Source organism: Sneathiella chungangensis, from assembly GCF_009882935.1.
Classification (GTDB): domain Bacteria; phylum Pseudomonadota; class Alphaproteobacteria; order Sneathiellales; family Sneathiellaceae; genus Sneathiella; species Sneathiella chungangensis.
This window is the reverse complement of the sequence record NZ_WTVA01000001.1, coordinates 875,768-968,409: the sequence shown is the minus strand read 5'-3', so window position 1 is coordinate 968,409 and position 92,642 is coordinate 875,768. Positions and strand designations below refer to the sequence as shown.

At 58.8% G+C, this 92,642-nt stretch carries 104 protein-coding genes and 1 tRNA gene (1 of these 105 cut by a window edge); 75 read left to right on the top strand and 30 right to left on the bottom strand.

The window, feature by feature from the left end; translation table 11 throughout:
* The 37 genes from GQF03_RS04960 to GQF03_RS04780 form a co-directional block, all read left to right on the top strand.
* Nucleotides 1-81: EF-Tu C-terminal domain-related protein (locus tag GQF03_RS04960; RefSeq protein WP_206673076.1), on the top strand; the 81-nt coding region annotated here is incomplete at its 5' end.
* Nucleotides 82-136: 55 nt separating this feature from the next.
* Nucleotides 137-451, top strand: a complete 315-nt coding sequence (rpsJ, locus tag GQF03_RS04955) for a 30S ribosomal protein S10 (RefSeq protein ID WP_161315724.1) — start codon at nt 137-139, stop codon at nt 449-451.
* A gap of 5 nt (nt 452-456) precedes the next feature.
* Nucleotides 457-1,221: a 50S ribosomal protein L3 gene (gene rplC / locus GQF03_RS04950; protein WP_161338051.1), complete on the top strand. Its 765-nt coding sequence runs from the start codon at nt 457-459 to the stop codon at nt 1,219-1,221.
* A 12-nt stretch (nt 1,222-1,233) separates the two neighbouring features.
* The gene (rplD, locus tag GQF03_RS04945; RefSeq protein WP_161338050.1) at nt 1,234-1,854 is read left to right on the top strand and encodes a 50S ribosomal protein L4; all 621 of its coding nucleotides are present in this window, start codon (nt 1,234-1,236) and stop codon (nt 1,852-1,854) included.
* Complete coding sequence (locus tag GQF03_RS04940; RefSeq protein WP_161338049.1) at nt 1,851-2,144, top strand: 50S ribosomal protein L23; 294 nt, start codon at nt 1,851-1,853, stop codon at nt 2,142-2,144. Before rplD ends, GQF03_RS04940 begins: the two co-directional genes overlap by 4 nt.
* 3 nt (nt 2,145-2,147) lie before the next feature.
* On the top strand, nt 2,148-2,984 hold the full coding sequence (gene rplB, locus GQF03_RS04935; protein WP_161338048.1) for a 50S ribosomal protein L2: 837 nt from the start codon (nt 2,148-2,150) through the stop codon (nt 2,982-2,984).
* A 9-nt stretch (nt 2,985-2,993) separates the two neighbouring features.
* Nucleotides 2,994-3,272 carry a 30S ribosomal protein S19 gene (gene rpsS, locus GQF03_RS04930; protein ID WP_161338047.1) on the top strand — a complete coding sequence of 93 codons (279 nt, stop codon included), beginning with the start codon at nt 2,994-2,996 and terminating at the stop codon, nt 3,270-3,272.
* A 2-nt stretch (nt 3,273-3,274) separates the two neighbouring features.
* A complete protein-coding gene (rplV, locus tag GQF03_RS04925) occupies nt 3,275-3,655 on the top strand; it encodes a 50S ribosomal protein L22 (RefSeq protein WP_161338046.1) in 381 nt (126 codons plus the stop codon).
* Entirely contained in the window at nt 3,655-4,365 is a 711-nt protein-coding gene (rpsC, locus tag GQF03_RS04920; RefSeq protein ID WP_161338045.1) for a 30S ribosomal protein S3, read from the top strand. Before rplV ends, rpsC begins: the two co-directional genes overlap by 1 nt.
* A 16-nt stretch (nt 4,366-4,381) precedes the next feature.
* Nucleotides 4,382-4,801: a 50S ribosomal protein L16 gene (gene rplP / locus GQF03_RS04915; protein WP_161338044.1), complete on the top strand. Its 420-nt coding sequence runs from the start codon at nt 4,382-4,384 to the stop codon at nt 4,799-4,801.
* Between the two features lie 2 nt (nt 4,802-4,803).
* On the top strand, nt 4,804-4,995 hold the full coding sequence (rpmC, locus tag GQF03_RS04910; protein ID WP_161338043.1) for a 50S ribosomal protein L29: 192 nt from the start codon (nt 4,804-4,806) through the stop codon (nt 4,993-4,995).
* Between the two features lie 11 nt (nt 4,996-5,006).
* Entirely contained in the window at nt 5,007-5,231 is a 225-nt protein-coding gene (gene rpsQ / locus GQF03_RS04905; RefSeq protein ID WP_161338042.1) for a 30S ribosomal protein S17, read from the top strand.
* A 46-nt stretch (nt 5,232-5,277) separates the two neighbouring features.
* Nucleotides 5,278-5,646 (top strand): 50S ribosomal protein L14, encoded by a 369-nt coding sequence (rplN, locus tag GQF03_RS04900; protein ID WP_161338041.1) that lies wholly within the window; start codon nt 5,278-5,280, stop codon nt 5,644-5,646.
* Nucleotides 5,646-5,969 (top strand): 50S ribosomal protein L24, encoded by a 324-nt coding sequence (gene rplX / locus GQF03_RS04895; RefSeq protein ID WP_161338040.1) that lies wholly within the window; start codon nt 5,646-5,648, stop codon nt 5,967-5,969. Before rplN ends, rplX begins: the two co-directional genes overlap by 1 nt.
* Before the next feature lie 11 nt (nt 5,970-5,980).
* Nucleotides 5,981-6,529, top strand: coding sequence for a 50S ribosomal protein L5 (rplE, locus tag GQF03_RS04890; RefSeq protein ID WP_161338039.1), 549 nt, complete (start codon nt 5,981-5,983; stop codon nt 6,527-6,529).
* A gap of 18 nt (nt 6,530-6,547) precedes the next feature.
* Nucleotides 6,548-6,853, top strand: a complete 306-nt coding sequence (gene rpsN, locus GQF03_RS04885) for a 30S ribosomal protein S14 (RefSeq protein ID WP_161338038.1) — start codon at nt 6,548-6,550, stop codon at nt 6,851-6,853.
* Nucleotides 6,854-6,865: 12 nt separating this feature from the next.
* A complete protein-coding gene (gene rpsH / locus GQF03_RS04880) occupies nt 6,866-7,264 on the top strand; it encodes a 30S ribosomal protein S8 (protein WP_161338037.1) in 399 nt (132 codons plus the stop codon).
* Between the two features lie 8 nt (nt 7,265-7,272).
* A complete protein-coding gene (rplF, locus tag GQF03_RS04875) occupies nt 7,273-7,806 on the top strand; it encodes a 50S ribosomal protein L6 (RefSeq protein WP_161338036.1) in 534 nt (177 codons plus the stop codon).
* A gap of 9 nt (nt 7,807-7,815) precedes the next feature.
* Nucleotides 7,816-8,178: a 50S ribosomal protein L18 gene (gene rplR, locus GQF03_RS04870; protein ID WP_161338035.1), complete on the top strand. Its 363-nt coding sequence runs from the start codon at nt 7,816-7,818 to the stop codon at nt 8,176-8,178.
* A gap of 11 nt (nt 8,179-8,189) precedes the next feature.
* Complete coding sequence (gene rpsE, locus GQF03_RS04865) at nt 8,190-8,729, top strand: 30S ribosomal protein S5 (RefSeq protein WP_161338034.1); 540 nt, start codon at nt 8,190-8,192, stop codon at nt 8,727-8,729.
* Between the two features lie 4 nt (nt 8,730-8,733).
* Nucleotides 8,734-8,919, top strand: coding sequence for a 50S ribosomal protein L30 (gene rpmD / locus GQF03_RS04860; protein ID WP_161338033.1), 186 nt, complete (start codon nt 8,734-8,736; stop codon nt 8,917-8,919).
* Between the two features lie 36 nt (nt 8,920-8,955).
* Nucleotides 8,956-9,435, top strand: coding sequence for a 50S ribosomal protein L15 (gene rplO, locus GQF03_RS04855; RefSeq protein WP_161338032.1), 480 nt, complete (start codon nt 8,956-8,958; stop codon nt 9,433-9,435).
* Between the two features lie 50 nt (nt 9,436-9,485).
* Nucleotides 9,486-10,832 carry a preprotein translocase subunit SecY gene (secY, locus tag GQF03_RS04850; RefSeq protein WP_161338031.1) on the top strand — a complete coding sequence of 449 codons (1,347 nt, stop codon included), beginning with the start codon at nt 9,486-9,488 and terminating at the stop codon, nt 10,830-10,832.
* Nucleotides 10,829-11,479: an adenylate kinase gene (locus GQF03_RS04845; protein WP_161338030.1), complete on the top strand. Its 651-nt coding sequence runs from the start codon at nt 10,829-10,831 to the stop codon at nt 11,477-11,479. The genes secY and GQF03_RS04845 overlap by 4 nt, the downstream gene beginning before the upstream one ends.
* A gap of 103 nt (nt 11,480-11,582) precedes the next feature.
* Complete coding sequence (rpsM, locus tag GQF03_RS04840; protein WP_161338029.1) at nt 11,583-11,951, top strand: 30S ribosomal protein S13; 369 nt, start codon at nt 11,583-11,585, stop codon at nt 11,949-11,951.
* A gap of 1 nt (nt 11,952) precedes the next feature.
* Nucleotides 11,953-12,342 (top strand): 30S ribosomal protein S11, encoded by a 390-nt coding sequence (gene rpsK / locus GQF03_RS04835; protein ID WP_161338028.1) that lies wholly within the window; start codon nt 11,953-11,955, stop codon nt 12,340-12,342.
* A gap of 66 nt (nt 12,343-12,408) precedes the next feature.
* Complete coding sequence (locus GQF03_RS04830) at nt 12,409-13,455, top strand: DNA-directed RNA polymerase subunit alpha (protein WP_161338027.1); 1,047 nt, start codon at nt 12,409-12,411, stop codon at nt 13,453-13,455.
* Between the two features lie 30 nt (nt 13,456-13,485).
* Nucleotides 13,486-13,920: a 50S ribosomal protein L17 gene (gene rplQ / locus GQF03_RS04825; RefSeq protein ID WP_161338026.1), complete on the top strand. Its 435-nt coding sequence runs from the start codon at nt 13,486-13,488 to the stop codon at nt 13,918-13,920.
* A 156-nt stretch (nt 13,921-14,076) separates the two neighbouring features.
* A complete protein-coding gene (locus tag GQF03_RS04820; protein WP_161338025.1) occupies nt 14,077-15,492 on the top strand; it encodes a Do family serine endopeptidase in 1,416 nt (471 codons plus the stop codon).
* Nucleotides 15,489-16,805 (top strand): replication-associated recombination protein A, encoded by a 1,317-nt coding sequence (locus GQF03_RS04815; protein WP_161338024.1) that lies wholly within the window; start codon nt 15,489-15,491, stop codon nt 16,803-16,805. The genes GQF03_RS04820 and GQF03_RS04815 overlap by 4 nt, the downstream gene beginning before the upstream one ends.
* Nucleotides 16,802-17,182 (top strand): fluoride efflux transporter CrcB, encoded by a 381-nt coding sequence (gene crcB, locus GQF03_RS04810; protein ID WP_161338023.1) that lies wholly within the window; start codon nt 16,802-16,804, stop codon nt 17,180-17,182. The genes GQF03_RS04815 and crcB overlap by 4 nt, the downstream gene beginning before the upstream one ends.
* The gene (locus GQF03_RS04805; protein WP_161338022.1) at nt 17,179-18,177 is read left to right on the top strand and encodes an RluA family pseudouridine synthase; all 999 of its coding nucleotides are present in this window, start codon (nt 17,179-17,181) and stop codon (nt 18,175-18,177) included. Before crcB ends, GQF03_RS04805 begins: the two co-directional genes overlap by 4 nt.
* 387 nt (nt 18,178-18,564) lie before the next feature.
* Nucleotides 18,565-20,238 (top strand): 2-isopropylmalate synthase, encoded by a 1,674-nt coding sequence (leuA, locus tag GQF03_RS04800; protein WP_161338021.1) that lies wholly within the window; start codon nt 18,565-18,567, stop codon nt 20,236-20,238.
* A 73-nt stretch (nt 20,239-20,311) separates the two neighbouring features.
* Nucleotides 20,312-20,983, top strand: a complete 672-nt coding sequence (locus GQF03_RS04795) for an HAD-IA family hydrolase (protein ID WP_161338020.1) — start codon at nt 20,312-20,314, stop codon at nt 20,981-20,983.
* Nucleotides 20,984-21,077: 94 nt separating this feature from the next.
* The gene (locus tag GQF03_RS04790; protein ID WP_161338019.1) at nt 21,078-21,779 is read left to right on the top strand and encodes an ATP12 family chaperone protein; all 702 of its coding nucleotides are present in this window, start codon (nt 21,078-21,080) and stop codon (nt 21,777-21,779) included.
* A gap of 9 nt (nt 21,780-21,788) precedes the next feature.
* Nucleotides 21,789-23,321 carry an acyl-CoA carboxylase subunit beta gene (locus GQF03_RS04785; RefSeq protein WP_161338018.1) on the top strand — a complete coding sequence of 511 codons (1,533 nt, stop codon included), beginning with the start codon at nt 21,789-21,791 and terminating at the stop codon, nt 23,319-23,321.
* A 23-nt stretch (nt 23,322-23,344) separates the two neighbouring features.
* The gene (locus GQF03_RS04780) at nt 23,345-25,312 is read left to right on the top strand and encodes an acetyl-CoA carboxylase biotin carboxylase subunit (protein WP_161338017.1); all 1,968 of its coding nucleotides are present in this window, start codon (nt 23,345-23,347) and stop codon (nt 25,310-25,312) included.
* A 3-nt stretch (nt 25,313-25,315) separates the two neighbouring features.
* Here the strand turns inward: GQF03_RS04780 and lipB are convergent, their stop codons facing one another.
* The gene (gene lipB, locus GQF03_RS04775; RefSeq protein ID WP_380742597.1) at nt 25,316-25,981 is read right to left on the bottom strand and encodes a lipoyl(octanoyl) transferase LipB; all 666 of its coding nucleotides are present in this window, start codon (nt 25,979-25,981) and stop codon (nt 25,316-25,318) included.
* A gap of 119 nt (nt 25,982-26,100) precedes the next feature.
* Between lipB and GQF03_RS04770 the strand changes: the two genes are divergently transcribed.
* From GQF03_RS04770 to mgtE, 4 genes are all read left to right on the top strand, one after another.
* A complete protein-coding gene (locus tag GQF03_RS04770; RefSeq protein WP_161338015.1) occupies nt 26,101-26,355 on the top strand; it encodes a FliM/FliN family flagellar motor switch protein in 255 nt (84 codons plus the stop codon).
* A 66-nt stretch (nt 26,356-26,421) separates the two neighbouring features.
* A tRNA-Leu gene (locus GQF03_RS04765) sits at nt 26,422-26,507 on the top strand.
* A 202-nt stretch (nt 26,508-26,709) separates the two neighbouring features.
* A complete protein-coding gene (locus GQF03_RS04760) occupies nt 26,710-29,037 on the top strand; it encodes an NADP-dependent malic enzyme (RefSeq protein WP_161338014.1) in 2,328 nt (775 codons plus the stop codon).
* Between the two features lie 2 nt (nt 29,038-29,039).
* Nucleotides 29,040-30,443 carry a magnesium transporter gene (mgtE, locus tag GQF03_RS04755; protein WP_161338013.1) on the top strand — a complete coding sequence of 468 codons (1,404 nt, stop codon included), beginning with the start codon at nt 29,040-29,042 and terminating at the stop codon, nt 30,441-30,443.
* A gap of 5 nt (nt 30,444-30,448) precedes the next feature.
* On the opposite strand, the gene GQF03_RS04750 is transcribed toward mgtE, so the two are convergent.
* Nucleotides 30,449-31,348 (bottom strand): LysR family transcriptional regulator, encoded by a 900-nt coding sequence (locus tag GQF03_RS04750; RefSeq protein ID WP_161338012.1) that lies wholly within the window; start codon nt 31,346-31,348, stop codon nt 30,449-30,451.
* A gap of 138 nt (nt 31,349-31,486) precedes the next feature.
* On the opposite strand from GQF03_RS04750, the gene GQF03_RS04745 reads away from it, so the two are divergent.
* From GQF03_RS04745 to GQF03_RS04725, 5 genes are all read left to right on the top strand, one after another.
* The gene (locus GQF03_RS04745) at nt 31,487-31,969 is read left to right on the top strand and encodes a PaaI family thioesterase (RefSeq protein ID WP_161338011.1); all 483 of its coding nucleotides are present in this window, start codon (nt 31,487-31,489) and stop codon (nt 31,967-31,969) included.
* Between the two features lie 88 nt (nt 31,970-32,057).
* Nucleotides 32,058-33,230, top strand: coding sequence for an isovaleryl-CoA dehydrogenase (locus GQF03_RS04740; RefSeq protein WP_161338010.1), 1,173 nt, complete (start codon nt 32,058-32,060; stop codon nt 33,228-33,230).
* Nucleotides 33,231-33,272: 42 nt separating this feature from the next.
* Nucleotides 33,273-34,460 carry an acetyl-CoA C-acetyltransferase gene (locus GQF03_RS04735; RefSeq protein WP_161338009.1) on the top strand — a complete coding sequence of 396 codons (1,188 nt, stop codon included), beginning with the start codon at nt 33,273-33,275 and terminating at the stop codon, nt 34,458-34,460.
* A gap of 30 nt (nt 34,461-34,490) precedes the next feature.
* A complete protein-coding gene (locus tag GQF03_RS04730; RefSeq protein WP_161338008.1) occupies nt 34,491-35,627 on the top strand; it encodes an acyl-CoA dehydrogenase family protein in 1,137 nt (378 codons plus the stop codon).
* A 3-nt stretch (nt 35,628-35,630) separates the two neighbouring features.
* Nucleotides 35,631-36,242 carry a 2-hydroxychromene-2-carboxylate isomerase gene (locus GQF03_RS04725; RefSeq protein WP_161338007.1) on the top strand — a complete coding sequence of 204 codons (612 nt, stop codon included), beginning with the start codon at nt 35,631-35,633 and terminating at the stop codon, nt 36,240-36,242.
* A gap of 68 nt (nt 36,243-36,310) precedes the next feature.
* On the opposite strand, the gene GQF03_RS04720 is transcribed toward GQF03_RS04725, so the two are convergent.
* A complete protein-coding gene (locus GQF03_RS04720; protein ID WP_161338006.1) occupies nt 36,311-37,093 on the bottom strand; it encodes an SDR family NAD(P)-dependent oxidoreductase in 783 nt (260 codons plus the stop codon).
* Nucleotides 37,094-37,198: 105 nt separating this feature from the next.
* Between GQF03_RS04720 and GQF03_RS04715 the strand changes: the two genes are divergently transcribed.
* Genes GQF03_RS04715 through GQF03_RS04695 form a run of 5 tightly spaced genes read left to right on the top strand, consistent with a single transcriptional unit; the run spans nt 37,199 to nt 43,036 of the window.
* Nucleotides 37,199-38,806: a carboxyl transferase domain-containing protein gene (locus GQF03_RS04715; RefSeq protein ID WP_161338005.1), complete on the top strand. Its 1,608-nt coding sequence runs from the start codon at nt 37,199-37,201 to the stop codon at nt 38,804-38,806.
* Nucleotides 38,807-38,815: 9 nt separating this feature from the next.
* Nucleotides 38,816-39,610: an enoyl-CoA hydratase-related protein gene (locus GQF03_RS04710; protein WP_161338004.1), complete on the top strand. Its 795-nt coding sequence runs from the start codon at nt 38,816-38,818 to the stop codon at nt 39,608-39,610.
* 22 nt (nt 39,611-39,632) lie between these two features.
* Nucleotides 39,633-41,654, top strand: a complete 2,022-nt coding sequence (locus GQF03_RS04705; protein ID WP_161338003.1) for an acetyl-CoA carboxylase biotin carboxylase subunit — start codon at nt 39,633-39,635, stop codon at nt 41,652-41,654.
* Entirely contained in the window at nt 41,651-42,556 is a 906-nt protein-coding gene (locus GQF03_RS04700; RefSeq protein ID WP_161338002.1) for a hydroxymethylglutaryl-CoA lyase, read from the top strand. The genes GQF03_RS04705 and GQF03_RS04700 overlap by 4 nt, the downstream gene beginning before the upstream one ends.
* A 45-nt stretch (nt 42,557-42,601) precedes the next feature.
* Complete coding sequence (locus tag GQF03_RS04695) at nt 42,602-43,036, top strand: DUF1489 family protein (RefSeq protein ID WP_161338001.1); 435 nt, start codon at nt 42,602-42,604, stop codon at nt 43,034-43,036.
* Here GQF03_RS04695 and GQF03_RS04690 read toward each other — a convergent pair.
* Nucleotides 43,028-45,109 carry a molybdopterin-dependent oxidoreductase gene (locus tag GQF03_RS04690; RefSeq protein ID WP_161338000.1) on the bottom strand — a complete coding sequence of 694 codons (2,082 nt, stop codon included), beginning with the start codon at nt 45,107-45,109 and terminating at the stop codon, nt 43,028-43,030. The two genes, GQF03_RS04695 and GQF03_RS04690, sit on opposite strands and share 9 nt — an antisense overlap.
* A 187-nt stretch (nt 45,110-45,296) precedes the next feature.
* Here GQF03_RS04690 and GQF03_RS04685 point away from each other — a divergent pair, with 187 nt between their 5' ends.
* Genes GQF03_RS04685 through GQF03_RS04670 form a run of 4 tightly spaced genes read left to right on the top strand, consistent with a single transcriptional unit; the run spans nt 45,297 to nt 49,157 of the window.
* The gene (locus GQF03_RS04685; RefSeq protein WP_161337999.1) at nt 45,297-46,034 is read left to right on the top strand and encodes a lysophospholipid acyltransferase family protein; all 738 of its coding nucleotides are present in this window, start codon (nt 45,297-45,299) and stop codon (nt 46,032-46,034) included.
* Nucleotides 46,034-47,305: a 3-deoxy-D-manno-octulosonic acid transferase gene (locus GQF03_RS04680; RefSeq protein WP_161337998.1), complete on the top strand. Its 1,272-nt coding sequence runs from the start codon at nt 46,034-46,036 to the stop codon at nt 47,303-47,305. The genes GQF03_RS04685 and GQF03_RS04680 overlap by 1 nt, the downstream gene beginning before the upstream one ends.
* A complete protein-coding gene (gene lpxK / locus GQF03_RS04675) occupies nt 47,302-48,291 on the top strand; it encodes a tetraacyldisaccharide 4'-kinase (protein WP_161337997.1) in 990 nt (329 codons plus the stop codon). Before GQF03_RS04680 ends, lpxK begins: the two co-directional genes overlap by 4 nt.
* Complete coding sequence (locus GQF03_RS04670; RefSeq protein ID WP_161337996.1) at nt 48,288-49,157, top strand: lysophospholipid acyltransferase family protein; 870 nt, start codon at nt 48,288-48,290, stop codon at nt 49,155-49,157. The genes lpxK and GQF03_RS04670 overlap by 4 nt, the downstream gene beginning before the upstream one ends.
* A gap of 6 nt (nt 49,158-49,163) precedes the next feature.
* Here the strand turns inward: GQF03_RS04670 and GQF03_RS04665 are convergent, their stop codons facing one another.
* Together GQF03_RS04665 and GQF03_RS04660 are read right to left on the bottom strand one after the other, a co-directional pair.
* The gene (locus tag GQF03_RS04665; protein ID WP_161337995.1) at nt 49,164-50,231 is read right to left on the bottom strand and encodes a Leu/Phe/Val dehydrogenase; all 1,068 of its coding nucleotides are present in this window, start codon (nt 50,229-50,231) and stop codon (nt 49,164-49,166) included.
* Nucleotides 50,232-50,454: 223 nt separating this feature from the next.
* On the bottom strand, nt 50,455-51,564 hold the full coding sequence (locus GQF03_RS04660; protein WP_161337994.1) for an NAD(P)/FAD-dependent oxidoreductase: 1,110 nt from the start codon (nt 51,562-51,564) through the stop codon (nt 50,455-50,457).
* Nucleotides 51,565-51,640: 76 nt separating this feature from the next.
* Here GQF03_RS04660 and GQF03_RS04655 point away from each other — a divergent pair, with 76 nt between their 5' ends.
* The 6 genes from GQF03_RS04655 (at nt 51,641) to GQF03_RS04630 (ending at nt 56,344) form a co-directional block, all read left to right on the top strand.
* Nucleotides 51,641-52,639, top strand: a complete 999-nt coding sequence (locus tag GQF03_RS04655; RefSeq protein WP_161337993.1) for a DUF3179 domain-containing protein — start codon at nt 51,641-51,643, stop codon at nt 52,637-52,639.
* Nucleotides 52,640-52,787: 148 nt separating this feature from the next.
* The gene (locus GQF03_RS04650) at nt 52,788-53,666 is read left to right on the top strand and encodes a division plane positioning ATPase MipZ (protein ID WP_338401301.1); all 879 of its coding nucleotides are present in this window, start codon (nt 52,788-52,790) and stop codon (nt 53,664-53,666) included.
* 30 nt (nt 53,667-53,696) lie between these two features.
* Nucleotides 53,697-54,020, top strand: coding sequence for an ArsR/SmtB family transcription factor (locus tag GQF03_RS04645; RefSeq protein WP_161338118.1), 324 nt, complete (start codon nt 53,697-53,699; stop codon nt 54,018-54,020).
* 105 nt (nt 54,021-54,125) lie between these two features.
* The gene (locus GQF03_RS04640) at nt 54,126-55,178 is read left to right on the top strand and encodes a permease (protein ID WP_161337992.1); all 1,053 of its coding nucleotides are present in this window, start codon (nt 54,126-54,128) and stop codon (nt 55,176-55,178) included.
* A gap of 223 nt (nt 55,179-55,401) precedes the next feature.
* A complete protein-coding gene (locus GQF03_RS04635) occupies nt 55,402-55,770 on the top strand; it encodes a hypothetical protein (protein ID WP_161337991.1) in 369 nt (122 codons plus the stop codon).
* Nucleotides 55,771-55,960: 190 nt separating this feature from the next.
* Complete coding sequence (locus tag GQF03_RS04630) at nt 55,961-56,344, top strand: VOC family protein (protein WP_161337990.1); 384 nt, start codon at nt 55,961-55,963, stop codon at nt 56,342-56,344.
* A gap of 3 nt (nt 56,345-56,347) precedes the next feature.
* Here the strand turns inward: GQF03_RS04630 and pgmG are convergent, their stop codons facing one another.
* From pgmG to GQF03_RS04605, 5 genes are all read right to left on the bottom strand, one after another.
* The gene (pgmG, locus tag GQF03_RS04625) at nt 56,348-57,727 is read right to left on the bottom strand and encodes a phosphoglucomutase/phosphomannomutase PgmG (protein ID WP_161337989.1); all 1,380 of its coding nucleotides are present in this window, start codon (nt 57,725-57,727) and stop codon (nt 56,348-56,350) included.
* A 35-nt stretch (nt 57,728-57,762) separates the two neighbouring features.
* On the bottom strand, nt 57,763-59,070 hold the full coding sequence (locus tag GQF03_RS04620; RefSeq protein WP_161337988.1) for a UDP-glucose dehydrogenase family protein: 1,308 nt from the start codon (nt 59,068-59,070) through the stop codon (nt 57,763-57,765).
* 37 nt (nt 59,071-59,107) lie between these two features.
* A complete protein-coding gene (galU, locus tag GQF03_RS04615) occupies nt 59,108-59,989 on the bottom strand; it encodes a UTP--glucose-1-phosphate uridylyltransferase GalU (protein WP_161337987.1) in 882 nt (293 codons plus the stop codon).
* Nucleotides 59,990-60,061: 72 nt separating this feature from the next.
* Complete coding sequence (locus tag GQF03_RS04610; RefSeq protein WP_161337986.1) at nt 60,062-60,766, bottom strand: DnaJ domain-containing protein; 705 nt, start codon at nt 60,764-60,766, stop codon at nt 60,062-60,064.
* Between the two features lie 6 nt (nt 60,767-60,772).
* A complete protein-coding gene (locus tag GQF03_RS04605) occupies nt 60,773-61,480 on the bottom strand; it encodes a vWA domain-containing protein (protein ID WP_161337985.1) in 708 nt (235 codons plus the stop codon).
* 144 nt (nt 61,481-61,624) lie between these two features.
* On the opposite strand from GQF03_RS04605, the gene GQF03_RS04600 reads away from it, so the two are divergent.
* Together GQF03_RS04600 and GQF03_RS04595 are read left to right on the top strand one after the other, a co-directional pair.
* Nucleotides 61,625-62,896, top strand: a complete 1,272-nt coding sequence (locus GQF03_RS04600; protein WP_161337984.1) for an NAD(P)/FAD-dependent oxidoreductase — start codon at nt 61,625-61,627, stop codon at nt 62,894-62,896.
* A complete protein-coding gene (locus GQF03_RS04595) occupies nt 62,896-64,224 on the top strand; it encodes an MATE family efflux transporter (protein WP_161337983.1) in 1,329 nt (442 codons plus the stop codon). The genes GQF03_RS04600 and GQF03_RS04595 overlap by 1 nt, the downstream gene beginning before the upstream one ends.
* Before the next feature lie 3 nt (nt 64,225-64,227).
* On the opposite strand, the gene GQF03_RS04590 is transcribed toward GQF03_RS04595, so the two are convergent.
* The 6 genes from GQF03_RS04590 to GQF03_RS04565 all read right to left on the bottom strand — a co-directional run bounded on the left by GQF03_RS04590 (nt 64,228) and on the right by GQF03_RS04565 (nt 68,045).
* A complete protein-coding gene (locus GQF03_RS04590) occupies nt 64,228-65,277 on the bottom strand; it encodes an AbrB family transcriptional regulator (protein WP_161337982.1) in 1,050 nt (349 codons plus the stop codon).
* Nucleotides 65,278-66,009 (bottom strand): hypothetical protein, encoded by a 732-nt coding sequence (locus tag GQF03_RS04585; protein ID WP_161337981.1) that lies wholly within the window; start codon nt 66,007-66,009, stop codon nt 65,278-65,280.
* Between the two features lie 8 nt (nt 66,010-66,017).
* The gene (locus tag GQF03_RS04580) at nt 66,018-66,785 is read right to left on the bottom strand and encodes an SDR family NAD(P)-dependent oxidoreductase (RefSeq protein ID WP_161337980.1); all 768 of its coding nucleotides are present in this window, start codon (nt 66,783-66,785) and stop codon (nt 66,018-66,020) included.
* Between the two features lie 86 nt (nt 66,786-66,871).
* Nucleotides 66,872-67,297: a DUF6691 family protein gene (locus GQF03_RS04575; RefSeq protein WP_161337979.1), complete on the bottom strand. Its 426-nt coding sequence runs from the start codon at nt 67,295-67,297 to the stop codon at nt 66,872-66,874.
* A gap of 2 nt (nt 67,298-67,299) precedes the next feature.
* Nucleotides 67,300-67,743 (bottom strand): YeeE/YedE family protein, encoded by a 444-nt coding sequence (locus tag GQF03_RS04570; RefSeq protein ID WP_161337978.1) that lies wholly within the window; start codon nt 67,741-67,743, stop codon nt 67,300-67,302.
* A 14-nt stretch (nt 67,744-67,757) separates the two neighbouring features.
* Complete coding sequence (locus tag GQF03_RS04565; protein ID WP_206376209.1) at nt 67,758-68,045, bottom strand: ArsR/SmtB family transcription factor; 288 nt, start codon at nt 68,043-68,045, stop codon at nt 67,758-67,760.
* 107 nt (nt 68,046-68,152) lie between these two features.
* Between GQF03_RS04565 and GQF03_RS04560 the strand changes: the two genes are divergently transcribed.
* Nucleotides 68,153-69,013 carry an MBL fold metallo-hydrolase gene (locus GQF03_RS04560; protein ID WP_161337976.1) on the top strand — a complete coding sequence of 287 codons (861 nt, stop codon included), beginning with the start codon at nt 68,153-68,155 and terminating at the stop codon, nt 69,011-69,013.
* Nucleotides 69,014-69,022: 9 nt separating this feature from the next.
* Here GQF03_RS04560 and GQF03_RS04555 read toward each other — a convergent pair whose 3' ends face one another.
* Nucleotides 69,023-70,378 carry a serine hydrolase gene (locus GQF03_RS04555; RefSeq protein ID WP_206376210.1) on the bottom strand — a complete coding sequence of 452 codons (1,356 nt, stop codon included), beginning with the start codon at nt 70,376-70,378 and terminating at the stop codon, nt 69,023-69,025.
* A 305-nt stretch (nt 70,379-70,683) separates the two neighbouring features.
* On the opposite strand from GQF03_RS04555, the gene GQF03_RS04550 reads away from it, so the two are divergent.
* The 4 genes from GQF03_RS04550 (at nt 70,684) to clpA (ending at nt 75,109) form a co-directional block, all read left to right on the top strand.
* Nucleotides 70,684-71,379, top strand: coding sequence for a hypothetical protein (locus GQF03_RS04550; protein WP_161337975.1), 696 nt, complete (start codon nt 70,684-70,686; stop codon nt 71,377-71,379).
* 243 nt (nt 71,380-71,622) lie between these two features.
* Nucleotides 71,623-72,183 (top strand): phasin family protein, encoded by a 561-nt coding sequence (locus GQF03_RS04545; RefSeq protein ID WP_161337974.1) that lies wholly within the window; start codon nt 71,623-71,625, stop codon nt 72,181-72,183.
* A 227-nt stretch (nt 72,184-72,410) separates the two neighbouring features.
* On the top strand, nt 72,411-72,749 hold the full coding sequence (gene clpS / locus GQF03_RS04540) for an ATP-dependent Clp protease adapter ClpS (protein WP_161337973.1): 339 nt from the start codon (nt 72,411-72,413) through the stop codon (nt 72,747-72,749).
* A complete protein-coding gene (gene clpA, locus GQF03_RS04535; protein WP_162858410.1) occupies nt 72,728-75,109 on the top strand; it encodes an ATP-dependent Clp protease ATP-binding subunit ClpA in 2,382 nt (793 codons plus the stop codon). The genes clpS and clpA overlap by 22 nt, the downstream gene beginning before the upstream one ends.
* A gap of 57 nt (nt 75,110-75,166) precedes the next feature.
* Here clpA and GQF03_RS04530 read toward each other — a convergent pair whose 3' ends face one another.
* Nucleotides 75,167-76,270, bottom strand: coding sequence for a long-chain fatty aldehyde decarbonylase (locus GQF03_RS04530; RefSeq protein WP_161337971.1), 1,104 nt, complete (start codon nt 76,268-76,270; stop codon nt 75,167-75,169).
* A gap of 139 nt (nt 76,271-76,409) precedes the next feature.
* On the bottom strand, nt 76,410-77,564 hold the full coding sequence (locus GQF03_RS04525) for a GNAT family N-acetyltransferase (protein ID WP_161337970.1): 1,155 nt from the start codon (nt 77,562-77,564) through the stop codon (nt 76,410-76,412).
* A gap of 197 nt (nt 77,565-77,761) precedes the next feature.
* On the opposite strand from GQF03_RS04525, the gene GQF03_RS04520 reads away from it, so the two are divergent.
* Nucleotides 77,762-78,292: a phage baseplate protein gene (locus GQF03_RS04520; RefSeq protein WP_161337969.1), complete on the top strand. Its 531-nt coding sequence runs from the start codon at nt 77,762-77,764 to the stop codon at nt 78,290-78,292.
* 37 nt (nt 78,293-78,329) lie between these two features.
* Here GQF03_RS04520 and GQF03_RS04515 read toward each other — a convergent pair whose 3' ends face one another.
* Together GQF03_RS04515 and GQF03_RS04510 are read right to left on the bottom strand one after the other, a co-directional pair.
* Complete coding sequence (locus tag GQF03_RS04515) at nt 78,330-78,797, bottom strand: RidA family protein (protein ID WP_161337968.1); 468 nt, start codon at nt 78,795-78,797, stop codon at nt 78,330-78,332.
* 32 nt (nt 78,798-78,829) lie between these two features.
* Nucleotides 78,830-80,302, bottom strand: a complete 1,473-nt coding sequence (locus tag GQF03_RS04510) for an aldehyde dehydrogenase family protein (RefSeq protein WP_161337967.1) — start codon at nt 80,300-80,302, stop codon at nt 78,830-78,832.
* Nucleotides 80,303-80,462: 160 nt separating this feature from the next.
* Here GQF03_RS04510 and GQF03_RS04505 point away from each other — a divergent pair, with 160 nt between their 5' ends.
* Complete coding sequence (locus GQF03_RS04505; protein ID WP_161337966.1) at nt 80,463-81,725, top strand: adenylate/guanylate cyclase domain-containing protein; 1,263 nt, start codon at nt 80,463-80,465, stop codon at nt 81,723-81,725.
* A 22-nt stretch (nt 81,726-81,747) separates the two neighbouring features.
* On the opposite strand, the gene GQF03_RS04500 is transcribed toward GQF03_RS04505, so the two are convergent.
* Nucleotides 81,748-82,464 carry a GGDEF domain-containing protein gene (locus GQF03_RS04500; protein WP_161337965.1) on the bottom strand — a complete coding sequence of 239 codons (717 nt, stop codon included), beginning with the start codon at nt 82,462-82,464 and terminating at the stop codon, nt 81,748-81,750.
* Between the two features lie 349 nt (nt 82,465-82,813).
* Here GQF03_RS04500 and GQF03_RS04495 point away from each other — a divergent pair, with 349 nt between their 5' ends.
* From GQF03_RS04495 to GQF03_RS04485, 3 genes are all read left to right on the top strand, one after another.
* A complete protein-coding gene (locus GQF03_RS04495) occupies nt 82,814-83,620 on the top strand; it encodes an EipB family protein (RefSeq protein ID WP_161337964.1) in 807 nt (268 codons plus the stop codon).
* 68 nt (nt 83,621-83,688) lie between these two features.
* On the top strand, nt 83,689-84,966 hold the full coding sequence (locus GQF03_RS04490; protein ID WP_161337963.1) for a YjgN family protein: 1,278 nt from the start codon (nt 83,689-83,691) through the stop codon (nt 84,964-84,966).
* A 3-nt stretch (nt 84,967-84,969) separates the two neighbouring features.
* Entirely contained in the window at nt 84,970-86,064 is a 1,095-nt protein-coding gene (locus tag GQF03_RS04485) for a M48 family metallopeptidase (protein ID WP_161337962.1), read from the top strand.
* Between the two features lie 3 nt (nt 86,065-86,067).
* Here the strand turns inward: GQF03_RS04485 and GQF03_RS04480 are convergent, their stop codons facing one another.
* Genes GQF03_RS04480 through GQF03_RS04470 form a run of 3 tightly spaced genes read right to left on the bottom strand, consistent with a single transcriptional unit; the run spans nt 86,068 to nt 88,305 of the window.
* Nucleotides 86,068-87,345: a DNA polymerase IV gene (locus GQF03_RS04480; protein ID WP_161337961.1), complete on the bottom strand. Its 1,278-nt coding sequence runs from the start codon at nt 87,343-87,345 to the stop codon at nt 86,068-86,070.
* 10 nt (nt 87,346-87,355) lie between these two features.
* Nucleotides 87,356-88,033: a hypothetical protein gene (locus GQF03_RS04475; protein WP_161337960.1), complete on the bottom strand. Its 678-nt coding sequence runs from the start codon at nt 88,031-88,033 to the stop codon at nt 87,356-87,358.
* On the bottom strand, nt 88,030-88,305 hold the full coding sequence (locus GQF03_RS04470) for a DUF3572 domain-containing protein (protein WP_161337959.1): 276 nt from the start codon (nt 88,303-88,305) through the stop codon (nt 88,030-88,032). Before GQF03_RS04470 ends, GQF03_RS04475 begins: the two co-directional genes overlap by 4 nt.
* A gap of 172 nt (nt 88,306-88,477) precedes the next feature.
* Here GQF03_RS04470 and GQF03_RS04465 point away from each other — a divergent pair, with 172 nt between their 5' ends.
* Both GQF03_RS04465 and GQF03_RS04460 read left to right on the top strand, forming a co-directional pair.
* The gene (locus GQF03_RS04465; RefSeq protein ID WP_161337958.1) at nt 88,478-88,840 is read left to right on the top strand and encodes a response regulator; all 363 of its coding nucleotides are present in this window, start codon (nt 88,478-88,480) and stop codon (nt 88,838-88,840) included.
* Between the two features lie 3 nt (nt 88,841-88,843).
* Entirely contained in the window at nt 88,844-90,253 is a 1,410-nt protein-coding gene (locus GQF03_RS04460; protein ID WP_161337957.1) for a PleD family two-component system response regulator, read from the top strand.
* 69 nt (nt 90,254-90,322) lie between these two features.
* On the opposite strand, the gene rpmG is transcribed toward GQF03_RS04460, so the two are convergent.
* From rpmG to GQF03_RS04440, 4 genes are all read right to left on the bottom strand, one after another.
* Complete coding sequence (gene rpmG, locus GQF03_RS04455; protein WP_161337956.1) at nt 90,323-90,490, bottom strand: 50S ribosomal protein L33; 168 nt, start codon at nt 90,488-90,490, stop codon at nt 90,323-90,325.
* A 112-nt stretch (nt 90,491-90,602) separates the two neighbouring features.
* A complete protein-coding gene (locus GQF03_RS04450) occupies nt 90,603-91,760 on the bottom strand; it encodes an MFS transporter (protein ID WP_161337955.1) in 1,158 nt (385 codons plus the stop codon).
* Nucleotides 91,753-92,409, bottom strand: a complete 657-nt coding sequence (locus tag GQF03_RS04445) for an NUDIX hydrolase (protein WP_161337954.1) — start codon at nt 92,407-92,409, stop codon at nt 91,753-91,755. Before GQF03_RS04445 ends, GQF03_RS04450 begins: the two co-directional genes overlap by 8 nt.
* Nucleotides 92,406-92,642 carry the final stretch of an NUDIX hydrolase gene (locus tag GQF03_RS04440; protein WP_161337953.1) on the bottom strand. Its footprint extends 483 nt past the window's final position, so the window shows 237 of its 720 coding nt (coding positions 484-720); its start codon lies beyond the right edge, outside the window; its stop codon occupies nt 92,406-92,408. Before GQF03_RS04440 ends, GQF03_RS04445 begins: the two co-directional genes overlap by 4 nt.

The window sequence follows — 92,642 nt, the reverse complement described above, 5'->3', positions numbered from 1 at the left end:
ATGGACGAGGGTCTGCGCTTCGCCATCCGCGAAGGCGGACGCACCGTCGGCGCCGGCGTCGTCGCCTCCGTAACCGCTTGATTTTTCTGGCAGCCCTTTGGGGCTGCCTTGTTTCTCTTCTGGAGTGGCCAGAGTAATGGAAAACCAAAATATCCGCATCCGCCTGAAGGCATATGATCATCGTGTACTCGATGCGTCGACAGGTGAAATTGTAAATACGGCGAAGCGCACGGGAGCCCAGGTTCGCGGGCCTATTCCGTTGCCGACGCATATCGACAAATATACGGTCCTTCGCGGTCCGCATATTGACAAGAAGTCGCGTGAGCAGTTCGAAATCCGGACGCACAAGCGCCTCCTCGATATCGTTGAGCCGACACCGCAGACGGTGGATGCACTCATGAAGCTGGACCTCGCCGCAGGCGTCGACGTGTCCATCAAGTTGTTGGGGTGATCGCAATGCGTAGTGGATTGATCGCAAAGAAACTGGGGATGACCCGGGTTTTCGCGGAAGACGGGACCCATATTCCGGTAACCGTTCTGGCCGTCGATAACTGTCAGGTCGTTGCTCATCGTACCGCCGAGAACCATGGCTATAACGCCCTGCAGCTCGGTGTTGGCAAGGCGAAAGTCAAGAATGTCACCAAGGCGATGCGCGGCCATTTCGCGAAGGCCGAGGTCGAGCCGAAAATGAAGCTTGCCGAATTCCGTATTCAGGACGACGCATTTGTCGACGTCGGCGCGGAACTGACGGCGGATCATTTCGTGCCGGACCAGTTTGTTGACGTCGTTGGCACCAGCATCGGTAAGGGCTTCGCGGGCGCCATGAAACGGCACAACTTCGGTGGCATGCGTGCCTCTCATGGTGTGTCCGTATCCCATCGCGCCCATGGTTCCACCGGTCAGTGTCAGGATCCGGGCAAGGTCTTCAAGGGGAAGAAGATGGCCGGTCATCTTGGCGCGGCGCGGGTGACGACGCAGAATTTGAAAGTGGTTTCGACGGACAAGGATCGCGGACTGGTTCTCCTCAGAGGGGCGGTTCCGGGGGCCAAGGGGTCCTGGGTTTATGTCGCCGATGCAGTCAAGAAGGCACGGCCGGACAATGCGCCTTACCCTGCGGCATTTGTCGCCAAGGGTGGTGCTGCGGATCCGGTCGGGAACGTCGCCGAGGCGGATGCGCCTGTCGATGAGACCGCCGTTGCCGATACCGCGACGGAAGAGTAAAGGACGGCTGAAATGAAGGTAAATGTAATCAACCTCGAGAATAAGAAGGCCGGCGATATCGAGCTTGCCGATGACGTCTTTGGCCTGGCGCCGCGGGCGGATCTTCTGCAGCGCATGGTGCGGTACCAGCTGGCGGCTCGCCGGGCGGGTACGCACAAGATCAAGGGTGTCGCGGAAGTATCCGGCACCGGCCAGAAGCCGTTCAAGCAGAAAGGCACCGGCCGCGCCCGTCAGGGACAGAAGCGGGCGCCGCATCAGCGGGGCGGCGGTGTCGCGCATGGTCCGGTTGTCCGCAGCCACGCCCATGACCTGCCGAAAAAGGTTCGCAAGCTGGCGCTCAAGACCGCGCTGTCAACCAAGCAGGCCGAAGGCAAGCTGGTGATCGTCGACGAGTTGAAAGCCAAGGATGTGAAAACGAAGTTGATGGCCGGAAAATTCAAGGCACTCGGCTGGGATTCGGCGTTGATCGTCGATGGCGCGGAAATGGAAAAGAATTTTGCGCTTTCCGCCCGCAACCTGCCCAAAGTGGACTTGCTGACGTCAACCGGCGCCAATGTCTATGACATTCTGCGCCGTGACACTCTCGTGCTGACGAAAAGCGCAGTGGAAAGCCTGGAGGCTCGACTGAAATGAATCAGGAAAATCTTTATGACATCCTGCTTGGCCCGGTTGTGACTGAAAAGTCGACGATGGGGTCGGAGTTTAATCAGGTGACATTCCGTGTTGCTCTGGATGCTACGAAACCTCAGATCAAGGAAGCAGTTGAAAAACTGTTCGATGTCAAGGTCACGAACGTGAACACCAACCGCACCAAGGGTAAGGTAAAGCGTTTCCGGGGCCATATCGGCAAGCGGTCTGATTACAAGAAGGCAGTTGTGACCCTTGCCGAGGGTCAGGCCATCGATGTGACGGCGGGGATTTAAACTATGGCGTTGAAGAACTACAAACCGACGACACCTGCGCAGCGGGGGCTGATCCTTGTTGATCGCTCGGACCTGCACAAGGGAAAGCCGGTCAAGGCCCTTACCGAGGGATTGTCCGGAAATGGCGGTCGCAATAACTATGGCCGGATCACCGCGCGTCGCCGCGGCGGCGGGCACAAGCGGACCTACCGTATCGTGGATTTCAAGCGGAACAAGTTTGACGTCCCGGCAACGGTGGAGCGGCTTGAGTATGACCCGAACCGGTCAGCCTTTATCGCGTTGATCCGCTATGAAGATGGCGAGCAGGCCTATATCCTGGCGCCGCAGCGTGTTTCCGCGGGCGACAAGGTGGTTTCGGGCACCAATGTCGACATCAAGCCGGGCAATGCCATGCCGATGAAGAATATGCCGGTCGGCACCATCATCCATAACGTGGAGATGAAGCCGGGCAAGGGCGGGCAGCTGGCCCGTGCAGCAGGCACCTATGTGCAGCTGATCGGTAAGGACGCCGGCTATGCGCAGCTTCGCCTTGCCTCCGGCGAGCAGCGGATTGTTCCCGGCGAATGCCTGGCGACGGTCGGCGCCGTGTCCAATCCGGACCAGAAGAACATCAAGCTGGCGAAGGCAGGCCGCTCGCGCTGGCTCGGCAAGCGTCCGTCGGTTCGCGGTGTCGCAATGAACCCTGTCGATCATCCGCATGGCGGTGGTGAAGGCCGGACCTCCGGTGGTCGCCATCCGGTATCTCCATGGGGTGTGCCGACGAAGGGTAAACGGACTCGTTCAAACAAGTCCACGGATAAAATGATCATGCGGCGCCGTCCGCTGAAGCGGAAGAAGTAGGAGCGCTCTATGGCACGTTCTGTTTGGAAAGGCCCTTTTGTCGACGGTTATCTGCTGAAGAAAGCGGAAACCGCGCGCGAAGGCGGCAGAAAACAAGTAATCAAGACCTGGTCTCGCCGGTCGACGATCCTCCCGCAGTTTGTGGGACTTACCTTTGGCGTTTACAACGGCCAGAAGTTTGTTCCCGTGCTGGTGGACGAAGACATGGTGGGCCATAAGTTCGGGGAGTTTTCTCCCACGCGGACATATTACGGCCATGCGGCCGATAAAAAGGCTCGGAGAAACTAATCATGGGTAAGCAGTCTCTCAAGCGGCAATTGAAAGATACGGAAGCCCGCGCCGTCGGCAACCGCATCCGCGTAAGTCCGCAGAAATTGAACCTCGTAGCGGGCCTTATTCGCGGCAAGTCAGCAGAGGCGGCGTTGACGGAGCTCACTTTCTCGAAACGGGGCATCGCACCGGAAGTCAAGAAAGTGCTGCAGTCGGCAATTGCCAATGCGGAAAACAATCATCAGCTGGACGTGGATCAGCTGTATGTCTCGGAAGCTCATGTCGGCAAGTCCCTGGTGATGAAGCGCATGCGGCCGCGGGGACGCGGGCGGGCAAGCCCAATTCTGAAACCTTTCAGCAATATCACGATTGTTGTTCGTGAGCGCGAGGAGCAAGAGTAATGGGTCAAAAAGTAAATCCAATTGGCCTCAGGGTCGGTATTAACCGGACATGGGATTCGCGCTGGTACGCGAAGGATGATTACGCAAAGCTGCTGCATGAAGACGTGCGCATTCGCGCCTATCTGGAAAAACAGCTGGAGCAGGCAGGCATCAGCAAGATCGTGATCGAACGCCCCGCGAAAAAGGCGCGCGTCACCATCCATTCGGCCCGTCCCGGCGTGATCATCGGCAAGAAGGGCGCGGATATTGAAAAGCTGCGCTCCGCCATCGCCAAGATGACGAATTCCGAGGTGCATCTCAATATCGTCGAAGTCCGCAAGCCGGAAATTGACGCGAAGCTTGTCGCCGAGAATATCGGTCAGCAGCTGGCTCGCCGCGTGTCCTATCGCCGGGCGATGAAGCGCGCCGTTCAGTCAGCGCTTCGTCTTGGCGCCGAAGGCATCCGGATCAACTGCGCCGGCCGACTTGGCGGTGCGGAAATTGCCCGGACGGAATGGTATCGCGAAGGCCGTGTACCGCTGCATACGCTGCGGGCGAATATCGACTATGGAACCGCTTCGTCTTTGACCACCTATGGGATCATCGGGATCAAGGTCTGGATCTATAAAGGCGAGATTCTGGAGCATGATCCGATGGCCCAGGACAAGCTGATGGAAAAACAACAGGCGGGTGGCCGCCCTGCGGGCCGCTCCGGCGGTCGGCGTAACTAAGTAAAGGGGTGATGTCATGCTTCAACCGAAGCGCACAAAATTTCGCAAAGCCCATAAAGGGCGCTTGAAGGGCGTAGCAACTTCGGGTACAACGCTGAACTTCGGCGCTTATGGCCTGAAAGCTGTTGAGCCCGGGCGTATTACCGCGCGGCAGATCGAGGCAACTCGGCGTGCGGTGACCCGTCATATCAAACGTGCTGGACGTGTCTGGATTCGCATCTTCCCGGACGTTCCCGTATCCAAAAAACCTACCGAAGTCCGGATGGGTAAGGGTAAGGGATCGCCGGAATATTGGATGGTCCGCGTGCAGCCTGGAAAAATTATGTTCGAACTGGACGGTGTTCCGCTCGAGATTGCCCGCGAGGCGTTCGAGAGGGGATCGGCCAAGCTGCCGATCAAGACCCGTTTCGTGACCCGTCTTGGTGAAGGGGATTGACCATGAAAGCACAGGATTTACTGGGCAAAACGGCTGATGAGCTGAAAGCGGAACTGCTTCAGCTGAAGAAGGAACAGTTCAATCTGCGCTTTCAGAAAGCCAGTGGCCAATTGGAAAATACGGCGCGCCAACGCCAGGTGCGGCGGGATATCGCCCGCATCAAAACCGTGATGTCAGCTAACGCTGCGTCTTAGGAGAGAGAAAGATGCCAAAGCGTATCCTGCAAGGAACCGTTGTCAGCGACAAGAATGACCAGACTGTCGTTGTCAAAGTCGATCGTCAAGTGATGCATCGGCTGTACAAGAAATACATAGGCAAGTCGAAGAAGTACCATGCCCATGACGCGAAGAACCAGTTCAAGGTAGGCGACACCGTCCGCATTCAGGAATGTGCCCCCTATTCGAAGCTGAAGCGTTGGGAAGTCCTTTAACGTCGCTTAAGTAGCAAGTGTTGATACCAAACAAAGGTAAACGACTATGATTCAGATGCAAACCAACCTGGATGTCGCCGACAACTCCGGCGCGAGGCAGGTGCAGTGCATTAAGGTTTTGGGCGGCTCCAAACGGAAAACCGCTTCTGTCGGTGACGTGATTGTCGTCTCCGTGAAGGAAGCCATTCCGCGCGGCCGTGTCAAAAAAGGTGACGTGCAGAGAGCCGTCATCGTGCGCACGAAAAAGGAAATCCGCCGCCCTGACGGGACGGCGATTCGCTTCGATTCCAACGCCGCTGTGCTGATCAACAAGCAGGGCGAGCCGGTCGGGACCCGTATTTTCGGCCCGGTCACGCGTGAGCTGCGGAGCAAAAACTACATGAAGATTATTTCCCTTGCGCCGGAGGTTCTCTAATGGCTGAAAAATTCGCAGTGAAAAAGGGCGACAAGGTTGTCGTTCTCACGGGCAAGGACAAGGGCCGTTCCGGCGAGGTGCTGAGCGTTCTTCGCAAGGACCGCCGCGTGCTCGTTTCCGGTATCAATATGGTGAAACGCCATACCAAGCAGAGCCAGACGGACCAGGGTGGCATCGTCGAGAAAGAAGCGGCGATCCATATTTCGAATATTGCCCTGCAGGATCCGAAAGACGGCAAGGCAACCCGGGTAGGTTACAAAACTCTTGATGACGGCCGGAAAGTTCGCTTCGCTAAGCGCTCCGGCGAAGTCATTGATATTTAAGGGGCAGTTCGATGACGACGCCAAGACTTAAAACGCTTTATAATGAAACGCTGCGTCAGCAGCTTCAGGACAAGTTCGCCTACAAGAACGTGATGGAGATCCCCAAGCTGGAGAAGATCGTCATCAACGTCGGGTGCGGCGAAGCGGTCGCCGATTCCAAGAAAATCAAATCGGTCGAAAGCGAGCTTGCCAAGATTTCCGGACAGAAGCCGGTTGTCACCAGCGCCAAGAAATCCATCGCGACGTTCAAGCTTCGCGAAGGGATGCCGATCGGTGCCAAGGTGACGCTGCGCAAGAACCAGATGTATGAATTTCTGGACCGGTTGATCAACATCGCGCTCCCGCGGGTGCGTGATTTCCGCGGTGTGTCCGCAAAGAGCTTCGACGGACGTGGTAACTACGCCATGGGCCTGAAGGAGCAAATCGTCTTCCCGGAAATCCATTACGATGATGTAACGGATGTAAGGGGAATGGATATCGTGATCTGTACGACAGCGAAAACCGACGAGGAAGCCCGCGAGCTTCTCAGCGGTTTCAGCATGCCGTTCAAGATCAATTGATCCAAGGAGTTAATTGAAATGGCTAAGAAAAGTGCTGTCGAAAGAGACCTGAAGCGCCGCCGCATGGCTGACAAATATGCAGCCAAGCGGGCGGAGTTGAAGGCGATCAGCAAGAACGAAGAGCTGCCGCAGGAAGAGCGTTTTGCCGCCCGCCTGAAGCTGGCCGCGTTGCCGCGGAACTCTTCGAAGACCCGTCTTCGCAACCGTTGCGAACTGACCGGTCGTCCGCGCGGTGTGTACCGTAAATTGAAACTTTCCCGTATCGGCCTGCGCGACATGGCGTCCAATGGCCAGATTCCGGGCATGGTCAAGTCGAGCTGGTAGGGAGATAGAGAGATGTCTTTAAGTGATCCCCTCGGCGATATGCTGACCCGTATCCGTAACGGTCAGCGGGCCATGAAAAGCTCCGTCACGAGCCCGTCTTCGAAACTGCGCCTGAATGTGCTTGAAGCACTGAAGCGCGAAGGTTTCATCCGCGGCTATGAAGTGTCGGAAAAGGAAAAGGGCAAGCCCGAAATCACCATTGAACTGAAATATTATCAGGGCAGGGGCGTGATCGAGCATGTCAGCCGGGTTTCCAAGCCGGGCCGCCGGATTTATTCGGGCGTGAAGGAGCTGCCGACGATTCGCAATGGTCTCGGCGTTGCCATCCTTTCCACTCCGAACGGCGTTTTGTCGGACAACGAAGCACGCGAAGCCCATGTCGGCGGCGAAGTGCTTTGCAAACTGTACTAGGAGGTATCATGTCTCGAATTGGAAAACATCCGGTGACGATCCCTTCAGGTGTTGATGTCCAGCTTTCCGGCAGCGACGTAACGGTAAAGGGCAGCAAGGGCGTGATGAACATGACCTTTGTCGATGATGTCATCGTCGATCGTGAAGACGATAAAATCTGGGTCAAACCCCGTAACGACAGCGCGCGTGGCCGTCAGATGTGGGGTATGCAGCGCACGTTGCTGAGCAACCTGGTCGAAGGCGTCTCGAACGGCTTTACGAAAACGCTCGAGGTTGTCGGCGTTGGTTACCGCGCGGCGGTTCAGGGCAAGACGTTGAAGCTGAACCTCGGGTTCAGCCATGACGTGGATTTCCCGATCCCCGACGGGATTGAGATCAAGTGCCCGTCACCGACCGTGATTGAAATTTCCGGCGCAGATAAGCAGCAGGTTGGCCAGGTTGCGGCCGTTATCCGCTCCTATCGGAAACCGGAGCCTTACAAAGGCAAGGGTGTCAAATATGCGGATGAATATATCTTCCGCAAAGAAGGCAAGAAGAAGTAGGAACCGACCATGGCAAATTCAAAAGAGTTGTTCGACCGCCGTCGGCGGAGAAACCGGACCCAGCTTCGCAAGGTGTCTTCTGGCCGTCCGCGGCTTTCCGTACACCGGACGTTGCAACAGATTTATGTGCAGGTCATCGATGATGCACAGGGCAAGACCCTGGCGTCGGCCTCCACACTTGAAAAGGATCTGCGCAGCAAGCTGAAAAGCGGCGGCAACGTTGCGGCCGCAGCGGAAATCGGCAAGCTGATTGCCGAGCGGGCGATCAAGGCCGGCGTTAAGGAAGTCGCATTCGATCGCGGCGGTTACAAATATCATGGCCGGGTCAAAGCCCTTGCCGATGCTGCCCGCGAGGGCGGCTTGTCCTTCTAGGGGAATTGACGATGTTGAGACCTGAGCAAAGTGAAAAAGGCGATTCAGAATTCGTCGATAAGCTGGTTTACATTAACCGTGTAGCCAAGGTGGTAAAGGGCGGCCGTCGGTTCGGCTTTGCGGCACTTGTTGTTGCCGGCGATCAGAAAGGCCGCGTTGGCTATGGTCACGGCAAGGCCCGCGAGGTTCCGGAAGCGATCCGCAAGGCTACCGAAGCAGCAAAACGCAACATGGTTCGCGTGCCGCTGCGCGAGGGCCGGACGCTGCATCATGACGTGCAGGGTCGTTTCGGTGCGGGCCGCGTGGTTCTTCGCTCCGCTCCGGCCGGTACCGGCATCATTGCCGGTGGTCCGATGCGTGCCGTGTTCGAAACCCTGGGTGTGCAGGATGTGGTGACGAAGTCGATCGGCACCTCCAACCCCTACAACATGGTGAAGGCGACGTTCGAGGCCCTCAAGGCAATGAGCTCGCCCCGCATGGTTGCCGCGAAACGCGGCAAGAAGGTTTCCGAGGTTGTCGGCCGCCGCGGCGCCGAGGCAGGAAAGGAATAGGTCGATGGCTAAAGCAACGATCAAAGTCACTCAGACGGGCAGCCCCATCGGCCGCCCGAAGAACCAGCGGGCGACGCTCGTCGGTCTGGGTCTGAATAAAATGCACCGTACGGTCGAGCTTGAGGATACCCCCGCCGTTCGCGGCATGATCCGCAAGGTGAATCATCTGGTACAGGTTGACGAAGCCTGACAGGGCTCAGCCGGTCTGATTTAAGGAATATTGAACATGCGTTTGAATCAACTTGCCGACAACGAAGGCGCCAGCAAAAAACGGATGCGCGTTGGTCGCGGTATCGGTTCCGGAAAGGGCAAAACCTCCGGATCGGGCCAGAAGGGTCAGAAGTCGCGGTCCGGCGTCGCCATCAAGGGATTTGAAGGTGGCCAGATGTCGATTTATCGCCGGCTGCCGAAGCGGGGCTTCAAGAATATCTTCAGCAAGAACTTCGCCGTGGCCAATCTCGGCCGGGTGCAGGCTGCGATTGACGCGGGCAAACTCGATGCGAAGGCAACCGTTACTGCGGCGACGCTGCAGGAAGCCGGTGTCGTCGGGAAAATCGGTGACGGCGTCCGTCTCCTTGCAAAAGGCGAATTGAAGGCCAAATTAAACTTTGAAGTCGCCGGCGCGTCGAAATCTGCCATCGAAGCAGTCGAGAAGGCAGGCGGCAAGGTAACCGTCCTGGCATCCAGCCCGGCAGCAAGCGAATAATCATAATCGGCGGACGCGGCATAACGCCGCCCCTTCGGGAGAAGTTTTAAATGGCGTCAGCAGCAGAGCAAATGGCTTCTACCATGAGTTTCGGTGCCTTTTCGAAGGCGACTGAACTCAAGAAGCGCTTGTGGTTTACGCTCTTTGCCCTGATCGTTTACCGGATCGGTACCTATATCCCGATCCCGGGCGTCGATCCGACCATTCTCGCGGATGTGTTCAAACAGAATGCCGGGGGTATCCTCGGCATGTTTGACGTTTTTGCGGGCGGCGCGCTTGGCCGCATGACGATTTTCGCGCTTAACATCATGCCCTATATCTCGGCGTCGATCATCATGCAGTTGATGACCTCGATCTCGCCGCAGATGGCGCAGCTCAAGAAAGAGGGCGAGGCCGGGCGCAAGAAGATCAACCAGTATACCCGGTACGGCACCGTGCTGCTCGCGGCGCTGCAGGGGTACGGCATTGCCGCCGGTATCGAGGGACTGACGCTGTCCAATGGTCAGTCGGCGGTCATCGATCCGGGCCTCCAGTTCCGGATCATCACGGTGATCACCCTGGTCGCGGGTACGGTCTTCCTGATGTGGCTGGGCGAACAGATTACCGCGCGCGGCGTGGGTAACGGTATTTCGCTGATTATTTTCGCCGGCATTGTCGCGGCATTGCCGAGCGCATTGGTCGGTACGCTCGAACTCGGACGGACGGGCGCGCTGTCGACCTTTGTCATTCTGTTGCTGCTGGTCATGGCCGTTGCCGTGATCGCGTTCATCGTCTTTATGGAACGGGCGCAGCGGCGCATATTGATACAATATCCGAAGCGCCAGCGGGGCAACAAGACCTATGGCGGGCAGAACTCGCATCTGCCGCTGAAGCTGAATACGTCGGGCGTTATTCCGCCGATCTTTGCCTCTTCACTGCTGCTGATGCCGACGACGGTCGCAAGCTTCAGCGCGGGCAGGGGACCGGACTGGCTGAACAGCCTCACGGCGATGCTCGGCCATGGCCAGCCGATTTACCTGATGCTTTATATCGCCGGTATCGTCTTTTTCTGTTTCTTCTATACGGCTGTCGTGTTCAATCCGGACGACACGGCGGATAATCTCAAGAAGCATGGGGGATTTGTTCCGGGCATACGTCCTGGCAAGCGGACATCGGAATATCTCGATTATGTCCTCACACGACTGACGGTAATTGGCGCGGCGTATCTGTCACTGGTTTGTATTCTGCCGGAAATCCTGATCTCCCAGTGGGCCGTTCCTTTCTACTTCGGCGGAACCTCGCTGCTGATCGTGGTCTCGGTCACCATGGATACGGTCGCGCAGATTCAAAGCCATCTGGTGGCCCATCAGTATGAAGGGCTGATCAAGAAATCGAAACTTGGGGGACGGCGTAAATGATTCTGATCCTACTTGGGCCGCCGGGTGCCGGAAAGGGCACGCAGGCGCAGCGGCTTCAGGACAAACATGGCTTGATTCAGCTTTCCACGGGGGACATGCTGCGCGCCGCAGTTGCCGCGGGAACGGACATCGGCAAGAAGGCCAAGGCGGTGATGGAACGGGGAGAACTGGTCTCCGATGATATCATGACCGGGATTATTTCCGACCGCCTCGATCAGCCGGACTGCAAGAACGGAGTGATCCTCGACGGGTTCCCTCGGACCGAAGCGCAGGCAGAGGCGCTTGACGAGATGCTGGCGGCGAAGGGGCTGAAGCTTGACGCCGTCATCGAGATGAAGACCGACGACGACATTCTGGTGGAACGCATTACGGGTCGTTTCACATGTGCGAAATGTGGCGCCGGCTATCATGACAAATTCCTGAAGCCGAAGGTGGACGGCGTTTGCGACAAATGCGGTGGAACCGAGTTTACCCGCCGCGCCGACGACAATGCCGAGACGGTCAAGTCGCGGCTCAAGGCCTATCACGACCAGACGGCGCCTTTGCTGCCTTACTACAGCGGCAAGGGGATTTTGAAGCAGGTCGACGGGATGGCCGGAATTGATGAAGTGACAGCAGCGATGGAAGCCGCGTTACCGGCAATCTAAACTGTTGACTAGGTAAAACAAAATTATATAATCGCGCGCTTCTCGAAGGCGCTCGAGATAAACGGGTCAGGACGACCCGATTTGGTGATGAGGAGAGACTAGCGTGGCTCGTATTGCTGGTGTAAATATCCCGACGAACAAGCGGGTATTGATTGCACTAACCTACATTCATGGAATTGGCCCGGCAAAGGCCAAAGAAATCTGCGAGGCCGTTGGCCTGGCGCCGGAAGTGCGCGTGAACGCGCTCAGCGACGCGGAGGTCGTGAAGATCCGCGAAACGATCGACGCCGACCATCTTGTCGAAGGCGATTTGCGCCGTCAGACCTCAATGAACATCAAGCGTCTGATGGACCTTGGCTGTTACCGTGGCCTGCGCCATCGTCGCGGCCTGCCGGTCCGCGGTCAGCGTACCCATACCAACGCCCGCACCCGTAAAGGTCCGGCCAAAGCTATCGCTGGGAAGAAGAAGTAACATGGCACGTGAAAAGGCACGCGTTCGCCGCCGCGAACGTAAAAACATTATTTCAGGCGTCGCGCATGTCAGCGCATCCTTTAATAATACGAAGATCATGATCACCGATGCCCAAGGCAACGCGATTGCCTGGTCATCTGCGGGGTCCCAGGGCTTCAAAGGCTCCCGTAAATCGACGCCGTTTGCGGCGCAGATTGCGGCAGAGGATGCCGGGCGCAAGGCGATGGACCATGGCATGAAAACCCTTGAAGTCGAAGTCAAGGGACCTGGTTCCGGGCGCGAATCGGCGCTGCGGGCATTGCAGTCCGTGGGCTTTAATATTACGTCAATCCGCGACGTATCGCCCATTCCGCACAATGGATGCCGTCCGCCGAAACGCCGCCGCGTTTAACGGATCAGTCCAAATAGATGCGGGCTTTCGGGCCTGTATTGTAAATTATCAAGATGTCGCAGGTCCATGGTGGGCCTGCTAAGCTATGAGGTCAATACCGTGATTCAGCAAAACTGGAAAGATCTGATCCAGGCGAACCTCTCAGTAGAGCCGGGTGAGCAGAGCGATCGGGAAGCCACGATTATTGCAGAGCCTTTGGAAAGAGGGTTCGGTTTGACGCTGGGCAACGCGCTGCGCCGCGTGCTGTTGTCGAGCCTGCAAGGCGCCGCGATCACGTCCATTCAAATCGACAATGTTTTGCACGAATTCTCCTCGATCGCCGGTGTGCGCGAGGATGTGACCGACATCGTCCTGAACCTGAAGACGCTGGCGATCCGGGCCCATTCGGATGGCCCGAAGCGTATGGTTCTGAAGGCCTCCGGTCCCTGCGAAGTAACAGCAAGCATGATCGAAACCGGCCCGGATATTGAAATCATGGATCCCGATCAGGTTCTGATGACCCTCGATGACGGCGCTTCGATCTCCATGGAAATGAACGTTGATACCGGTAAGGGCTATGTGCCCGGCGTCAACAATCATCCGGAAGACGCGCCGATTGGCCTGATCCCGATGGACAGCCTCTACAGCCCGGTCCGCAAAGTCACTTATAAAGTGGAAGCCGCCCGTGAAGGCCAGGTTCTCGATTATGACAAGCTGACGCTGAAGGTGGAAACCAACGGAACCGTGACCCCGGAAGATGCGGTCGCCTTTGCGGCCCGTATCCTTCAGGAACAGTTCCAGCTCTTCGTCAATTTCGACGAACCCGAAGAAGTCGTCGTCAAGGAAGAAAGCGAAGAGCCGGAGTTCAACAGAAACCTGCTGCGCAAGGTGGATGAGCTTGAGCTTTCCGTGCGGTCGGCAAACTGCCTGAAGAACGACAATATCGTTTATATCGGTGACCTGATCCAGAAGACCGAGGCGGAAATGCTGCGGACCCCGAATTTCGGCCGCAAGAGCCTGAACGAGATCAAGGAAGTCCTGGCGCAGATGGGCCTGCATCTTGGCATGGAAGTGCCGAATTGGCCGCCGGAAAATATTGAAGACATGGCCAAACGGCTGGAAGAACCCTTTTAGGACAGCACCAATCGCTGTGGAGTAAGAAAAATGCGGCATCGTAAATCCGGGCGTAAGCTCAACAGATCCTCTGCTCATCGCAAGGCAATGTTCGCCAATATGGCGGCATCCCTGATCAAGCACGAGCAAATCCAGACCACCTTGCCCAAGGCCAAGGAATTGCGGCCTATCGTTGAAAAGCTGATTACCCTTGGGAAGCGCGGCGATCTGCATGCCCGCCGTCAGGCGTTTGCGCAGCTCAATGAGAAATCGGCCGTGGACAAGGTTTTCTCGACCTTGAGCGAACGCTATGCGGAGCGGAACGGCGGCTATACCCGCGTTCTGAAGGCAGGCTTCCGGGCCGGCGACGCCGCGCCCATGGGCGTGATCGAGCTGGTTGACCGGGACGTCGACGCGAAGGGACAGGACTCCGGCCCGACCCAGAATGCGGACGAGGACGAACTGGAAGCGGAAGCCGTCGCGTAAACCGGCTTTCTCGAGACGAAAAACCGAAAGGCAGTCCAATGGGGCTGCCTTTTTTTTCGCATAAGCCGCGATAACCTGACAGCGGCTTGAAAAACGGGCTAATATGGTCATCTTATAAAAGGTGAAGCAACGGCTTCCGAATACCGGTTTTAAAGAATGAACAGAATTTTCCGTACAGTAACTTCCGCCCTTGCGCTCGGGTTTCTCTTTATCGCCGCGGCCCCCGCGATTGCCGAGGATGTGGTCCCGCAAAGCCAGCAGCAGATCATGCTCTCCTTCGCGCCGCTGGTGAAGAAGGCGGTGCCGGCGGTCGTCAATATTTTTACCAAAACCCGCGTCACCCAGACCCGCCCCAGTCTGTTTGACGACCCGTTCTTCAAGCGGTTCTTTGGCGGCAACTTCGGCCCGCCGCGCCAGCGCCAGAAGATCCAGAATTCACTCGGCTCCGGCGTGCTCGTCGATGGGGACGGGATAATCGTGACCAATTATCATGTCGTTGGCGGCGCTGACGAGATCACGGTGGCGCTGTCCGACCGGCGCGAATTCGACGCGCATGTGATTGTTTCCGATGAACGCACGGATCTTGCGATCCTCAAGATCGAGGTGGAGGGGGAGAGCCTGCCTTATCTGGAATTCGCCGATTCGGACAAGCTGGAAATTGGCGATCTGGTGATCGCCATCGGCAACCCTTTCGGTGTCGGCCAGACGGTAACGAGCGGTATTATCTCGGCACTCGACCGGAGCGCCGGTCTCGACAATGAAATCCAGTCCTTCATCCAGACCGATGCGGCGATCAATCCCGGCAATTCCGGCGGCGCGCTGCTCACCATGGATGGCCGGCTCGCCGGGATCAATTCCGCGATTTTCAGCAAGAGCGGCGGGTCGCTCGGCATCGGTTTCGCGATCCCGGCCAATCTGGTCAAGGCGGTTCTGACCAATGGCCTTGCGACGGGGAGAGTGGTGCGTCCCTGGCTTGGCGCCGTCGGGCAGGAAATCACCGGCGATGTCGCCGACGGCCTCGGCCTTGAAAAGCCGGGCGGCGTGCTCGTCAATCGCGTCCATCCCTACAGTGCCGCCTATCAGGCGGGGCTCCGGGTCGGGGATGTGATTGTCTCGATAGATGACAAGGAAATACTTGGCCCCGAAACCCTGACCTTCCGGGTCGCCTCGGGCGTGATCGGCAAGACGGCGCGTCTTGGCGTTTATCGCGAGGGCCGTTTGATGGACCTTGAATTGAACCTGCAACCGGCGCCGGAACTGCCGCCGCGCGATCTGGAGACCCTGACCGGACGTCACCCGCTTTCGGGTGCCGTGCTCGGGAATCTGTCGCCGGCGTATGCGTTGGAGCTCGGGATTTCGGCTTTTGCCGAAGGGGTCGTCGTTGCCGGGACGCTGAAGGGAAGTGTCGCGGAACGTTATGGCCTGCGCCCGCGCGACATCCTGCTCGTGGTCAACGGCGAGAAGATCGTCGCTGTCGAACAGGCGAAGTCCGTTCTGGAAAAAGCGGGCGGCAGCTGGCAGATCAGCATTCGCCGGAACGGGCGCACCCTTTCCTTCAAGGTCAGTTCATGAGCAATCTGTTCGAAGCGGCGGGCGATCCGCTGGAGTCCGACCGACCGCTTGCCGACCGCTTGCGCCCGTCACGCCTTGACGAGGTTGTGGGGCAGGACCATCTCCTGAAAAAGGACGCCCCGCTCAAGCGCATGCTGGATGCCGGCTGGCTCGCCTCGATCATTTTCTGGGGACCGCCGGGATCAGGCAAGACGACGATTGCGCGGCTGCTCGCCAAGGAAGTCGGCATGCATTTCGAGCAGATCTCTGCCGTCTTCTCCGGCGTCGCGGACCTTCGCAAGGCGTTCGAGGCGGCGAAGCTCCGGCGTCAGGATGGCCGGAAGACGCTGCTCTTTGTCGACGAAATTCACCGCTTCAACCGCTCGCAGCAGGACGGGTTTCTTCCCTTTGTCGAGGACGGCACCATCACGCTTGTCGGCGCGACGACGGAGAACCCGTCTTTCGAACTCAATGGCGCGCTTTTATCCCGCTGCCAGGTACTGGTCCTGAACCGGCATGACGAGGCGTCGCTTCGTACCCTGATGGCGCGGGCGACGGAACTTGAAGGGCGGCCCGCTCCGCTTGATGAAGAGGCAAAAACGGCTCTGGTCCAGCTGGCCGATGGCGACGGCCGGTTTTTCCTCAATATGCTGGAGGCTGTTTATCATTCCGGCGAGGATATGCTGGATGCCGGACGGCTCACCGAGGTCATTACCAAGCGCGCACCGGCCTATGACAAGGATCGGGAAGGCCATTACAATCTGATCAGCGCGCTGCACAAGTCGCTCCGCGGCTCGGATGTCGACGCGGCGCTTTACTGGTTTTCGCGCATGATTGACGGCGGCGAGAATCCGCTCTACATCGCCCGCCGCCTCGTGCGCTTCGCGGTGGAGGATATCGGCCTGGCCGACCCGAACGCTCTCGTTCAAGCCAATGCCGCGAAGGACGCCTACGAATTTCTCGGCTCTCCCGAGGGGGATCTGGCCGTCGCGCAGTCGGTCATCTATCTCGCCACCGCGCCGAAATCGAATGCGGCCTACCGCGCCTTCGGGCAGGCGAAGACGGCGGCGAAAAAGCACGGCTCGCACATGCCGCCCAAGCATATCCTGAATGCGCCGACAAAGATGATGAAAGACATGGGATACGGCGCCGGTTATGATTATGACCATAATGCAGAGGACGGTTTTTCCGGCCAGAGCTATTTTCCCGATGAAATGAAGCGAGAGCAGTATTATTCTCCGGTAGAACGCGGGTTTGAACGCGACATCAAGAAGCGTCTTGAATACTGGGCGCGGTTGCGGGCGGAGAAACAGGCCGGGAAGACAGATAAATGAATATGTTTCTATCAGTGGCGATCGGCGGGGCGCTTGGCGCCTGTGCGCGATATGGCGTGGCGCAGGCGATGTTGCGCACCTTCGGGCCCGGATATCCCTACGGCACCCTGTTCGTCAATATCGTTGGCTCCTTCCTGATGGGGGTGCTGATCGAGACCATCGCCCTTCGCTGGTCGCCGTCGCCGGAGCTTCGCGTGCTTCTGGTGACCGGATTCCTCGGCGGGTTTACAACCTTTTCCGCCTTTTCGCTGGACGTTGCGCTGCTTGTCGAAAAAGGGGAAACCCTGTCGGCCGCAGCGTATGTGCTGATGTCGGTCGTTCTATCGATCGGCGGATTGTTCGCCGGCCTCCATATCATGCGCGCGGTGCTGGGATGAGCCGGGTACAGCATCTGATCGTCAGCGACGACGAGGCCGATTTGCGGCTCGACCGCTGGTTCAAGGCGCATTTTCCCGGCCTCAGCCATGGCCAGCTCGAAAAACATCTGCGTAAGGGTGACATCCGCGTCGACAAGAAACGCTCCAAGGCGAGCGATCGGCTCGCGGCCGGGCAGACGGTCCGTGTGCCGCCCCTGCCGGACACAATCTACAAGCCTGTGAAAGCGGAGCGGGGAGAGGCCGCCGCCGCGCCGAAACTCGCCGATCAGGATATCGCGGAGATCCGCAAAATGATCCTGCATATGGATGAGGCGGTGATCGTGCTCAACAAACCGGCCGGCCTGCCGACCCAGGGCGGCAGCGGGCAGAAACGGCATGTTGACGGGCTGCTGGAGGGGTTGCGCTTCGATTATCCGGAAAAGCCGCGTCTTGTGCATCGCCTCGATAAGGATACCTCGGGTGTTCTCGTGCTTGGCCGGACGCGGCAGGCGGCGAAGTATCTGGCGGAGGCCTTCAAACGGCGGACGACGCGAAAGATTTACTGGGCGCTGCTGGCCGGTGTGCCGAAGCCGCGCGAAGGGACGATCAGTTATAATCTCAACAAGATCGTCACGGCCAACGGCGAAAAGGTGGTAGTGGATCGCGATGGGCAAAAGGCGATTACGGATTATGCCGTCATTGAAATGGCGGCCCAGAAAGCCGCCTGGGTGGCCTTTAAGCCCCTGACCGGGCGCACCCATCAACTGCGGGTGCATGCGGTGGCACTCGGCACCCCGATCGTCGGCGACGGAAAATATGGCGGACCGGAGGCGTTTCTTGAGGGCGTGATCAGCAAGAAAATGCATCTGCATGCGCGCGAGATCACGATCTCCCATCCCGATGGCGGAGAAATTACCGTGGCGGCGCCGCTCGATAAGCATATGGAGGAAAGCTGGAAGCTTCTCGGTTTTCACGAAAATGACTATGAGGACCCGTTCGCCGAGATGGGTCTGTGAGATGGGCGGAAAGGAATCGGGCGCTTTTGGCTTGACTAATGCCATCGAATAGCTAGATTTTCACCCATGACACATTCGAACCGACTATTGAGCCTACGACTTATTGGCCCGGCACTTTGAAATCAGTGCCGGGGCGGATACTGTCCTATTCTCAAAATCGTCGGGTAAGCGAATGTTTTTAACGAAGACCTCCGGGTCGTCCATCTCAAGAAATTTTAACGGCTTGCGGCAGGAAGAGTTGATCGGCTCCTCCGGGGGGCTCTCTCGACTTCCTGGCGGTCGCCCGGGTATCTGTGGCGCCCGGCGACCGTACTAAGGCTGCATCTAACAGAAAGCGAAATAAATTAAGGACGCAAGGCGTCCGGCAAGAGACAAGAGGAAAAGAAAATGGACTTCAAACCCGGAGAAAAATACAAGGCATTTGAGCCGATTAATTTACCGGACCGACAATGGCCGTCGAAAGTGATCGACAAGGCGCCCATCTGGTGCAGCGTGGATTTGCGCGACGGCAACCAGGCCTTGATCGAACCGATGGGACATGAGCGCAAGCTGCGCATGTTCCGGCATCTGGTTGAGCTCGGCTTCAAGGAAATCGAGGTCGGCTTTCCGTCCGCCTCGCAGACGGATTTCGATTTCGTCCGCTTCCTGATCGAGGAGGGCGAGATTCCCGACGATGTCAAAATCCAGGTGCTGACCCAGTCGCGCGAGGAACTCATCCGCAGGACATTCGAAAGTATCAAGGGCGCGAAACAGGCCATCGTGCATCTGTATAATTCCACCTCCACCCTGCAGCGACGGGTCGTCTTCGATCTCGACAGGGCCGGCATCAAGCAGATTGCGATTGAAGGCGCGAAACTGGTGCGTCAACTCGCCGACGAAATGCCGGAAACTCTTGTGCAGATGGAATATTCGCCGGAAAGCTTTACCCAGACCGAGCTTGATTACGCTTGCGAGGTCTGCGCGGAGGTGATGAAAATCTGGAAGCCCACTGTCGACAACAAGATCATTATCAATCTTCCGGCCACCGTGGAGGTCGCGAGCGCAAATATATATGCCGATCAGATCGAATGGATGCATCGCAACCTGCCCGATCGCGACAAGGTGATCCTGAGCCTGCATCCCCATAACGACCGGGGCACCGGCGTTGCCGCGGCCGAATTCGGCATTATGGCGGGTGCCGATCGCGTGGAAGGCACCTTGTTTGGGAATGGTGAGCGCACGGGTAATGTCGACGTCGTAAATATTGCCATGAATATGTATACCCAGGGTGTCAATCCGGAACTCGATTTCAGCGACATCAACGAAGTCGTCCGGACGGTGGAATATTGCAACCAGTTGCCGGTCCATCCGCGGCATCCTTACGGTGGCGACCTCGTGTTCACGGCTTTTTCCGGCTCGCACCAGGACGCGATCAAGAAGGGCTTCGCGGCGATGAAGAAGTCGAACGATCCGCTGTGGGCCATTCCCTACCTGCCGATCGATCCGGCTGATCTCGGCCGCAACTATGATGCTGTGATCCGGGTCAATAGCCAGTCCGGCAAGGGTGGTGTCGCCTATCTGCTGGAGGAAGATTACGGGATCGAGCTGCCCCGGTTGCTTCAGGTTGAATTCAGCAAGGTGGTTCAGGGCGTGACGGACCAGACGGGCAAGGAACTTTCCTCCGCCTCGATCTACGAGATTTTTGAGAATGAATATCTCAATGCCAAGGGGGATATCGAGTTCGTCAATCATCAGACAACGGTTGATCCCCACGCCTCCGAGCGGCGCAAGCTGATCGCGACGATCCGCGAAAAGGGGCAGGAGCGGAAACTGGAAGGCGTCGGCACCGGGCCGATTGACGCCTATATGTCGGCTCTCAAGCAGGCCTATAACCTCGATTTGAAGGTCAATGATTATCGCGAACATACCACCGGTTTCGGCTCCGATGCCGTGGCGGTCGCCTATGTGGAGATGCGCGACGACAAGGGGGAGCCGGTCTTCGGCGTCGGGCGGCATGCGAATATCGTGACGGCCTCGCTCAAGGCGATTACAAGTGCGGTCAATCGCTCAAAGGGTCATTAGAAACTGAGGGGTCGGCGGGCATTTCGCCGGCCTCTTTTTACAGACAGGGCGGGCGTTCCCGGAACAAGAACAAATGGCAGAAAAAGCCGACATCCTTGTTGTTTTCGATTGCGACGGTACGCTAGTCGACAGCGCGCATAACGTCATTGCCTGCATGCGCGCCGCGTTCGAAGGGGCCGGGCTTCCCGCACCGCAGGATACGGAAATCCGCCGCTCCATTGGGCTCAATCCGGACGTCGCCGTCCGCATGCTTGCCGGGCGGCCACTTGGCGACGGTCTTCTCGAACAGATTGTCGCCGGGTACAAAAGCGCGTTTTTTCAGCGCCGGTTGCAGGCGGATCATCACGAGCCTCTGTTCCCGGGCGCGCGCGAAACGCTGGCGGCCCTCGCGGCGGACAAGGTCCCGATGGCGATTGCGACCGGAAAATCACTTCGCGGCGTGAATGCGGTGATCACCCAGCATAGCCTTCAGGATTACTTTATCTCGCTGCAAACCCCCGATCATAACCCGGGCAAACCGCATCCGCAGATGCTGGAAAAAGCGATGGCGGCGGCGGGAACGACGTCGGCGCGGACGTTCATGGTGGGCGATACGAGTTTCGATATGATGCTTGCGAAAAATGCCGGCTGCCGCGGAATTGGTGTAAACTGGGGCTATCATGACGAGGCGGAACTTTTGGAAAGTGGCGCCGAACGGCTCATCGGCCGGTTTGAAGAATTGCTGGAAATCGTGAGATCGGCCTGAAGTTTAGCAAAAATTGAAGTCCGACCTTGCTTTTTTCAAGTCATTCGCTATAAACCAAACGACTGTTAGGTTAAGGGTGTGAAAACGGGCAGGGATGAAACGCTTTTACAAGAAAGTGACGGCGGAGGATGAGGGCGGACTCTATTCTGTTCTGCTCGACGGGCGTCCGATAAAGACACCTGCGAAATCGCCTCTGCACCTGCCTACCCGCGCGCTTGCGGAAGCCATCGCCGAAGAATGGGATGCGCAGGAAAAGGAAATAATTCCGGCGAAGATGCCGCTCATGCAGGCGGCCGCGACGGCCATTGACCGGGTGACGACGCAGCGGGAAAAAGTGATTGAGGAGATTGCGGCCTACGGCGGTAGCGACCTCGTCTGTTACCGGGCGGCGCATCCGGAAAGTCTCGTGCAGCGGCAGGCGGCCGCGTGGGATCCGATGCTCCAATGGGTCGAGGCCCGCCACGGCGCCCGGCTGAATGTCTGCCAGGGCATCATGCATATCGCGCAGCCACCGGAAGCGCTGGCGGCCATGCGGTCGGTGGTCGCCGCACAAAAAGATATGACGCTCGCGCCACTTTATAATATTACATCATTATGCGGCTCTCTGGTGATTTCTCTCGCTGTGCTGGACGGGCATGTCACGGCGGATGAGGCGTTCGAGATCAGCGAACTTGACGAGACCCATGTAATGGAATTCTGGGGCGCCGATGCGGAAGCGGTGAAGCGGCGGAAGAACAACAAGGAAAGCCTGGCGGCAAGCGCGCGCTTTCTGCAATTAAGCGGCATTATTACCTGAGGAGGGGACATGCAGGACATCATTCAGCAGCTGGAAGAAAAGCGGGCGAAGGCGCGGCTCGGCGGGGGTCAGAAACGGATCGACTCGCAGCATGGCAAGGGGAAACTCACAGCGCGCGAGCGGATCAGCCTGCTTCTCGACGAAGGCTCCTTCGAGGAATGGGATATGTTCGTCGAGCATCGCTGCGTTGATTTCGGCATGCAGGAAGAAACAGTCACCGGCGATGGCGTGATTACCGGCCATGGCACGATCAACGGCAAGCTGGTCTTTGTCTTCAGCCAGGACTTCACCGTCTTCGGCGGCTCCCTCTCCGAATATCACGCCAAGAAAATCTGCAAGATCATGGACAAGGCCGTTCAGGTCGGAGCGCCGGTTATCGGGCTCAATGATTCCGGTGGCGCGCGTATCCAGGAAGGCATCGACAGCCTCGCAGGCTATGCCGAGGTGTTCCAAAGGAATGTGATGGCCTCCGGCGTCGTGCCGCAGATCTCTGTTATCATGGGGCCTTGCGCGGGCGGTGCGGTCTACTCCCCGGCGATGACCGACTTTATCTTCATGGTCCGCGACAGCTCCTACATGTTCGTGACGGGCCCGGATGTGGTGAAAACGGTCACCAACGAGACTGTGACGGCGGAGGAACTCGGCGGCGCCGGCACCCATACCAGTAAATCCTCGGTTGCCGATAACGCCTATGACAATGATGTGGAAGTCCTGACGGAAGTTCGCCGCCTTGTTGATTTCCTCCCCTCCAGCAATCTGGAATCCTCCCCAGTCCGCAAGAGCTTCGATGATCCGGACCGCAAGGAAAAAAGCCTCAACACGCTGGTCCCCGCCAATCCCAACAAGCCCTATGACATGATGGAGCTTGTCGAGAAACTGGTCGATGAGGGGGACTTCTTCGAAATCCAGCCGGCGTTTGCAAAGAATATCATTACCGGCTTTGGCCGCATGGACGGGCAGACCGTCGGCATTGTCGCCAACCAGCCGATGGTTCTCGCCGGGTGCCTTGATATCGACAGCTCCAAGAAGGCGGCGCGTTTTGTCCGCTTCTGCGACTGCTTCAATATTCCCATTGTCACGCTGGTCGACGTGCCCGGTTTCCTGCCCGGCACCTCGCAGGAATATGGGGGGATCATCAAGCATGGCGCGAAGCTTCTGTTTGCCTATGCGGAGGCGACAGTGCCGAAGGTCACCGTCATTACCCGCAAAGCCTATGGCGGCGCCTATGACGTGATGGCATCGAAGCATTTGCGCGGTGACGTTAATTACGCCTGGCCATCGGCGGAGATCGCGGTCATGGGCTCCAAGGGGGCGGTGGAGATTATTTTCCGTTCCGAGATCGGGGATGCGGAGAAAATCCAGAAGCGGACCGACGAATATCAATCACGCTTTGCCAATCCGTTCATCGCCGGCCATCGCGGCTTCATCGATGACGTGATCATGCCCAACAATACCCGGCACCGGGTCACCACGTCGCTGCGCATGCTGAAAAACAAACAACTGGAAAATCCGTGGAAGAAGCACGGCAATATTCCGCTATAGGGTCGAAGGTAGAGGGAAAAACAATGTTCAAAAAGATCCTGATAGCCAACCGCGGCGAAATCGCCTGCCGTGTTATCCGTACCGCCCGGGCGATGGGCATCAAGACCGTGGCGGTCTATTCCGATGCGGATGACGGCGCCGTGCATATGCAGATGGCCGATGAGGCCGTGCATATCGGTCCGGCCGCCGCCGCGGAGAGTTACCTGGTGATCGAGAAGATCATCAATGCCTGCAAGGAAACCGGCGCCGAGGCCGTGCATCCGGGCTATGGCTTCCTGTCGGAGAACCAGACCTTCGCCGACGCGCTCGATGCGGCGGGAATCGCCTTTATCGGCCCGGGCAAGAAAGCGATTGCGTCCATGGGCGACAAGATCGCGTCCAAGAAACTCGCGCATGCCGCCGGGGTGAACACGGTACCGGGACATATGGACCTGATCACCGACGCCGCGCATGCCGTCAAGATCTCCAAGGAGATTGGCTATCCGGTCATGATCAAGGCCTCCGCCGGGGGCGGGGGCAAGGGCATGCGCATTGCCCATAACGACGAGGAAGCGCGCGAGGGATTCCAGTCCGCCAAGAACGAAGCCATCAGCAGCTTCGGCGATGACCGGATCTTTATCGAGAAATTCGTCGTCGATCCGCGCCATATCGAAATTCAGGTGCTGGCCGACAAGCATGGCAATTGCCTCTATTTGGGGGAACGGGAATGTTCCGTCCAGCGGCGGCACCAGAAAGTCATTGAGGAGGCGCCGAGCCCCTTTGTCGACGAGAAGCTGCGCAAGGCCATGGGCGAGCAGGCCGTCGCGCTGGCGAAGGAAGTGGATTATCACTCCGCCGGGACGGTCGAGTTCATCGTCGGCAGCGACAAGAGCTTCTATTTCCTGGAAATGAATACCCGCCTGCAGGTGGAGCATCCGGTGACGGAGCTGATCACCGGGATTGACCTTGTCGAGCAGATGATCCGCGTTGCCTATGGCGAGAAGCTGGCGATGACGCAGGAGGATATCAAGCTCACTGGCTGGGCTCTGGAGAGCCGCCTCTATGCGGAGGACCCCTACCGGGGCTTCCTGCCCTCCATTGGGCGCCTGAGCCGCTACAAAGTGCCCAAGGGCGAGAATGTCCGGGTCGATACGGGGGTCACCGAAGGATCCGAGATCACCATGTTCTATGATCCGATGATCGCCAAGCTGGTCACCTACGGCAAGGACCGCGATGAGGCGATTGCGGAAATGGGCCGGGCGCTCGATGCCTATGAGGTGAGCGGCATCGCCCATAACATCAATTTCCTGAATGCGGTCTGCAACCATCCGCGCTTCAAGGCGGGCAAGCTGACCACTGGCTTTATCGCCGAGGAATATCCGGATGGCTTCCACGGCGCGCCGCTTGACGATGAGACTTACGAAAATCTCGTGGCGATTGCCGCGCTGGTCCATCTTCGCGCGGCGAGCAGGTCCCTCAAGAATGTGGTGGCAAAGACCGCCGATAAATGGGTTGTCTCCGAGGGCAAGGAGAAATCCGTCGAAATTTCCGTCGAGGATGCCAAGGGCGGGATCGACGTCACCATCGGGGATCGTGTCATCGCCATTCGCTCCAAATGGGCTCCGGGCAAGCGCCGCGTCAAGGCCAAGGTCAACGGCGTCAAGATGATCGCCCAGCTGGGTCTTTTCCGCGGCAGCGTCCGCCTGACCCACGGCGGGGCGGAGGTCAGCCTTGCCATTCGCACCCCGGAGGCGGCCAGGCTCGCCGAATTGATGCCGGTCAAGGTCGCGCCGGATATGTCCAAGTTCCTCCTCTGTCCGATGCCGGGCATGATCGTCGCCGTCAATGTCTCGGAGGGCGACGAAGTCAAGGCCGGACAGGCGCTCGCCGTGGTCGAGGCGATGAAGATGGAAAATATTCTTCGCGCCGAGCAGGATGGTGTGGTTTCCGCCGTGAAGGCGGGCGCCGGCGATATCCTGGCCGTGGACGACGTTATTCTGGAATTCGAATAAGCCTCAGGCGGCCTCGGGCACAAGTTTTCCGAGGTCGCCGTCTTTAAGGAATACGCGCTCGAAGGCGGCTTTCAGTTCCGTATCGACCTCGGCCATGCTGACCGGGAGTCCCAGATCGACGAGAGACGTCACCCCATGTTCGGCGATCCCGCAGGGCACGATCCCCTCATAATGGCTGAGATCCGGGTCGACGTTGATGGAGATGCCGTGAAAGCTCACCCAGCGGCGCACGCGCACGCCGATCGCGGCGATTTTATCCTCGCGAAATCCCCGGTCGACCCAGACGCCGACACGCTCACATCGCTTCTCGCCCTTGATCTGATATTGCGCCAGTACGTCAATGACCCAATCCTCCAGGTCCTGGACATAGGCGCGGATATCTGCCCCCCGTTTCTTGAGGTCCAGCATTACATAGGCGATGCGCTGCCCCGGACCGTGATAGGTATATTGGCCGCCGCGTCCGGCGTTATAGACGGGGAAACGCTCCGGGTCCTTCAGATCCGCCGTATCGGCGCTGGTCCCCGCGGTGTAGAGCGGCGGATGCTCCAGCAGCCAGACAAGCTCCCGCGCGGTTCCCTCCCGGATGGCGGCGACCCGGGCCTCCATCAGCGCGAGAGCCTCCTCATAGGGCACCAGATCGTCGGAGATTTTCCATTCAATTTCCTGCATGAAGGCTATATAGCAGTTTCGGGCAAAACAGCAATATTTCCCGGAGCCCTGGTCCATTAATACCCTGTTAACCCTGATCCGTCATACTGGCAGTGTCAGAGGCCACAGGATTGAAGGCGATGAGCGACGAAGACAAGGCAATTGAAGGCGTTGATGTTGAAATCTCGGTAGTTCTGGGAAAAGCCATCATGCCTATTCATCAGCTTCTGAAAATGGGGCGCGGCGCGGTGATCGAACTGGACGCCGGCGCCGAGGATGACGCGATCGTGCTCGCCAACAACAAGCCGATTGCCTATGGCGGCATCATTATTGTCGACGATAACATCGGTATTTCCATTACCGATAACGTGAAAAGAAACCTCCCGGAATTTTAATTCGCGGAAATAGCGATTCAGTTGTTGCGCAGGGTGTAAACATTTGTTATTCCCCTGATCCATTGTGCGGTCGTGGCGGAATGGTAGACGCGCAGCGTTGAGGTCGCTGTCCGGTAACACGGGTGGAAGTTCGAGTCTTCTCGACCGCACCATTTTTTCCTCCCCCTCAGGGGCAGCCTGGAAATATTCCATAACAATTTCATGAAACTTTCCCCAACTGCGCTATGATAGGGTGGTATAGGGGCGTTCTCGTATTCCCTTAAAATATTGATGCCGCTACTGTATTTATGGTGGTGCCGGGTATTGTCATCGTGTACATGCAGGCACTGGTTTTATTCAGGAGAGCAGGGAAGCATGACAAAGGACATTTCTGAAAAAGCGATGGATTATCATCGGTTTCCGAAACCCGGAAAGCTGACGATAATGCCGACCAAGCCGATGGATACGCAAACCGACCTGGCGCTTGCCTATTCACCGGGCGTGGCGCATCCCTGCCTTGCCATCGCCGATGATCCTGTGCAGGCGGCCGAGCTGACGGCGCGGGGCAATCTGGTTGGCGTCGTCACCAACGGGACGGCGGTTCTTGGTCTCGGCGCGATCGGGCCGCTGGCCTCCAAGCCGGTGATGGAGGGAAAGGCGGTCCTGTTCAAGAAATTCGCTGGAATTGACGTCTTCGATATTGAGCTCGACGAAAGGGACCCGGAAAAACTCGTCGATATCATTGCCGCGATGGAGCCGACCTTTGGCGGCATCAACCTTGAGGATATCAAGGCGCCGGAATGCTTCGTCGTCGAGAAGCTCTGCCGCGAGCGGATGAATATCCCGGTTTTTCATGACGATCAGCATGGCACGGCCATCTGTGTTGCGGCCGCCGTCTATAACGCGCTTCGGGTTGTCGAGAAGGATATCAAGGAAGTACGGCTGACGACCTGCGGTGCTGGTGCGGCGGCGCTCGCCTGCCTCAATCTCCTGGTGAGCCTCGGCCTTCCGAAAGAGAATATCATCGTCTGCGATATTCACGGCGTGGTCTATGAGGGGCGAAAGGTGGAAATGGATCCCTACAAGTCCGTCTTCGCCGTCGATACCAACAAACGCACGCTGGCCGACGCCATGCATGGCGCGGACATCTTCCTCGGCTGTTCCGGACCCGGCGCGCTCAAGCCCGAGATGGTGGCGACGATGGCGGACAAGCCGATCATCCTGGCGCTCGCCAATCCGACGCCGGAAATCTTGCCCGAAGAAGCAAAGGCCGTGCGGCCGGATGCGATAATCGCGACGGGCCGGTCGGACTATCCGAACCAGGTGAATAACGTCCTCTGCTTTCCCTATCTGTTTCGGGGTGCTCTCGATGTCGGGGCGACGGAAATCAATGAGGAGATGAAAATCGCCGCGGTGAAGGCCATCGCCGATCTTGCCATGGCGGAGCAGTCGGATATCGTTTCCAAAGCCTATGGCGGTACGCAGGCGAGCTTCGGGCCCGATTATCTGATCCCGACACCCTTCGATCCGCGCCTGTATCTGCATGTCTCCTTCGCGGTTGCCAAGGCGGCGATGGACAGTGGCGTCGCGACGCGCCCGATAGACGATCTTGAGAAATATCACCAGCGCCTTTCGCATTTCGTCTACCGGACCGGCTTCGTCATGAAACCCCTCTTCGACCGGGCGCGCCAGGAACTCATGCATGTCGCCTATGCCGAAGGCGAGGAGGAGCGGGTCCTGCAGGCGGCGCAGACGGTGGTGGACGAAGGGCTGGCATCGCCCATCCTCATCGGCCGGACGAAGGTCATCGAATATCGCGTGAAAAAGCTGGGCCTCCGGATCAAGCCCGGTATTGATTTCGAGATTGTCGATCCGGAAGACGATCCGCGCTACCGGGAATATTGGCAGGCCTATCACAAGCTCCGCGAACGCTTCGGCGTCGATGTGGAGACGGCGAAGGCGCGCATCCGCACCAATACCACAATCATCGGCGCGATGATGGTGCATCTCGGACATGCGGATGCGATGATTTGCGGCACCTTCGGCAAATATGACCAGCATTACCGCCGCGTCTCCGACATTATCCCGTTCCGCGAAGGGGTCCGTGATGCCTCGGCGCTGCATCTTCTCATCATGCCTGACCGGACGCTCTTTTTCACTGATACCCAGATCAGCCACGAACATACGCCGGAGGAACTGGCCGAACTCGCGATCCTCTCCGCCGATGAAGTGCGGCGCTTCGGAATCGAACCCAAGGCGGCCTTGCTGTCCTATTCCAATTTCGGCTCGACCGACATGCCCTCGGCCCGGAACGCCCGCAAAGCGCTCGCGATTATCGAGAAGCTGGCGCCGGAACTCGAGATCGAAGGGGAGATGAAGGCGGATACGGCCCTGATCCCGGCGATCCGCGAGGCGATCTTCCCGAACTCCCGCCTGCAGGGGGCAGCCAATCTTTTAATCATGCCTAATCTTGATGCGGCGAATATCAGCTATAATATTGCTAAGAGCATCGGCAACGGAATTGCCGTCGGCCCGATATTGATCGGCATGTCAAAATCGGTGCATGTCACCGCCGCCTCAATTACGGTGCGGGGCCTCGTCAACATGACGGCAATCGCGGCGGTGGATGCGCAGGACCACAAGGCGGGCAAAATGATGCCGGGACCCGTCGCGCGGAGAGAACGTCTTATAGATGAAGGTTGATTATGTCCGATGCAACGGAAAAGACCGAGGATGACGTCGCTCTCGCGGAAGAAAGCGCCACGCCGACCTATGGGCTGAGCGACGAAATCGTCCAGGAAATCCAGGACGCGGTCGAGCGCGACGACGCGCTTTTCATTCATGAAAAGCTGGAGGACTGGCATTCCGCCGACGTCGCCGACCTGATCGAACAGCTCAAGCCGAAGCTGCGCCTGCCGTTCCTCAAGATCATGGAAGGGCGTCTGGAACCCGATGTCTATTCGGCTCTTGACGAGAATGTCCGGGACCATCTTGTCGATGAAATGGAGCCGGCGGAGATTGCCGCCTTCCTCAATGAGCTCGAACTCGATGACGCCGTCGATTTTCTCGAGAATTTCGAGGAGGAGGAGCAGCGCGAGGTCCTGAACGAGATCCCGCCGGATGACCGCGCCGCCCTGCAGGAAGGCCTCTCCTACGGTGAGGACAGCGCCGGCCGGTTGATGCAGCGCAACCTGATCGCCGTTCCGGAATACTGGAACATCGGTCAGACCATCGACTACATGCGCGATACCGAAGACTTGCCGGATGAATTTTACGAAATCTTCGTGGTCGATCCGCGTCACCACCCGATTGGCACGGTCCCGCTCAACCGCGCGATGCGGAGCAAGCGCGATGTCCTCGTACGCGATATCATGGATACGGAGCAGAAGCTCATCCCGGTCGATATGGACCAGGAAGACGTCGCCTATCTCTTCCAGCAATACCGCCTCGCTTCCGCGGCCGTGGTGAACGATGACGGCGCGCTGATCGGTGTGATCACGGTTGACGATATCGTCGATGTTATCAGTGAAGAGGCGGAAGAAGACATCCTCCGGCTCGGCGGCGTGTCGGAGGACGACCTGTTCGGCAGCGTCTATTCGACAACCCGCGCGCGCTTCCTCTGGCTGTTCGTCAACCTGCTGACGGCCATTGCCGCCTCCGTCGCGATCAGCTTTTTCGATGCGACGATGGAGGCGATTATTGCGCTTGCCGTCCTGATGCCGATTGTCGCCAGCATGGGCGGCAACGCGGGCACCCAGACCCTGACCGTGGCGGTGCGGGCGCTGGCGACGAAGGAACTTACCGCCGCCAACGTGCTCCGGATATTGCGAAAAGAGGCGATGGTCGCGTTTCTGAACGGCTGCGTTTTCGCGGTGCTGATCGGCGGCATCGCCTGGGCCTGGTTTGCCGATCCGGAAATCGGCGCCATTATCGCGCTGGCGATGATCGTGAATATTCTCGTGGCTGGCATCGCGGGAATGGTGGTGCCGGTCACGCTCGACAAGATGAATATCGACCCGGCCATCGCCTCCAGCGTCTTCGTGACGACGGTAACGGATATCGTCGGCTTTGTCGCCTTCCTCGGCCTCGCGACCCTCGTGCTGATTTAAGCCGCCTAGCGCGCCCAGTCGAGATTTTTGCTGCCCGCCCGTTCGGGATACCAGTCATGGCTGACCGCGAACATCTGGAAGGAGCGGATAAGATCGTTTTCGTCTTTTGCCCGCCAGACAAGGCCGATCGTGCGGTAGATATTAATCCCCTCCACGGGCAGAAGCGTAACGCCGGGCGCGTTCAGGATATCGGGCATCATGCAAAGGCCAAGGCCCGCGCCGACGAACGCCAGCGCCTTCTCGTCCTGGTCTGTACGGAAAATGATATGCGGGTTGACGCCGGCGCTCGCGAACATGCGGGTGAGTTCCGTTTCCGCCTCGCAATGGGTGCGATGCAGGAAATCGAGCCGGTCGAGCTCCTTTAGCGGAATGGCGTTCCTGCCGGAAAAGGAATGGCCCGAGGGAACGGCAACCATGTATTTCCATTTATAAAGCTGCACAAATTCCGTGTTGCTTTCGGCATCCGGTGTCACCGAGAGGGCGACATCGATGCGCCCTTCGTCGAGCCAGCGTTGGAGCTGCGCCGTCGATCCGTCCTTGATGGAGATCTGGATGTCCGGATGGGCTTTGCCAAAGTCGTCGAGAAGGGCGGCGACGCGCGCGCTAGGCGCGCTGCGCAACAGGCCAAGCTGCAATCGCCGGACCGGGCTTTTGCGTACGATGTCCGATTTCGCGGCATTGCATTCATAGATAATGGTCCGCGCATGGGGCAGGAAACGGCGACCTGCCTCCGTCAGGGAAATTTTCCGGGCATCGCGGTTGAAGAGCGGCGTACCGAGTTCCGTCTCCAGCTTTTTGATGCCCGCCGACAGGGTTGGCTGGCTAACGAAGGCGCGTTCCGCCGCACGGGAGAAATTGTTCGTCTCGACGATGGCGAGAAAATATCTGAGCTGGTAAATATCCATGCTATAGATGATATCAATAGTTATGATCGAAACAAATGATTTTATCTATTGACATAAATTCCTTATATTCCAGCCAAATAACAGGTAGAACCGGCTGCGGTGAGAGGATGCAAACGGTTCATAAAGCGGGAACGGGACATGTTGGCAGACTTCAAGCCGCGTAATCCGGATTATGACCATGTCGTGCGAGACAGTTTCGCGCGCCAGCCCTATATGGCGGACATCGGGGCCTGGATCGACCGGCTGGAGCCGGGGCTTTGCGAACTCGCGCTCGAGAGACGTCCGGGCCTGACGCAGCAGCATGGGTTTTTCCACGGCGGCCTTGTCTCGGCGCTCACGGATTCTGCGGCCGGCTATGCCTGCTACTCCCTTTATCCGCCGGACAGTACCGTTCTGACGACGGAGTTCAAGGTGAACTTTCTGAACCCCGCGCAAGGAACGCGCTTGCGGGCGCGGGCGCAGGTCGTCAAAGCCGGAAAGACGCTTTTTGTCTGCCAGGCGGACGCCTATGCGGAAGAAAGCGGCGAGAGGAGGCATTGCCTCACGGGACTGTTTACGATGATGTGCCTGACGGGAAAATCGGATCAGGTGAACTTTGGGCGTGACGTGGTATCGACATGAATGCGTTGCCGCGCCATATTAATCCTGCTGGGCCCGTCGCGTATCCATCAGCCAGCAACTCAATCTTGTTTGAAGGTAAGGAAAAACGATGTCAGCAATTCATTTTCCCGGTCTGAATTTCGGTCTTGGCGAAACCGCCGACATGCTCCGCGATACGGTCGCGAGCTTCGCGCAGGAGGAACTTGCGCCGCGGGCCGCCGAGATCGACGCGACGAACCAGTTCCCGATGGATATGTGGAAGAAGATGGGCGATCTCGGACTTCTCGGCATTACGGTGGAGGAGGAATATGGCGGATCGGCGCTGGGCTATCTCGAGCATTGTATCGCCGTTGAGGAAATAAGCCGGGCGTCGGCCTCGGTCGGGCTTTCCTACGGCGCCCATTCGAACCTGTGCGTCAACCAGATCCGCCGCAACGGCAACGCCGCGCAGAAGCAGAAATATCTTCCCAAGCTGATCAGCGGGGATCATGTGGGCGCCCTTGCTATGAGCGAGCCGGGGGCGGGGTCGGACGTTGTGTCCATGCGGCTTCGCGCCGACAAAAAGGGCGATCGCTATATCCTGAACGGCAATAAATTCTGGATCACCAACGGGCCCGACGCCGATGTGCTGGTGGTCTATGCGAAAACGGTGCCGGACGCCGGGCCGCGCGGCATTACCGCCTTCATCATTGAAAAGGGATTCCCCGGCTTTTCCACGGCGCAGAAGCTCGACAAACTCGGTATGCGCGGTTCCAACACCTGCGAACTGGTGTTCGAGGATTGCGAGGTGCCGGAGGAAAATATTCTCGGGCCGCTTAACGAGGGTGTCCGGGTGCTGATGAGTGGCCTTGACTATGAGCGGGTCGTGCTTTCCGCCGGTCCGCTCGGTATCATGCAGGCCTGCATGGACGCGGTCATTCCCTATATCCATGACCGCGAACAATTCGGCCAGCCCATCGGCACCTTCCAGCTGATGCAGGGTAAAATCGCCGACATGTATTCGACCATGAATGCCTGCAAGGCCTATGTCTATGCCGTTGCCCGGGCCTGCGACCGCGGCGAGACGACACGAAAGGATGCCGCCGGGGTGATCCTCTATGCGGCGGAGAAGGCCACCTGGATGGCGCTGGAGGCGATCCAGGCGCTGGGCGGCAATGGCTATATCAACGAATATCCGACGGGACGTTTGCTCCGCGATGCCAAACTCTATGAAATTGGCGCGGGTACCAGCGAAGTTCGGCGGATGCTGATCGGGCGCGAACTCTTTGATGAAACAAGTTAAGTTCACGAAGGCACATCTTCGATAAATGATAAGGAGAAAAAAATGAGTGAAGATCCAATTGTCATCGTTGGTATGGCACGGACGCCAATGGGCGGGTTCCAGGGCGACCTTTCAGAGGTCAAGGCCCCCGAACTGGGCGCCGTTGCGATCAAGGCGGCGATGGACCGCGCCGGGGTCACCGGAACCGATATTGACGAAGTGATCATGGGCTGCGTTCTTCCCGCCGGTCTCGGCCAGGCGCCGGCGCGCCAGGCCTCCTTCGGCGCGGGCATCCCCGACAGTGTCGGCTGCACCACCGTCAACAAGATGTGCGGCTCCGGCATGCGCGCGGCGATGTATGGCTATGACGCGCTGATGGCCGGCAGCAACAATGTCGTTGTCGCGGGCGGATTTGAAAGCATGACCAACGCCCCCTATATCCTGCCGAAAATGCGGACCGGCCTTCGGCTGGGCCATGGCGAGGTGAAGGACCATATGTTCCTGGACGGTCTGGAGGATGCCTATGAGGAAGGCCGCCTGATGGGCAGCTTTGCTGAGGAAACGGCAGGTCTTTACCAGTTTACCCGGGAAGCGCAGGATTCATATGCGATTGAATCGCTGCGGCGGGCGAAACAGGCAACGGAAGATGGGACTTTTGCCGCGGAAATTACGCCGGTGACCGTCAAGACCCGCAAGGGCGACGTGACCATCGACAAGGATGAGCAGCCACTTAAAGGCAACCCGGACAAAATTCCTTCCCTGAAGCCCGCCTTTGCGAAGGACGGGACAGTAACGGCGGCGAACAGTTCATCCATCTCTGATGGTGGTGCTGCGCTCGTCCTGATGCGGGAGAGCGAGGCAAAGAAGCGCGGCCTGAAGCCGATTGCGAAATTCCTCGCCCATTCGACCCATGCCCGCAAACCGTCCGAATTCACCATGGCGCCGATCGATGCGATCCAGAAGGTGATGGACAAGGTCGGCTGGACAAAAGACGATGTTGATCTGTTCGAGATTAACGAAGCGTTCGCTGTCGTCACCATGGCGGCGATGAAGGACCTTGGCCTCGATCATGAGAAGGTCAATGTGCATGGTGGTGCCTGCGCGCTTGGCCATCCGGTTGGTGCTTCGGGGGCGCGGATCGTTGTCACGCTCCTCTCTGCCCTGCAGAAATACGGCAAGACACGCGGTGTTGCCTCTCTCTGCATCGGCGGCGGCGAAGCGACGGCAATGGCGCTCGAACTCGTCAACTAAACGCGCAAGCAACGGAAGGGAGGGAGCCGGATGATTTTAACTGAAGAGCAGACCATGATCCGCGACATGGCGCGTGACTTTGCGCAAGATCGTCTGGCCCCGAATTCTGTCGAGTGGGAAGAACAATCGTCCATTCCGCGCGGTGTTTTGAACGAGATGGGCGCACTCGGCCTGATGGGCATGACCGTGCCAGAAGAATATGGCGGGGCCGGGGCGGATTACGTTTCCTATGCGCTGGCGCTGATGGAAATTGCCGCCGGCGACGGCGCCCTCTCGACCGTGATGAGCGTGAATAACTCGCCCTATTGCGCGGCCGTCCTGAAAGAGGGAACGGAAGCGCAGAAAAACACCTTCCTTGTCCCGGTTGCCAAAGGTGAGGAACTGGGCGCCTTTTGCCTGACCGAACCGCAGGCGGGATCGGATGCCTCGGCGCTTCGCACCCGGGCGCGGAAAGAGGGCGATCATTATGTCATAAGCGGCACCAAGCAGTTTATCACCTCGGGCAAGACGGCGGATGTCGCGCTGGTTTTCGCGGTGACCGACCCCGACGCGGGCAAGAAGGGGATCAGCTGTTTCATCGTGCCGACGATCAGTGAGGGATATCGCGTCGTTTCAATCGAGAAGAAACTGGGGCAGAAAGCCTCCGATACCTGCCAGATCGCCTTTGATGATGTGCATATCCCGGCGGCGAATATGTTGGGGCCGGAAGGGGCGGGATATCGTATCGCGCTCGCCAATCTGGAAACAGGCCGTATCGGCATCGCCGCGCAAAGCGTCGGCATGGCCGGGGCCGCCCTTGCCCATGCCATTGCCTATGCGAAGGAGCGCCAGTCGTTTGAAAAGGCGATTATCGAGCATCAGGCGGTTGGCTTCCGCCTCGCGGATATGGCAACCAAGCTGGAGGTGGCGCGGCAGATGGTGCTGCATGCGGCCAGCCTGAAAGACGCGGGGCTACCCTGCCTCACTGAGGCCAGCATGGCCAAGCTCTTCGCCTCCGAAATGGCGGAGGAAGTCTGCTCCGGCGCGATCCAGACACTCGGGGGGAATGGTTATATCGCGGACTACCCGGTCGAGAAGATCTACCGTGATGTCCGGGTCTGCCAGATTTATGAGGGCACGTCGGACATCCAGAAGCTGGTCATCGCCCGTAACCTGGCGGCGGCGTAGAGCATGACGATGCCGGGCCCGATAGATTTTTATTTCGATTTTTCCTCGCCTTATGCCTATCTCGGCAGCCATGTGATCGGGCCGGTCGCCGAGAAGCATGGGCGCGCGGTTGTCTGGCATCCCTTCATGCTGGGCATTGCCATGCAGGGCGAGAAGACCTTTCCGCTCACGCAATATCCGCTGAAGGGGGACTATTCGCGGATGGATTTCGACCGCACCGCCCGCTATCACAAAATCCCCTTCGTCATGCCGGCGGACTTCCCGAAGCTGACCCTGGGCGCGTCCCGCGGGTTTCTCTGGATTTCGCGGGAGGACCCGGAAAAAGCCGTCGAGTTTGCGAAGAACGTTTTCGCCGCCTATTTCGTCTCGGGCAAGGATATTTCCGATATCGCGATTGTGGCCGACATCGCGGAGGAAGTAGGTCTGGATCGCGCCGCCTTTATGGGGGCTGTGCAGGCGGACGAGATCAAGGCGGAGTTCAAATCCTCGGTTGAGGAGACGGTTTTCAAGAAGAAAGTCTTCGGCGCGCCCTTCTTCATCGTGGATGGGGAACGCTTCTGGGGCGCGGATCGGGTTGGCCAACTCGATGAATGGCTGACGAGAGGGGGCTGGTGATGCAAATGGGGGCGCAGAAATTTGATGGTTCCGGCCCCGCCCTGGCGGAGCCGGGAGTTGTGATCGGCCTAAAAGAGGAAATAGCCGCCGTCGATCAGCATGGTATCGCCCGTGTGATAGGCGCTGGCGTCCGACATCAGATAGACGGCCATGCCGCCGAAATCCTCGGGCTGGCCCCAGCGGCGCGCCGGGATGCGCGGCTTCACCGCATCGGAAAATTTCTGCCAGGCGATGGCATTTTCCGTCATCGCGGTTTCGATCCAGCCGGGCAGGATGGCGTTGGCCGTGATGCCCTTGCCGGCGAATTCGACCGCCAGCGCCCGGATCATGGAAATCACGCCGCCCTTGGTCGCGGCATAATGTTCGTTCCGTGCGGCGCCGGAGATGGCCGCGAGGCTGGCTGTGCCGATGAGGCGCCCGCCCGGATCCCCGTTCTCGGCGCGCTCCACCATATGTTTCGTCGCTGCCTGGAAGGTGTAAAAGACGCCATCGAGATTGATATTGAGAACGCGGTGCCATTCCGCATCATCGATATCCAGGAAGGATTTCTTGCCCGAACTGACGCCCGCATTCGCAAAGCAGCCATCGACGCGGCCAAATTGCGACAGCGTCTCGGCAAAGCAGTCCTGAACTTCCTTTTCATCCGCAACATTGCAAAGAAGCGAGGAGACGCGGGTGCCGTGGGCCTTCAGCTTTTCGACGGCGGCCGCGTTTTTGGTCTCGTTCGTGCCCCAGATGCAAATATCGCCTCCCGCCTGGGCGATGGCGTCTGCCATGCCAAGGCCAATGCCCCCGTTTCCGCCTGTGATGAGGGCGACCTTCCCGGTCAGGTCAAATGGATTATAGGCCATTCATGGCTCCTTTTTTTGGTTCTTGTTTGGAAGCGAATCCGTAACACATAGGGCGACGTTCGCCAAGCTATCGATTTAAGTGCACTCTGAAGGAAAGTGAACTAGATGTCCGTATTGAAAAGCAGTCTCAACACCCGGAGTGATGACTTCAAGGCCAATGCCGCGCATATGGCGGGGCTGGTTGAGGATCTGAAGGAAAAGGTCGCCATCGTCAAGCAGGGCGGCGGCGAACGCGCGCGCGAGAAACATCTCTCACGCGGCAAACTGCTCCCGCGCGAACGGGTGCGCAAGCTCCTTGATCCCGGTTCACCCTTTCTGGAATTCAGCCAGATGGCGGCCTGGGACATGTATGGCGGCGATATCCATTCCGCCAGCGTGATTACCGGGATTGGACGCATCGAGGGCCGCGAATGCGTCGTGGTCTGCAATGATGCGACGGTAAAGGGCGGGACCTATTATCCGCTGACGGTGAAGAAGCACCTCCGGGCGCAGGAAGTGGCGCTGCAAAACAATCTTCCCTGCATTTATCTTGTGGATTCCGGCGGGGCGAACCTTCCCAACCAGCAGGATGTTTTCCCAGACCGTGAGCATTTTGGCCGCATCTTCTACAATCAGGCAAATATGTCGGCGCTTGGCATTCCGCAGATTGCCGTGGTGATGGGCTCCTGCACTGCCGGCGGCGCCTATGTTCCGGCGATGTGCGATGAAAGCATTATCGTCCGCAATCAGGGCACCATCTTCCTTGCCGGTCCGCCGCTGGTGAAGGCGGCAACCGGCGAAGTTGTCTCGGCGGAGGATCTGGGCGGGGCGGAGGTTCATTCCCGCATTTCCGGCGTCACTGACCATATGGCCGAAAATGACCTGCATGCGTTGCAGATTGCCCGAAGCTGCGTGGCGGGTTTCAATCGTCCGAAACCCATGCCGCTTGAGGTTCGCAGCCCCAGGCCGCCGCTTTACGATCCGAAGGAAATTTATGGTCTGATCCCGAAGGATATGCGCACGCCCTTCGATGTGAGGGAGATTATCGCCCGCGTCGTCGATGGCTCCGAGTTCGAGGAGTTCAAGAAAAATTACGGAACGACCCTGGTCACGGGTTTTGCCCATATCCATGGCTATCCGGTCGGTATCGTGGCAAACAACGGCATCCTCTTTTCGGAATCCGCCGTTAAAGGCGCGCATTTTATCGAGCTTTGCTGCCAGCGGAATATCCCGCTTGTCTTCTTGCAGAATATTACCGGCTTCATGGTCGGGCAGAAATATGAATCAGGCGGTATCGCCAAGGACGGCGCCAAGCTCGTGACGGCGGTCGCCACGGCCAAGGTGCCGAAATTCACGATGATTTTCGGCGGCTCCTTCGGGGCGGGTAACTATGGCATGTGCGGCCGCGCCTATAGCCCGCGCCTTCTCTGGATGTGGCCGAACGCGCGCATTTCCGTTATGGGCGGGCAGCAGGCCGCCGCCGTGCTCGCCACCGTCAAGCGCGACGGCATGGAAGCGCGTGGCGAAACCTGGAGCGCGGAGGAGGAAGCCGCCTTCAAGGCGCCGGTAGAAGCGCAGTACGAAAAGGAGGGGCATCCCTATTTTGCGAGCGCGCGCATCTGGGATGATGGTATTGTCGATCCGGCGGAAAGCCGGATGGTTCTGGGCCTTGGCATTTCGGCCTCCCTCAACGCCCCCATCGAGCCGACAAAATTCGGCCTCTTTAGAATGTAGGAGAGTTTTATGAGTGAAGAATCAGCGGTATTGCATTTCTCGACCGACGGCATCGCGACCATTACGCTTAACCGGCCGGAGGTGCATAATGCCTTCGATGAGGAGCTGATCGAGCGTCTTGGCGACATGTTCGAGGATGTCGGCCATCAGGATGGTGTCCGCGCCGTCGTGGTCGCCGCCGCCGGAAAAAGCTTTTGCGCCGGGGCGGATCTCAACTGGATGAAACGCGCCGCGCATTTCACCGAGGAGGATAACCGCGAAGACAGCATTGTCCTGGGGAGGATGCTGAAAAACCTTCATGCGATCCCGAAGCCGACCATCGCGCTGGTTCAGGGCGCGGCCTATGGCGGGGGGCTCGGTCTGGTCGCGGCCTGCGATATCGCAATCGGCGTGAAATCAGCGAAGTTCTGCCTTTCCGAGGTGAAGCTCGGGCTCCTTCCGGCTGTCATCTCCCCCTATGTGGTGGAGGCGATCGGCGTCCGTGCCTGCCGCCGGTATTTCCTGACGGCGGAGGTCTTTGACGCGACGGAGGCCCATCGCCTCGGCCTGCTGCATGACGTGGTTGAGGATGTGAGCCACCTGGCGGAGGCGCGGGACCGCCTGATTGACCAGATCATGAAGAATGCGCCGGGCGCCATGGCCGATTCCAAGGACCTCATCTATACGGTCTCCGATCGTCCCATCGATCAGGATGTTATCGAGGAGACAGCCGAACGGATTGCCGCCCGGCGGGCGACCGACGAAGGGAAGGAGGGCGTTCAGGCGTTCCTCGACAAGCGCAAGCCCAATTGGCATATTATTTAACCTGATATAGGAAATTTAACCGGTGTTTAAAAAGATACTTATCGCTAATCGCGGAGAGATTGCCTGTCGGGTCATGGCCACGGCGGCGAAGCTGGGCGTCCGGACGGTTGCCGTTTATTCCGAGGCGGACGCCAACGCCCGCCATGTCCAGATGGCGGATGAGGCTGTCCTGATCGGCCCGCCGGAAGTTTCGGCAAGCTACCTGAAGGCGGACACGATCCTTGAGGTCGTGCGGCGGACGGGAGCGGAGGCGATCCATCCGGGCTATGGCTTCCTGTCGGAGAATGCGGGATTTGCCGAGAAATGCGCAAAAGCCGGCATCGTCTTTATCGGCCCGCCCGCGGACGCGATTCGCGCCATGGGGCTGAAAGACGCGGCGAAAGCCCTGATGGTCAAGGCGGGCGTGCCGGTCGTGCCGGGGTATCACGGGGAGGATCAGGATCCGGACCTGCTGGCGGCGGAGGCGGAGAAAATCGGTTATCCCGTCCTGATCAAGGCGGTCGCGGGCGGCGGCGGCAAGGGCATGCGGAGTGTCCATTCCGCAAAAGAATTCCCGGCGGCGCTGGCCTCCGCCCAGCGGGAAGGGCAGTCGGCCTTCGGAGATGCGCGTGTCCTGATCGAGAAATTCCTCACCAAGCCGCGCCATATCGAGATCCAGGTATTCGCTGATACCCATGGCAACGCCGTGCATCTGTTCGAGCGGGACTGCTCCCTCCAGCGGCGGCACCAGAAGGTGATCGAGGAAGCGCCGGCGCCGGATATGCCGGTGGCGATGCGCGAGGCCATGGGCGCGGCGGCCGTGGCGGCGGCAAAGGCGATTGGCTATGTCGGTGCGGGCACCATCGAGTTTATCGCCGATGTCTCCAACGGGCTCAAGGAAGATGCGTTCTATTTCATGGAAATGAATACCCGCCTTCAGGTGGAGCATCCGGTGACCGAGATGATCACCGGGCAGGATCTCGTGGAATGGCAGCTGCGAGTCGCGGCGGGAGGAGAGCTCCCCTGCACTCAGGAAGATCTTTCCATCTCCGGCCATGCGTTCGAGGTGCGGCTCTATGCGGAAGACCCGGCGAATGACTTCCTGCCCGCGACGGGGCAACTTCTTCGGTTGCGGCCGCCCCGGGAAGCGGACGGCGTCCGGATTGATACCGGCGTGCGCGAAGGTGACACGGTGACGCCGTTTTATGATCCGATGATCGCCAAGCTGATCGTCTGGGACGAGACGCGGGACATGGCGCTTCAGAAACTGAGCGCCTCCCTGGATGACTATCAGGTGGCGGGCGTCGCGACGAACCTGGCGTTCCTTGGCAATATCGCCGGCCATCCGTCTTTTGCGGCGAAGGATCTGGATACCGGCTTCATCGAGCGTTTCAAGGCCGATCTGGTGCCCGGACCGCTTGCCCCGACAGAAGAGGAGATGGCGCTTGCCGTCGCGCATCTGCTGCTGGAGCGCGAGAAGGGTCACAAGGCTGCCCGCGCCGCGACGAATGATCCCTATTCGCCCTGGGATGACCTTACGGCCTGGCGCCCCAATGATACCGGCCATGACGATTTCAAGTTCGAGGTGGACGGGTCGGAAATAACGGTTCATGTTGTCTATGAAAAAGGCGGATTTCTGCTTGAACTGCCCGAAGTCCCGCTGCATGTTCATGCCGAGCTGGCGGCGGACGGGAGCCTCCACGCTGATCTGAATGGGCATAAAATCGACGCCGCCGTCGTCACCCAGGGCGCCAAGATCATTGTCATGACCACCGGACGTCAGGTCGAGATCGCTCGCGTCGTCGATGATTTCGATGCCGATAGCGCCGAGGGCGGCGCGGGCGCGATCACGGCACCGATGCCGGGCAAGCTGATCCAGATTTTCGCCAATGCGGGGACGCGGGTGAGCAAGGGTGACCCCCTGGTTGTATTGGAGGCGATGAAAATGGAGCATACGTTGACAGCCTTCAAGGATGGTATTATCGAGGACGTATTTTTCGAAGTTGGAGATCAGGTGGATGAGGGAACCGTGCTCGTCCGCCTTGAAAGCGAGGAGACAGCATGACGCTTCCGTCAAAGGTACGAATTTTCGAAGTGGGCGCGCGGGACGGCCTGCAGAATGAGAAGCAGATGGTCCCCGCGGGGATCAAGGTCGAACTGATCGAGCGGCTGGTCGATGCCGGCGTCAAGGCCATCGAGACCGGCAGTTTCGTCTCGCCGAAATGGGTGCCGCAGATGGCGGACACCGCCGAGGTGATGGAAAAAATCTCGCGCCGGGACGACGTGACCTATGCGGTTCTGACACCCAATATGAAGGGATATGAAGGCGCCGTCGCCTCCGGCGCCGATGAGATCGAAATTTTCAGCGCGGCGTCCGAAAAATTCAATCAGCGCAACATCAATTGCTCCATTGCCGAAAGCCTGGAGCGGTTCGCGCCGGTGACGGAAGCGGCAAAGGCCGCAGGCATTCCCTATCGGGCGAGTGTTTCCTGCGCGCTTGGAAGCCCGTTCGACGAGGAGATCACGCCCGAGGCTGTCGCCGATGTGTCAAAGAAGCTGTATGACATGGGCGCTTACGAGGTTTCCATCGCCGACACCATCGGAGTGGGGACGCCGATCCGCACCAAGAAAGTGATCGAGGCGGTCGCCAATGTCATCCCGCTCGAGGTGATCGGCGTGCATTTTCACGATACCTACGGCCAGGCGCTGGCGAACTATCTGGCGGCGCTGGAAATGGGCATCTCCAAGCTCGACAGCTCCGTTGCCGGTCTCGGCGGCTGTCCTTATGCGCCGGGCGCAACGGGCAATGTGGCGACGGAGGATGTGGTCTATATGCTCGACGGCATGGGCATCGACAGCGGGATCGACCTCAAGAAACTCGTCACCACGGCCTGGTTCATTTCCGATTTTCTTGACCGCGCGCCGGTTTCCAGTGTCGCCAGAGCCCTCAAGGGAAAGCTCGGCTAGTTCCCTTGCTGGACAAACGGGGCGGTTTCGGGGTATTTAAGAGGCATGTCAGTACATCTCCTAATCGTCAGCGTCGGCATCACGTCGGTCGATCAGCTTCGCGCCAACCAGTCTCGACGGCTGATTGCCGGACCGCTGTGTCATGTAACGAAGCAACGGCCGACCCGCGAGGATGAACTTCTCGACGGTGGATCCGTCTACTGGATCATCAAGGGGCATATCGCGGCGCGCCAGCGCGTCCTCGGCCTTGAGCGGCTCTACGATACCGAAGGCGAGAAATGCGGCCTGATGCTGGATTCGGAGCTTATCGAAACGGAGCTTTTCCCGCGTGCCCCGCATCAGGGCTGGCGCTATCTGGAAGCGGACGACGCCCCGCGCGATCTGCGTGATATTGTCGAGGAGAGCAAGTCCGATGACGACAGCGAGGGCGAGCTTTCTGAGGAAATGGCGGCGGAGCTTCGCTCTCTCGGATTAATCTGACGCGTCCGCCTCGGGCCGTATCCAGACAGCCGTGTCATGAAACGCCGCGCCGCCGTTCGGCTTCGGCGCCTTCGCGCTGACCAGCAGATTGATCCCGACCTTCTCGATAAAGAATTTTCCGGGCCAGACGCTCTCGACGATCACCGTTCCCGGATTGAGCCCGTCGAAAATCTCGGCATGGATCAGGAGGGAGCCAAGCCTGTTGCCGATCCGCACAATGGCGCCATCCTCCGTGCCGATGGCGGCGGCGTCCTGGCTGTGTATCTTGACCGTCGGGCGTTTTTCCCGTTTCAGCGACGTCGGCGTCGCCGTGAAGCTGGTGTTGAGGAAATTGCGCGCGGGCGCGGTCACCATCCGGAAGGGATGCTCCGCGTCGGCGACAAAGATGGCCTCCCAATGATCGGGAAGGGCCGGCATTCCTTCATAATCGGCACCGATTTTCGACCAGTCCGGCGTGAAATGGAATTTGCGATCGCTATGGGCGAAGCCGTTGAGATAATGGGCGCTGTCGAAATCGATCATGCAGTCGTGCCATTTTTTCTCCGTCAGCGTCTCGGCATCGGGCCAGCCGGAGACTTTAAGCGTCTCGTCGATCATCTCCATCGCCGTCATGTCAAAGCCGCGATGCTCCGCGCCGAGGCGTTTCGCAAGTCCCGAGATCACCCCATGGTTGGAGCGGCACTCCCCGAGCGGGTCGATGATTTTCGGTCCCATCATGATATGGCTCTGGCCGCCCGCCTGATACAGATCGTCATGCTCGACGAAAGTCGTCGCCGGCAGCAGGATATCGGCCATCTTCGCCGTTTCGGTCATGAACTGTTCATGCACGCAGACGAACAGATCGTCGCGGGCGAACCCGGCATGCACCTTGCCAAGTTCCGGCGCGACATCCATCGGATTGGTATTCTGGATGAGCAAACCGGTGACCGGAGGCCCGTCGCCGAGATCGGTCTTGTCGCCGGTCAGCACCGGGCCGATACGGGACATGTCGAGGGTGCGTATCGCCGGATCGATCGCATCCAGCCCCTCGATCAGGGTCTTGTCCCAGTGATAGATGCCGCCGTTGTTATGCATGGCGCCGCCGCCCTCATATTGCCAGGAGCCGGTGACGGCGGCGAGACAGCTTGCCGCATGCATGTTGACGGGTCCGTTCTGGCTCCGCGCGAAGCCGTATCCGAGACGCAGGAAGGATTTCTTTGTCTGGCCGTAGAGGCGGGCGAAGGCGTAAATCTCCTCGGGCGTCAGGCCGGTGATTGCGGCGGCCCAGTCCGGCGTCTTGTCCTGAAGATGCGCTTCCAGCTCCTTCCAGCCTTTCGTGAATTTCTCCATATAGGCGCGGTCCGCCATCCCCTCCTTGAAGAGGACATGCATAACGGCGCAGGCGAGCGCTCCGTCGGTGCCCGGATTGACGCAAAGATGCAGATCGGCGGTTTGCGCCGTCGCGTTGCGATAGGTGTCGATGACGACGATCTTGGCGCTGCGGTCCTTGCGCGCGCGCGTCGCATGGGTCATCACATTCACCTGGGTATGCACGGCGTTGGTGCCCCAGATGACGACAAGGTCCGATTTTGCCATCTCGCGCGGGTCCGGGCCATGCAGGGATCCGGTTCCGGCCATCCAGCCGCCGCGCGCAAGCGTCGTGCAGATGGTCAGTTTCTGTTCGGAATATTTCTTCACGTGACGAAGCCGGTTGATCCCGTCGCGCTGCACGAGACCCATCGTCCCGGCGTAGTAATAGGGCCAGATGGTCTCGCTGCCATATTGCGCCTCGCGCTTGAGAAAGGCCTCGGCCACCTCGTCGAGGGCATCATCCCAGCTGATCTGCTGCCACGCGCCCGAGCCTTTCTCGCCGATGCGCCGCATGGGATGCATCAGCCTGTCCGGATGATGGGTCCTCTCGGCATAGCGGGCGACTTTTGCGCAGATGACGCCGGCGGTATAGCTGTTGTTCTCGGCCCCCCGTACGCGCCCGATTTGCCGGCTGTTCAACCGCTCGATTTCCAGTGCGCAGGTCGACGGACAGTCGTGCGGGCAGGCGGAAGCGCGGATCTCGGGGGCGGCGGTATTTGTCATCGGGCGGCTTTCTGCATATATAGCCGAAACGGCATGTTTTTAATGAACATAGACCAGATTAATGAGATATTGAAGCGGCAGCAATCCATCGCGTCGGAAAAAGGGCCGGATTTGGCAATTGAACTGGCAAAGGCGGTGCGGGCAATATATATCGGGGCGTGGATTTTCCCGGTGAAAGCGTAGGTTTTTGAAGGCGATAAAGAAAATACTGAAAAGCGATGGCGCGAAGGCCGTGATCAGCGTCCTGGCGGCGGGCTATATCTGGCTTGTCTACCGCACCAGCCGCTGGCAGGTCATCAACGGCGAGGCGCCGCATGCGCGGATGAGCGCGGGAGACCCCTTCATTCTCGCCTTCTGGCACGGTCGCCTTCTGATGATGCCGATTTCCGTGCAGAATAAAACCCGGGTGAATGTCATGATCTCCCATCACGGCGACGGCGAGATTATCGCCCGCACGATCAAGCATTGGGGACAGGACAGCGTTCGCGGATCGGCGAGCAAGGGCGCGGCGTCGGCGATCAAGCAGATGCTGAAGGCCCTTAAAAAGGGCGAGGTTGCGGTGATCACGCCGGATGGCCCCCGCGGTCCCCGGATGCGCGCGCAGGATGGCGTCGTCCGGCTGGCGGCGATGTCGGGCATGACTGTCTATCCCGTCAGTTTTTCGACGACGCGCGGCAAGATCCTCGGAAGCTGGGACCGGTTCCTCCTCGCCGCCCCGTTCAGCCGTGGCGTCGTCATCTGGGGCGACGGGATAGAGGTGCCGAGACGCGACGAGAACGGCGCCTTCGAGGCGGCGCGTGCGGCGATCGAGGCGAGCCTTACCAGGATCACACGCGACGCGGATGCCTTGTGCCATCGCGAAACGGTGGAGCCCGAGGCGCGCGACAAGCCGGTCAAGCCGCACAAGAAAGCCGCGGAAGTCTGATGCTGCTTGCCCTCTATAACGGCCTTTTGCGGATCGGCGCGCCGGCCCTTCGCCGTCACCTCGACAAGCGCCTCGCCGCCGGGAAGGAGGATCCGGCCCGGTTTCCCGAGCGGCTCGGCAACGCCTCCCGGGATCGCCCGACGGGCCAGCTCGTCTGGATCCATGCCGCCTCGGTCGGCGAGTCGGTCTCGGCGCTCACCCTGATCGACGGCCTACTGAAGGCCGCGCCGGAGCGGTCTATTCTTGTCACCACAGGGACGCGCACCTCCGCCGAAATCATGGCGGCGCGCCTGCCGGAGCGGGCCTTTCACCAGTTCGTTCCCGTCGATATGAAAGACGCCGTCGAGCGGTTTCTCGATCACTGGCGGCCCGATCTGGCGATCTGGATGGAATCGGAAATCTGGCCCAACCTGATTTCGGAGAGCGCCGCGCGCCGCATTCCAATGATGATGGCCAATGCCCGGATCACCGAAAAATCCTATCGTTTCTGGCGGAAGTCGCTTGGCTTTTCGCGGCAGCTTCTCGGTCATTTCAGCTTTTGTTCGGCGCAGTCGGAAACATCCGCCGAGAGGCTCCGGGAACTTGGGGCAATTTCCGTGGAATGTTTCGGCAATCTGAAATTCGCGGCGGAGCCGTTGCCCGTCGATGCGGATGCCCTGGCGGTGGTGACCCAAGATATTGCCGCCCGTCCGCTTTGGCTGGCCGCCAGCACCCACCGGGGGGAGGAGGAAATAATCCTCGCCGCGCATCGGACGCTCTGCGAAAAGCGGCCGGACCTGCTCACCGTGATCGTGCCCCGCCATCCGGAGCGCGGAGAGGACATTGCGACGCTTGCCATCGGGCAGGGGCTGACTGTTGTCCGCCGTTCCACCGACGCGCCGCTGACGCTGGAGACGGGCGTGTATATCGCCGATACCATTGGCGAGCTTGGCCTGTTTTACCGGCTGGCGAAGATCGTTCTTATCGGCGGGTCGCTGGTGCCGAATGGCGGGCAGAACCCGCTTGAGGCGGCGCGGCTCGACTGCGTGCTGCTGCACGGACCGCATATGGATAATTTCACCGAGATCATGGCCGATTTCGATTACCTCTCCGCCAGTCTGGAAGTCACGGATACCGACACCCTTGCGGCGGCTGTGGCGCGGTATCTCGATGCGCCGGACCTCTGCGCGGACATGGCGGCGCGGTCGGCGGAAGTTGTTGCGGTCGGTCAGGAAACGCTTGAAAAAACCCTTCGGCAGATCGAACGGCTGCTGGAAAGGGGGGCGGAATGAAGACCCCGCAATTCTGGCGCCGCGAGAGTAAAAGCGTCCTGCCCTTGCTGCTCGCGCCGGCGGCCTGGCTCTATGGCGCGGGGAGCCGGCTGCACCGGTCGATGCAGCGCAGCGAGGCCGTCGAGGTGCCGGTGATCTGCGTTGGCAATGTGGTTGCGGGCGGGGCGGGCAAGACGCCGGCGGCCGTCGCCATCGCGCAATTGTTCATCGCGGAAGGGAAACGACCGCATTTCCTGACACGCGGATATGGCGGCCGTCTGAAAGGCCCGGTCCGAGTCGTGCTTGACGTTCATCAGTTTTCCGATGTCGGCGACGAGGCCCTGATCCTGGCCGAGACGGCGCCCACCTGGGTCGCCGCGGACCGGGTTGCGGGCGCCCGCGCCGCAGCGAAGGCCGGCGCCGATGTTGTCATCATGGATGACGGATTTCAGAACCCGTCCCTGCGTAAGGATTTTTCCCTGCTTGTGATCGACGCGGATTACGGCGTCGGGAATGGCCGGCTGCTGCCCGCCGGACCGCTCCGGGAATCGCTTGCGGCCGGGCTTGCCCGGTCCGACGCGGTCATCCTGGTTGGCGGAATTACTGAGTCTAATGTATTTAACCGGTTAAATAGTAATACAGATGTTTTCACTTCCCATATTGTGCCGAAACCGGCAACCGAAGAGCTCAGCGGCGAAAAGGTTGTCGCCTTCGCCGGAATCGGCCGCCCAGAGAAGTTTTTCGAAACGCTGAAATTCGCCGGCTGCGACCTGATGGACAGCTTTAGCTATCCCGACCATCATGTTTATAATAAAGATGAAATCATGATAATGGTGGAGCGGGCCGCCGCCCTGGAGGCGGCGTTGGTGACGACCCGGAAAGACTATGTACGGCTCGCGGCAAATGAAAAAATGATGGTCGCGGTCTTTGATGTCGAGATGAATTTCGCGAACCCGGGCGCGCTTCGTAGCATGCTTCTCTCGCTTCTGAAAACACCGGCGGCATGAGCAAGGTTTCCCTGCGATACCGTCTTGAATGGATTGCTGTCCGCGCGGCGGTCGGCCTGTTCCGCCTGCTCGGTCGAGCGCGGGCGGCGGCCTTCGCCGGATGGCTCGCGCGGAAAATCGGCCCGCGATTGGGCGTGCATCGGCTGGCGCGGGAGAATATGCGGATGGCGCTTCCCCATCTCACCGCCACGCAGGTGGAGGAAACGCTGGCACGCATGTGGGATAATCTCGGGCGCAATGTCGGCGAAATCCCGTTCAACCGGGAAATCCTCAGCGATACGGACACGGTCGAGATTGTCGGCGGTGAATATCTCGACGAATATCTTGAAAGCGGCAAGGCCGCCTTCTTCGTGACCGCCCATTATGGCCCGTGGGAGCTGGTGGCGCTGGTCGGCAGGCGTCTCGGTGCGCGCGCGACCGGCATTTACCGGGCGGCCAACAACCCGCTGGTCGAAGAGTATTTCCAGGAGATGCGGGCTGATCCCAATTATCGCTTCGTACCGAAGGGAAACGAGGGGGCACGAACCATCGTAAAGGCGGCGCGGAGCGGCGGGGCGATCGTGCTGCTGAACGATCAGAAACTCAACAGCGGCATCGCGGTGCCCTTCTTCGGGCGGGAGGCCATGACGGCACCGGCGGTCGCCGAGATCGCCTGCAAGATGGATGTGCCGGTCTATCCGATGCGCGCCGAGCGGCTCGACGGCGGGCGCCGTCGCCTCACCATCTATCCGGCGCTGGATATACCGGCAACCGGCGACAGGCCGACGGACGTCTATGCGATGTTAAAAGCGATCAACGAGGTGTTCGAGCGCTGGATAACCGAGCGGCCGGACCACTGGTTCTGGGTCCATAACCGCTGGTCATAAGTTTCGTCAGCTGGCAAGCGCGAGATCGCCTTTTTCGGATTTGACCCGGTCCAGCCGCTCAAGTGCGATCTTGTCGGCGATTTCGGCGGTCGTTACCTTCTCCGCTCTTGCCCGCTTGAATATATTCAGGCAGGTATCGTGAATCTCGGCGACCTGCCGCATCGCTTTCTCGCGGTTGAAGCTGGGCCCTTCGTGACTGATGATGATGATGCCGCCCGCATTGATCGCATAATCGGGCGCATAGAGAATTCCCTTTTCCATCAACATCTTGGCGTGGCGATCCTCGGCAAGCTGGTTATTGGCGGAACCGGCGACGGCCCGAACCTTCAGCCGGGCTATCGTCTCGTCATTCAGGATGGCGCCGAGCGCGCAGGGGGCGAAGACGTCGGCGTCCTGATCGTAAATGGCGTCAATCCCGACAGCGGTTGCGCCAAGGTTCTTTACGGCTTTCTCCACCGCGGCGTCATGGGGGTCGGCGACAATCAGCTGGGCGCCGGCGTTCCTCAGAAGCTCGCAGAGCCCGTATCCGACATTTCCAAGTCCCTGAACGGCGACCGTGACGCCGGCAAGCGTCGTCTTTTTCAGCTCGAACTCGACGGCGGCGCGCAATCCGTGAAATACGCCCCAGGCGGTGGCGGGCGACGGATCGCCGGCATTGCCTTCGCTGATGCCCGCGATATGGCGGGTGCGCCGCCGGGCGATTTCAAGGTCCTTGACGGTGGTGCCGACATCTTCGGCGGCGATATAGGTGCCGCCTAACTGATCGACGGCGCGGCCGAAGGCTTCGAACAGTTCCGGCGTCTTGTCGGTATGCGAATTCCCGATGATCACGGATTTGCCGCCGCCGAGATTGATCCCGGCAAGCGAGGATTTGTAGGTCATCCCGCGCGAGAGGCGGAGAACGTCTGCGATGGCGTCTTCCTCGGATCCATAATCCCACATGCGGGTGCCGCCGAGGGCCGGGCCCAACGTGGTGTCATGCACGGCGATAATCGCCTTCAGACCGGTTTTTCTGTCATGGAAAAACAAGACGTCTTCGTGGTTGTCGAACTCTTTTGCAGTAAATACTGTCATAACGAACCTCGATAAAATAAGTAAACGAATCTAGCGTCTTTCCTTTGATATTTTCTTAAAAAAGCGCGAAATCAATTTAAATTTTACCGATTTTCGAAGTTCGCAGCATCCTTTCGCCGATATCGGTAAAGGATTTGCAAAATTTCCGCCCGGTGAGCGGAAAAGCAATAAAACAACGGCCGGAATATGCCGATTTCCACGAATTCTGGTTAATTTCAGCGATTCACATTCGGTCCGTTTTCCGCAGGATATCCTTAACGAAGGCGCCGATCTGGAGGCTGGAGGTCAGGCCCGGGCTTTCCATGCCGAAGAGATTGACAAGGCCCGGAATCCCGTGCGCGTCCTCTCCCGCAATCACGAAATCGGCCATCGCGCCCTCCGGCGTCTGGACCTTGGGGCGGATGCCTGAATAGGCGGGGATAAGGCTGTCATCGGGAAGCGCCGGGAAGTAACGGCGGATCGCCTCGTAGAAATCATCAGCGCGGGCCGGGTCGACCCGATAGTCGATATCGTCCACCCATTCCTGATCGGGGCCGAAGCGGATCTGCCCGGCAAGGTCGATCGTCACATGAATGCCGAGGCTCGCCGTATTCGGCACGGGATAGATCAGATGGGAGAAGGGGGCGCGGGCGGACATGGTGAAATAACTGCCCTTGGTGAGATACCGTTCCGGGATCTGCTTTGGTGCGAGGCCGTCGATCGTCCGTGCGACCGCTTGCGCCGAGAGCCCCGCCGAATTGATCAGGTTGCGGCAGTCAATCGCCGTGCCGCCGGCGGTCACCGTAAATCCGTCCGCTGTCTTTCCGGCATGCTGGAAGGTCGTGTGATAGGCGATGGCGCCGCCGTTATCCTCTATCTCGCCGACATAGGCGAGCATCAGTTGGTGACTGTCGATAATGCCTGTCGACGGGGAGAGAAGGGCGCCTGTGCAGTTGAGCGCGGGCTCCATTTTGACGGCTTCTTCCTTCGTCAGGAACACGACATCGTCGACCCCGTTGGCCGCCGCCTTCGCGGCAAGCGATTCAAGGGTTGTCCTCTCCTCCTCGGCGGTCGCGACAATCAGCTTGCCGCAGTTCCTGTGCGGAATATGGCGCGTCCGGCAATAGTCATAGAGGAGTTGCTTGCCCTCGACACAGAAACGGGCCTTCAGGCTGTCTTTCGGATAATAGATCCCGGCATGGATGACCTCGCTGTTGCGCGAGGAGGTTTCTTCGCCGAAATGTCCGGCCTTTTCGAGCACCAGCACATCGCGGCCTGCGACGGCAAGCTCCCGTGCGATGGCGAGACCGATCACGCCGGCGCCAATCACGATATTTTCAACATCGACGGCCATAGCCGTCCCTACCAGTTTTTCATCAATTCACAAAGGCTTGATTTCGATCCCGAACCAACCGGTTCTAGGATGGGATATGAAACAGATTTTAAGGCCCTTGTTGATCCTTCTCCTGCTGTCGCTATGGGGGGCGTATCCCGCCTCGGCCAATCCCGACTATTGGTCGAAAGCCTGGCCGAAAACCGATTTCTCCAGGACCGAGGTGCCGCTCGATGAGATAAAGTCGGGCGGGGTGCCGAAGGACGGCATTCCGGCGATTGACGATCCGAAATTCATCGCCGCGGCAGACGCCGCTCACCTGACGGAAACCGAGCCGGTTATCGGCGTTGTCGTCAACGGGGAGGCGAAGGCCTATCCGCTGCAGGTTCTGATGTGGCACGAGATCGTCAATGACGAGATCGGCGGTGTTCCCATCGCCGTGACCTTCTGTCCGCTCTGTAATGCGTCACTGGTGTTCGACCGGCGGATCCGCCATCCGTCGACGGGTGAGATGCGGCTCGATTTCGGGACGACGGGAAAGCTCAGGAACTCTGATCTCGTGATGTATGACCGCCAGACCGAAAGCTGGTGGCAGCAGTTCACCGGGCGGGCGATCGTCGGCGAGCTTATGGGGACCGAGCTAAAGATGCTGCCGGTCAGAATCGAATCCTTTGCAAATTTCAAAAAGCGTCAGCCGGAGGGGCGGATTCTCGTTCCGAATGACGAAAATTTCCGCCGCTATGGCCTAAATCCCTACCAGCAATATGACAGCGCCTGGCAGCCTTTCCTCTATAATGGGGAGCTGCCGGAGTTCGTGCCGCCGCTATCGCGGGTCGTGGTCGCGGAAGGGCGCGCCTGGGCGCTCGATTTTCTGCGCCGGGAAAAACGGATCGAAACGACGGACGGTCTTGTCATCGAGTGGGAGGAAGGGCAGAATTCTGCGCTTGATGCGGCGGTCATCGGGGAGGGCGTGGATATCGGCAATGTGACCGTGCGGCGGCGGACGGCGACGGGACTGGAAGATGTCCACTATACGGTTGATTTCGCCTTTGCCCACCATGCCTTTAAACCGGATCAGCCGATCATATTTGAATGAGAGATTCCTGATATTTGTCAATAATTTGTAAATCCGATCCCGATATGATGCTTGTCTTGTAACGGTGGCTGGTTTACTAAATTACGGCATCAGGCCGAATGTGGTCGGCCAGTTGGCGGCGGTGAAAATTGCTGGGGGCGAAATAAACGTGTCGAACGTGACAGTGACTTTGGACGAACCGAATCCAGAAAATGAACAGCCCACCCGCGCACATATAATTGTCGTGGGAAATGCGAAAGGCGGGTCGGGCAAGTCGACGACCGCTATGCATATCATCATCTCCTTGCTGACGATGGGCTTCAAGGTTGGCGCGATCGACCTGGACGGCAAGCAGAAAACGCTCGGGCGGTATATCGAAAACCGCCAGAGCTATATTTCCAAGAAGAAATTACAGCTGGCGATGCCGACGCTTCGGGTGATTGAGCCCAGCCCCAAAAAGAATATGGATGAGGCGCAGTCGGATGAACGGGCAAGGTTCGTCGCGGCGCTGCAGGAACTCGTCTATGAAAATAACTTCGTCGTTGTCGATTGTCCCGGCGCCGACAGCTTTATCTCCAAGCTTGGTCATTCCTTCGCCGATACCCTGCTGACCCCGATGAACGACAGCTTTATCGACCTTGACTTGCTGGCGACGGTCAATGGGTCGAGCCTGGAAGTGGAAAAACCGAGCTGGTACAGCGAAATGGTCTGGGAGCAGCGCAAGCGCCGTGCGCTTATCGACAACCACAAGATCGACTGGGTCGTGATGCGCAATCGCCTCTCGCATACCGACGCCCATAACAAGCGGCATATCGAGAAGATCCTCAGCAAGCTCGCCTCGCGCATTTCCTTTCGCGCCGCGCCCGGCTTCGGGGAACGGGTGGTCTTCCGGGAACTATTCCTCAAGGGCCTGACAATGCTTGATTTGAACAAGAAAGGCGTTGGCGTTAAAATGTCGATGAGCCATGTGGCGGCGCGTCACGAGCTTCGGCATCTGATCAAATCCCTGAATTTGCCGGGTATCGAGGATAAAGTCGAAAAACTTTAACGCCGCCATTTTTGAAAGATCTTTATCATGATGGAGACTGAAGAAGCCGCGGACGTCCTTGCCAAGCTTGGTCACCCTGTCCGTCTCCGGATTGTTCAATATCTTGTTCAGGCGGGCGAGAAGGGGCTTTCTGTTGGTGAGATTCAGGGCCTTCTCGATATTCCGGCCTCAACCCTGTCCCACCATATTTCAAATCTGATTGCCGGTGACCTGATCCGGCAGGAACGGGAAAGCCGGACATTACGCTGTTTTGTCAATTACAAAAAGGTCGAGGGGCTTGTTCAGCTCCTCACCGATAAATGCTGCATGGGGGTCGATCTTTCCCATACAGAGGCCGTCACTGAAGACAGCTGATTCCACCAGATTCCCTATATTTCGATAATTATCGAAATAATGGCTTGCAAGGGCGCCGAATAGGTGTTATTTATTCGTTAATTCGATAAATCTGGAAATATGGTTATGTCTATTAATGAAGCTTTACAAAGTCTCTCGCACGGCAGGTCCCGTCTGTGGGCTCTGCTGACAGATCGCGTCATTCTGGCGACGCTCTTTCTGGTGCTAATGCTGGCAATCATCGATCCTGCTAACCTCCCAGTTAGCCTCGCCTTTTTTTGGGACGCGGTTGTCGGCATGGCGCCGTTTTTTGCTATCGCGATCGGTCTTGCTGCCTATTTTTCGGCAACCGGGGCCGATAACCTGATCGCCCGCGCCTTTTCAGGATCCCCCACGACGACGATTATCCTGGCCTCTCTGGTCGGCGCACTGTCGCCATTTTGCTCCTGCGGGGTGATTCCGCTTGTGGCGTCCCTGCTTGCGGCGGGCGTTCCGCTCGCCCCGGTCATGGCGTTCTGGATCGCGTCACCCATCATGGATCCTGAGATTTTCGTCGTAACCTCGGTTGGTATCGGCTTTAATTTTGCGGTCGGAAAGACACTTATTGCCATTACGCTCGGCCTTTTCGCAGGATTTTCGGTTTACCTTTTGCAGCGGTACGGCTGGGTGCTTGATCCCTTGAAGGGGCAGCTTTCAGGATGCCGCAAAAAGGTTAGCTTTTCCGGCCCGATAGATGTGCAGTGGAAATTCTGGCAGGAACCGGCACGCTCGCGCGATTTCTTTAATTCCGCGGGGTCAAACGGCTGGTTTATCGGGCGCTGGTTGATCCTGGCCTTCATGCTTGAAAGCCTGATGGTCATCTATGTTCCGACAAGCTTTATCGAAATGCTGGTGGGGCAGGAGAGTATCTTCGCTATTCCGCTCGCTGTCGTGGTCGGGATCCCGAGTTATCTGAATGGCTATGCCGCCATCCCGCTTGTCGGCGGACTGATTGACCTTGGCATGTCCCAGGGGGCGGCGATGGCCTTTATGACGGCCGGGGGCGTATCATCGATCCCGGCGGCGATTGCGGTTTTTGGTCTGGTGAAACGCCCGGTTTTCGCCCTCTATCTCTTCCTTGGGGTATCCGGCTCTATCGCCACCGGCGTCGCCTGGCAATTGGTGACGGATATTCTCTAGGCCTTAGCGCGCTTGCGTTGGCAATTGGGGAAAAGGGTGAAAATCACCCTTTTCCCTTTATTTTTGGGGTGAATACCGGCGATAGATTAACGATCTACCAATTTTTGGCCGCCGACTAATCGAATATTAACCTTTGCTGTTTACGCTTTTCATCATGGCGATAAGTCTCCTTGTTTTCCCGCCGGGTCAATGACGGGGCAAATTCGCAGAAAAGGAGGAGCGTATGTTAAGTTTTATTAACCATACCGGGCATTCCCTCATCCGTTATGCCGGCATGCGCTCTGTCATTTCTTTTGGACTTGCCGTGCTCTTTTCCGCAGCCACGTTGGTTTCATTCCAAGTGACAGACGCATCCGCTCAAAGCGTATGTTTTGAGCGAACCGCACTACTCAAGCATTTGAGCGGCAAATTCGAGGAAGCACCGGTTGCGGCAGGTCTTGCGGCGAATGGAAGTGTGGTTGAAGTATTTTCAAGCCCTGATGGTCTCACCTGGACGATTGTTTTAACACAGCCGAACGGCGCCACCTGCGTGATGGCGTCGGGCGAATCCTGGGTTGGCATGAAGCAGCCCAAGAAAGGCAAAGTGAGCTAGCCGCATATACATGCGTATTCAAGCGCGTAGCGTCTGGTAAGGCTTTGTGATGTATATGGTTGGGAAGAGCCGGATCTGTTGATCCGGCTCTTTTCTTTTGGTTTGGATTTAAGTCGCTCTATACAATTTCCGCAAATCGACGTAGCTTGCCTGCGGGGGCTCCCTGTTCATCAAATAAGAAGGAAGAAAAATGATCGGTTACGTAACCCTGGGAACGAACAATATTGAAAAAGCGACTGAATTTTATGAAGCGCTGCTCAGCGAAATTGGCGCCAAGCGCGTTGTGAATGAGGATCACCTGAAAATGTGGAGCGTTGCGCGCGGACAGCCCATGCTCGGCGTGATCAAGCCATATGACGGCAAACCGGCGACCGTTGGAAACGGGACGATGCCTGCCCTTCTTCTCGACAGTCCGGAAACGGTATCAAAGATGTATGCCAAGGCACTTGAACTCGGTGGAACGGATGAGGGGGCGCCGGGTCCGCGCGGCGCCGGGCAGCTCTTCTTCGGGTATTTCCGGGATCCGGAAGGGCACAAGATTGCCTTCTATGCGCCGAACAAGGCGAAGGACTGAACCCTAGAAGGTCGGGGCATCGACATTCGCGTTCAATAGTGCTTCCTGAAGCTGGGATTTGAGCCGGGAAAGTCCGGCATCGTCCCGGGCTTCACAGCGCGCGACGAGCACGGCCTGGGTGTTGGAGGCGCGCAGCAGCCACCATCCGTCTTCCGTATTCACCCGCACGCCGTCGATATCGGAATAATTCGCGCCCGCCGCGGCGAGGGCATCCTGGATACGGGTCACGGCGTCGAATTTTTCCTCGTCCGGGCAGGCGAAACGAAGTTCCGGCGTGTTGATCATTTCCGGCAGTTCGTCGCGCATGGCGCCGAGGGACTGATCGGTGGCGCTCAGGATATTGAGCAGGCGGAGCGCCACATAGAGCGCGTCGTCATAACCATAGTAGCGGTCATTATAGAAAATATGACCGCTCATCTCACCGGCGAGCGGGGCGTTGACTTCCTGCATCTTTGATTTGATGAGGGAATGGCCCGTCCGCCACATGATCGGATCGCCACCAAGATCGCGGATGGCGTCAAACAGGATCTGGCTCGCCTTCACATCGGCGATTATCGACGCGCCAGGACTGTTGGCCAGAATTTCGCGGGACAGGATGGCGAGTAGCTGGTCGCCCCAGAGAATGCGCCCCTGGCCGTCGACGACGCCGATCCGGTCGCCATCACCGTCGAAGGCGATGCCGAGGTCGGCATTTACGCCGCGCACCGTGCGGATCATGTCCTCGAGATTTTCCGCGACCGTCGGATCGGGGTGATGATTGGGGAAGCTGCCGTCAATCTCATCGAAAAGCAACATATGCCGGCCCGGCAGTTTTGCGACGATTTTCCGCAGCGCCTCGCCGGTGACGCCGTTGCCGCAATCCCAGACGACGCTGAGATCACGCCCCTTCACGAAATCCTCCATAAGCCGCGCGACATAGGCCTCCTGGATCGGATGATCGATGACCTCTCCGGCGCCCTCCGCGAAGGGCCCGCTGGCGCTCAGCCGTCCCAACGCCTGTATCTGCTGTCCATAGAAGGATTTTCCGCCCAGCATCATCTTGAAGCCGTTGTGGCTCGGAGGATTGTGCGACCCCGTGATCATGATGCCGCCGCCCGCCTTCAGCGCGTAGGTGGCGTAATAGAGCATTGGCGTCGGGCCCATGCCGATATCAAAGACGTCGATGCCAGTGGAGGTCAGGCCCCGGGTCAGTGCCGCCTTCAGCTTCGGCGAGGTTTTCCGCCCGTCATAGCCGACGGCGACATTGCGGTAACCGTCCTTTGCGAGCAGGGTCCCGAAGGCGCGGCCAATGGCCTCGGCGTCGGCGTCAAACAGGGTTTCGTCAATGATTCCCCGGATGTCATACTCGCGCAAGATGGTCGGGTTAAACTCATGCTTGGTCATAATCTGTCTGCTTTCCAGAAGGCGGGCCTCCTGATTTATACCGGGCGGCCGATACTGCTATAGGTAAATCCTTTATCAGCCATATCACGGGGATCATAAATATTCCGTAAATCGACCATAACCGGTTCTTTCATAAGGGATTTCACCCGGTCGAGGTCAAGGGCGCGAAATTCGTTCCATTCGGTGATGATGACGAGCGCGTCGGCGTTCTCGAGCGTGGCATAGGAACTCTCGCAAAACTCGATGTCGGCGAGAAGTTTCCGGGCCTCCTGCATTCCTTCGGGATCATAGGCGGCAACGCTTGCGCCGGCACTGACGAGCTCGGGCAGGATGTCGAGGCTCGGGCTTTCGCGCATGTCGTCGGTATTCGGCTTGAAGGTGAGGCCGAGGACGGCAATCTTCTTGCCCGTCAGCGATCCGCCGCAGGCCGCGATGACGCGGCCGGCCATGTCCCGCTTGCGCCGCTCGTTGATATCGATCACCGTATCGACGATGCGAAGCGGCGCACCCGCCTCAACCGATGTTTCGAAGAGCGCCCGCGTGTCTTTCGGAAAGCAGGAACCGCCGAAGCCGGGGCCGGGATGCAGGAATTTCGATCCGATGCGCCGGTCGAGGCCGATCCCGCGCGCAACGTCATGCACATCCGCGCCGACCTTCTCGCAGAGTTCGGCAATCTCGTTGATGAAGGTGATCTTGGTCGCGAGAAACGCGTTGCCCGCATATTTCGTGAGCTCGGAGCTTTCAAGGCTGGTGAAAACAAGCGGTGTCTGAGAGAGGGAGAGGGGACGGTAGATCGCCGACATCACATCCTGGGCGCGCTTGACAAGGGTCCCGACAATGACGCGGTCCGGCCGCATGAAATCCTCTATCGCCGCGCCCTCGCGGAGGAATTCTGGATTGGAGACGACGTCGACATCCGCTTTCGGGTTGCTCTCTTTCAGGATGCGCTCGACTTCCCGGCCGGTGCCGACGGGGACGGTCGATTTTGTTACCACGACAGTATAGCCGGTCAGCGCCGCGGCAATTTCACGGGTTGCCGCATAGACATAGGTCAGGTCCGCCTTGCCGTCGCCGCGGCGGCTTGGCGTGCCGACCGCGATAAAGACCGCGTCGGCGGCCGCAACGGCGCTTTGCAGATCGGTGCTGAACTTGAGATAGCCCGAGCGGCTGTTCTTGTCGATCATTGCCTGCAGGCCCGGCTCGAAGATCGGGACTTGCCCCGCGTTCAGGCTCGCGATCTTCCCCTCGTCCGTATCGACGCAGATCACATCATGACCGAATTCCGAAAAGCAGGTTCCCGAGACCAATCCGACGTAACCGGTCCCAACCACAGCGATACGCATCGCAAAATCTCCGTCCTGTTAGCCGAGAGACGATATACTACAGTTCACTGGCAATTTTTTTGACAATATCCCGCATGTCGCTCCGCATGTCGCCCCGGTTCAGGGCAAAGGCGATATTGGCCTCGAGAAAGCCGATCTTGTCGCCGCAATCGTACCGCGTGCCGTCGAACTTCATGCCGTAAAAGGAATCGCCGCCCAGCAGGGACGAGAGCGCGTCGGTCAACTGGATTTCGTTGCCGGCGCCGCGAGCCTGCTTTTCAAGTAACGGGAAAATATTCGGCTCCAGAATATAGCGGCCGATGACCGCGAGATTGGAGGGGGCATCGGCGGGCGCGGGCTTTTCGACAAGCCCCTTGATTTCGATCAGCTTGCCCTGTTCCTCGCCGGGGCTGAGGATGCCGTAGCGGGAGGTATGCGCCTTCGGAACCTCCATCACCGCCAGCATATTGCCGCCGCCGATCTTCTCGCGCGCCGCGGTCATCTGGGCGAGACAGGGGGTGTCGGCGAGGATCAGGTCGTCCGCGAGAATGACGGCGAAGGGCTCATCGCCGACCAGCCTTTTGGCGCACCAGACCGCATGGCCGAGGCCGAGCGGTTCCTGCTGGCGGATGTAGGCAATGGTCCCGGCTTTCGGTACGCTCGCCTGCAGTTCCTCGAGCAGGTCTCTCTTCTCCCGTTCGATGAGCACGCTTTCAAGCTCGTAGGATTTGTCGAAGTGATCCTCGATGATCGTCTTGCCGCGGCCGGTTACGAAAAAGAATTCCTCTATCCCGGCGTCGCGCGCCTCCTCCACCGCATACTGGATCAACGGCTTGTCGACGACGGGGAGCATCTCTTTCGGCATGGCTTTCGTCGCCGGGAGAAATCTTGTCCCAAGCCCACCGACAGGGAACACGGCCTTGCGAACTTTTTTCGGCATATATATTTGACCTGCTGATTAATTTTATGAAATTTATGGCATTTTGGCCGCGCCGAAAGCAAGCACTGATTTTCAGCCCTTCAAGAGAATGTCCTTCGCCTCGTTCAATTTGGCGGCCATATAGTCCGATCCGTTGTGGTCGGGATGGAACTTTTTCATCAATCGCCGATGTGCCGCCTTGATCTCGGCAACGCTCGCGTCACTCCCGAGTTCAAGGATATCGAGTGCCTCCTGACGGGTCATTGGTCCGCCGCCGCTCGCCGCCCTTGTGCGATTTTCCTTCGAACTGGTTTCGTTGTCGTCCGCCGTCGAAAAATCCTCGCCGAACTTGCGGCTGATGAAACTTTCCAGGATCGCGATGGTTTGCTCGTCCTGCTCTGCTTGCTTGTAGAAGTCGCCGATTTCCGCCTGCGACAGATCGGAGAGTTGCCGCCCTTCGAAGGGCCCTCTCAGGATCACGGCGTCCATCTCGCCGCTGTCATGGTTCAGCGTTGCCTGCAGCCAGTCGGTCTCGACGTCGGATTTCTGCCCGGCCGACGGCTTGCGTCCGGCAAACATCGGCTTGTTGCGCAAAAAGAAAAGCGCGGCGACGACGAGGGGCGGCGCATAGGCGAAGCGGCCGGTGAGAATGAAAAAGCCCGCGAGGACGGAGCAAACCACCACCGCCGCGATGCGCGCCGCCTTGAGGATATTCTTGGGATCCGCGGTCGCCAAGGCCTGTCCGCCGATCATGATGGCGAGGAGCAGGGAGACGCCGATGATGAAATAGGCAAGCATGGCGGGCTATTTGATCTGTTCAAGCAGCAGTCGCGCGTCGCCGCCCGACTTTTTGCTGAAATCGCTGAGCGCCTTGCGCCCGCCCGCCGCATAGGCCGCGACCGCCCGCAGAAGGTTCCGCAGCGTCGCCGCGCTGGCGCTGTCAAACCGGCAATAGGCGCCGCCGGAAAGCTTGGCGATTTGCCGGAAACAGTTCTCTGCGATGGAATCATATCCTTCCTGAAACAGGAACACCGGCACCTTCAGCATGCCGAGCTGTCCCGCGAGGTGACAGAGCGTGTCCGCATCCTCCTCCATGCAGTCGCCGACATAGACAAGCGCGTTGATCCGTTCCTTCTTTGTCTGGCGCAGGGCATGTTTTAAGACCTTTTCGATCTGAGTATGGCCGCCCAGGCAGAAAACCCGTGACATCGGCCGGATCAGCGCCTCGCTGTCGGTCGTCCATTTCGTCGCCTTGAATTCTCCGAACCCCCTGAAAAAAGCGATCTGGAGTTCAAGGCCGCCAATCGATCCGGCCTCCTCGAACATTTCATGCTGCAGATGGGAGGCGCGGTCCCAGGTCGGCTGCCGGCTTGCCGTGGCGTCGATGGCGAAGATCAGGCGGCCGTTCTTGCCGTTCGGCGCGCGCATGGGCGTGGCGGCAACTTTCCGAAGAAATTCCTCGACATCGTCCTTCCCGGATTTTTCGGGCGTCTTCTCAATATTTTTCGCCAAATTCTGTTTGTCCCCGTTACCGATGCCTGCTTACTAAATAGGGGTTTTTGCTGAAAAATTCAAATGCGCGTCAATTAGGCTTGCCCTCTCGGGCCTGCTCTGGTCAGATTGCGCGAATTGGAGGCGTGAAAGGATTTTTCGCTCATGAAAACCGAACCCTTCTGGTGGGAGTCGGCGCGGCCGGAACCGACCGGTGCGGTCCTGCCGGATAATGCGTCGGACGTCCTGATCATCGGCGGCGGCTATACCGGGCTGTCGGCGGCGTTGACGCTGGCGAAACGCGGGCAGCAGGTGACATTGCTCGATGCTGAAATGCCCGGTTTCGGCGCCAGCAGCCGGAACGGCGGCATGATCGGCAATCTCTTGAAGCCGGGCCTGTCCGGGCTGATCGATGCCTATGGCGTCGAGACGGGATGCGCGATTTATAAGGAGGCGCTCGCCTCCGTCGACTTCATTGCGCAGCGGATCACGGAGGAGGGGATCGAGTGCGACCTTGCGCTCAACGGCCGCTTCTATCCGGCGGTTCTGGAAAAGCATCTCGCCCCGATGACCCGCGATTTCGAGATTCGCAAGAAATATCTCGATATTCCCGAAGAAATCGTCGGACCGCGAGACTATGGCGAGGATGTCGACAGCCCCGGCTACAAGGGCGGCCTGCGCCAGCATCACACCGGCGGCCTGCATCCGGCGAAATATGTAAAAGGTCTGACGGCGGCGGCGGCGCGCGCGGGCGTCAGGATTGTCGCGCCGCTCCGCGCCGAAGAAATCGGGCGGGCGTCGGATGGCTTTACCGTGAAGACGGCGAAAGGCGTGCTGAAAGGCCGGTCGCTATTGCTGGCGACAAATGGCTATGGTGGCGCGCTCTCTCCCTATCTTCAGAAACGGATATTCCCGGTCAACAGTACGATGATGGCGACGGAAGAACTCTCGGAAAATCTGGTCGCGAGCCTTTTCCCGACGAAACGCATGATCACCGATACGCGCAAGATGCTGAGCTATTACCGTCCGTCGCCGGATGGCCGGCGGGTGTTGCTGGGGGCGCGGCCGACGATTTTTCCCGCGCCGCCGGAGGTTCAGGCGAAAAGCCTGAAAAAGACGCTTGCGGCCATCTTCCCGCAGCTTGGCGAATTTGCGGTCTCCCATGTCTGGTCGGGGAATGTCGCCTATGATTTTGCCGCGATGCCGACAATCGGACAGCATGACGGGATCTATTACGCCATGGGCTATTGCGGTTCCGGCGTCGCCATGTCCGGCTATCTCGGCCATAAGGCGGCGCTCAAGATTCTCGGCGACGCGGAGGGCGAGACGGCCTTCGACGACCTGCCGTTCGAGGAACGGTTCTATTACAGCGGCAAGCCGTGGTTCCTGACGCCCGCCATGATCGGGTATCGCCTTCGCGATTATTTTGGCTTCTGATGGCTATCTCCCGTTTCTTCGCCCTCCCGAGCCACCGCGAGACCTGGCGTCTTGCCTGGCCGATCATCTTGTCAAACTCTTCCGTGCCGCTGCTCGGCGCCGTGGATACCGCCGTTGTCGGGCATTTGCCCGAGCCCCACTATATCGGCGCGGTTGCCATCGGCGCCCTGATCTTCAGCTTTCTCTATTGGGGCTTCGGCTTTCTGCGCATGGGGACAACGGGTTTTGTCGCCCTGGCGTCCGGGGAGGAGGATGCGGACGAGGTCCGCTCCGTGCTCGCGCGGGCGATGATCCTCTCCCTCGTCATCGCGGTTTTCGTGCTCCTGCTGCAAGGCGCGGTGCTGTGGCTATCGCTCCTGCTCATCGAAGGCTCGAGGGCGGTCGAGGCGGGGGCGGCGGATTATTTCTCGATCCGTATCTGGGGCGCGCCGGCGGTTCTCGCCAATTATGCGCTTATGGGTTTCTTCATCGGGATCCGGAATACCAAGGCCGCGCTTACCGTGCAGATCTTCATGAACGGCCTCAATATCCTTCTTGACCTGATCTTTGTCATCGGCTTTGGCTGGAATGTCATGGGGGTCGCGGCGGCAACGGCAATCTCCGAGTCGCTCGCGCTGGCGCTCGGGCTCTACATTGCCCGGCGGGAGCTTCTGAAAATCGGCGGCATGTGGAAGCGCGCGGCGATCCTGTCTCTTGCCAAGATGACGCGGCTGCTGGCGGTGAATTTCGATATCTTCATCCGCACCATCCTGCTGATCTTCGCCTTCGCCTATTTCACGGCGCAGGCCGCGAAGGGCGGGGATGTCACCCTTGCGGCGGTGGCGGTCTTGATGAATTTCGTCCATTTCATGGCCTTCGGTCTGGATGGCTTCGCCTTCGCAGCGGAGGGGATGATCGGTACGGCGATCGGGGCGAAGCGGCCCGATAAACTCCGGGAAATTGTCTATGTCACCGGCTTCTGGGCGCTGGTCGTCTCCGGCCTTTACGCGCTCGTCTATCTTGTCTTCGGCCCGGCGATCATCGATTTGCTGACCGGCATTGACGAGGTGCGGGCCCGCGCCAATGACTTCCTGCCCTGGCTCATTCTGATGCCGCTGGTCGCGATCTGGTCCTATCAGCTCGACGGCATTTTCATCGGTGCGGTGCAGTCGAAGGAGATGCGCAACGGCATGATCATCGCCTTTATCGCCTATATGGCGGCGATGAAGATTTTCGGCGATCTCTGGGGAACGCACGGCTTCTGGGCGGCGCTGATGGTCTTCTTTGTCATGCGGGCGGTGACGCTGGCTGTTGTATACCCCCGTGTGGAACTGCGGGCGCAGGCATAGCCGCTATTTCGCCTGCTTTGCCCAGATCCGCTCGATCACGCTGAAGGCCATGGGAACCAGCGCGATAATCAGGCTGATGCGGATGACATGCATGGTCGAGACGAACGCCACGTCGATCCCGAGCGCGAGGGCAACCAGCGACATCTCGGCAAGGCCGCCCGGGCTGAGCGCCAGCACAATCCCTGCGGCACTGACGCCGATTGTCTCGGCGAACAGAAAGGCGAAGACGGCGGCGATCAGCACCATCAGCGTCGTCGAGGCGAAGCTCAGCCCGATCACATGGCGGATTTGGCGAAAGCGGGTGCCGAGGAAGCGCGCGCCGATCGCCGTTCCGATGACGAGCTGGGCCGCGTAGACAAGGATCATCGGCGGCGAGACATCGGTGATGCCCGTCATCTGGAAGACGGCGGTGGCCAGCAGGGGGCCCATCAGGTGATAGGCGGGAAGGCGGCAGAAATATCCTCCGATATAGCCGATCAGCGCGGCAAGCAGCAGCCAGCCGTCGCCAACGACATCCTGGATCGACCCGAAGAGGGAAGTCGTCTGGCCGCCACCGGTAAAGCCGACGCCATAGCGGAAGATCATGGGCACGGTCATCACCAGGATCAGGATGCGCGACGCATGGATCAGCGCGATGGTCGGGCCATGGCCTCCCTTCGCCTCGCCCACTTCATACATGACGTTAAGGCCGCCCGGCGCCGCCGAGAAATAGGCCGTGATGGGGTCGAACTTGCCGATCCGCCGATAGAAGAGATAGACGAGCCACATGGACAGCGCGACGCTGACGAAGAGGAGGAGGAGACCGCCCGTCCAGCGGCTCATGGCGTTCAAGGTGTCGGTGGAGAAACCGCAGCCGAGCATCACGCCGAGGATGGCGGTCATGATCTTGCGCAGGGTTCCGTTGACCGCAAGATTAACCCCCCGGAGCGCGGCCACCGTCGAAAAGCACATGGAGCCCAGCATCCAGGCGAGCGGCAGGTCGGCAATGAAGAATAGGCCACCACCGATCCCACCGATGAGGAGTGCTAGGGCTGTACGTTTGAAATCTTGCATTTAGCTTGCCTGATCGAGCAATGTGGTGAGGCCGGGGTGGTCGAACTTTTGGCTGCGGCGGGCAAGTAGAGACGTTCTTTCGGCGCGCATTTTCGCATCCGTTATATTCTGCCGGATAAAATCATGAAGGTCCATCCCGGGGGCGACAATATCGCGGAGACGAGCCTGAATCTCCTGTTGATCCATCACCGGATAGCAGGCGTTCCGGCAGTCGATCCCGCCAAGCGTGATCGGCGAGCCGTCGATCAGAAGACTGCCGCGCAGGCTGATATAGGCATGGATGATCTCGATCCTGCCCTGCGCCGCGCAGGTGAGATGGACGCCGTTCAGCTTCGCGAAACTGTAGTTCGTGCCGATGGCTTCGGTTTCATGCATGCGGGTGAGTTCCGCCTCCGTCAGCCAGGTGATATGGACCTGCGATACCGCGCCGGGGGCCCCGTGCAGCGCGGCCGCCACCGACCCATAGCTTGAGAAATGCGCGGAATAGCTGCAGCAGATATCCTCAAGCCGCGCCGCCGTGACCGGAATGCAGTGATCCGCCGAGGGGCCGTATTTTCGAAGAAGCTGCGCCGGCGCACCGTTGGAGCCGCAGGCAAGCACCGGAACCCTGCCGCCGAAATCCGTCTCCGGCGGCAGCTCCTGTGCCATTCCACCAGAGAAGAGATAGGAGCCCGCGGGCCTTGGATAGGGATAGCCGAGCGCGCGGGCGATATCGTCAGGGAGGTCCGGCACGGAGGCGATCAGGCGCCGAGATGCATGCCGCCATCAACGATCACAATCTCGCCGGTGATCATATTGCCACCCTCGGTAAAGCAGAGAACCGCATCGGCGATATCCTCCGGCTGGCAGACGGCTCTCAGCGGCACGTCGCGGACAAGCCTTTTCTTGTAGGCCTCGTATTTATCCTCGCCATAGCCCTGCAGCAGCCAGCGGGTTTCGATAAAGCCCGGGCAGATGGAGTTGACGCGGATTTCCGGTCCCATCGTCCGGGCGAGGGCCTTGGTCATCGAGTTGAGCGCGCCCTTGGACGCGACATAGGCGATGCTGGAACCGATGCCGTTCGTTCCGGCGACAGAGGAAATCATGACGATCGAGCCCTTGCCGGTTTCCTTCATATAGGGGGCGACGGCGCGGGACATCTGGAACGGGCCGATGGTGTTGACGGCATAGATATCGTGGAAATCATCGGCGCTCAGCCCGTCGAGATCGCTATGAGCGACGAATTTCGTCCGGCCCGCATTATTCACCAGCACGTCGAGGCGGCCCCATTTGTCCGCGGCCGCCTTGGCCATCGCGCGGCAATCCTCATCCTTGGAGACATCCCCCTGAAAGAGCAGGGTCTCCACTCCCTTGGCGGCGCAGGCGGCTTCGGTTTCCTCCGCCTCCTTCAGGCTTTTTGTGTAGTTGATGACGACGTTATAGCCCTTGTCCGCGAGCGCTAGCGCAATGGCGGCGCCGGCGCCCGTGGCGGATCCGGTAACAATGGCAACTTTATTGGATGATGGCATGATACTTCCCGTTCTTTTTATTTATATCCGGCCCCCAGACTAGCCAAGTTTCACCGCGACATAAATCAGAAAATACTCGCCCGTCCTCAGGCTGTCTTTTTAAAGCCGCCCGTCAGCAGCTTGGCGATGACAATGCCGGCCACCATCGCGCCGACAAAGACGAAGATCTTCGGATTGCCATAGGCGAGGGAGCTGAGCGCCGGTCCGGGGCAAAGCCCGCCGAGACCCCAGCCGAGGCCGAAAATGACCGCGCCGGTAACCAGCCGCTTGTCGAGGTCCGTCTTGGTCGGCAGCTTGAATTCCGATCCGAAATAGGGGACGGACCGCTTCAGGATAAAGCGGAAGGTGATGACGGTAACCAGGACGCCGCCGCCCATGACGAAGGCGAGACTCGGGTCCCAGTTGCCGGTGAGATCGAGAAAGCCGACAACCTTGCCGGGGCTGACCATGCCCGAAAGCGCAAGGCCGAAGCCGAAGAGAAGGCCGGAAATCAGGCTGATGATATTGAACATGGTTAGCCTCCTACAACGATGCGCATGATGAAGACGGTAACGACGGCAACCGCCATGAAGATCAGCACGGCGGTAAGCGACCGAAGTGACAATCGCCCAAGCCCGCAGATGCCATGCCCGCTGGTGCAGCCGGCCCCGACATAGGTGCCGCCGCCGACGAGCAGCCCTGCGATAACCAGCAGGACATAATGGGCATTGTCGGAGAGCTGATATGGATTGACGTTGAGGAAGGCCATATCGCCGCCGACGAGGGGATAGACGGCCGCCCCGATAATCAGCCCGGCGATAAACAAAACGCGCCAGAGCGCGTCGCCCGTTTGCGGCGGAATGAGACTGGACAGAATTCCGCTAATCCCCGCGATGCGACCCGCCATCAGCAGCAGGGTCGCGGCAACCCCGAGAATGATGCCCCCGATGAGAGAGCTATAGGGTGTGAAGTTTTCCATGACTGAAAAGTCCTTTATTTGCTGTTCTGGCAATAGAGCCCGTGCAGAACCGATATGACCTGTATCGCTTCCTCCCCGTCGAGGGAGTAGTAAATCGTCTGTCCGGCCCGGCGGGTTTTCACCAGGCCATCCTTTCTGAGCAGGGAAAGCTGCTGCGAGACGGAGGCGGGGCGCATGTCCAGCGTATCGGCCAGCTCGTTGACCGAGATCTCTCCCTCGCTTATCCGGCAGAGCAGCAACAGGCGGGTTTCGCTTGATAACGCCTTCATCAGGGTGCTGGCCCGCGCAGCGGAATTTTTCATATCTTCAATATACATGCTTGTATAACTACGTATCTATAGATATATTGTCAAGTATGATTAGCGATGACCAAAATAAAAATCGGCCTTCGCCGGAGTAGGAGCGACCCATGAATCCCGACGTCAAAGCATTCTTTCACAAACCGACCTTCACCGTGAGCTATGTGGTCTCGGACCCGGCAATCCGGAAGGCGATCATCATCGATAGCGTGCTCGATTACGAAAACAACTCGGGCCGGACATCGACGACGGCGGCGGACGAGATCGTCGCCTTCATCAAGTCGCAGAAGCTGACCGTCGAATGGATCCTGGAAACCCATGTCCATGCGGACCATCTGACGGCGGCGCCTTACCTGCAGAAAACGCTGAGCGGGAAGATCGGTATCGGCGGCGTCATCAAGACGATTCAATCGACCTTCAAGAAAGTCTTCAATTTTGGCGACGACGTCGCGGAGGATGGCTCGCAATTCCACCATCTTTTCAAGGACGGGGAAAAGGTGGCGGTTGGCGACATGACGCTTGAGGTGATGGCGACCCCTGGCCATACGCCCGCCTGTGTCACCTACAAAATCGGCGATGCGGTATTTGTCGGCGATACGCTGTTCATGCCCGATTACGGAACCGCGCGGTGCGATTTCCCGGGGGGAGATGCGCGCACGTTATACCAGTCCATCCAGAAGATCTTCGCCTTTCCGCCGGAAACGCGGCTGTTCATGTGCCATGATTATGCGCCGGGCGGCCGGGACTTTGCCTGGGAGACGACGGTCGCCGAGCAGCGGGCGGAGAATATCCATATTCATGACGGCATCAGCGAGGAGGAATTCGTCAAGATGCGGACCGAACGGGATGCGACCCTCTCGATGCCGGTGCTGATCATTCCGTCCATCCAGGTGAATATGCAGGCGGGCCATTTCCCCAAGGCGGAAGGAAACGGCGTCTCCTATCTGAAGGTGCCGCTCAACGCGCTCTAGGAGCGGGTGTCAGGAATTGCTTTTCTGGGCGATATAGTTGGGAAGGTGAAGGTCCGGCGCGACCACGAAACAGGAGAAGCGCCGTTCCGCAAGATTGCTGCAGGCCTGGCGGGCTTCCGCCTCGTCAAAGCCGAGCACCTGCGCCCGGTAGAAGGGCTTGCCGTCCGAGATTGCCTTTTCGATATTCACCCGGCGTCCATCGAGAATGCCGTTCGCCTGCGCGGCGGCCTTGTGAATCTGGTCGCGCGCCGTGGTGATCAGGCTGTAGGCGCCGATCTGAATGGCCCATTCGGATTTCTCAACCCGTTCCATCTGGAAGGCGGCAGGCTTGGCGCTCGCCGTTGCAAGCGCGCTGACGTTCCGGATATGCGAAAAGCTGCCCGCCGACTGTTTCTGCACCGGGAGCGGGATAGTATCGGCCGAGGCAACTTCGATCTCATCGACCGGCGCCGGGTCGGTTTTCATATGCGGCTGCCCCAGGGCAATCTGCATCGGCTTGTCAAAGGGCAGCGGCACCGTGGAGGGATGGATCTTTTCGATCTGGTCGAAGCCCTTGTCGAGAAGGGTGGCCATGTGAATGTCCCGGCTCTTGGCGGTGCGGCCGCCGAAGACGACGCCAACAAGGCGGTTGCTGCCGCGTTTGGCGGAGGCGACGAGGTTGAAGCCGGAGGCGCGGATATAGCCTGTCTTGATACCGTCCACCCCGTCATATTTTTTCAACAGGTTGTTGTGGTTCTTGTAGGCCTTGCCCTTGTAATCGAATTCCTCGAGCGAGAGATAGTCGTAATATTGCGGGAAATCATGGATCAGCGCGGCACCGAGAATGGCCATATCGCGGGCCGTGCTTTTCTGGCGCCGGTTCGGAAGGCCGCTGGCATTACGGAAGCTGGTCCGGCTCATGCCGAGCCTGCGCGCCCGCTCCGTCATGTCGCGGGCGAAGGCGGCCTCGGTCGGGGCCATGCTTTCGGCCAGCACCGTCGCGGCGTCATTCGCCGATTTTGTGATCAGGCCGAAGATCGCGTCCTGGACCGTGATCGTCTCCCCCTTCTTCAGGCCAAGCTTCGTTGGCGCCTGGCCGGCGGCGCGCGCCGAGACCGGCAGCCTCTGGTCGAGGCGCAGCTTGCCGCGCTTGAGGGCATCGAAGGTCATGTAAAGGGTCATGATCTTGGTGAGGGAGGCGGGATAGAGCCGGTCGTCGGCGTTCCGCGCATAGAGCACTTCCCCCGTGCGGCTGTCCATGACGATGGCGGCGTAGCGCGCCTGAGCGGTGTCCGGCGCGGCGACAATCGTCAGCACCATGAAAAACAATAGCCCGCAAATCGTCCTGACGGCACCCATTCCCTTGATCGAGGCGTGCGGTGTCACCGGGCGGACGTCCGGAACAGCGGGTGGCTTTGTATTCTTCGCTCTCCGTTCCAACGTTTGACCTGCTTTACTGAATTTACTGATAAAAATACGCGTGGATTTCCCCACTCGCGAAAGAGTGTAAAAAATTCGGCGAATCATGTCCATCAAATTCCTGACAATTTTTTTGCCACCGTATGTCAACAAAGGAACCTATCCTCTTGAAGTGCGTATAATATCAACATTAGTTGATTTCCCTTTTGATCTTACATACGGATGGTTAATATCTGGTAAGCAAAAGCGACGTCATCGAAAGGCGAGGGCCCATGAAAATCATTTACCCCCTGATCCGGACCATCTTTCTTGCGGCGTTCGTTGCCGCCTGCGCCGCGGACGGGGGCACGGAAAATCCAATTTTCCGGCCTTTCCAGTGGTTTTCCTATGCCAACGGAGACGATATCCGCGAGAATTGCGCGCCCGGTCGCAATGCCCGCTACCGGATGATTTATAACGCCATCTATGACGAGCAGGTGCGGACCTACGATATCTTGCAGATCACGACGGCGGACTCGGCGACGCAGACGACGCAGGTGTTCAGCGGCGGGATCAGCGTCAACTGGCTCTTGGGGGCGGCCGGCGGGTCCGGTCCGGCGGCGACCCGCGAAAGCAAGGTCGTGATCAGCCTCAAGGACCTGATCGCGATCGAACAGGCGCTGATCAAATCCGGTTTCGAGAAACCGGCGATCAAGGGGCAGATCCTGCATTCCGACGAGTTCTACTGGATCGCCATGGTCTGCCGCGACGGCAATTTCAAATATTATGCCTGGAACGACGAGAATTCAGATGTTGCCAAGCTGCCCTTCCGCGAGGTGCTCTCCAAGGGGGACGAGACCGGCGTGCGGTTCCAGGAACCCTATACCCCCACCGTATTCGGCCGTTCCTCGCGTTACTACAAAGGGGGGCGGGGCGGCGGCAGTACCTATTTCACCCTGCAGATCGGCGATAACGGTCTCGATCTCTGATCGCGGCCAAGGGAATATCCGGATAATTTTGTGAATTTATTGTTGCGGGTGCGGATTTCCGGTGCCATATTGCGGCCTGCCGGAAAAATATTATATAAAAAACAATAGATTAAATAAATTTTGCAATTTTGTTGCAGTGCACAAAAAAACCATTGACATCCATCAGCGTCCTATTATATACAGGTGACATTGTTGCAGTGCAGCAAACCCAATTCAAGGGCGCTAGTCAGAAAGGTTAAGTCAATGACGAAGAAATCAACGAATACCGCAGCGGTTGACCCGACTGCTGTTACCAAAGAAATTGAAGATATGGTCGCTACGGGCCGCAAGTCCCTGCAGGAAGCTTTCCTCAACGGCACGGAAGCCGCTGAAAAGGCATTCAAGTCCAACAGCGAAACCTTCAAGACCAACTACGAGAAGGCCGTTGCCGAAGGCAAGTCCGGCTTTGAAAAGGTTATCAAGACTCTCGAAGGTTCCCAGTTCTATGACAAGAAGAGCGCGGAAGCTTTCGTCAAGGCAAGCAATGCCGCTGTTGAAAAAAGCGAAAAGATCGGCGCCGCTCTGATCGATTTCGGAACGGGCAGCCTCCAGGACGTTTTCAACGTAACGAAGACGATCGCGGAAACCGAAGACATGACCAAGGTTGTCGAAATCCAGACGGAATTCGCCAAGAACTCCATGCAGAACTACGTTTCTGAAATGGGCAAGTTCAACACCCTGGTTGCCGACGCAGCGAAATCAGTTGTCGAGCCCTTTGGCGCACAGTATGCCGCTTCGCTCGATATGTTTTCCAAGCAGGCTTAACACCAGTCAGTATAGTAAGCGTCTTGAAAAGGCCCGGATTTTTCCGGGCCTTTTTTCGTGGCCGCAGCGGCGGCGTTCACTTTTTTGAATTTTTTCATCTTCGGTAATAATATTTTTTGAATTTCCTGCTAAGATATATACTTAATTAGTAGGACTGTGCACTGCACAAGGACTGTGGGCGAAAAAGGAAACGGAGTAAAAAAATTACCGTATCTGTTTGGGCATTAATGACGATGAGTGGTAACGACGATAAGGATAAAGACGGTCGGGGAACGGGGACGGGCCTTGTCACCAAAACAAAGCCCAAAACCAAGAAGCCCTCGCTGTGGCGCGTTCTTCTCTTGAATGACGACTACACGCCGATGGAATTCGTTGTGTACGTCCTTCAGAAATTCTTTAACATGGATGAGCAGACCGCCGTGCAGGTGATGCTGCATGTTCACCAGAAAGGCGTCGGGAACTGCGGCGTGTTCCCATACGAGATCGCCGAAACGAAGGTCGCGCAGGTTATTGATTATGCGCGGGAAAACCAACACCCCCTACAATGTACGATGGAGAAAGAATAGTGCCGGGATTTTCCAACTCACTTGAAGAGACTCTACATCGTGCAATGGCCCTCGCGACGTCGCGCCGCCATGAATTCGCGATGCTGGAACATTTGCTGTTCTCGCTGACGGAGGATCAGGATGCGGCCGCCGTCATGCGGGCCTGCAACGTCGATATCGATCTTTTGCGCCGCGACCTTGAAACCTTTATCACCGACGAGCTTGACGATCTCGTCATGGATGGTTTCGTCGAGGCCCGCCCGACCCTGAGCTTCCAGCGGGTGGTGCAGCGCGCGCTGATCAATGTTGAAAGCTCGGGCCGGGAGGAAGTGACCGGCGCGAATGTGCTTGTCGCCATTTTTTCCGAGCGAGAAAGCCATGCGGCCTATTTCCTCCAGAAGCAGGAAATGACCCGTTTGGATGCCATCAGCTATATCAGCCACGGCGTCGCCAAGGCACCGGGCAAGGAAACCACCCGCGCTATCCGAGGCGTTGAAGGGGAATACAAGGCGGAAAAGGACAAGACGCCGCCGCCGGATGAAAAGCCTGAAAATCTCGAGGCACTCGATGCCTATTGCATCAACCTCAATGAAAAGGCGGCCGCGGGCAAGATCGATCCGCTGATCGGCCGCAATGACGAGGTTGATCGAACGATCCAGATTCTCTGCCGCCGTTCGAAAAACAATCCGCTCTATGTCGGCGATCCGGGTGTCGGCAAGACGGCGATTGCCGAAGGGCTGGCCCGCCGTATCGTGCATGGCGATGTGCCGAGCGTGTTGCTGCCCGCCGTTATCTATTCGCTTGATATGGGCTCGCTGCTGGCGGGCACGCGCTACCGCGGCGATTTCGAGGAGCGGCTGAAAGCCGTCATCTCGGAGCTGCAGGGGCTGGATAATGCCATTCTCTTCATCGACGAGATTCATACGATCGTCGGGGCCGGCGCGACCAGCGGCGGCGCGATGGATGCCTCCAACCTCCTGAAGCCGGCGCTCGCGAGCGGGGATATCCGCTGCATCGGCTCGACGACCTACAAGGAATTCCGGGGTCATTTCGAAAAGGACCGGGCGCTGCTGCGCCGGTTCCAGAAGATCGATGTGCGCGAACCCACGGTCGAGGACAGCATCAAGATCCTGAAGGGCCTGAAACCTTATTTCGAGGAATATCATCATATCCGCTACACCGCGGAGGCGATCCGCGCGGCGGTCGAGCTGTCCTCGCGCTATATCAATGACCGCAAGTTGCCGGACAAGGCGATCGATGTGATCGATGAGGTCGGCGCGGCCCAGATGCTGAAAGCGGAAAGCAAGCGCAAGAAGACCATCGGCGTCAAGGATGTCGAGGCCGTGGTCGCCAAGATTGCGCGCATTCCCCCGAAATCCGTCTCGAAGGAAGACACTGTTAACCTGCGCAAGCTGGATGTCGATCTCCGCCGCGTGGTGTTCGGTCAGGATGCGGCGATCGATGCCTTGGCAAGTTCCATCAAGCTCGCCCGTGCGGGCCTGCGCGAGCCGGAAAAGCCGATCGGCTCCTATCTCTTCTCCGGCCCGACCGGCGTCGGCAAAACGGAAGTTGCACGGCAGCTAGCCTCCATCATGGGGCTCAACCTGGTGCGCTTCGATATGTCCGAATATATGGAACGCCATACGGTTAGCCGCCTGATCGGCGCGCCTCCGGGCTATGTCGGGTTTGACCAGGGCGGGTTGCTGACCGATGCCATTGACCAGCAGCCGCATTCTGTCCTCCTGCTCGACGAGATCGAGAAGGCTCATCCGGATCTCTTCAACATCCTTCTGCAGGTCATGGATCATGGCAAGCTGACGGATAACAACGGCAAGCAGGTGGACTTCCGCAATGTGGTTCTGATCATGACGACCAATGCGGGCGCCCATGAGATGACCAAGCAGGCCATCGGCTTTGGCAATGACGTGCGCGAGGGCGAGGATGAGGAGGCGATCAAGCGTCTCTTCACGCCGGAGTTCCGCAACCGTCTCGATGCGACCATTGCGTTCGCGCCGCTGCCGCCGGAAGTCGTCTCGCGCGTTGTCGAGAAATTCGTGCTGCAGCTTGAAACCCAGCTTCAGGATCGCAATGTCACGATCTCGCTGACGGATACGGCGGCGACCTGGCTGGCGAAGAAGGGCTATGACTCCAATTACGGCGCGCGTCCGCTCGCCCGCGTCATTCAGGAGAGCATCAAGAAGCCGCTCTCGGAGGAACTGCTCTTTGGCAAGCTCGCCAAGGGCGGCCATGTCTCCGTCGGTGTGAAGGCCGGCGAACTGACCTTCAAGATTGAAAGCGCGGAAGAGCTCGGCCGCAAAGACGCGGTGGACAAGCGCAAGAAGAAAAAGGGCAGTAAAGACACCGAGATGGTGGAAAAGTAATACATAGAAACAAAAAGGCGGGAGGTTTTCCCGCCTTTTTTTATTCTATGTTATCGGTTACTTCTGGCCGATGACCTTGCGTCCCGCATTGAGGCCCCGAAGATACTCGATCCCCTCATCGGCGATGGCGTAGCCGACCATATCCTCGTTCTCGCCGGCCATTTCCTCCATATCCACCCAATGGGAATAGATCGGCCGGGTGCGGTCGGTGATGATGCCGGATTTCAGCAGGGTCTTCACCAGCACGCGGAAAATATTGGTCGATTCCTTCAGGGTCTCGCGCCGGTCGGCGTCGGTGAAAACCTCGCGGCAGGCGTCGCGGACCCATTCCCATTCCAGGCCGAACTGCTCATAGATCACCCGTTTCTGGCGGATATTGATCAGGTTGAACAGGACTGTCTCGAAACATCTGGCCGCCCAATCCTCGACACGGGCGTGCTCTTCTGCGGTGAGTTTCGGGATGGTCTTGTCGGCCCAGATCTTGCCGAATTTGTGATGGAAGGCTTCGTCGGTCATGACAAGCTGGGTCAGCCGTTTCAGCAGCGGATCGTTGGTTTTCGCGTGGATATTGGCGAAGGCGCCCATGGCGAGCCCCTCGACCAGCATCTGCATGCCGACCAGCTTCTTGTAGACTTCCTCGGCGCCGACCAGCTCATTCAGCAATTCACCAAAGGCTTCCCCAACAGGGTAGGGGCGGCCCCAGCGGGCGCCGATATAGCGGCTGAAGGCCGTGACATGACGCGCCTCTTCGCGCGTCTGGTTGGAGGCATATTCCTGCGCACCCGGATCGACCATGATATGGCAGAGGCTGGCGCTTAGGGAAAGCGCGCCCTGTTCCCCATGCAGGATGGCGGACAGGCTCCAACGGGTGCTTTCGTTGGCGAGCTGGATTTTCTGGCCTTCGTCCAGCCTGTCGGCAACGGCGCTTTGCAGCTCCGGAATCGTTTCCGGTGGCATGATATAGTCGGAGGAGATGTCAAAGGGGCTCGAAAAATCGAGATAGGTGGCATCCAGCGGATCCCAGAAATGATCATGCGTCGCGGAGATAATGCCATCGAAGGCAGCCGTGCGTGTCCCATAACGGTCCACGTCCAGCATCGCCGGAAAATCATCCCGGTTCACAGTATTATAGATGGGGTCCTGCGTAATATGGTCAGTCATGATCATCCCTATTTATATCGTTATTCCTGGCAGCATCTTGCGGCTTGCCTTTACGTTTACGTAAACGTCAATTTCAAACTACCGCAAAACGCCGGAAAATTCAACAATTGATTTTTCTCATATAGGGCCGCGCGGAGCCTTATTCCGAATTCTCGTGGCGAAAGGGCGAATGGCTGGCGAGGTAGTTGATTTCCGCTTCGACCTGGCGGGTTTCCGTCTGCAGATAATCGGCGACGGCATCGTGAAATCCGGGATCGCGCAGCCAGTGTGCGGAATAGGTTTCGACGGGCAGATAGCCACGGGCGAGCTTGTGGGGACCCTGCGCGCCGGCTTCCACGCGGCGGATGCCATGCTCGATCGCATAGTCGATGGCGCGGTAGTAGCAGGTTTCGAAATGCAGGAAGCGGTGATCCTCGACACAGCCCCAGTAGCGGCCATAGAGGCAGTCGCGGCTTTTCAGATTCAGCGCGCCGGCAATATAGCGCCCTTCGCGGCTGACCATGAACAGCACCACCGCATCGGCGAGATACTCCCCGAGCAGGCTGAAAAACCGGCGGTTAAGATAGGGTGTTCCCCATTTCCGGTTGCCCGTGTCGATATAGAAGTTGAAGAAGGCGTCCCAGTGAATCTCGGAAAGGTCGCTGCCGGTTAGTATCTCGAATTCCAGGTCGTTTTCCAGGGCGCCCGCGCGTTCCTTGCGGATGGCCTTGCGTTTGCGCGAGGAGAGTTGCGCGAGAAAGTCATCGAAGTTTTCATAGCCTTCATTCACCCAGTGGAACTGTTCCCCGGTGCGAATCAGCAGGCCGTCCGCCTCCATCAGATCGCGTTCCTCCGGCTCCAGAAAGGTCGCATGGACGGAGGACAGATTAAGCCGGGTGGCGACCTCCTTCGCGCCCTGCAACAGCAGGCGCTGGCGCATTTCCCGCTCCGGTCCTTCCGGGACCAGCAGGCGCGGCCCTGTCACCGGCGAGAAGGGGACGGAAAGCTGGAGCTTGGGATAATATTTTCCCCCGGCGCGCTCATAGGCATGGGCCCAGCTGTGATCGAAGACATATTCTCCCTGGCTGTGACCCTTCACATACATCGGCGCCACCCCCGCGATGCGGCCGTCCAGTTCAAGGGCAAGATGGTACGGCATCCATCCGGCCTCGGCGGAGACCGATCCGCTTTCCTCGAGCGCCCGGAGGAACTGGTGCATGACGAAAGGATGGTCATTCGCGAGGCAGGCGTTCCAGTCCGCCTCGCTCACCTCGGTGATGGATTGAAGGGTTTTGATCGTTGGGGTGTCAGACATCCGGCCCGGAAAACTCTGAAAAATTGTTGGAAACCATAGTCTAGCAGATAACTTTTCGCCGCGCGGGGTCAAATCAAAAAAAATTATGGACAACTTATAACAAAAATAACTTGAAAATAATACAACTTATATATGTATAAGGGGAGTGCAATTTAACTATTCGACCTGCTGCGGCAGACTATTGTGGAGAAAATAAAATGGATTGGATCAAAGTCGGGATCGGCGCGCTTGTCGGCGGGGCAGTGGCCGCCGTCATTACGTCCTTACTTGTTTTTTATTTCGATAAGCCGGCGGCAAGTTCCGGCGGCGGCACCGACGTGGCGAGCGGCGCGGTGATGGCTTTCGATGGCGTCTCGAGCTGCCCGTCGGGCTGGAGCCTCTATACCAAGGCGGCAAGCCGGGTCATTGTCGGCGCGGCGACGAGCTCACCGGGCAAGGGCGCGGACGGCCAGGCCCTGAGCGCCCACAAGGCGGGAACCAGCGGCGGGCAGGAGAACGTCACCCTCGCGGCGGCCAATCTTCCGCCGCATACCCATCAATATGAGGATATCTTCTATTCCGAAAACGGCGGAACGGTATCGGTCCCGAATAACGAGGGCAGCAAGGGGTCCGATAATGACAACAAGGGTTATCAGATGACCCGGACGACGATGACGGACAAGACGTCGCCAGCGGCCATTCCCGTCATGCCGCCCTTTATCGCGCTGACCTATTGCGTGAAAAGCTAATCAGGAGAGGAGCGCGGATGCCGCGCTCCCCCTTCACTTAGCTGATTTCGAAGACCGCATCGACCTCGACGGCGACATTCATCGGCAGGGCATTGGTGCCGACGGCGAAGCGGGCGTGGCGGCCCTTGTCGCCGAAAACCTCAACCATCAGGTCGGAGGCGCCGTTGACGACCTTCGGCTGTTCGCCGAAACCGTCCGTGCAGTTCACGAAGCCGCTCAGCTTGACGCAGCGCACGACCTTGTCGAGATCGCCGCCGCAGGCATCCTTCACCTGGGAAAGGATATTGAGGGCGCAGACCCGCGCGCAGGCCATGCCTTCCTCCGTCGTGAAATCCTTGCCGACCTTCCCCTGATAGGTGAGCTTGCCATCGACGAAGGGGACCTGTCCCGACACGAAGACGAGATTGCCCGTCTTCACGTAGGGAACATAATTCGCCGCCGGAGCCGTCGCCGCCGGGATTTCAATGCCGAGTTTGGCCAGATGGGCGTCAATTTTGCCTGCCATTTTTCACCTCTGTTGTTATTTCGATAATTGTCTCAACCGCCGGGACGTCCACCGCCGCCACCAGTGATCCGGATGCCGACATTCTTCGTCTGGACGTAATTCAGCAGTGCTTCCTGCCCCTTTTCCCGGCCGTAGCCGGATCGTTTCATGCCGCCGAACGGCGTCTCGATGCCGCCGGCAAACCATTCATTGACAAAGACCTGCCCGGCGACAAGGCGGTCCGCCGCCCAATGGGCCATCGCCAGATCCTTCGTATAGATCCCGGCGCAGAGGCCGTAGTCGGTGCCGTTCGCCAGCGCGATCGCCTCCTCCGGGTCGTCATAGGTGAGAACGGAGAGGACCGGGCCGAAGACTTCCTCGCGCGCAATGGTCATCTCCGGCGCGACATTCGTGAAGATCGTCGGCTCGATGAAATGGCCGGGGAGATCGCTGCGCTTGCGCCCGCCAGTGACGGCGTCCGCTCCGGCCTGCGCGGCGGCGAGGCACATCCCCTCGATCTTGTCGGCCTGACCGGCCGAGATCACCGGTGTCATGTCGTGGCCATCGATCCCGGGCCCGATGGAGAGCGATTTCGCCTTGGCGACCAGTTTTCCGACGATTTCATCTTCTAGCGATTTCGGCACGATCAGCCGCGACTGGGCGGAACAGACCTGGCCGGCATGGGTGAAGATACCGCTTGCCGTGGAATTGACCGCCTGCGCGATATCCGCATCCTTGAAAAGGACGGCGGCGGATTTGCCGCCCAGCTCCATCACGCAGGGAATCACGCGATCGGCGGCGGCGCGAAGGATCGACTGCCCGGTCGCGACGGACCCGGTGAAGACAATATGATCGACATCGGGGTGCGAGACGAGGGCCGCGCCGCAGTCATGGCCATAGCCGCAGAGGATATTGACCGCGCCTTTCGGCACACCGGCGCGGTGGCAGGCCTCGGCGATAAAATAGGTCGAAAGCGGCGAGAGCTCCGGCGATTTCAGGACGACCGTATTGGCCGTCGCGAGCGCGCAGGCGACGGACCGCGCGGCGATCTGCAGGGGAAAGTTCCAGGGCACGATCTGCGCCGAGACACCAAAGGGGGAGGGGATCGTGTAATCCACATAATCCGCGCCGAGCGGGATCATCCGGCCCTCGATCTTGTCGGCGAGGCCGCCGTAATAGGTGAAATAGCGGGCCGCGGCCATCGCTTCGTTCTTGCCGCCGGTCAGCGTCTTGCCGTTGTCGAGGCATTCGGCAAGGGCAATCTCATCGGCCATCGCGGTCATATGGCGGGCAATTTCGAACATCAGCGCGCCGCGATTTACCGGGCGCATGTTATAGAGCTCCCGGCTCTCGAAACAGGCGCGCGCCGCGGCAACCGCCCGGTCGACATCGGCCTTGCGGGCACGCGCGACCTCGGCGAGATTTTGCCCCGTCGCCGGGTTCTCGATGGCGATCCGCTCACCGTCTTCGGCGTCGGTCCATTCGCCGTTGATATAGTTCTGCCAGTATTTCTTGATCTCGTTCATGGGGTGCCTTCTTCGTTCCGGGCTTTTGCGTTTTCTATCACGAGCATGGCGGGAGAGCCAGCCCGCGCGGGGGCCGTCAGCTAAATTTTTCACTTTCGGCTTTGATAGGTGTAAAATAAGTCTATATCAAGCGGGTCTATTGAAATCACTCAGGTGTCCCATGGGTAGTATGGAAACCGCGAATAAAGAGAACCCTTCCGGGCAATTTCAGGCAAGCGACGACCATGAGGAACTGTTCGCCTGGCTGATCGATGCCGGGCTGACGGGATCGACGGTGCGCGAGCTGTTCACCGAATTCTGCGAACGGCTGATCAAGCAGGGCGTCATGTTGAAGCGCGGGAATATCGCGCTCAGCGCCATCCATCCGCAGGTCAGCGCCTTCATGTATACCTGGCGGCGCGGCGAAGGGCTTGTCACCAACACCAATTTTCTGCATTCCGACGTGCCGGGAGAGGGCTGGTTCGCGAGTCCCTTCTTCTTCATGCTGACCAACAAGCTTACCTTTCTGCACCGGCCGCTGGCGACCGGCGGGGAGCTGGATTTCCCGGTTCTCGTCGAATTCCGCGACGAGGGCATGACCGACTGGTTCTGCCAGATATTCGATTTCGGCTGGGGGTTTGAGAATCAAACGATGGAGCATCAGGCCGGGCTGATCACAAGCTGGGCCTCCGACCGGGAGGGCGGGTTCACCGAAGAGGAATTCCGCTTCCTGAGCCGGGTGATCCCGGTCTTCGGGCTCGCGGCCAAGGGAATCGCCTCCTTCCGGACCGCAAGATCGGTACTGGAGACCTATATCGGGCGGGAAACCTCGCGCAAGGTTCTCTCCGGCCAGGTGCGGCGCGGGTCCGTCGACAGCATCAATGCCGTGCTCCTCTTCGCCGATCTCAAGGGATTCACCAGCCTTTCCGACACCATGGGGCAGGGCGATCTCGTTGAAATGCTCGATCACTATCTTGACTGCATGGCGAGCCCGATCGAGGCCGCGGGCGGGGAGATCCTGAAATTCATGGGCGATGGCATGCTCGCGACATTCGAGCTCTCCTCGACCGATCCCCATGAGGTTCAGGCGATCTGCGAAACGGCGCTGCAATCGGCGGAGCGCATGATGGAGGGGGTCGATACGCTCAACGTGAAGCGGCGCGACAAGGGCAAATCGACGATGGGCCTAGATATCGCGCTGCATGTCGGCGAGGTGATGTACGGCAATGTGGGCTCCGAGACCCGTCTCGATTTCACGGTGATCGGCCCGGCCGTGAATGAGGTGAACCGGATCGAGGCGCTGTGCGATGTTCTCGGCACGAACCTCATCGCGTCCGGCGATTTCGTCCGGACCTCGCGCGGGGCGGCGTCTAATTTACGTTCCTGCGGTTATCACGAGCTGCGCGGCGTGCGCGAGCCGATCGAGCTTTTCTGCCGCAGCTAGGGAAGATGGCGCTCCGGCGGTGTTACGGCCGCCGGGCGGCTTTCTTGTTGGCCTTCTTGTTCTCGTACATCGCAAGGTCGGCGGCGCTCATCAGCTCGTTGAAATCGCTGTTGCCGTCGAAAGGAACGATGCCCATGCTGGCCTTAAGGAATACCTTGCGGCCGCGGGCGGAAATCGATGTCGCGCTGATCTCGCGCTGGATGGCGAAAGCGCGGGCGCGGCCGTTTTCCTCGTCCGTCCGGGTGAGCACGAAAACAAATTCGTCGCCGCCGATCCGGGCGACGAAATCGGATGTCCGAAGGTTTCTGCGGATCGTCTCGGCGAACAGGCAGAGCGCGTCGTCCCCGGCATTATGGCCATAGCGGTCATTGATATCCTTGAAGTCATTGAGATCCAGAAAGGCGAGCACGCCTTCCTCGTGATGCCGCCGCGCCATGGCGAGCACGCGGGTCATGAAATCCTGCAAGCCGCGGCGGTTGTGAAGGCCGGTCAGTTCATCGGTGGTGGACAGCGCCTCCAGCTCGCGGATGCGTTCCTGCTGTTCGCTGATATGCTGCTCGGCGCTGGCGGCATAGGCGATGATGCGGTTGATCAGCTGCCAGTGCTTGGCCGGCGCCTGCCGACGCAGGCTCGTCTTGAGGGCGGCGGACAAATCTTCAAGCTGTGCGCCGATTTCTGCGTCGAATCCCATCGGCAGACCGGATTGCAGCGGCGAAATATGCGGCATGGGTGATGACATTACTCAAATCTCCTACTCGGGACCGGCCCTGACGTTTCCCAACACGCACCGAAGTTCAGGCCGATCAATATTCTCCGGTTCTCTACCCGCAAACTTCATGCCAGATCCTGAAAAGTATAAAGATGAATATTTTCAAGGTGTTAAAAAATAATCTAAAGGGTTTCTTCATATTTGTCGCAAATTTGACGGGAATTTTATGCCCGGCGACGCGGAACAAATATCCACAGCCGCCGCATTTGCGTGTTCTTTGCCCGATAAGTCTTCACAGGACCGGATTCGCGGGTTATTACTGGCCCTTGGACGGCAGGACTGCCAGAAACGTTCGACCAAAATGGGATCAATCGCCGATATGAAATGGATGAAAACCTTTCTTGCCCTGCTGGGCGTCAGCCTCTTTTCGATCGTCGGCCCGAGCGCCGCGGCGCCGCTCCGCCTCGCCTCCCATCAGGCGGTCTATGACCTCAAGCTTGATGAGTTGAAGGAAAACAGCGGGATCGAGGCCGTGCGCGGGCGCATCGTCCTCAAGGTCGAGCAGCAGTGCGATGGCCTGATCGTCAATCAGCGCATGGTGCTGGAGATGATCAATTTCGAAGGTAACGTCGTCGTCTCCGACTATAACCAGTCGACTTGGGAGGATAATGCGGGGCGCATGATGCGCTTTGACATGTCGAACATGCTGAACGGCCAGCTTATCGAGAAATACAGCGGCGTCGCCGAGCATCGCGAGAACGGCCTCCTTGTGCAGTTCAGCGAGCCGAGCATCGACGACATGGAACTGGCGGCCGATGTTATCTTTCCGGGGGAGCATACGCGGCAGTTGTTGAAGGCGGCGGCGACCGGCCGCCATCTGCTGTCGGCGAAAGTCTATGACGGCAACGGGGAGGACGGGCTTTCAGACACCCTCGCCGTGATCGGCAAGGCGCAGGCGCTTCTCGAGCCCCGGGAAGTGGAGGAAAAGCTTCGCGGCAAGACGTATTGGCCGTTACAGATTTCTTTTTTCGACCTCCGTCAGCAGCAGACGGAACCGGACTACAGGATCGGCATGAAGATTTTCGACAACGGTGTCGCGACGGACCTGCATCTCGATTACAGCGACTTTTCCCTGCGCGGAAATGTGAGTGATTTAACCCTCCTTGCCGCGGAAAAATGCTCCTAACCTCGTTATAGTTGCTTTGTTAACGATTTTCCGGGCATTATCGCAGGCTCGTATATAGGAGTTTGCCAATGTCGTCAGATACAGGATCAGTCCCCGTCGTCGATGGAAGAGAGGGGGGAAAGTCCCGCGGGGGGGAGGTCGGAAACGGCTCCGATATCTTTTTCGAGGTCTCGCTGAAGAATCTTCTTATCCGGCTCATAAAGAACAAGATTTTCGGTCTTTTGACCTTCGGGATCTACCGATTCTGGGGCAAGACGCATATCCGCCGGCAGCTCTGGCAGGGGGTGCGGATCGGCGGCGACAGCCTGGAGTACCGGGGCACCGCGAAGGAGCTGTTCATCGGCTTCCTGATCGCGATGATCATTCTCGTCCCGATCCTGCTTGTTTCCAGCCTGGTGATCCAAATTCTATCATTTGCGACCGGCAATCCCGCCGTGAATGCGATTGGGCAACTCGCCTATTTCGTTCTGCTCTACGGCTTCTGGCAATTCGCCCGCTACCGGCTCTGGCGCTATCGCCTGTCGCGGACGGCGTGGCGGGGCATCCGCTTCTACCTGTCGGGCAGCGCGATCCGCTATGCGCTGAATGTCCTCCTGCGGTCCTTCGTTGCCCTTGTAACGCTCGGCTGGGCCTATCCCTGGCTGCAGGCCTACCGGCTGAATTACCAGCTCAACAACACCCATTTCGGCGACGGGCAATTCACCTACAGCGGTAGCACCGGCGATCTGTACCGGCTCTACTGGCCGGCCATCCTGATCGCGCAGCTGGTCGCCGTCGCCGCGATGGTCTTTGTTGCGACCTCCGGTGCGATCGACCTCTCGATGGAGGCACTGATGGCGGCGGAAACAGGCCAGGTGAAAACGGCGAAGAGCGGGAGCGGGGAAGGGGTGGTCAAACTCGTTCTTGCCGGTGTTATCCTGTTTGCCACGATGACAATATTTTCCTTCGTCACCCGGATATGGGAATTCCGCTATCTTGTCGGCAAGACCACCTTCAACGGCGCGCGTTTCTCCTCCCGGCTGAGCGTCCGGTCGGTCCTGTTGATCTTCGCCGTCATGATGGGACTGATGCTTGTCAGCCTGCTTGTCGTCGGCGGCTTTTTCGGCGCGATAATCTACTGGCAGAAAGCCGCGGCGGTCGTCCTGCCCTTTGTCCTTTTCATTTTCCTCCTCATCGGCATGGATATTCTCTACACCCTCTTTTTGCTGGTGCCGATCGTCCGGAAAATCTGCGAGACGACGGAGATCGAGAATCTGGACGTATTCGAGGAAACCGCGGCAAGTTCGGTGAATTCGCCGAAATATGGCGAGGGGTTCGCCGATGCCATGGATGTGGGGGCCTTCTGATCCATGGCCGTCGCCGCCCGCTTATTTGATGGTAAAGCCGCCAAGGCGAGGGACGTCTTTCTCACCCTCGCCGACGGACAGCTGTTCATCCATGATACGGAGGGCGCGTTGCTGGGCGACTGGCCGGTTAGCGAGCTGTATGACGAGAACCGCCCGACGCGCGATGATGAACTGAACCTTTCGCTTGATCATGAGGATGCGCGGCTGATCATCACCGATGTCGCGTTCATCGACGTCTTGCGCCGCCTCTGCCCGCATCTTCACAAAAGGCGCGGCGGTCCGGCCGGCTGGTGGAAACCCTATCTCTACTGGGGCGGCGGGGCGGTGGTGGCCGTCATCGTCATTTTCACGGTCGTCCTGCCGCTGCTTGCCTGGCAGATCGCCTATCTGATCCCGACGGAGACGCAGGCGCAGATCGGGCAGGAGACACGGGATATCTTTATCAAGGCCATCGCCCGCGAGGACGGGACCAAGGCGGAGGCCGTGGTCTGCAGGAACCCGGCGGCGGAGGCGGTGCTGGAACGGCTGGTGACGGCGCTTGCCGCCGCGGACGGTGAGGAAAACCCGGTCCGCAAGATTACGGTCGTCAAGACGAAACAGGCGAACGCCTTCGCGCTGCCGGGCGGCCAGTTGATGATATTCTCCGGCCTTTTCGACATTTCCGACCATCCCAACGGCTTCTCCGCCGTTCTCGCCCATGAGATCGCCCATGCGGACCATAACCACCCGATGCGGCTGTTCGTTACCAACGCCGGGGTGGCGACGATATTCAGCCTGCTGCTCGGCGATGTGTCGGGCGGCACCCTCCTCGCGACGCTGGGTCAGATGACGGTCGGCTCGGGCTATAGCCGCGATTTCGAACGCGAGGCCGACCGCTCGGCCATCGAGCGGATGCAGGCCGCGGGCTATGACATCTCGCCGATGGTGCCGCTCATGGAAAAACTGGCCAAGCAGACCCCGTCATCGGGCTTCCTGTCCTTTCTCGACAGCCATCCCGGCTTTGACGAGCGGATCGAAACTCTCCGCGCCGCTGGAAAAACAGGGGGCGCGGCGCTGAGTGATGAGGACTGGACCACGCTCCGGGGCTACTGCGGCTAGCCGTCAGTGCTTTCCGGCAAGCCCGCGTCCCTTGGCGATGACGGTATCGCCGAACTTGTTGCGAAGCTTTTCGATCGCTGCCTCGACCTCCTTGTCATGACCCGACGCGCCGCTCAGAAGGTCGGGCCGGTCGGCATCCTCGATATCGCCGAAGCTGCTGATCCCCACACCGATCAGGCGAAAGTCATGGTTCGGGGCGGCTTTTTCAAGCAGCGGGCGCACCGCCTTGTAGAGGGTTTCGGCAAGCTGCGTCGGCTGGCCGAGGGTATGGCTCCGGGTGATCGTTTTGAAATCCCCGGTCTTGAGTTTCAGCGTGATCGTCTTGCCGGCCTTGCCGGATTTCTTGAGCCGGCTCGATACCTTTTCGCAAAGCGGCCAGAGACGGGCGAGCAGCACGTCGATCTCGCCGATATCGGTGCTGAAGGTGGTCTCCGCCGAGATGCTTTTCGCGCGCTGGTCCGGCTCGACCCGGCGGCTGTCCTCGCCGCGCGAGAGATGATAGAGGCGACCGCCCATGACGCCGTAACGGGCGACCAGCTCCGCCTTCTCCCGATGCTGGAGCTGGCCGATGGTCGTGATGCCTTCGGCGGCGAGCTTGCGGCCCAATGCCTTGCCGACGCCCCAGATATCGCTGACGGGGCGGCGCGCGAGAAATTCCTTCGCTTCCGCCCGGCCGATGACGGCAAACCCGTTGGGCTTATCGAGATCGGAGGCGAGCTTGGCGAGGTACTTGTTGTAGCTGAGCCCGACCGATACGGTGATTCCGACTTTTTCCTCGATTTCCCGGGCGAGCCAGGCCAGCGACTGCGCCGCGTTGCGATGATGCAGTTTTTCAGTGCCTGAAAGGTCGAGAAAGGCCTCATCCAGTGACAGGGGTTCGACATCCGGCGTCAACCGGTCGAAAACGGCGCGAATTTCGCGGCTGACGGCGGCGTATTTCGCCATGTTCGGCGGGATGATCACGGCGTCCGGGCAGAGCCGTTTCGCCTTGAACAGCGGCATTGCCGAGCGCACGCCGGACATCCGCGCGATGTAGCAGCAGGTCGAGACGACGCTGCGCGCGCTGTCGTGGGAGATGATCAGTGCTTTCGCGCGCAGTTCCGGATTGTCGCGCTTCTCCACCGCCGCATAGAAGGCATCGCAATCGACATGGGCGATGGTTAGCTCGAACAGTTCCGCATGCCGCAGCACCCGTGGCGAGCGGCAATGGGAGCAGCGCTTGTCGGCAGCCGGGCTCGCCTCCTCCAGTATCGTCAGGCAATTGCGGCAGAGGCTCGCCATGTCATCACCCTCAAACGTCGCCCGTCCCGATATGCCGGATGATATGGTCGCTGATCTCCGGCCAGCTGTAGAGCCGGGTATGGCTGTGCTCCGCCGGTCCGAGAAGCTTCGAGAGGCGGGTGTCGGCGATATAGTGGAGCCGGTGCACATGCGCGGCATGCTCATTGACCGAGCTGTGGTTATGCGGGATGTCGTCGATGAAATAGGCGGGTGCCTCCAGCTTGTGCGTCAGGTAGCGGACCACCTGTCCCTTGCTGCCGACATTGGCGATCAGCGGGAAGTCCATTCCCTTTTCCCGGAGGCCCTTGCGTCTCTTCGCGGCGTATCTCGGCGGCACATTGCTCAGCACCACGATTTGCGCATGCTCGCTGAGGGCGGCGAGGCCTTCCGCCGCGCCCTCCACCGCCGGCAGCCCCGCGCAGCGCTGATCGAAAAAGTCGGAGAGCATCGCGCCGACCTCTGCCTGGTCGATCGGCTCCTTGTCGGCGATGCGGCGGATATTGCCGGTCAGGGCGAAGGAGGACCAGTCGAAATACAGATCGAGCGAGCCGAGAAAATCCTCAAGCCCGATCATGAAATTGAAGAGCACCTCGTCCGCATCCGTGATGACGAGCGGGCGCGCCGGATCGAGGGCCAGCGTTTCGAGCTGGGGCCGCACCTCGTCATGGATGCCGGTAAACATTGTCAATAATCCTCCGTTGGCGCGCCGGGAAAGAACCGGCGTGCCTGGGCCGGGCTTCTGGCGTCAATATTGGTTTCAGTGCAGAAATCGATCAGGATGTCTTCATGATTGAGCAGGAAATCAAGCACGCCGGCTAGAATTTCCGCGCTTCCCGCCGAAGTGGCGAGATCCGCGGGATTAATGCCTGTTTCGGCCATCATCCAACTCAATGTTTTTTCCTTTGCGGCAATGAATGTCAGCGCCTCGAGGGCAATTATTTCAGATTTTTCGCGGTCCATGACACTTTATCTGTCCAGAAGACGTATTCAGTAAGGGAAAATTAAACATATTTCTGTTTATTGGATACGAATGATAGTCTCAAGCGCCGGAAATTGAAATGTTGAAGCTGTTTGAGACGCGAAAAAGCGGCTTCGCACTGGTGTTTGAACTTTTGAACTGAACGGGCAGAAAATGAAGACAGTATTGATTGTCGAAGATAACGACTTAAATATGAAGTTGTTCCATGATCTTCTGGATGCACATGGATATAACACCATCCAGACAAAAGATGGCATGGAAGCATTGAGTCTCGCAAGGGAGCATTCACCGGATCTGATCCTGATGGACATCCAGTTGCCAGAGGTTTCCGGTCTGGAAGTAACGAAATGGATTAAAGAAGACGAGGCATTGAAGTCGATTCCCGTCATCGCCGTTACCGCCTTCGCCATGAAGGGGGACGAAGAAAAAATTCGCGAGGGGGGCTGTGAAGCATATATCGCAAAGCCGATCTCCGTCGGGAATTTCCTCGAAACAGTCAAAGAGTTTCTGAGCTAGATTATGTCTGCACGCATCCTGGTCGTCGACGACGTCATTCCGAATGTTAAAATTCTCGAGGCAAAATTGTCCGTCGAGTATTACGACGTAGTGACCGCCTATAACGGCGCCGATGCGCTTAAAATCGCCGAAGAACAGCTGCCGGACCTGATCCTGCTCGATGTGATGATGCCGCAGATGGATGGCTTCGAAGTCTGCCGCCGTCTCAAGGCCGATCAACGCACGGCGCATATCCCGGTCATCATGGTCACGGCGCTGAGTGAAGCGGCCGACCGCGTGCAGGGGCTGGAATCCGGGGCGGATGACTTTCTCACCAAGCCGGTCGACGATTTGGCGCTGTTTGCGCGCGTCAAGTCTCTCCTGCGGCTCAAGATGATGATGGATGAATTCCGCCTGCGCGAGGAAACCAGTTCCGAGCTCGGCGTCATCAGCATGTCCGACCGCAAGGAGGAGGCGATCCAGCGGGCCCGTATCCTGGTGATCGACGATAATGAATATTCCGTCCGCATGATGAAGGAAATCTACGCGGAAACCTATGACATCACGCTGGAGCCGAACATGGAGGAAGCGCAGGTTCTGCTGCGCGGCGGCGATTATGACCTTGCCGTCATCAGCCTCGATTCCGCGACCTATGACCCGCTGCGGCTCTGCTCCAAGATCCGGAGCTTCGAGGAGACGCGGCAACTGCCGATCCTGACCCTCGTTGATGAATCGGACAAGGACAAGCTGCTGAAGGGCATGGATATCGGTATCAATGACTATGTCATGCGGCCCATCGACACGAACGAACTGATCGTGCGGACCCGGACGCAGATCCTCCGCAAGCAGTATCAGGACCGCCTTCGCCATAATTTCCACCGCAGCATGGAGCTGGCGGTGACCGACAGCCTGACCGGGCTGTATAATCGTCGCTATATGTCGAACCATCTGGACGCCATGTTGCAGCGCGCGAAAATGGACTACAAGCCGGTCTGCGTGCTGATCATGGATATCGATTTCTTCAAGAATGTGAATGACACGCACGGCCATGATGTCGGCGATGATGTCATCAAGGAATTTTCCTGCCGGATCGGCACCAGCGTGCGGGGAATCGACCTTGCCTGCCGCTACGGCGGCGAGGAATTCGTTGTCGTCATGCCCGATACCGATCTATCGGTCGCCTCCGGCGTCGCGGAACGCCTGCGCCGGCAGATCGCGGAGAAACAATTCTCGGCCAGCAACGGAGGGGTTGTTCTCGATCTCACCTGCTCCATCGGTGTCACGGTATCGCGGGAGAAGGAAGATTCCGAAAGCCTCCTCAAGCGGGCGGACGAGGCGCTGTACAAGGCGAAGCGCGACGGGCGGAACCGGGTTGTCGCCGCGCCCGCCAATGTCGAGGTTTTCGAAAAAGCGCAAGGCGTTGCCGCGCGCTAGAACCCGACCTGAATTTCCAATAAAAAAGGCCGCTGAAAAGCGGCCTGATTTCTTTACAGCCTGCAGAGGCTATTTGATCTTGGCTTCCTTGAATTCCACATGCTTGCGCGCAACGGGATCATATTTGCGTACGACCATTTTTTCCGTCAATGTGCGCGGGTTTTTCTTCGTCACGTAGAAGAACCCCGTGTCCGCAGTGCTTACCAGCCTGATTTTCAATGTTGTCGGCTTAGCCATGTCCGAAACTCCAGTCGTTCCCGCGTCAGCGCGGGCAAAAATAATGATCGAAGCCCGGAAAATACGGATTTATTCCGCGAAGTCAAGCGGATGCTTGGAAAATTCGCTTTTTTTAGGCTTTGCGAGATCGGCGCAGGTGACTGGCGGCCACCAGCACGAACAATAGGCACGCCGCGGCGAATGTCAGGGGCATGCCATGGGGTTTAACGACCTCCATCGCCACGCCGGCCAAAACCGGTCCGAACAGGCTGCCAAGCCCCCAGAGCATGCCGACTGCTGCCGTCGCCGTGATCAGATCGCCGCCCTTGAAGACCTGACCCATCACGACAAGGGCAATGGTATAGGTACCAACAACCCCGCCGCCCCAGATAACAAGGAGCGGCCACAGGAGATAAGGCTCCAGTACGACGAAGGGCAGGATCAGTGCGCCAAGCACCCCGACGATACCACAGCCGAGAATCACCTTGGTCCGGTCAAACCGGTCCGCCAGCCAGCCGATGGGTAGCTGTAGCAGGATGTTCCCGGCGAGCAGGGCGCTTGTCATCAGCACCGCCATTTCCAGCGCCTGTCCATTCTTGACGCCATATACCGGAAGGAGCGTTAGAACGGAGCCATCAAAGAAGGCAACGAGGAGGGTCGCGGCGCTGATCATCGGGGCGATCTTTATGAAGGAAAAAATGGAATAGCTGCTCTTCTCGCCAAGGTCGGGGAATCGGTCGCCGACGATCAGAAAGGCGAAGCCAGCACTCATGACAATCAGGCTGGAGACGATGAACGGCAGGCTCCCCTCGGCGCCGAGGAAGTTGATCAGCACCGGACCAAAGGCGAAGCCGCAAGTCATGGAGGAGATATAGATCGCAATCGTCCGGCCGCGGGTTTTCTCGCGAGCGATTTTGTTCAGCCAGGTTTCGCTGATCAGGAATAGGACGGCCATCGACAGGCCGATCATCAGCCGCAGGAAGAACCAGAAATAGATATTATCCGACCAGGACAGTGCCCAGATGGACAGTGCCGCAAGTATCAACGAACCCCACAGCATTTTGCCCGACCCGACAACACGCGTACAGGCCGGCACGACCGGAGAGGCCAGGAGAAAGGAGAGGGCGGGAAGGGCGCCCATGAGGCCGATAACGTCGCTGCCATAGCCCCGCTTCTCCATCAGGAGGGAAACGAGGGGGATTGAAAGACTAAGGGAGACCGCCATGGCCGTCACAGCGGCAATCACGGCAATCAGGGCGCGCCGGTTATCCACCAGCGCGGCGTCAGCCATTGTCGTGATTGCGGATGAAAGGCCTGCCCTTGTAATAAGTGAAGACAGGAACGTTGCCGGACTGGCGAGGCAGAGGCGCTGCGGCCCGCTTGATTTTCCGGTCGATCTCATCAAGGACGAACTCCGTCACATCGATCAACGGGACACGATGGGTTTCAGACAACGGAATCCAGTGCAAATCGATTAATTCGCCCGAGCCGCCAAGGTCGCCGCCGGTTATATGCTTGGCATCAACGGTGAGAAAACGCGTATTGAAACGAATGGGACTTTTTGGTGGCGTGATGGCGCGGGCAATAAAATCTAGCTGTGATAGGTCCGGCACGAGTTGATCGCCCTGAAGATCACCAATGATCAGGCCGGTTTCCTCATGGGTTTCGCGCACGGCCGCCGTTGCGACCGCATGGGCCATGCCCGCGGGCTGGGAAAGCATTTTCTCGATATCCGGCGCAAGCGGGGCAAGTGGCGTTACCGCCGCATCGGCGCGGTCCACGCGGCCCCCCGGAAAAACATAAACATCCGGCAGGAACCTGTGGGCCTTTGATCGACGGCCCATCAGGACATAGAGATCATCGGCGCGCTGTTCATAGATGACAAGGCTGGCGGCATGCCGGGGCTTAACCGGCTGCAGTTGGCGGGTAAAATTTGTCATTCTTCCCCGTAAATTCGTTTGCCATGGCGCATCATGAACATGGGAACGGGCACCTTCGGGTCCTGCGGCGGGCGGTCGTTCAGGAATTTTTCCGCATAGCCGAGGATATTCTCTGTAATGACGGGAATATTCAGGTTGAGCGCGTCCTTGATGGTGACCCAGCGCAGATCGAGCAATTCACCGGAGCCTTTGATTTCCCCTTCCAGGGTTTCGGCGTCGGCAACAAAAAACCG

What these genes read in the sequence shown, in the direction of transcription:
- rpsJ (WP_161315724.1), top strand. Translation starts at nt 137, where the DNA reads ATGGAAAACCAAAATATCCGCATCCGCCTGAAGGCATATGATCATCGT.
- rplC (WP_161338051.1), top strand. Translation starts at nt 457, where the DNA reads ATGCGTAGTGGATTGATCGCAAAGAAACTGGGGATGACCCGGGTTTTC.
- rplD (WP_161338050.1), top strand. Translation starts at nt 1,234, where the DNA reads ATGAAGGTAAATGTAATCAACCTCGAGAATAAGAAGGCCGGCGATATC.
- GQF03_RS04940 (WP_161338049.1), top strand. Translation starts at nt 1,851, where the DNA reads ATGAATCAGGAAAATCTTTATGACATCCTGCTTGGCCCGGTTGTGACT.
- rplB (WP_161338048.1), top strand. Translation starts at nt 2,148, where the DNA reads ATGGCGTTGAAGAACTACAAACCGACGACACCTGCGCAGCGGGGGCTG.
- rpsS (WP_161338047.1), top strand. Translation starts at nt 2,994, where the DNA reads ATGGCACGTTCTGTTTGGAAAGGCCCTTTTGTCGACGGTTATCTGCTG.
- rplV (WP_161338046.1), top strand. Translation starts at nt 3,275, where the DNA reads ATGGGTAAGCAGTCTCTCAAGCGGCAATTGAAAGATACGGAAGCCCGC.
- rpsC (WP_161338045.1), top strand. Translation starts at nt 3,655, where the DNA reads ATGGGTCAAAAAGTAAATCCAATTGGCCTCAGGGTCGGTATTAACCGG.
- rplP (WP_161338044.1), top strand. Translation starts at nt 4,382, where the DNA reads ATGCTTCAACCGAAGCGCACAAAATTTCGCAAAGCCCATAAAGGGCGC.
- rpmC (WP_161338043.1), top strand. Translation starts at nt 4,804, where the DNA reads ATGAAAGCACAGGATTTACTGGGCAAAACGGCTGATGAGCTGAAAGCG.
- rpsQ (WP_161338042.1), top strand. Translation starts at nt 5,007, where the DNA reads ATGCCAAAGCGTATCCTGCAAGGAACCGTTGTCAGCGACAAGAATGAC.
- rplN (WP_161338041.1), top strand. Translation starts at nt 5,278, where the DNA reads ATGATTCAGATGCAAACCAACCTGGATGTCGCCGACAACTCCGGCGCG.
- rplX (WP_161338040.1), top strand. Translation starts at nt 5,646, where the DNA reads ATGGCTGAAAAATTCGCAGTGAAAAAGGGCGACAAGGTTGTCGTTCTC.
- rplE (WP_161338039.1), top strand. Translation starts at nt 5,981, where the DNA reads ATGACGACGCCAAGACTTAAAACGCTTTATAATGAAACGCTGCGTCAG.
- rpsN (WP_161338038.1), top strand. Translation starts at nt 6,548, where the DNA reads ATGGCTAAGAAAAGTGCTGTCGAAAGAGACCTGAAGCGCCGCCGCATG.
- rpsH (WP_161338037.1), top strand. Translation starts at nt 6,866, where the DNA reads ATGTCTTTAAGTGATCCCCTCGGCGATATGCTGACCCGTATCCGTAAC.
- rplF (WP_161338036.1), top strand. Translation starts at nt 7,273, where the DNA reads ATGTCTCGAATTGGAAAACATCCGGTGACGATCCCTTCAGGTGTTGAT.
- rplR (WP_161338035.1), top strand. Translation starts at nt 7,816, where the DNA reads ATGGCAAATTCAAAAGAGTTGTTCGACCGCCGTCGGCGGAGAAACCGG.
- rpsE (WP_161338034.1), top strand. Translation starts at nt 8,190, where the DNA reads ATGTTGAGACCTGAGCAAAGTGAAAAAGGCGATTCAGAATTCGTCGAT.
- rpmD (WP_161338033.1), top strand. Translation starts at nt 8,734, where the DNA reads ATGGCTAAAGCAACGATCAAAGTCACTCAGACGGGCAGCCCCATCGGC.
- rplO (WP_161338032.1), top strand. Translation starts at nt 8,956, where the DNA reads ATGCGTTTGAATCAACTTGCCGACAACGAAGGCGCCAGCAAAAAACGG.
- secY (WP_161338031.1), top strand. Translation starts at nt 9,486, where the DNA reads ATGGCGTCAGCAGCAGAGCAAATGGCTTCTACCATGAGTTTCGGTGCC.
- GQF03_RS04845 (WP_161338030.1), top strand. Translation starts at nt 10,829, where the DNA reads ATGATTCTGATCCTACTTGGGCCGCCGGGTGCCGGAAAGGGCACGCAG.
- rpsK (WP_161338028.1), top strand. Translation starts at nt 11,953, where the DNA reads ATGGCACGTGAAAAGGCACGCGTTCGCCGCCGCGAACGTAAAAACATT.
- GQF03_RS04830 (WP_161338027.1), top strand. Translation starts at nt 12,409, where the DNA reads ATGGTGGGCCTGCTAAGCTATGAGGTCAATACCGTGATTCAGCAAAAC.
- rplQ (WP_161338026.1), top strand. Translation starts at nt 13,486, where the DNA reads ATGCGGCATCGTAAATCCGGGCGTAAGCTCAACAGATCCTCTGCTCAT.
- GQF03_RS04820 (WP_161338025.1), top strand. Translation starts at nt 14,077, where the DNA reads ATGAACAGAATTTTCCGTACAGTAACTTCCGCCCTTGCGCTCGGGTTT.
- GQF03_RS04815 (WP_161338024.1), top strand. Translation starts at nt 15,489, where the DNA reads ATGAGCAATCTGTTCGAAGCGGCGGGCGATCCGCTGGAGTCCGACCGA.
- crcB (WP_161338023.1), top strand. Translation starts at nt 16,802, where the DNA reads ATGAATATGTTTCTATCAGTGGCGATCGGCGGGGCGCTTGGCGCCTGT.
- GQF03_RS04805 (WP_161338022.1), top strand. Translation starts at nt 17,179, where the DNA reads ATGAGCCGGGTACAGCATCTGATCGTCAGCGACGACGAGGCCGATTTG.
- leuA (WP_161338021.1), top strand. Translation starts at nt 18,565, where the DNA reads ATGGACTTCAAACCCGGAGAAAAATACAAGGCATTTGAGCCGATTAAT.
- GQF03_RS04795 (WP_161338020.1), top strand. Translation starts at nt 20,312, where the DNA reads ATGGCAGAAAAAGCCGACATCCTTGTTGTTTTCGATTGCGACGGTACG.
- GQF03_RS04790 (WP_161338019.1), top strand. Translation starts at nt 21,078, where the DNA reads ATGAAACGCTTTTACAAGAAAGTGACGGCGGAGGATGAGGGCGGACTC.
- GQF03_RS04785 (WP_161338018.1), top strand. Translation starts at nt 21,789, where the DNA reads ATGCAGGACATCATTCAGCAGCTGGAAGAAAAGCGGGCGAAGGCGCGG.
- GQF03_RS04780 (WP_161338017.1), top strand. Translation starts at nt 23,345, where the DNA reads ATGTTCAAAAAGATCCTGATAGCCAACCGCGGCGAAATCGCCTGCCGT.
- lipB (WP_380742597.1), bottom strand. Translation starts at nt 25,981, where the DNA reads ATGCAGGAAATTGAATGGAAAATCTCCGACGATCTGGTGCCCTATGAG.
- GQF03_RS04770 (WP_161338015.1), top strand. Translation starts at nt 26,101, where the DNA reads ATGAGCGACGAAGACAAGGCAATTGAAGGCGTTGATGTTGAAATCTCG.
- GQF03_RS04760 (WP_161338014.1), top strand. Translation starts at nt 26,710, where the DNA reads ATGACAAAGGACATTTCTGAAAAAGCGATGGATTATCATCGGTTTCCG.
- mgtE (WP_161338013.1), top strand. Translation starts at nt 29,040, where the DNA reads ATGTCCGATGCAACGGAAAAGACCGAGGATGACGTCGCTCTCGCGGAA.
- GQF03_RS04750 (WP_161338012.1), bottom strand. Translation starts at nt 31,348, where the DNA reads ATGGATATTTACCAGCTCAGATATTTTCTCGCCATCGTCGAGACGAAC.
- GQF03_RS04745 (WP_161338011.1), top strand. Translation starts at nt 31,487, where the DNA reads ATGTTGGCAGACTTCAAGCCGCGTAATCCGGATTATGACCATGTCGTG.
- GQF03_RS04740 (WP_161338010.1), top strand. Translation starts at nt 32,058, where the DNA reads ATGTCAGCAATTCATTTTCCCGGTCTGAATTTCGGTCTTGGCGAAACC.
- GQF03_RS04735 (WP_161338009.1), top strand. Translation starts at nt 33,273, where the DNA reads ATGAGTGAAGATCCAATTGTCATCGTTGGTATGGCACGGACGCCAATG.
- GQF03_RS04730 (WP_161338008.1), top strand. Translation starts at nt 34,491, where the DNA reads ATGATTTTAACTGAAGAGCAGACCATGATCCGCGACATGGCGCGTGAC.
- GQF03_RS04725 (WP_161338007.1), top strand. Translation starts at nt 35,631, where the DNA reads ATGACGATGCCGGGCCCGATAGATTTTTATTTCGATTTTTCCTCGCCT.
- GQF03_RS04720 (WP_161338006.1), bottom strand. Translation starts at nt 37,093, where the DNA reads ATGGCCTATAATCCATTTGACCTGACCGGGAAGGTCGCCCTCATCACA.
- GQF03_RS04715 (WP_161338005.1), top strand. Translation starts at nt 37,199, where the DNA reads ATGTCCGTATTGAAAAGCAGTCTCAACACCCGGAGTGATGACTTCAAG.
- GQF03_RS04710 (WP_161338004.1), top strand. Translation starts at nt 38,816, where the DNA reads ATGAGTGAAGAATCAGCGGTATTGCATTTCTCGACCGACGGCATCGCG.
- GQF03_RS04700 (WP_161338002.1), top strand. Translation starts at nt 41,651, where the DNA reads ATGACGCTTCCGTCAAAGGTACGAATTTTCGAAGTGGGCGCGCGGGAC.
- GQF03_RS04695 (WP_161338001.1), top strand. Translation starts at nt 42,602, where the DNA reads ATGTCAGTACATCTCCTAATCGTCAGCGTCGGCATCACGTCGGTCGAT.
- GQF03_RS04690 (WP_161338000.1), bottom strand. Translation starts at nt 45,109, where the DNA reads ATGACAAATACCGCCGCCCCCGAGATCCGCGCTTCCGCCTGCCCGCAC.
- GQF03_RS04680 (WP_161337998.1), top strand. Translation starts at nt 46,034, where the DNA reads ATGCTGCTTGCCCTCTATAACGGCCTTTTGCGGATCGGCGCGCCGGCC.
- lpxK (WP_161337997.1), top strand. Translation starts at nt 47,302, where the DNA reads ATGAAGACCCCGCAATTCTGGCGCCGCGAGAGTAAAAGCGTCCTGCCC.
- GQF03_RS04670 (WP_161337996.1), top strand. Translation starts at nt 48,288, where the DNA reads ATGAGCAAGGTTTCCCTGCGATACCGTCTTGAATGGATTGCTGTCCGC.
- GQF03_RS04665 (WP_161337995.1), bottom strand. Translation starts at nt 50,231, where the DNA reads ATGACAGTATTTACTGCAAAAGAGTTCGACAACCACGAAGACGTCTTG.
- GQF03_RS04660 (WP_161337994.1), bottom strand. Translation starts at nt 51,564, where the DNA reads ATGGCCGTCGATGTTGAAAATATCGTGATTGGCGCCGGCGTGATCGGT.
- GQF03_RS04655 (WP_161337993.1), top strand. Translation starts at nt 51,641, where the DNA reads ATGAAACAGATTTTAAGGCCCTTGTTGATCCTTCTCCTGCTGTCGCTA.
- GQF03_RS04645 (WP_161338118.1), top strand. Translation starts at nt 53,697, where the DNA reads ATGGAGACTGAAGAAGCCGCGGACGTCCTTGCCAAGCTTGGTCACCCT.
- GQF03_RS04640 (WP_161337992.1), top strand. Translation starts at nt 54,126, where the DNA reads ATGTCTATTAATGAAGCTTTACAAAGTCTCTCGCACGGCAGGTCCCGT.
- GQF03_RS04635 (WP_161337991.1), top strand. Translation starts at nt 55,402, where the DNA reads ATGTTAAGTTTTATTAACCATACCGGGCATTCCCTCATCCGTTATGCC.
- GQF03_RS04630 (WP_161337990.1), top strand. Translation starts at nt 55,961, where the DNA reads ATGATCGGTTACGTAACCCTGGGAACGAACAATATTGAAAAAGCGACT.
- pgmG (WP_161337989.1), bottom strand. Translation starts at nt 57,727, where the DNA reads ATGACCAAGCATGAGTTTAACCCGACCATCTTGCGCGAGTATGACATC.
- GQF03_RS04620 (WP_161337988.1), bottom strand. Translation starts at nt 59,070, where the DNA reads ATGCGTATCGCTGTGGTTGGGACCGGTTACGTCGGATTGGTCTCGGGA.
- galU (WP_161337987.1), bottom strand. Translation starts at nt 59,989, where the DNA reads ATGCCGAAAAAAGTTCGCAAGGCCGTGTTCCCTGTCGGTGGGCTTGGG.
- GQF03_RS04610 (WP_161337986.1), bottom strand. Translation starts at nt 60,766, where the DNA reads ATGCTTGCCTATTTCATCATCGGCGTCTCCCTGCTCCTCGCCATCATG.
- GQF03_RS04600 (WP_161337984.1), top strand. Translation starts at nt 61,625, where the DNA reads ATGAAAACCGAACCCTTCTGGTGGGAGTCGGCGCGGCCGGAACCGACC.
- GQF03_RS04595 (WP_161337983.1), top strand. Translation starts at nt 62,896, where the DNA reads ATGGCTATCTCCCGTTTCTTCGCCCTCCCGAGCCACCGCGAGACCTGG.
- GQF03_RS04590 (WP_161337982.1), bottom strand. Translation starts at nt 65,277, where the DNA reads ATGCAAGATTTCAAACGTACAGCCCTAGCACTCCTCATCGGTGGGATC.
- GQF03_RS04580 (WP_161337980.1), bottom strand. Translation starts at nt 66,785, where the DNA reads ATGCCATCATCCAATAAAGTTGCCATTGTTACCGGATCCGCCACGGGC.
- GQF03_RS04575 (WP_161337979.1), bottom strand. Translation starts at nt 67,297, where the DNA reads ATGTTCAATATCATCAGCCTGATTTCCGGCCTTCTCTTCGGCTTCGGC.
- GQF03_RS04570 (WP_161337978.1), bottom strand. Translation starts at nt 67,743, where the DNA reads ATGGAAAACTTCACACCCTATAGCTCTCTCATCGGGGGCATCATTCTC.
- GQF03_RS04565 (WP_206376209.1), bottom strand. Translation starts at nt 68,045, where the DNA reads ATGAAAAATTCCGCTGCGCGGGCCAGCACCCTGATGAAGGCGTTATCA.
- GQF03_RS04560 (WP_161337976.1), top strand. Translation starts at nt 68,153, where the DNA reads ATGAATCCCGACGTCAAAGCATTCTTTCACAAACCGACCTTCACCGTG.
- GQF03_RS04550 (WP_161337975.1), top strand. Translation starts at nt 70,684, where the DNA reads ATGAAAATCATTTACCCCCTGATCCGGACCATCTTTCTTGCGGCGTTC.
- GQF03_RS04545 (WP_161337974.1), top strand. Translation starts at nt 71,623, where the DNA reads ATGACGAAGAAATCAACGAATACCGCAGCGGTTGACCCGACTGCTGTT.
- clpS (WP_161337973.1), top strand. Translation starts at nt 72,411, where the DNA reads ATGACGATGAGTGGTAACGACGATAAGGATAAAGACGGTCGGGGAACG.
- clpA (WP_162858410.1), top strand. Translation starts at nt 72,728, where the DNA reads ATGTACGATGGAGAAAGAATAGTGCCGGGATTTTCCAACTCACTTGAA.
- GQF03_RS04530 (WP_161337971.1), bottom strand. Translation starts at nt 76,270, where the DNA reads ATGACTGACCATATTACGCAGGACCCCATCTATAATACTGTGAACCGG.
- GQF03_RS04525 (WP_161337970.1), bottom strand. Translation starts at nt 77,564, where the DNA reads ATGTCTGACACCCCAACGATCAAAACCCTTCAATCCATCACCGAGGTG.
- GQF03_RS04520 (WP_161337969.1), top strand. Translation starts at nt 77,762, where the DNA reads ATGGATTGGATCAAAGTCGGGATCGGCGCGCTTGTCGGCGGGGCAGTG.
- GQF03_RS04515 (WP_161337968.1), bottom strand. Translation starts at nt 78,797, where the DNA reads ATGGCAGGCAAAATTGACGCCCATCTGGCCAAACTCGGCATTGAAATC.
- GQF03_RS04510 (WP_161337967.1), bottom strand. Translation starts at nt 80,302, where the DNA reads ATGAACGAGATCAAGAAATACTGGCAGAACTATATCAACGGCGAATGG.
- GQF03_RS04505 (WP_161337966.1), top strand. Translation starts at nt 80,463, where the DNA reads ATGGGTAGTATGGAAACCGCGAATAAAGAGAACCCTTCCGGGCAATTT.
- GQF03_RS04500 (WP_161337965.1), bottom strand. Translation starts at nt 82,464, where the DNA reads ATGTCATCACCCATGCCGCATATTTCGCCGCTGCAATCCGGTCTGCCG.
- GQF03_RS04495 (WP_161337964.1), top strand. Translation starts at nt 82,814, where the DNA reads ATGAAATGGATGAAAACCTTTCTTGCCCTGCTGGGCGTCAGCCTCTTT.
- GQF03_RS04490 (WP_161337963.1), top strand. Translation starts at nt 83,689, where the DNA reads ATGTCGTCAGATACAGGATCAGTCCCCGTCGTCGATGGAAGAGAGGGG.
- GQF03_RS04485 (WP_161337962.1), top strand. Translation starts at nt 84,970, where the DNA reads ATGGCCGTCGCCGCCCGCTTATTTGATGGTAAAGCCGCCAAGGCGAGG.
- GQF03_RS04480 (WP_161337961.1), bottom strand. Translation starts at nt 87,345, where the DNA reads ATGGCGAGCCTCTGCCGCAATTGCCTGACGATACTGGAGGAGGCGAGC.
- GQF03_RS04470 (WP_161337959.1), bottom strand. Translation starts at nt 88,305, where the DNA reads ATGGACCGCGAAAAATCTGAAATAATTGCCCTCGAGGCGCTGACATTC.
- GQF03_RS04465 (WP_161337958.1), top strand. Translation starts at nt 88,478, where the DNA reads ATGAAGACAGTATTGATTGTCGAAGATAACGACTTAAATATGAAGTTG.
- GQF03_RS04460 (WP_161337957.1), top strand. Translation starts at nt 88,844, where the DNA reads ATGTCTGCACGCATCCTGGTCGTCGACGACGTCATTCCGAATGTTAAA.
- rpmG (WP_161337956.1), bottom strand. Translation starts at nt 90,490, where the DNA reads ATGGCTAAGCCGACAACATTGAAAATCAGGCTGGTAAGCACTGCGGAC.
- GQF03_RS04450 (WP_161337955.1), bottom strand. Translation starts at nt 91,760, where the DNA reads ATGGCTGACGCCGCGCTGGTGGATAACCGGCGCGCCCTGATTGCCGTG.
- GQF03_RS04445 (WP_161337954.1), bottom strand. Translation starts at nt 92,409, where the DNA reads ATGACAAATTTTACCCGCCAACTGCAGCCGGTTAAGCCCCGGCATGCC.